We start from the raw sequence: 111225 nt of genomic DNA, 5'->3' as shown, positions 1-111225 counted from the left end.
CCAGCACGGTCTGCACGGCGCGGAGGACGCGTTCATCCTCGCCTTCCGTGTAGGCGACGCGGCGGGGGCTGGTCTTGGCCGCCTCGAACATCGGCCGCATGAGGTTGCCGGAGCGGAAGACGAAGCGCTCCAGCTCCCGCCGGTAGGCGGTGAAATCGGCGATGGGGCGGCGGGCGACGCCGCTGGCCATGGCGGCCCGGGCCACGGCGGGGGCGACCTCGAGGATCAGCCGGGGGTCGAAGGGCTTGGGGATGATGTAGTCGGCGCCGAAGACCGGGGCGGCGCCGCCATAGGCGGCGGCGACGACCTCACTGGCCTCGACCCGGGCCAGGGCGGCAATGGCATCCGCCGCAGCCACCTTCATCGCCTCGTTGATCGTCGTCGCGCCGACGTCCAGCGCGCCGCGGAAGATGAAGGGGAAGCAGAGGACGTTGTTGACCTGGTTGGGGTAGTCGGTGCGGCCGGTGGCGACGATGGCGTCGGGCCGGACGGCGCGGACCGCCTCCGGATGGATTTCCGGTTCCGGATTGGCCAGCGCCAGGATCAGCGGCCGGGGGCCAAGCTTGTTCAGCCATTCCGCCTTGAGGACGCGCGGCGCCGAGAGGCCAAGGAAGACATCGGCGCCGTCCAGCACCTCCTCGAGCAGGCGGGCATCGGTGTGGCGGGCGTAGCGGGCCTTGTAGGGGTCCATCGCCTCGGTGCGGCCCTCGTAGACCACGCCGGCGATGTCGCAGACGGTGATGTTCTCCTTCTTCAGGCCCATGGTCACCAGCAGGTCGAGGCAGGCCAGCGCCGCGGCGCCGCCGCCGGTATTGACCAGCTTGATGTCCTCGATCCGCTTGCCCTGCAGCACCAGGCCGTTGCGGACCGCGGCGGCGACGATGATGGCGGTGCCATGCTGGTCATCGTGGAAGACCGGAATCCGCATCCGCTCGCGCAGCCGGGCCTCGACCTCGAAGCATTCGGGGGCCTTGATGTCCTCGAGGTTGATGGCGCCGAAGGAGGGCTCGAGGGCGGCGATGACCTCGATGAGCCTCGAGGGGTCGCGTTCCTCGATCTCGATGTCGATGGAATCGATGCCGGCGAATTTCTTGAAGAGGACTGCCTTGCCCTCCATCACCGGCTTCGAGGCCAGGGCGCCGATGGCACCCAGGCCGAGCACGGCGGTGCCATTGGTGATGACCGCCACCATATTGCCGCGGGCGGTATAGTCCCAGGCGGCGTCGGGGTTGGCGGCGATCTCCTCGCAGGCGGCGGCGACGCCGGGGGAATAGGCGAGGCCGAGGTCACGCTGGGTGGCCATGCGCTTGGTCGGCTCGATGGCGAGCTTTCCGGGCCGCGGGTAGCGGTGGTAGTCGAGCGCGGCCTTGCGGAAATCCTCGTCCATGCTTCGGTCCCCTTCTGCTGCCACCTTAGCGGAAAGCGGCGGAGGGCCCAAAGCGGCGCGGCACGGGACGGCGCATCGTCAGGAGGATTTGGGAAGATGGTGCGGTCGAGAAGATTCGAACTTCCAAGGGGTTTCCCCCACCAGCACCTCAAGCTGGCGTGTCTACCATTCCACCACGACCGCAAACCGGGCAGAGGCGGGGCGTATAGCGGATGAATGCGCCGGGTTCAACGGGCCAAGTGGCGGTCGGGCAGCCGCAATGGGAAATCGCCGAGGGGCCGGTGCCCTATGAGGCGGCGCTGGCCCGGATGGAGGCGCGGGTCGCCGCGATCCGGGCCGGGGCGGAGCCGGAACTGGTCTGGCTGGTGGAGCATCCGCCGACCTATACCGCCGGGACCTCGGCCACGCCGGAGGGGCTGGTCGATGCCCGATTCCCGGTCTTCCGGGCCGGGCGGGGCGGGCAATGGACCTATCACGGGCCGGGCCAGGTGACCGGCTACGTGATGCTGGACCTGGCCGAGCGGGGGCGGGACATCCGCGCCTATGTCCACAACCTCGAGGACTGGGTGATCCGCACCCTCTGGCGCTTCAACGTGGTGGGTGAGCGGCGCGAGGGCCGGGTCGGCATCTGGGTGGCCGATAAGGCACGGGGCACGGAGGCCAAGATCGGCGCCATCGGCGTGCGGGTGACCCGTTGGGTGAGCTGGCATGGGGTGGCGCTGAACGTGGACCCGGACCTGTCGCATTTCGGCGGCATCGTGCCCTGCGGGATCAGCCAGCACGGCGTCACCAGCATGCACGACCAGGGCGTGCTGGCGACGATGGAGGAGGTGCAGGCCGCGATGCGGGCCTGCTGGACGGAGGTCTTCGGCTGACCTCCGCCATCCCGCCGGGGTCTATCCCTTCGGGATGATCCTGGCGGCCCGCAGCCGGGTAAACAGGTCGAAGAAGGCCTCGTCCGTCGCCTGGTAGTCGAGGAAGCCGAGGCGGCGGCTCTTGCTCATGTCGGTGACGACCTCGATCGGCCGGCCGAGGTCGGCATCGGTATGCCAGGCGGAGGCGAGGCGGCCGAGGTCGGGCTCGGCCAGGCCATGGCGGCGGGCGATATCGGCCCAGGCCGGCGCGGCATCGGCCAGCTGTTCCGCCAAGGGCGTGCCCTCCCCCGGGAAGGGCGCCGGCGTCAGCCCGAACCATTGGGCGATGCGGCCCCACATCCAGCTCCAGCGGAAGACATCGCCATTGACCACGTTGAAGGCCTGGTCCCGTGCCGCCGGCGTGGTCGCGGCCCAGGTCAGGTGCCGCGCCAGCAGCCGCGCATCGGTCATGTCGGTCAGCCCGTTCCATTGCATGGCCGAGCCGGGGAACAGGAAGGGGCGGCCGGTCTCCCGGCAGAGGGTCGCATAGGCGGCCAGGGTGACGCCCATGTTCATCGCATTGCCGATGGCATAGCCGATGATGGTATGCGGGCGATGGACGCTCCAGCCGAAGCCGTCGCGGGCGGCGGCGGCGAAGACCTCGTCCTCCTGGGCATAGTAGAAATTCTCGATATCGAGGCGCGGCTGCTCCTCCCGGAAGGGCGTCGCGGGCAGGCTGCCTTTGCCATAGGCCTCGAAGGGGCCGAGGTAGTGCTTGAGGCCGGTGACCAGGGCGACGTGCTGCAGACCTCCATCCGGGCGCAGCGCATCGAGCAGGTTGCGGACCATCGCGGCATTGACGCGGATATTCTCCGCCTCGGTCGGCTGGCGCATCCAGGTGGTGAGGAAGACATGGCTGGGGCGCAGCCCGGCCAGGGCGGTCCGCAGCGCGGAGGGGTCGAGCAGATCGGCGGCGACCGGCCGGATGCCGTCGCCCTCGGCCGGCGGGCGCCGCGCGAAACCGGCGACCTGCCAGCCCTGCCCGGCCAGATGCCGTGCGAGGGTATTTCCCACGATGCCGCTGACGCCCACCACCAAAGCCGATCCGACCATGCCTGCCTGTCCCTGAATGCGGCCGGCAGTTGGGGAGGCAGGACGCCTGGGGCCAGACGGGACCGGCCAACGCCGGATCACCAAGCCGTGGTCAGGCGGTGGCGACGGTTCCCATCCGGCGGATGAAGCCGCCGCCCAGCACCCGGTCGCCATCATAGAGCACGCAGGCCTGGCCCGGCGCGGCAATGGCCGGCACGGCCGGCGTCACCCGCAGCACCTCGGACGACGTGTCCCAGCAGGCCATGGCGGGCTGCGGCACTTCCCGCGCCCGCAGCTTCACCTGGCAAGCCAGCGGCTGCCGGGGGGGCGGGCTGAGCCAATTCAGCTCGGCGACCTCGATCTCGGCCTGCGGCAGCGCGGCGCGGGGACCGACGACCACACGGCGGCGGCCCGGCTCGACCGCGGCGACATAGAGCGGCTGGTCGCCATCGCGGGAGGCCTGACCGAGGCCGCGGCCCTGGCCGACGGTATAGCGGGCGATTCCGGCATGCTGGCCGAGGACGCGGCCATCGAGATGGACGATCTCGCCGGCCTCGGCGGCATCGGGGCGGAATTTCGCCACCACGTCGGAATAGCGGCCTTCGGGGACGAAGCAGATGTCCTGGCTATCCGGCTTCTCCGCCACGGCGAGGCCGAGGCGCAGCGCTTCGGCGCGGACGGCGGCTTTGTCGGGGAAGCCGCCGAGGGGGAAGCGGCAGAAGGCGAGCTGCTCGGCGGTGGTGGCGAAAAGGAAGTAGCTCTGGTCGCGGGCGGGGTCGGCGGCACGGTGGAGCTCGGCGCCGGCGGGCCCCTCGACGCGCCGGGCGTAATGGCCGGTGGCCAGGGCCTCCACGCCAAGGTCGCGGGCGAGGCCGACCAGATCCTGGAACTTCACCGACTGGTTGCAGCGGACGCAGGGGATGGGGGTTTCGCCGCGGGCATAGCTATCGGCGAAATCCTGCACCACGGCGTCGCGGAAGCGGGCCTCGCGGTCCAGCACGTAGTGGGGGATATCGAGGGTATCGGCCACGCGGCGGGCGTCGTGGATGTCCTGGCCGGCGCAGCAGGCGCCTTTTCGGCTGGTGGCCGCACCGTGGTCATAGAGCTGGAGCGTGGCGCCGATGACCTCGTGGCCCTCGGCCTTCAACAGGCCGGCGACCACGCTGCTGTCCACCCCGCCGGACATGGCGACGAGAATTCTCACCGTGCGGCGTCCAGGCCCTGCTGCCAGAACCGCTGTTCCAGCCGCGCAGCCTCGCTGAAGGTCGCGCTCAGCAGGGCGAAACGCGCCTCGCCGCCATGGCTGACGCCGAGCGCATCGATCCGCGCCGCGGCGGCGCGGGCCATGGCCTGATAGGCGGGGGCGGCATAGGCATCGATCCAGCTCTGGTAGGCATTGCCCTCGGCCTGGCGGCGCGGGTCGGCCATGATGCGCAGCGCCACCTCGCCATAGCCGACGGTGCAGGGTGCCAGGGCCACCTCCAGGTCGAGGATGTCGCCGGCCAGGCCGCGGTCGATGACGTAGCGGGTATAGCTGACCGTCTCGGCGGATTCCGGGGTGCCGCGGACCTCGGCCTCGGGGATGCCCCAGTCCTCGCAATACTTCAGGTGGAGCAGCGTCTCCGAGAGGATGGCACCGATCGAGGCGGTCTTGTCGCGCATCGCCTCGATGCTCTCGGCCTTGAAGACCGCCAGCGCCTTGGCCCGGGCGAAATGGATCAGGAAGAGGTAGTCCTGGATCAGGTAGCGGCGGAAGGCGGGCAGGGGTAGCGAGCCGTCGGACAGGCCCTGGCAGAAGGGATGCCAGGTATAGGCCGCCCAATCCTGCGCGCAGGCGTCCCGCAGCTTGCGGTAAAGCCCGCCCTCGCTGCCGAAATCGTCCCAGGCGTCAGCCACCGGCGTTCCGGGTGCCGGCCGGCAGCTTCACCACCAGCCCGTCCAGCTCATTGGTCATGATGATCTGGCAACCGAGGCGGCTGGTCTCCTGCAGGTCGAAGGCGAGGTCGAGCATGTCTTCCTCATCCTCGGTCGGTTCGGCCAGCTGCTTGAACCAGCTGCCATCGACGATGACGTGGCAGGTGGAGCAGGCGAGCGAGCCCTCGCAGGCGCCCTCGATATCGACGCCGTGCTTATGCGCGATCTCGAGCACGGAGAGGCCAAGGGGGGCGTCCACTTCCCGCTTGGTGCCGTCACGCTCGACGAAGGTCATCTTGGGCATGGTATCTTACTGCTCCGGACGGGCGGCGTGGCGCCAGCCGGCGGCAAGCGCTGCCGCGGCCCGGTCCACATCCTGCGGCGAGGTAAAGCGGCCGATCCCGATCCGCAAGGTGGCGCGTGCTTCCGCCTCCGGCATTCCGAGCGCCTGGAGCACATAGGAAGGCTCGACCGCGGCCGAGGAGCAGGCGGAGCCGGTGGAAACGCAGACCTCCGGGCTGGCGGCCATGATCGCCTGGGCATCGACCGGGCCGGGAAAGGTCAGGTTGAGGTTGCCGGCGACGCGCTGGTCCGGGCTGCCATTCACCCTGAGTTCGGGAATTTCAGCCTGCAAGGCTGCCAGGAAGCGGTCGCGCTGACCGGCGATGCGGCCGGTATCGAGCATCATCTCGATCGCCGCGACCCGGGCGGCCTCCCCCAGCCCGATAATGAGCGGGGCGGGGAGGGTGCCGGAGCGGAAGCCGCGTTCCTGGCCGCCGCCGGAGAACAGCGGTGCCAGCCGAACGCGGGGACGGCGGCGGACGTAGAGGGCGCCGATGCCCTTCGGGCCGTAGATCTTGTGGCCGGAGATCGAGAGGAGGTCGGCGCGGATCTCCTCGACATCGAGCGGGATGCGGCCGCAGGCCTGGGCGGCATCGGTATGGAAGAGCGCGCCGGCCGCCTTGGCGACCTCGCCGATGGCGGCCAGATCCTGGACCACGCCGATCTCGTTGTTCACCGCCATGACGGTGACCAGCAGGGTACGGTCATCGACCGCCGCACGCAGCAGGTCGAGGTCGGCGAGGCCATCGGGACGGACCGGCAGGATCACCGGCTCGAAGCCCTCGGCTGCCAGGTCGCGGACCGATTCGAGGACGCATTTGTGCTCGGTCGCCAGGGTGACGATGCGGCGGCGGTCGGTCCCCTGTTGCGCGGCGAAGCGGGCAGCGCCCTTGATGGCGAGGTTGTTCGCTTCGGTGGCGCCGGAGGTGAAGACGATCTCCCGCGCATCGGCACCGATCAGCCCGGCGACCTCGGCCCGGGCAGCCTCCACCGCCTCCTCCGCTTCGCGTCCCATGGCATGCTCGACGCTATGGGGATTGGCGAAATTCTCCTCCCACCAGGGGCGCATGGCGGCCAGCACCCGGGGATCGAGCGGCGTGGTCGCGTGGTTGTCGAGGTAGATCGGGCGGTTCGGGCGCATGGCTGGCAGTTTGCCCTTCAGGCCACGGATTTCGAGAGGCGCGCACGCATGGCTGCCCAGGCGAGGAGGAAGCGCTCGGCCGCATCCTCCGGCGCATTCCAGGGCAGGGAGACGCGGATGCCGCAGCCGGCCAGCGGGCCGAGCCCCATGGCGGCCAGCACCGGGCTGCGGGCGACCTTGCCGGAGGAGCAGGCGGCACCGGCGGAGATGCGGATGCCGGCGAGGTCCATGGCGATCACCTGGGTCTCGGCCGGGACGCCGGGCAGCAGCAGGCAGGTGGTATTGGCGAGGCGCGGGGCCCCGGCGCCGGCCACCAGGGCCTCGGCACCGGCCTCGATCCGGTCCCGCAGCGCGGCGAGGCGGGCGGGGTCCTTGGGCGCCGCGGCGGCGGCGGCGAGGCCGGCGATGGCGGGCAGCGGCTCCGTCCCGCCACGGCGGCCGCGTTCCTGGCCGCCACCGGCGATCAGCGCCGGCAGGGTCAGCCCGGGCCGCAGCAGCAGCGCCCCGGCCCCGGGCGGACCACCGAGCTTATGGCCGGAGATGGCGATCGAATCGGCGTCCTGCGGCAGCGGCATCCGGCCGGCCGCCTGGACCGCATCGACATGCAGCAGGGCCCCCTGGGCCTGGCAGAGGGAAGCGGCCTCCGCCAGCGGATGCAGCACGCCGGTTTCGTTGTTGGCCGCCATCAGGCAGACCAGCGCCGGCGGGCCGGGCAGCATCCTGGCCAGGGCATCGAGGTCCAGGGTGCCGTCGGGCCGGACCGGGATCACCTCGGCATCTGGGCCAGCCGCGGCGAGAACGGCAGGATGCTCGGTGGCACCGACCAGGATCCGCCGGCCCTGGCCGAGGCCATGAATGGCCAGGGCATTGGCTTCGGTGCCGCCGCTGGTGAAAACGACCTCGCCGGCACGAATGCCGAAGCTTTGGGCCACCGTTTCGCGAGCATCCTCCAGGCGTCGCCGCGCGGCCCGGCCATGGCCATGGACCGAGGAAGGGTTGCCGCCGGCATCGAGGGCCGCCAGCACCGCGGCGCGGGCTTCCGGCCGCAACGGCTCGGTCGCATTGGCATCGAGATAGAGCGGCGTCATTGGGCGGCGTCTGCCGCCTGCGGGCAATCGGCGCTGGGGATGGCGGCACGGCCGAGGACATTGCCGGCCACCACATCCGCCAGCGTCACATTGGCCAGGAACAGCCGGATCTGCTCGCCCAGCTCGGACCAGAGGTCGTGGGTGAGGCAGCGGTTGCCGGCGAGGCAGCCGGGGGAGCCCTCCTCGCAGCGGGTGGCGCGGAGGGGCTCGTCGACCGCATCGATGATGGCGGAGACGGGGATGGCCTCCGCCAGGCGGGCCAGGCGATAGCCGCCGCCGGGGCCGCGCGCCGACGCAACAAGCCCCGCCCGGCGCAAATGGCCGAACAACTGTTCGAGATAAGCGACCGAGAGTTGTTGGGCTTGCGCGATATCCGCCAGGGAAACCGGCCGGGAGACAGGCTTTCCTTGGCTTACGGCGGCGCAGACCGCTTCCTGACGGGCGGCCAATTCAACCATCGCCATGACGGCATAGCGACCACGGGTGGAAAGTCGCATGGCTCAGACCTCTACCATCGGGCGCGCCGGGAGCGGCTTTGGTGGCCCTGATCAAGGAACATGGGGGCCATGCCTTGAATCCGTTATGAAACTCGGGAGCGGATGCCTATATTCCCGTCACCCTCGGATCCGGGAGCCTGTCCGGGGGTGCCGACCATGAACCGGAGCCGAAGCCGCGCGATGAACCTTTCCTCAGCGGAGGACATCGCATCGATCAGGCTAATTTGTCCGACCTCCCTAGTCAACCATTGGGGCGGATGGGCAAGGCGGGACATGCGAGGGGGCTGGTGTGGTGCCAGCCAGGACTTCCCCACCAAGCGTCAGTGCGCGCTTGGCCTGTCGGCGGACCCAGCTTTCCCGTCGGTAGCCCAGACGCGCGCGGCACAACCGGAATTGGACCCACGGGACGATGCCTGAGGTCATGTTCGCCGGCCCTGACGGCCGGCTTGAAGGCCGCTACCACCATTCGAAGCAGCCGAACGCCCCGGTCGCGCTCGTGCTGCACCCGCACCCGCTGCATGGCGGGACCATGAACAACCGGGTGACCTACGCCCTCTACCAGCGCTTCCAGGCGATGGGTTTTTCCGTCCTGCGCTTCAATTTCCGCGGGGTTGGCCGCAGCCAGGGGCGCTACGACGGCGGTATCGGGGAGATTTCGGATGCGGCTTCCGCATTGGACTTCCTGCAGGCGGTGAACCCGAACTCGCATAGCCTCTGGGTCGCCGGCTATTCCTTCGGCTCCTATGTCGGGATGCAGCTGCTGATGCGGCGGCCCGAGATGGGCGGCTTCGTCTCCATCAGCGCGCCCGCCAGCCACTACGACTTCGGCTTCCTCGCCCCTTGCCCCTGCAACGGCCTCATCCTGCATGGCGCGGCGGATGAGCTGGTGCCGGAATCCTCGGTGAAGAAGCTGGTCGACAAGCTGAACACCCAGCGTGGCATCACCATCGACTATCGGGTGATGCAGGGTGCCGGCCATGTCTTCACCCCCGAGGAGACCGAGCGGGTGGTGGACATGGCGGAAGACCATGTGAACAGCCGGATGAACCGCAGCCGGATGGCCCTCGCCGCCGATTGAGTTCAGCCCGGATTTGCGGGATCAAAGGCCGGCGGGGCAACCCGCCGGCCTTTTCCATTTCCGGGGTACCCTCGCATGATCACCCGCCGCCTGTTGCTGGCCACCCCCGCGCTGCTGCTGCCGGCGACGGCGCGGGCCGAATTCCCCGACAAGCCGCTGACCATGGTGGTGGCCTTCGCCGCCGGCGGGGGCACCGACCTCGCCGCCCGGACCCTGGCCCGCTACATGGAGAAGGACCTCGGCCAGCCGGTGGTGGTGGTGAACCGGCCGGGCGCTGGCGGCGAGATCGGCTTCGCCGAGCTGGCCCGGGCAAGGCCGGACGGGCTGACCATCGGCTTCATCAACACCCCCCATATCGTCACCCTGCCGATCGAGCGGCGGACCCGCTTCCGGCTGGAGGATTTCTCCCCGATCGCCAATATCGTCGACGATCCCGGCGCCCTCTTCGTCCTCACCGACAGCCCCTACCGGAGCCTGGCCGATGTCATCGCCGCGGCAAAGGCGAAGCCGGAGACGATCAGCTACGGGACGACCGGCATCGGCTCGGACGACCATCTGGCGGTGATGGCCTTCGAGCGGCAGGCGGGGGTGACGCTGCTGCACGTGCCCTATGCCGGCAGCGCCCAGGTGAAGCAGGCGCTGCTCGGGCGGACCATCGCCCTCGGCTCGATGAACGTGGCGGAGGGCGTGCAGGAGAGCCGGCAGGGGCTGATGCGCATGCTGGGCCAGATGGGCGAGCGGCGGACCGAGGTCGCCGGCGATGTCCCGACCTTCCGCGAGGCGGGCTTCGACGTGGTCGAAGGCTCGATGCGCGGGATGGCGGCGCCCGCCGGGATGCCGCGGCCGGTGCTGGAGCGGCTGTCGCTGGCGGTGCGGCGGACGGTGGACAACCCGGAATTCCAGGCCAATGCGGCGCAGCAGATGCTGCCGCTGCGCTTCCTCGGCCCGGATGACTACCTGGCGGAGCTGATGGCGCTGCGGGTGAAGTACCAGGCCCTCTGGGCCGAGCATCCCTGGAGGGAATGAGCCCCATGGCGACCATCAATTGCGACATGGGCGAGGGCTTCGGCCTTTATCGCATCGGCGACGACACGGCGCTGATGCCGCTGATCGATGTCGCCAACGTCGCCTGCGGCTTCCATGCCGCCGACCCGGTGCAGATGCGGGCGACGGTGCGGCTCGCCAAGGCGCATGGGGTGGCGGTGGGGGCGCATCCCTCCCTGCCGGACCTGCAGGGCTTCGGCCGGCGCGAGATGGCGATGGGCCGGGAGGAGCTGGCGGCCTGCCTGATCTATCAGATCGGCGCGCTGTCGGGCTTCCTCGCGGCCGAGGGCATGCCGCTGAACCACATCAAGCCGCATGGCGCGCTCTATGGGATGGCGGCGCGGCAGGCGCATGTGGCGGAGGCGATCTGCGACGCGGCGGATGTCTTCCGGGTGCCGATCTTCGGCCTGCCCGGCACCCTGCATGAGACGATCTACCCGGCCCGCGGCCATCGCTACGTCGCGGAATACTATGCCGACCTGGATTATACCGATGCCGGCGGGGTGATCATCACCCGCGAACACGCCCCGGTGGACCCCACCGAGGCCGCCGCCCGCTGCCGGCGGGCCATCGCCGAGGGGCGCGGCACCTCGATCAACGGTGCCGATATCATCGTGGGCCGCGACAGCATCTGCATCCATTCGGATACGCCGAATGCCGTCGCGGTGGCGGAGGCGGTGCGCGCCGCTATTGCCACAGCCAGGACATGAGCATCCCGCCGTCGGTCCAGAGGCGGTTCAGCCCGCGGTCCATGCCCAGCACCTTGCCCGGGCCGCGGTCGAAGACCTCGCCGTAATTGCCGACCTGACGGACGACCTCGAAGGCCCAACCTGCCGGCAGGCCCCAGCCGGTGCCGACATTCTCGGTCAGGCCGAGGAAACGGCGGATCTTGGGGTCGGTGGTGGTGGCGCGGATCTCGGCGACATTGGCCTGGGTAAGGCCCATCTCCTCGGCCTGGATCAGGGCGAAGACCGCCCAGCGGGTCAGCGCCGCCCATTCCGCGTCGCCGTTCCGCACCAGCACGCCATGCGGTTCCTTGAAGACCAGCTCCGGCAGCAGCACCAGGTCGGCCGGGTTCGGCGCGGCGGCGCGGTTGCCGGAGAGGTTGATCATGTCGTTGCTGATGGCATCGCAGCGCCCGGCCTGGAAGGCGGCCTGGATGCTGGGCGGCGTATCGAAGGGGATGGTGGTGATGCGGATGTTCTTCTGCCGCGCCCAGTCGGCCAGGTTGCGCTCGATCTCGCTGGCCAGCGTCGCGCAGAAGGTGGCGCCATCGAGCTGGGCGGCGGTGGTGACGTTCAGCCGCTTGTGCACCAGCACGCCCTGGCCGGTGAAGAAATGCGGCACGGTGATGGTGAGCCCGAGCTGGCTGTCGCGGGCGATGGTCAGCGCGGTGGTGCGGGAGAGCAGGTCGACCTCGCCCGATTGCAGGGCGGTGAAGCGGGTCGCGGTGGTGGTCGGAACGAAGCGGGCCTTGGAAGCATCGCCGAACATGGCGACCGCGACGGCGCGGCAGATATCCACGTCGAAGCCGCGCCAGATGCCGTTGGCATCCGGCTGGGACATGCCGGCGAGGCCGGTTGAGACGCCGCAGCGGACCTCGCCGTTGCGCTTGACCGCGTCGAAGGTACTGCCGGCCTCCGCCGTGGCGGCAAGCCCCAGGGCCAATGCCATGGGGGTGAAGATTCTTGCCCAGCCTGCCAGGATGCGTCGCATCGTCTGCCCTCCGGTCATGCCGTGACCGCGACGAGCATGGCGCCGCGACAGCTTGGCCGCCAAGGGGGGAAGATGTCGCCGACCACCCGCATTCGCCCGGCCGAAGCGCCGGACCTGCCGATTCTGCTGGCACTCTATCGGCACCTGAACACGGATGAGCCACCCGAGCCCGAGGTCGCGGCGCGGAGTTGGCAAGCGCTGCGGGACAATCCGGCGATCACCGTCTTCCTGGCGGAGGCCGATGGCATCGCCGTCGCCACTTGCATGCTGATCGTCACCCCCTGCCTGACCCGTTCGGCGCGGCCCTTCGGCCTGATCGAGAATGTGGTGACCCATGCCGCGCATCGGCAGCGGGGCCATGGCCGGGCGGTGCTGGCCGGCGCGCTCGAGGCTGCCTGGGCGCAGGGCTGCTACAAGGTGATGCTGCTGACCGGCTCGACGCTCGAGTCCACCATGCGCTTCTACGAAGGCGCCGGCTTCCGCCGCGGCGAGAAGACCGGCTTCGTCGCCCGTCCCGGCTGAACCCCGCCGGTATTGCAACGGCGTGGCCGGCATGGTCCGATCCGCGCCAAGGAGGCCGCGCGCAACAGCGGCGACCGGGGAGGATCATCATGGAACGACGCACCCTGCTGGCCGGGCTGGCCGGCCTGCCTTTGGCCACCCCCGCGCTGGCGCAGAGCAGCTATCCCGACCGCCCGCTGACCATGGTCATTGCCTTCCCGGCCGGCGGCGGCACCGATGTCGCGGCGCGGCCGCTGGCGCGGATCATGGAGAAGTACCTCGGCCAGGCGGTGGTCATCACCAACCGGCCCGGCGCCAGCGGCGAGATCGGCTTCACCGAACTCGCCCGGGCCAAGCCTGATGGCTATACGATCGGCTTCATCAATACGCCGACCATCGTCACCATCCCCATCGAGCGGCCGGCGACGCGCTTCCGGCTGGATGATTTCTCGCCGGTGCTGAACATCGTGGACGATCCGGGCGCCATCTGGGTGCTGCCGGACAGCCCGATCCGCACCGTCGCCGACCTGGTGGCGGAGGCGAAGCGGCGGCCGGGGCAGGTCAGCTACGGCACCTCGGGCATCGGCTCGGACGACCATCTGGCGGTGCTGGCGCTGGAGCGGGTGACGGGGACCAAGTTCCTGCACATCCCCTTCGCCGGCGGCGCCCCGGTGCGGACCGCGACCCTCTCGAAGCAGATCGACCTGGCGGTGACCAACATCGGCGAGGCGATTGGCGATTTCCGCCAGGGGCTGTTCCGGCCGATCGGCCAGATGGGCACGGCACGCTGGCCGGTGATGGCGGATGTGCCGACCTTCCGCGAACAGGGCTTCGATGTCGTCGAGGGCTCCATGCGCGGCCTCGCGGCGCCGGCCGGGCTGCCGCGGCCGGTGCTGGACCGCATCGTGGATGCCGCGCGCCGCGCGGCTGAGGATCCGGAATGGCAGGCGGTGGCGACGCAGCTGGCGCTACCGCTCCGCATCCTCGGCCCGGATGAGTACCGGGCCGAGCTGGTGGCGATGAAGACGCATTACGAGACGCTCTGGGCGCAGCATCCCTGGCGGGAATAGACGGCGCTAGATGAGCTTCAGCGCCAGGAAGCCGACCACGATGCCGGCGGCGGCGACGGTGGTGACCAGCGTCAGCCGGCGCTCGATGAAGTCGCGGATCGGCGGGCCGAAGCGGCGCAGCAGGAAGGCCAGCAGGAAGAAACGCGCGCCGCGGGTGACGACGCTGGCCACCAGGAAGACCACGAAGCTGAAATGCGCCGCGCCGGAGGCGATGGTGACGATCTTGTAGGGGATCGGCGTCAGCCCCTTGATGAGAATGACCAGCGCCCCCCAGCGGTCGTACCAGCCCTGGAAGGTGACCATGGCATCGGCATGGCCATAGGCACGGAGCACCGGCATCGCCAGGGCATCGAAGAGGTAGTAGCCGATGATATAGCCGAGGATGCCGCCCAGCACCGAAGCAACGGTGCAGATCGCCGCATAGCGATAGGCCGATTCCGGCTTGGCGATGCACATGGGAATGAGCATGGCGTCGGGCGGGATGGGGAAGAAGCTGCTCTCGGCGAAGCTGACGCCGGCGAGATAGGCCGGTGCGCGGCGATGGGCCGCCAGCGCCAGTACGCGGTCGTAGAGTGCACGCAGCATCGATGGTCCCCCGGGGCAATGCAGGGGGCCTTCGCATGCCACCGCCCCGGGCGCAATTCACGGGACGATGGCCCTGCACCACAAGCATGTGGGCGACAAGGGGCCATGCGCGCAGCGCGGTTGTCCGCAGGGGCCCTGCAATGCTCTCATGTCAGGCGAATGTGAGGAGACCATGCATGTCCGGCCTGACCGCCCCCGGCGCCCGTAGGGCGGTCGGCCTGCTGCTTGTCTGTGGCGTGGTGACCGCGGCCCTGGCCATGGGCCTGCGCCAGAGCCTGGGGCTGTTCCTCGCGCCGATGACCCAGGCCCATGGCTGGAGCGCCAGCGGCTTCGCCTTCGCCATCGCCCTGCAGGTGCTGGTGAACGGGCTGACCCAGCCGTTATGGGGCCAGATGGCGGACCGGATCGGTGGGCGCACCGTCATCATGATCGGCGCGTCGCTGCAGGTGGTGGCGCTGATCGGCATGGCGCTGTCGGACAGCCTGGTCTGGTTCACCTTCTTCGCCGGTGTGGTCATGGGCTGCGCGGTCTCCGCCGCGGGGATGCCGGTGGTGATGGCCAGCCTGACCCGGCTGCTGCCGGACAGCCTGCGCGGCCGGGCGACCGGGCTGGGCACGGCAGGCTCCTCCTTCGGGCAGTTCCTGGTGGTGCCCTTGGTCGCCTTCGGCATCTCGGGCGCGGGCTGGCAGGTGGCGATGCTGATCATCGCCGGCGTCTCCCTGTTCATGATCCCGCTGGCGCTGCCGCTGAACGACCAGGCGGCAAAGCCGGTCGCCGGGGCGCCGGCCGAGGAAAAGGCGGGCGTGGCGCTGCGCCGGGCGTTGGGCGACCCGACCTTCTGGTTCCTGTCCTTCGGTTTCTTCGTCTGTGGCGTCCACGTCAGCTTCATGGCGGTTCACCTGCCGGGCTTCGTCGCCAGCTGCCACCTGCCGCTCGGGGTCGGGGCGGCGGCCATCAGCCTGATCGGGCTGTTCAACGTGGCGGGCTCGCTGACCGCGGGCGAGCTTTCGAGCAAGTGGAAGCGGCGGGAGTTGCTGGTCCTCATCTATGCCGCGCGCGGCGTGCTGATGGGGGGCTTCATGATGGTGGAGAAGACGACCACCAGCGTGCTGGTCTTCTCCGCGATCATGGGGCTGCTGTGGCTCAGCACGGTGCCGCCGACGGTCGCGCTCTGTGCCCGGAATTTCGGGACGCGCTGGCTGGCGACGATCTTCGGGCTGGTCTTCCTGGGGCATCAGGTCGGCGGCTTCACCGGCGCCTGGCTGGGCGGCGTCATCTTCGACCAGACCGGCAGCTATGACCGGATGTGGCTGATCGCGGTGATCGCCGCCTTCGCCGGGGCGATCTTCTCCGCCTTCTGCCGGGATGGCGCGCCGACGGCCAAGGCGCCGCCGGTGCCGGTGGGGCGGACCGCCGAGGCCTAAAGGCTGGCGGCGAGGGTGAAGCGGAGGGCCAGCGGCTCCGCCGGGTGGAAGTGGCGGTCCTCCACACCGGCGGCCGGCTCGCCGGGCAGGCGGGAGGCGTAGAAGTAGTCGATCTGGCTGGCCTTGGTGTCGAACAGGTTGAAGGCTTCGAGCTGCATCCTGAGGCCGTTGCCGAAGCGGTAGCCGAGGCGGGCATTGACCAGGGCGGTGGCGCGGGAGCGCTGGCTATTGTCCTCGGTCAGCGGGCGGGCACCGAAATAGCGGAGGCGGGCGGCGCCGAACCAGCCGAGGCCCTCGTCCACCGTGATGCCGGTGGCGAGGACGAGGTTGGGCGCGCCGGGGATGTAGCGCCCGGCGGGGTCCGCCTCGGTGAAGCGCGCCCGGGTCGCCGCGATATCGAGGTCGAGCGCGAGCCAGGGAAGGGCCTGGTAGCGGTTGGTCCATTCGATGCCGAGGCGGCGGCTGGCGCGGCTGGGCTCGGTGGTGCCGGCATCGCCGAGGAAGAGGATCTCGGAGCCGAGGGTAAGGACAAAGGCGGCGAGGCGCGAGTCGAGACCGGGCAGGATGCGGGTGGCGAGGCCGAGTTCGGCACCCTTGGCGCGGACAAGCAGCGGGACCCGGGTGAGGGGGGCCAGCCGATCCGTGGGATCGACCCGGATGGTGGCGCCGCGCAGGTCGTTGCTGTGGAAGCCGCTGCCGGCATTGAGGAAGAGCTCGGTCGCGGCCCAGGGGCCGAGCACGATCCCCGCCTTGGGGCTGGCGATCCATTCCCCGGCCGCGCCGGAATTCTCCGCCGTATCGCTACGCACCCGGCCGCCGACCCAATCGGCCTGTAGGCCGCCGCTCAGCCGCAGCCAGTCGCCCAGCCGCCAGGTGCTGTTGGTGAAGACCCCGAGGCTGTCCTGGCGCACCCGATCCTCCCGGATGGTCGAGAGCGGCGTGCGGGCGACTGTGCGGGTGAGGGAGAGGCGGATGTCGTCGTGCCGCGCCTGCACGCCGATGCGGGTCACCACCTCCCGCCCGGCCAGGGTCCAGGGCAGGCTTTGGGAAACCTCGCCGCCCAGGACCCAGCGCCGGTCAGCCTGGGTGAATTGGTCGCCATTCAGCGGATCATCGAGGAAATAGGTGAAGTTGTTGACGAGGTTGAGCGTCGAGCGAATGGCATAGGCGCTGACCCGGGTGGTGCCCCAGTCGCCCGTGCCGGTCCAGCGGCCCGAGAGGCTGTGGCGTTCCGCCCGGCCGCCATCGGTGGGGTCCAGGGTGCCGAAGCGATCGACCAGTCCCGCCGAAACGGCCCGGGCGGGCACCTGGTCCGTCGCGTGCCAGCGGTTGGCGTAGCTCATCGCGGTTAGGGAGAAGCCGTCGCCGGCGGTGCCCTGGGTGTAGCGGAGCAGGCCGGTGAGGCGCTGCAACTGGTCGCCGCGGCGCCAGGGCCCGTCATAGGTAGCGGCCTCACCGGCGGCCAGCAGCACGCCATTGCCAAGGCGCTGGGAGCCGGCGGCGAGGCCGCGCCAATAGCCGTAGCTGCCGGTGGTGACCTGGAAGAATGGACGCTCCAGGCTATCGATCAGGTCCAGCCGCATGCTGCCGGCGGTGGCGAAGTCGCCGTCCTCGGCCGCATAGGGGCCTTTGCGGATGGTCAGGCCGCCGAGCAATTCGGGGATCAGGAAATTCAGGTCTGCATAGCCCTGGCCATGTGCATGGGTGCGCATGTTGACCGGCATGCCGTCGACGCTGATGGCGAGGTCGGTGCCGTGGTCCAGGTTGAAGCCGCGGAGGAAATACTGGTTCGCCTTTCCCTCCCCGCTGTGCTGGGTGACGATCAGGCCGGTTGCCGCTTCCAGTGCCTCGCCGATCCGTGCGATGGGGCGGGCCGCGATCTGGCCGGCATCGAGGCGCATGTCGCTGGCGGCGGAGGCCGTGGCGCGCGGGGCGGTGACGACGAGATCCGGGAGGGTGACGTCCTGGGCCGCGCCCTGCGGGATCGTGGCGGCCATCGCCAGCCATGCAGCCCCACACCGGGCCAGCCGTTTCGCCAAGACCTGATCCTCATACTTATCTTGGGAAAGCTCACACGCTTGTTGCCGCGGCCGCAACCCCGGGCGCATGCTGGTCGGGGTCGCAAGGGCAGGATTCATGGAACGGGTGACCATCACCATCGACGAGGCCTTGCTGGCCAGCATCGACCGGCTCGCCGAGCGGAAGGGCTATGCCAGCCGGTCCGAGGCCGTGCGGGACCTAGTGCGGGATGCGGTGGACCGGGAAGCGCCGGAGGATGCCGCGGCGCCCTGCGTCGCCACGCTCAGCTATGTCTATGACCATGCGGTGCGCGACCTGGCGCGGCGGCTGACCCAGTCCCACCACGACCACCATGATCTGGCCGTCGCCAGCATGCATGTGCATCTGGATCATGCCGCCTGCCTGGAGGTGGCCGTGCTGCGCGGGCCCTCCGGCGCGGTGCGGCGCTTCGCCGATGCGGTCACCAGCCAGCGGGGTGTCCGCCACCACAGCCTGCACCTTGTCCCGGCGACGGAGGAGGAGGCGCGGCATGACCATGGCGCCGGGGCGCATAGCCACCCGCATACGCATGCCTGACCGAGGGCACCGCGGCGCTGACCCTGCCGCGGCCCGGGGGGGCTGGACGCGGCGCCGGCCGGGCCCGACCATTGGAACCTGTCCCGGCGCGGGGTACCGCGGCCGTCCCTGACCCATCGGAGCACCCGTTATGCCGCAGCCGCCGCCCGCCACCCCCGGCATGCCGGAAGATGAAATCGATACGCCGGCGCTGGTGCTCGACCTCGATGCCTTCGAGGCCAATCTGGACCACATGGCCGGCTTCCTGGCGAAGACACCGGTGAAGCTCCGGGCGCATGCGAAGACCCACAAGTCGCCGGTCATCGCCCGGCTGCAGATGGCTCGCGGCGCCGTCGGCCAATGCGTGCAGAAGGTGGCGGAAGCCGAGGTGCTGGCCTGGGGTGGCATCCCGGACATCCTGGTCAGCAACCAGGTGGTGGGCGCCGGGAAGCTGGCGCGGCTGGCGGCGCTGCAGGGGATCAGCAAGGTCTCGGTCTGCGTCGACGATGCCCTGCAGGTCGCGGCGCTGGAGCAGGCGGCGGCGGCGGCCAATACCCGACTGACGGTGCTGATCGAGATCGATTGCGGCGCCTCCCGCTGCGGGGTCGAGGCGGGACCGCCGACGGTGGCGCTTGCCAAGCACATCGCCGCCAGCCCGCACCTGATCTTCGGCGGGCTGCAATCCTATCAGGGCAGCGCCCAGCACAAGCGCAGTCCGGAGGAACGTGCCGCGGCGATCGGCCATGCGGTGGAGCTGACCCGGCGCAGCGTGGAACAACTCGCGCAGCAGGGGCTCGGCTGCGCCATCGTCGGCGGCGGCGGCACCGGCACCTTCGAGAATGAAGTCGCCAGCGGGGTCTATACGGAGATCCAGGCCGGTTCCTATGCCTTCATGGATGCCGACTATGCCCGCAACGACAGCCCGCCGCCCTTCCGCCAGAGCCTTTTCGTGCTGGCCACCGTGATGAGTCGGGCGATCCCCGGCGTCGCGGTGGTCGATGCCGGCCATAAGGCGGTGACGATCGACAGCGGGTTGCCGCTGGTGCATGGCCGTGCCGGGCTGCGCTATGTCGGGGCCTCGGATGAGCACGGCAAGCTGCTGATCGAGGATGGCGAGGCGCCCGCCCTGGGCGAGAAGCTGCGGCTGGTGCCGGGCCATTGCGACCCGACGGTGGATCGCTACGACTGGTATGTCGGGGTCCGCAAGGGACGGGTGGAATGCCTCTGGCCGGTCGCGGCGCGCGGCGCCATGGGGTGACGCGAGGCTAGGCGGGCAGGCGGGCCATGGCTGGCCCGCCCTGCCGCCGGGGCTGCGTCAGCGGCGCTGGGGCTTGGCAGCCTTGCCGCTGGGGCGGGTTGCGGGCTGGTGGACCGGGCGGACCGTGGGGCGGCTCAGGCCGCGGCTGGTATCACCCTGCTCGATCCGTGCAGCGGCCGCCGGAGGACGGGGATTGCGGGCGGTCACGGTCCGCAGCAGTGGTGGCCGTGCCGCCGTGACCTGCGGCGCCGGCCGGCCGGCACGCGGCGTGGCCCTGGCCGGGGCCGTGACGAGCTGCGGACGGCCCTGGCTTCGGGCGCTGCGCATCGGGGCTGCCTGGGCTGCCGCCATCAGGGGCGGCAGGCTCCGGTGCACGGTCGGGGTGACGCCCATCTGGATGAAGCCCTGATCCAGCAGGGCCATCATGTGGCGGTCGCGTTCACGCCCGGTGCGGCCACCGAAGACGGCGGCGACCAGGCGCACGCCCTCCCGCTGGGTGCTGGCGACCAGGTTGAAGCCGCTGTCGTTCACGTAGCCGGTCTTGATGCCGTCGGTGCCCTCGTATTCCTGCAGCAGACGGTTGTGGTTCCAGTGCGTGCGGCCGCGGAAGACGAAATGCGGAGTGGAGAAGAAGCTGTAGCGGTTGGGATGGTCCTGCATCAGCCGCCGGCCGAGCAGGGCCATGTCCCGCGCGGTGGTGACCTGATCCAGGTCCGGCAGGCCGGAGGCATTGCGGAAGGTGGTCCGGGTCATCCCGAGCGCCCGGGCCTTCATGGTCATCATCTGGGCGAAGCGCTCCTCGGAGCCGCCGCCGAGGTATTCGCCGAGCGCCGCCGCCGCGTCATTGGCGGATTTGGTCACCAGGGCGAGGATCGCCTCCTCGACCGTCAGGGTCATGCCCGAGGTCAGGCCGAGGCGGGACGGCGGCATGGATGCGGCATTGCCCGAGACGCGCAGGACGCTGTCGAGGGTGGTGCGGCCGTCGCGCAGGGCCTCGAAGGCCAGGTAGACCGTCATCATCTTGGTGAGCGAGGCCGGATAGCGCTGCTCATCCGGGCTGGCGGCGATGAGCGTATTGCCGGTCCGGGCATCGGTCACGATGGCGGAGTAACGTTCGCTGCCGATCTGAGCCCGGGCGCCGGTTGCGAGCAGGATGGATAGTGCCAGGCCGAAGCCCAGGCGCGACATGGCACGGATCCGCAAGATCGAAGCCCCCCGATGCGAAGCCTGCCCCCGCAAGCTGTCGAATCGCCTTCACAATACCGGCGCTGCGGTGGGGCTGTCCACGGGAATGGAAGAGGAACACTTGCAATGCAAAGGCTTAGCCGGGCGAGCCTGCGTGGCATCGCAACTTCCCTTGGCTCTGCTCAAGAAGTCTTCGAAACTTTAAATTGGCGGTGAAATGCTGCGCTGCAAAAATTGCTTGCAATGCTCGGGTGGGCTGCCTTACATAGCGCCATGTTGCACTGCAGCAAATCGGTCGGGCCCGAAGCCGCAAGGTGAGACGGGCAACGCCCGAAACAGGGTCGTTGGACCCCCTTCGAGGAGCTACGCATGTCGGTGATTTCTGAGCCCAAGGCGGCGGATGTGAAGAAGCTGGTGAATGATGCGGCTGCCGCTGGCGCTGCCAAGACCCAGAAGCTGATTGGTACCGGCGCCGCGCAGGCGCAAGTCACGATGGAGAAGAACATGGACCAGGCAACGAAGGCGACCGACGGCATGATGAAGGCGGCCGAGCAGGCGGCGGAATTCGGCCGCGGCAATGCCGAAGCCTTCACCAAGGCGACCCAGGTCTATTTCGCCGGCGTGCAGGACCTCGGCAAGCAGACCATGGCGCTGATGCAGGGCCTGAGCGAGCATGCCATCGCCAGCGCCAAGGCGCTGTCCTCGGTGAAGAGCCTGAAGGAGGCCACCGAGATCCAGACCTCCTACACCCGCAGCGCGATCGAGAAGACGCTGGCCGAGACGACGAAGCTGCAGGAAGCCTCCCTGAAGCTGGTCGAGGCCTCCTTCGCGCCGATCTCCGCGCGCATGACCCTCGCGGTCGAGACCATGTCCAAGCCGATCACGGCCTGAGGCGCAGGGATCGCGCCACCGGCCCTGCGGGGCTGGTGGCAGGTTCGGGGCCCGGCCCCGGCACCTTCGCATTGCGGAGGATGCCGGGCCGGGCCCTTTTCATGTCCGGCCCGGGCGGCCGCGGCCGGCACCCCGGGCCGCGTTTCCGGCCTGGCGAGCTTCCGGTAACCCTTTCCCTGCTAGGGTGGGGTGCCCATATCGCACTCAGAACCCCGCTGGGCACTTCACCTTGCGCCATTCGGGGCGATATCCTGTCTGGCAGGCCGGCTCGACCGGCATGCCAGGATACCCGCAGGCGGGTGCAGGCCTGCCCACCAGGAACCCCATGAGCGATCAGGACAAGCGGATTATCGGACCGGCAGGCAGGGGATCGGCACCCATGGGCGCGAATCCCCCCGGTGGGACCCCGCCGGGGGACACGACGCCCAATACCGGCGTGGTGGTGAAGACCCGGCCGCGCACCAAAAAGCCGGCCATGTACAAGGTCTTGATGCTGAACGACGACTACACGCCGATGGAATTCGTCGTGCATGTCCTCGAGCGCTTCTTCCAGAAGAACCGGGAGGAGGCGACGCGGATCATGCTGCATGTGCATCGCCGCGGCGTCGGGGTCTGCGGCGTCTATACCTATGAGGTGGCCGAGACCAAGGTCACGCAGGTGATGGACCTGGCTCGCCAGAACCAGCATCCTTTGCAGTGCACGATCGAAAAGGAATGATCGCATCGGGCCAGCGGCCTGGTGCATCATCGCCATCCGGCGAATGCGGCCCCAGCCGGTGCCGCCCAGGGTTGTATCCCAACAAGAACGGCACCCCGCCGAACGGGGGGCTCGTCCCGGGTTACCGGAACGCCCAGCTTCTGATCGATAGTTTGACCATACGACGGTTTTTTCAGGGGAAACCCACCCTCGTGTCCGGATGTTCCTGGCATGTTGGGTTCCAACGGGGAGCGTCTTGAGCATGTTGTCCCGCAATCTCGAGCAGACGCTCCATCGCGCCCTCGGCCTCGCCAATGAGCGCCGGCATGAATACGCGACTCTGGAGCACCTGCTTCTCGCCCTGACCGACGACACCGATGCCGCAACCGTCCTGCGCGCCTGCGGCGTCGACAACGACAAGCTGAAGCGCGACCTGACCGAATTCCTGGACAAGGATCTGGCCGGGTTGGTGACGGAGCGCGCTGGCGACCCCAAGCCCACCGCCGGCTTCCAGCGGGTGGTCCAGCGGGCCGCGATCCATGTCCAGTCCTCCGGCCGGGACGAGGTGTCGGGCGCCAATGTGCTGGTCGCCCTCTTCTCCGAGCGGGAGAGCCATGCCGTCTATTTCCTGCAGCTGCAGGACATGACCCGGCTGGATGCGGTGAATTTCATCAGCCATGGCATCGCCAAGGCGCCGGGCCGCACCTCCAACCGTCCGGTCCAGGGTACGCCGACCGCCTCCTCCAACCCATCCGGGCCTTCCGAGGAGCCGGAGAAGGAGGAGAAGCCGCGTGGTGGTCGCAGCCAGGATGCGCTGTCCAATTACTGCGTGAACCTGAACAAGAAGGCCGCGGCCGGGAAGATCGACCCGCTGATCGGCCGCGATCAGGAAATCGAGCGGACCATCCAGATCCTCTGCCGCCGGACCAAGAACAACCCGCTCTATGTGGGTGATCCGGGCGTGGGCAAGACCGCCATCGCCGAAGGCCTGGCCAAGCGCATCATCGAGGGCGACGTGCCCGAGGTGCTGGCGAAGTCGACCATCTATGCGCTGGACATGGGCAGCCTGCTCGCCGGTACCCGCTACCGCGGCGATTTCGAGGAGCGGCTGAAGGCCGTGGTGAACGAGCTGGAGCAGCAGCCCGGCTCCGTCCTCTTCATCGACGAGATCCATACGGTGATCGGCGCCGGTGCGACCAGCGGTGGGGCGATGGATGCCTCCAACCTGCTGAAGCCGGCGCTGGCCCAAGGGACGCTGCGTTGCGTCGGGTCCACGACCTACAAGGAATACCGCAACTACTTCGAGAAGGACCGCGCCCTGGTGCGGCGCTTCCAGAAGATCGACGTAAACGAGCCCTCGGTCGAGGACGCGGTCAAGATCCTGACCGGCCTCAAGACCAACTACGAGAAGCACCACAAGGTACGCTACACGCCGGAAGCCATCCGGGCGGCGGTGGAGCTTTCCGCGAAGTACATCCATGACCGCAAGCTGCCGGACAAGGCGATCGACGTGATCGACGAAGTCGGCGCCTCCCGCATGCTCCAGCCGGAAGGCAAGCGGCGGAAGACGGTCACCCTGAAGGACGTCGAGGAGATCGTGGCGAAGATCGCCCGGATCCCACCCAAGACCGTCTCCAACGACGACAAGGAGACGCTCCGCACCCTGGAGCGCGACCTGAAGTCCATGGTCTTCGGCCAGGAGAAGGCGATCGAGTCGCTGTCCTCGGCCATCAAGCTGTCCCGGGCGGGGCTGCGTGATGCCGAGAAGCCGATCGGCAACTACCTGTTCAGCGGCCCGACCGGCGTCGGCAAGACCGAGGTCGCGAAGCAACTCGCCAAGACGCTCGGCATCGAGCTGATCCGCTTCGACATGTCCGAATACATGGAGCGGCACAGCATCAGCCGGCTGATCGGCGCGCCGCCGGGCTATGTCGGCTTCGACCAGGGTGGGCTGCTGACCGACAGCATCGACCAACATCCGCATGCGGTGCTGCTGCTCGATGAGATCGAGAAGGCGCATCAGGATCTCTACAACATCCTGTTGCAGGTGATGGACCATGGGAAGCTGACCGACCACAACGGCAAGACGGTCGATTTCCGTAACGTGATCCTCATCATGACCACCAATGCGGGGGCTTCCGACATGGCCAAGCCGGCGATCGGCTTCGGGCGTGAGGCGCGCAGCGGCGAGGATACCGATGCGATCCAGCGGATGTTCACCCCCGAATTCCGCAACCGGCTGGATGCGGTGGTGCCCTTCGCCGGGCTGACGCCGGAGATCGTCGGCCAGGTGGTCGAGAAGTTCGTGATGCAGCTGGAAGCCCAGCTCGCGGACCGGAACGTGACCATCGAGCTGTCCTCGGCCGCCAAGGAATGGCTGGCGGAGAAGGGCTACGACCCGCTGAATGGCGCCCGGCCGCTGGCCCGCGTCATCCAGGAATACATCAAGAAGCCGCTCGCCGAGGAATTGCTCTTCGGCAAGCTGGTGAAGGGTGGTTCCGTGAAGGTCAATCTGCGCGATGGCGCCCTGGCCTTCGACTACCAGGAAGCCGCCGCCCCCGCCCTGCCGAAGCCCGAGGAAGGGCCCGGCGATGGCGAGGCGGAGAAGGAGCCGGAGGCGGTGGAGTAGCCCTTCGCCTCAAGCCGGGTGAGACTGCATGGGCGCGGGGGTCATCCCCGCGCCCATCGTAATTCAGGGGAGCAGCCGATGACCGGGATCAAGGACTGGGACGCCTACAACGCCGCCACGCGGGTCCGCGGCAAGGAGTTGAGCGGTCTGCACCCCGAACTGGTGAAGGGCTTCGGCGCCCTGGCCCGTGGTGCGGCCACCACCCAGCATCTGGATGCCAAGACGCGGGAGCTGATCGCCCTGGCGGTTGCCGTGACCACGCGCTGCGACGGCTGCATCGATGCCCATGTGCGGAAGGCCAAGGTGGCCGGCGCCAGCAAGGCGGAGATGGCGGAGGCGCTGGGCGTGGCGATCGCCCTGAATGCCGGGGCCGCCTTCACCTATTCACTGCATGTGCTGGATGCCGCGGGGGATGAGCCCGCCTCAGCCGGATAGCAGCAGCGACGGCCCGTGATGGATGAAGGCCAGCTGTTCCGGCGTCTCGATGGTGTCGGGGCGGGTGGATCGGACGAGGGTGATGGCGGCCTCTGGTGCCATGCCGAGGCTGCGCAGCAAGGCCGCGGCGAAGGTCCCGGTGCGGCCAAGCCCGGCGGCACAATGCACCAGCACGCGGCCGCCGCTACGCCATTCCGCCAGCAGGGTAGGGGCTGCCTCGTCCCAGGCGGCGAGGAAGGCCGTGCCGGGTGGCTGCATGTCCGGGATCGGCGCGCGCCACCAGCGCAAGCCCGATTCGGCAACCGCGCCGGCAAGGCCCGCACGGGTGATTTCGGTGTCCTGCAACAGGGTCAGCAGGCCTGAGGCGCCCCAGGCCCGGGCGATGGCAAGGTCGCGTGCCGGCTCGCCATGGCCGCGGCCGGGGCAGTGGCTCATGCCCAGCAAGCCGCCCCCGGGAAGCGGCAGGGTATCGATGATCAAGCCTCAGGCGCCGCGAGTTGCAGCATGAGGGTCACCAGGCCGCCGTCATCCACCGCCATGGCGGCCTCGGACAGGGTGAACCACCGCCGCTCCCGCTGCGATTTTTCCGGCCAATCCTCCAGCAGGTGCTCCACCGCCAGGGCGAAGACCTCGACGTCGCAGGTGACCGTGGCGCCGTCATCCAGCCGCTTGGGATAGGCATAGGCTCCGATGGCATCCGGGGCGATCTGGCCGATGATGCCGGCTTCCTCGAAGGCTTCGCGCTGGGCCTGTTCGGCGCCGCGGCCGTGTTTTTCCGTCCAGCCCTTGGGCAGCACCCAGCGCTTCGTCTCCCGGCTGGTGACGAGCAACACATACGTCTCGCCATTCCTTTCCTGGAAGGGGAAGGCGGCGCATTGGATGCCCCGCTTGGCGGGGCCACGTTTGGACGGCTTCTTCTTGCTGGCCATGAATAGGGTGGGCTTCGCCTCTTATCCGGCCTCACCGGGACATGAGGGAACAACGCATCGCAGAACCATCCGGATTGGTCCAGATGTCTGGTGCGGACGCATTTATTTGGTGCCGAACATCCGGTCCCCGGCATCGCCCAGGCCGGGGACGATATAGCCATGGCTGTCGAGATGGCTGTCGATGGCAGCCGTCCAGATCGGCACCTCGGGATGGCTGCCATGGAAACGCTCAATGCCTTCCGGCGCGGCCAGAAGGCAGACCAATCGCAGGTCGTGGCAGCCGCGCTCCTTCAGGCGGTCGATGGCGGCGACGGCGCTATTGGCGGTGGCCAGCATCGGGTCGAGCACGATGACCAGCCGTTCCGCCACATCGGGCGGAGCCTTGAAGTAGTACTCGACCGCCTGGAGGGTCTTCGGGTCCCGGTAGAGGCCGATATGGGCGATGCGGGCGGAGGGGACCAGCTCCAGCATCCCATCCACGAAGCCCATCCCGGCGCGCAGGATCGGGGCGAAGACCAGCTTCTTGCCGGCCAGGATGGGCGTCTTCATCGTCGCCAGGGGCGTGGTGATCTCCACATCCTCCAGCGGCAGGTCGCGCGTCACCTCATAGGCCAGCAGCATCCCGATCTCGTTCAGCAGCCGGCGGAAGCCCTGGGTGGAGCGTTCGGCGCTGCGCATGAGGGACAGCTTGTGCTGTACCAGCGGATGGCGGACGACATGGACTTGCCGCATGGGGCTTGGCCTTTCAGACCTTGGTCATTCAGAACAGGGTGCCATCGCTGGCGATGCGAAGCGGCGGGCCGCCATCGGCGCGGCGTTCCGCAGCCAGGCGCCGGCCGGCCCACCAGGTACCGCCCTCCAGCACCCGGGCAAGTGGGAAGGTCGCGGCGGTGACGCCAAGGCGGTCCCGCACCAAGGGCGCGATGGCATCCAGCAGGGTGACGGTGAGTGCCCGCCAGCCGACGACCAGGGGCGAGCCCGGCGCATGCTCGCGCGCCGCATCCTCGGGATCGGCGAGGCGGATGACGCCGAGGTCGAGGAAGAGGCCGCCGTTACGGTATTCCGGCAGGCCGGTCAGGGCGTCGATGTCGGTGACGCGGATGCCGGCATCCTCCAGCGGCTCGATCAGGGAATAGGACAGCCATTGGGAGAGCTTGTGGAAGGGCACCAGTCCGTCGGGCGCGGCAATCCCGGGATGGCGCCAGCAATCGCCGAGGTTCACCCCGCCCAGGCTTTCGCGCCCCGGCCAGATGCCGCCGAGGTGACGGAGGATGGCGACGAGGATGGCGCGGGCCGGCAGGCTGCCGCCCTCGGCCTGGGCTGCCAGATGATCGAAGAGCCCGCCGGGGCGGCCGCCGAAGACGTCGGGGGCAGCGGCCACCACCTGGCCCAGGCGCTGGAGCAGGGCGGCACGACCTTCCAACCCGACCAGCGGATTTGCCGGGCTGACCTGGAAGCCGGTGGCGAGGTCCGCGGCGGTCAGCGTCGCAAGGCGGCTGGCATCGGCGCATCGGCTCACGCCATCCGCGGCGAAGGCGCTATCGGCGAACAGGGCGAAGCTGGCCACGGCAAGGCCTTCGGAGCGCGCGAATTCCTGGTCTGTGGCGGCGTCCCGGTAGCGCCAGGCCATGCCTGCCCCGGCATCCAGCAGCACGGAGGTGATGGCCAGGTCGAAGGCCATGCGCGGGTCCCGCGCCGGCAGGGCCGCCCAGCGATCCGTGCCGCCCACGGCGAAATGGCGCCAGCGGGCGTGGAAGGGCACGGCGAGGCTGGGATAATTCTGCCGCACCACCTCGGCGACGAGGTCGGCCGCAGGGGGCAGGCGGCCGAGGTCGAGCCTCCAGCCCGGCAGCCTGCCATCCAGCGCGAGCGCATGGAGTTCGCCGCAGCGGGCGCGCACCGCCTCCGGCGTGAGCAGCGCCTCGGCGGCGGCGCGGTCAGCGGGCAGGCTCACATGCTCTCCATGGGCCGGCCGATGGTGCGGGCCAGTTCCGCCTCGGTCGGCGCATCCGGGGCGAAGTAGCCGGCGGCCTTCTTGGCCTCCATCTCCACCGAGGCATCGGGCGGGATGCGGTCGGCCGGGATCGGCACGCGCTCGCCGACATCGATGCCCTGCTCGACCATCGCCTCGTACTTCATGTTGGACATGGAGATGAGCCGATGGATCTTGGTGATGCCGAGCCAGTGCAGCACATCGGGCATGAGCTGCTGGAAGCGGGCGTCCTGCACGCCGGCGACGCATTCGGTGCGCTCGAAATAGGTGGCGGCCTGATCGCCGCCCTCCTGCCGCTTGCGGGCATTGTAGACGAGGAATTTGGTGACCTCGCCCAAGGCGCGGCCTTCCTTGCGATTGTAGACCACGAGGCCGACCCCGCCGTCCTGCGCCGAGCGGATGCTCTCCTCGATCCCCTGGATGAGATAGGGGCGGCAGGTGCAGATGTCGGAGCCGAAGACGTCGGAGCCGTTGCATTCGTCGTGCACGCGGCAGGTCAGCGGCACGCGGCGGTTCGCGAGGTCGCGCGGCTCGCCGAAGATATAGACGGTGATGCCGCCGACCGGCGGCAGGAAGACCGAGAGGTCGGGCCGGGTGACCAGCTCCGGGTACATGCCTGCGGTCTGCTCGAACAAGGTGCGGCGCAGCTCATGTTCCGGCGTGCCGAAGCGCTCGGCGATGCCGGGCAGCCACCAGACCGGGTCGATCGCGGCCTTGGTGACGGAGACGTCGCCGCCGGCATGCAGCACCTGGCCATCCGGCTTCAGGCTGCCGGCCTCGATCAGGGCGTTCAGCTCGGCCATGTTCAGCCGGGCCTTGGTGATGGCGATGGTGGGGCGGATGTCGATGCCCTCGCCGATGGCATCGCCGAAGGCTTCCCCCACCACATGGCCCCAGGGGTCGAGCGAGACGATCTTGCCCGGCTCCGACCATTGCGGATGGGGGCCGATGGCGGTGACCGGATGGGTGTTCGCCAGGTCGGGCCGCTGCAGCGGGGAGAGGGTGCCGGCGGAGACGGCAAGCGCGCGATAGAGCGAATAGGACCCGCCATGGGTGCCGATGACGTTGCGGTCGGACGGGCGGGTGACGGAGCCGATTACCGGCCCGCGTTCGGCCGCGCTGGGGGCTGCCCAGCGCAGGGGCCAGCGATGCGCCTGTGGCTCCGGATGCGAGGTCAGGCGGATGTGGCGCGGGGCGTTGCTGCTCATCGGTCCCATCGGTTTCGGGTGCGTCGCTAAGCTTGGCCGGATGCTGCGGCGCATCAAGGGAAAACCGCCGGTTGCCGGCCCCAGGCGCAGCGTCTTTACTCGCCGCAACAGGGGGAATGTCGCATGGCGGGCGCATTGGACGGGCTGGTGGTGCTGGATCTGACCAGTTTCCTCTCTGGCCCCTATTGCACGATGCTGCTGGGGGATATGGGCGCCGATGTCATCAAGGTCGAAAGGCCGGATGGCGGCGACGATGCGCGGCGCATGCCACCCTTCGTCGAGGGACGCAGCGCACCCTTCGGCATATGGAACCGCAACAAGCGCAGCATCGCGCTGGACCTGAAGGCGCCGGCCGATCTCGAGGTGGTACGGCGGATCGCCCTGCGCGCCGATGTGCTGGTCGAGAATTTCCGCCCCGGCGTGCTGGAGCGGCTGGGCCTGGGCTGGGAGGCGATGGCGGCGATCAACCCGCAGCTGGTCTATGCGAGCATCTCGGGCTTCGGCCAGACCGGGCCCTGGGCCGGGCATGGCGGGCTCGACATGATGGCGCAGGGCATGTCCGGGCTGATGGCCGGCAACGGTCCGCCCGATGGCGAGCCCTATCGCCTGCCGATCGCCATCACCGACGTCACCTCCGGCATGTATGCGGCGATCGCGGTGCTGGGCGCCCTGCAGGCGCGGCAGCGGACCGGGCTGGGGCAGCGGATCGACCAGTCGCTGTTCGAATCCGGCCTGGCGCTCGGGGTCTATGAGGCGGCGCATGTCTTCTCCCGGGGGACGCGGCCGCCGCGGATGGGGCAGTTGCACCGCGGCTCCGCGCCCTATCGGGTCTTCCGGACGCGGGATGGCTGGATCACCCTGGGGGCGTCCAAGGAGAAGTTCTGGCGGGCGCTGTGCGGCATCATCGGCCGACCGGAACTGGCGGAGGATCCGCGCTTCGCGGTCAATGCGAAGCGCGTCGCCAACAATGCCGAACTGATCCCCTTGATCCAGACGCGCTTGGAGGTGGAAGACAGCGCGCATTGGCTGGCGGCGCTGGGCGCGGCCGGCATTCCCTGCGAGCCGGTGCTGTCCTACGACGAGGCGCTGGCGCATCCGCAGGCCCAGGCGCGGGGCGTGGTGCTGGAGTTGGACGGCAAGCCGGCGATGGCGCCGCCGGTGCGGCTCGGCGGAACGCCGGCGAGCGTGAGGCGGGCGGCGCCCGACCTCGGTGAGCATGGCGCGGAAATCCGGGCCTGGCTCGACGCTGGCTGATCCGCAACGGTCTGGTCAGCCGCCGGGGCGCATGCGTAGATTCCCCAGCCAGCCCCTGCAAAGTTGGGCGGCCTAGGGAAGGATCGTCATGAACCGTCGCCGCATCATCGCCAGCGGGGCCGCCGGCATCGCGGGTGCTTCCGCGCTTGCCGCCCCCAACCTCGCCTCCGCCCAGCCGCGCATCCGCTGGCGCTGCCCGAACAGCTTCCCGAAGACGATCGACACGCTCTACGGCGCTGCCGAGATCATCGCCCGGCGGGTGCGGGAGATGTCGGACGGCGCCTTCGAAATCACCGTCTCCGGCCCGGGCGAGATCGTGCCGGGGCTGCAGATTTTGGATGCGGTGGGGCAGGGCTCGGTCGAGTGCGGCTTCACCTCCAGCCTCTTCTACTTCGGCAAGGACCCGAGCCTCGCTATCAGCACCACGCTGCCCTGGGGCATGGCGAGCCGGGCGATGTTCGCTTGGCTGAACTACGCCGGCGGCCGCGACCAGCTGCGCGACGTGTTCCGCGACCAGGGCGTCGTCGCCATCCCCGCCGGCTGCACCGGCGCGCAGATGGGCGGCTGGCTGAAGAAGGAGATCAAGACGCCGGAGGATCTGCGGGGGCTGAAATTCCGCATCGCCGGGCTCGGCGGCAGCGTGATGGCGAAGCTCGGCGTCATCCCGCAGCAGATCGCACCCTCGGACATCTACCCGGCGCTGGAGCGGGGCGTGATCGACGGTGCGGAATACATCGGCCCCTACGACGACGAGAAGCTCGGCTTCGGCCAGGTGGCGAAATACTACTATTACCCGGGCTTCCAGGAGATCGCGCCGAGCTCCGACCTGCTGATCAACCAGCGTGCCTGGGACGGGCTACCGAAATCCTATCAGTCGATGCTGGAGGTCGCCTCCGCCGAGGCCTGGGCCGCCACCGCGGCGAAATACGACGTGCTGAACCCACCGGCGCTGCGCCGGCTGGTGGCGGGCGGCACCCAGCTTCGTCCCTATCCGCGGGAGGTGATGACAGCACTCTACCGCGCCTCGCAGGAGCTCTATGCCGAGCTCGGGGCGCAGAATGCGCGGTTCAAGCGCATCCACGAGCATTGGGACAAGTTCCGGCTGGAACAGGTCCAGTGGTTCCGCGTGGCGGAGGACAGCGCCGCGAATTTCGTCGCGGTGACGACGTCGCAGCGGTAGCCGCCACCCGTCAGGCGGCTGCCGCCGCCTGACGCCCGAGGATGAAGTCCGCCGCCTTCTCCGCGATCATCAACGTGGTCGCGTAGGTATTGGCCGAGGGCATGCTCGGCATGATCGAGGCATCGACCACGCGCAGCCCCTGCATGCCATGCACCAGCAGGCGGTCGTTCACCACGGCGGTCTGGTCCGTCTCCGGCCCCATGCGGGCGGTGCCGATCAGGTGGTAGGTGGTGCTGCCGTTCTTCTTGGCGAAGTCCAGCAGCTCGTCGTCCGCTTCGACCGACGGGCCGGGCAGGGTCTCGGCCTCGAGGAAGCGGCTCAGCTCCGGCGTGTTCAGCATCCGCCGCAGCAGCCGCATGCCACCGAGATGGACCCGGACATCCATCGGGTCCGAGAGGTAGTTCGGGTTGATCTCCGGATCCTCGAAAACGTTGGTGCTGCGGGCCTTCACCCAGCCATGGCTTTCCGGCCGGTGCTGCCAGGCGCCGGCGGTGACGCCGGGATAGTCGTCCAGCACGTAGACCTTGCCCTCGGCATAGCTGCCGGGGGTGAAGACGCATTGCAGGTCGGGCGCGTCGAGCCCTTCGAAGCTTTTCCAGAAGACATGGACGTGGGAGGGCGCGGTGGCGAGGATGCTGGGCTTCTTCAGGGCCCAGCGCGCCACCTGCATCCCGAGGTTCACGCCGCGCGCCAGGCCGTTCAGCGTCTCGGTCCCCGGCTTCGCCCGCATGACGAAGCGGGAGGCATAGTGGTCGCGGAAATTGGCGCCGACGCCACGCAGGGCATGCACCACCGGAACGCCGAGGCTGCCGAGCAGCTCCGCCGGGCCGACGCCCGAGACCTGCAGCAGGCGGGCGGTATTGACGGTGCCGGAGGAGAGGATGACCTCGCGCCGGGCCATCACCTGCTTCGCCGGCCCGCCGGGGGCCGCGATGTAGCGGATGCCGCTGGCGCGCTTGCCGTCGAACAGGATCGCACTGGCCCGCGCATTGGTGCGGACCTCGAGGTTGGGGCGGGAGCGGGCGGGCTTGAGGAAGGCGGTGGCGGCGGAGACGCGCCGGCCGTTCTGGATGGCGCGCTGGAAATAGCCGACGCCAGCCTGGTCGCCGCTGTTGTAGTCGGGGTTGCGGGGGATCCCCATGCCGACGCAGCCGGCGATGAAGGCCTCGGAGACCGGGTTGATCCAGTCCATGTCGGTGACGGGGATGCCGCCCTCGGCGTGGCCGCGGTTCTCCTCGCCGAAGCCGATGCGGTTCTCGCTGCGGCGGTAGTAGGGCAGGCAATCGGCATAGCCCCAGCCGCGGTTGCCGCGCTGCGCCCAATGGTCGAGGTCGGCGGGCTGGCCGCGGTTATAGATCATCCCATTCACCGAGGAGCCGCCGCCGAGGGTGCGGCCCTGGGTGGTGGCGATCCGCCGGCCGCCGGTCATCGCCAGGGGCTCGGTCTTGAACTGCCAGGTGACGCCGGGATCGGCCAGGGTCTTGATGAAGCCGGCCGGGATGTGGATCCAGGGATTGCGGTCCGGCGGCCCGGCCTCCAGCACGCAGACCGTGGTGGTGCCATCCGCGGTCAGCCGGTTGGCGAGGACCGAGCCCGCGGCGCCGGCGCCGACGATGACGTAATCGAAGCTGTCGGCAGCGGTGGCCATGCGGGCGTCCCCCTTCAGGAAAGCCTCACGCTATAAACCGAACCGCGATGCTGCCAAGCACCCCGAAGTCGATCGCCACCGCATCGCCGGGCAGGACCTCGAGCGGGACCATGCAGGTGCCGGTGGTGACATACTGGCCCTTGGCCAGGGTGATGCCATGGGTGGAAAGCTCGTTCGCCAGCCAGGTGAGGGCGAGGCGCGGGTCGCCCAGGACGTTCGAGCCAAGGCCCTCTCGCGCATAGCGATCGCCGACCCGCGCCTGGACGCGATGGACGGCAAGGTCCAGCGGCCGCCACGCCGCCGAGGTGGCCGGGCCGAAGATCATCTGATGGGCGCAGGCATTGTCGGCGATCAGCTGGGCCGCGCCGGCGGAGGCGACATCCTCGTACCGGCTATCGGGAATTTCGATGCCGAGATGGAGGCTGTCGACCGCCGCCATGACCTCGGCCTGGCTATAGGCCGCGCCGCGGGGCGGAAGGTCGGCCGCCAGGCGGAAGACGAATTCCGGTTCGGCCACCCGCATGGCATTGGCGCCGAGCGTCACCGCCGCGCCGGGCGGCAGGACCTGCCCGGCCAGCACCCGGCCGGCGATGGGGCCATCCAGCCCGATATGCGCCTGGCCGGCGGCGCTGGTGGCGGCAATCTTCCAGCCGGATTGCGGCCTGCCGTCCCGGGCCTCGAGGCGGGCCTGGATCGCATAGCCTTCGGCGCGCGTTTCGGGCCGCAGCACCGGTGGCAGGGCGGGCAGCCGGCGACCTTCGCGCCAGTGCTGCCACAACAGCGCTGCCGCGGCGTCCATCCGTCCATCGTCGAGCATGGTCATTCCCCCAATGGTCGGTTGCGCGGGCTGCGCTTGGTCGCGCATTGACCCGCCAGTCTAGCCAAATCGGCTCGTCAGTTTGGGGTGGATTCGAAGCCTTCAAGAACGATCTTGCCGACGACCCGGCCAGCCTCGATCGCAGCATGCGCCCGGCGGAGGTTCGCCGCGGTGATCCGGCCGTAATGCGCAGCCGGTCCGGGCTTGAGGATGCCACTGTCCAGCAGCGAGGCGGCTTCCGACAGGATCGCGTGCTGGCGCTGCATATCGGCGGTGCGGAACATCGGCCGGGTGAACATCGCCTCCCAATGAATGGAGACGCTCTTGAACTTCACTAGGCGGAGGTCGAGCGGCTCCGGGTCGTCGATCAGCCCGAAACGGCCCTGCGGGGCGATGAGCTTGGCGATCTCGGCCCAGACAGCCGCATCGGTATGGGTGGAGAAGACATAGCGGATCGGCCCGAGCGCCTTGGCCTGGGCCGCCAGGGGCCGGGTATGGTCCAGCACGTGATGGGCGCCGCGGGCCCGCACCCAGTCGGCGCTTTCGGGGCGGGAGGCGGTGGCGATGACCGTCAGCCCGGTGAGCGCGCGGGCGACCTGGATGGCGATGGAGGGGACACCGCCGGCGCCGCCGATGACCAGCAGCGCCTCCCCGGACGTATCGTCCCGGGGGATGGCCAGCCGGTCGAACAGCATCTCCCAGGCGGTCAAGGTCGTCAGCGGCAGGGCCGCGGCCTCGGCATGGCCGAGCGACTTGGGCTTGTGGCCGACGATCCGTTCATCGACCAGTTGCAACTCGGCATTGGAGCCGGGGCGGTCCAGCACGCCGGCGTAGAAGACCGCATCGCCCGGCTTGAACAGCCGGCAGTCGGGGCCGACCGCCTCGACGATGCCCGAGGCATCGTAGCCGAGGACCATGGGCTTCTCGGGCGAGGCTTCGAAGACGGCTCGGCTTTTCGCGTCGCGCGGATTGACGGAGACGGCCTGCACCCGGACCAGCAGGTCATGGCTGAGCGGCGGGCCGGGATCGGGCAGCAGGAGATCCTGCAGCGATTGCGGATCCGCGATGGGCAGCCCGCGTGCGGTATAGCCAATGGCTTTCATGGCGAGCCTCCCCGCAGGGAGCGGAAGAAGGCGGCGATCTCGCCGGCGAGGGCTTCGGGCTGTTCCATGGCGGCGAAGTGGCCACCCTTCGCCATCGGCGTCCAGCGGCGGATATCGGTATAGGTCCGCTCGGCGAGGCTGCGCGGCGGCCGGCGGATTTCCCGGGGGAAGGCCGCATACCCCATGGGCACGTCCACCGTGCGGCCCTCCGGGATCGGCCAGGACCCATGCGCCCGGGCGTAATAGGGCCAGAAGGAGGCGCCGATGCAGCCGGTGAACCAGTAGAAGGCGATATTCGCCAGCAGCCGGTCACGTGGATGAGCGGCTTCGACATCGCCGCCGCAGTCCGACCAGGCCCTGAACTTCTCCACGATCCAGGCGGCCAGTCCGGCGGGGCTGTCGTTGAGGCCGAAGGCCAGGGTCTGCGGGCGGGTGCCTTGGATCCACTGGTAGCCGGTTTCCTCCTTCAGCCAGACCGCGACTTCCTCGGCGTAGCGGGCTTCCTCCGGGGTGGGATGGGCCGGCGGGGGCTGGTCCGGCCGCAGCGACAGCAGGTTGATGTGGATGCCGAGCAGCTTCTCCGGATGCGCCACGCCGAGGCGGGAGGCGGTGAAGCCGCCCCAATCGCCGCCCTGGGCGCCGAAGCGTGGGTAGCCGAGGACGTCAGTCATCAGCGCCGCGAGGCAATCGGCGATCGCCTCGACGCTGAAGCGTGGCTGGCCGGGCCGGAAGGAAAGTCCGTAACCGGGCAGGGAGGGTGCGACCACGGTGAAGGCATCCGCCGGATCGCCGCCGAAGCGGGCGGGGTCGGTCAGCCGGGGAATGATATCCAGGAATTCGAAGACCGAGCCAGGCCAGCCATGCATGAGCAGCAGGGGCGTCGGGTTCGGGCCGACGCCAGGAACATGCAGGTAGTGCAGGTCGATCCCATGCAGCGGCACGGTGAACTGCGGGAAGGCATTGAGGCGCGCTTCCTCGGCACGCCAATCGAAGCCGTCCTGCCAATAGGCGAGCAGGCCCTTGAGGTAGGCGACATCGGTGCCGTAGGCCCAGGGCTCGCCGGGTGTCTGGTCCGGCAGGCGCGTCAGGGCGAGCCGGGCCTTGAGATCGGCGATCGCCACCTCCGGGATGGCCAGGGTGAAGGGCTGCGGCTTCGGGGCCATTGTGAGTTCCTCCGGCCGTCAGGCGAGCCCGACCCGGCCGCGGCGTCAAGTCTCTGTGCCGGCCGAGGGTCCCGCCATGGCCCGTGCCGCCGTGTCATGGGTTGACGGCGCAACCGCGCATCCTGCCAATGCGCGGCAACCAAGGAAGGGAAAAGCGATGCATCGCCGCCAATTGCTCGGGGCCGCTGGCCTGATCGTGGGTGCCCGCGGCGCTGCGGCGCAGGAGGACTGGCCCAGCCGTCCCGTCACCATCGTGGTGCCCTTCGCGCCCGGCAGCTCCTCCGACATCATCGCCAGGGCCTTGGCGCAAGGCATGCAGCAGGCACTCGGCAAGCCGGTGGTCGCGGAGAACCGGCCCGGCGCCACCGGAGAGGTCGGTGCCCGCACCGTGATCCGCAGCGCACCGGATGGCCATACCCTGATGCATGCGCCGATCAGCACCTGGGCGATCAACGTCGCATTGCGGCCGAACCTGGCCTACGATCCGGTGGCGCAGCTGACCCGCATCACCCAGACGGTGCGCACCCCGAATGTGCTGGTGGTGCACCCTGGGCAGGTTCCGGCCAAGACCCTGCCGGAGCTGCTGGACTGGCTGAAGGCCAATGGCAGCAAGGCCTCCTACTCCACCAGCGGCATCGGCTCCTCCGATCACCTGACGATGGAAATGTTCAAGCAGGCGACGGGGAGCGAAGCGGCGCATGTGCCCTATGCCGGCGGCGCACCCGCGACGACGGACCTGATCGCCGGGACTGTCCAGCTTTCCTTCCAGAACCTCGGCTCGATCGCGCCGCAGATCCGGGACGGACGGGTCCGCCCGATCATCATCACCAGCGATGCACGCAGCCCTTTGCTGCCGGAGGTGCCGACCGCGCAGGAGAGCGGACTGCGCGATTTCGTCGTCTTTTCCTGGCAGGGCTTCGGGGGACCGGCGGGAATGCCTGCGCCGCTGGTATCGCGCATCCATGGCGCGGCGGTCGCGGCGTTGCGGATGCCGCAAACGGAGGCGCGGCTGCGCGACATCGGCTTCGAGGTGGTCGGCAGCTCACCGGAGGAATTCGCCCGGTTCCAGCAGGCCGAGATCGACCGCTGGAGGCGTGTCGTGACGCTGGGCGGGATCACCGCCGACTAGTCGGCGATCGGTGGCCGGCCCAGCAGTTTCAGCGTCAGGCGCCGGCCTGCCACCATGGCGGGGTAGAGGAATTTCCCCAGCTTGGGCCGGCTGAAGACCAACCGGTTCAGCTTGTTGAAGGTGCCGTCCTCGCTGCCCAGCATGGCCAGGACGTGCAGGGCATCGGCGCCATGGTAGAAGCGGCCGTTCCACTTCACCGCCATGCCGTTCTCAAGGTTCAGGCCGCGGGCCTTGGCCTCCGCCACCACCGGGTGGTCCGAGCGCGCGTCGATCATGTGCACCTTCTCGGCCAGCTGGCGGATCCGGTAGAGCATGACGTAGCGCGTGCAGAAGGGGCACATGCCGTCATAGACGACGAAGACCTCCCGCTCCGACTGCCCGGCGGGCGCGGGGCGCAGGGCCCCGGGCTGCGGATCAGCGGACATCGAAGCGGTACTCATCGCGCTTCTTCACGTCCCGGACGAGCTGGCCATCGCGGAGCGTGAGGCAGACCGATTCGACGACGTATTTGTAGCCCACGATATCCTCGATATTCAGCCGGTTGAACTCCCGGAAGACCCAGGGATTCGGCTGCATGTGGTGGGGGTAGAAGTAATAGAGGTTGTCATTCTTGATATAGGGATGGCGGACCATGAAGCTATGGGTATCCCGCACCAGGTTTTCCATGTCCTTCAGAGTCGCGCCCGTCGTCTGCGTCTCGGCGACGCGGGGACCGCAGGACGTGGCATCGTGCCAGTCGTTCAGGTTCAGGTTGTTGCCACCGATACGGAAGTTGAAATGACCTTCCGGCACATAGGTGGCGGCCTGCGCGATGGTGTAGGAGTAGATGCCGTAATAGACCTGCGGCACCCAGACTTCCCGCCCATCCTTCGTCATGGCGTAGAACTGCGGGCTGGCGAGCTTCGCGCCATCCAGCCAGCCGAGCCAGTTGGTGTAGAAGATGGTATGGCCGAACAGCACGGTCAGCACGCAGACCAGCTTCATCATCGACGTGATCTCATTGTCCTTCAGCCGCCAGGCCGAGGTGTAGATGATGAGATTGACCGCGATCCAGAAGTGGAAAAGCGCACCCAGCGTCATGTAGACGCCGATGTGGAAGATGTCGAAGAGCAAGGTGAAGAACAGCAGCCAGCGGACCCGCAGGATCGCCAGCGGCGCCAGAAGCTGGGCAAAGAGAACGAAGAAGTTGAAGGCCAGGCCGAAGGTCGAGATCGTGTCCCAGCTGAACTGCAGCAGCGACGGGAACATCGCCAGCGGATTGTCGCCACGCTCCGTGCCGATGACGATCGCCGTCTGCGTCGGGTTCTGCAGCAGCCAGGTCCAGGGCGCGGGACCGCCAGCCATGAGCTTGGCCACGCCCGAGCAGAAGTAATTGCCGAGATGGGCGCCGACGATCACCGCCCAGACGAGGTTGGTCGCCTTCAGCCGCAGTACATCCGCCGGCACGTCCGACATCAGGGCCCGCAGCGAAGGAAGGCGCTTCAGGGTCCATTCGCTCGTTGCCACGACCGCGATGACGCCACCGAGCGCGGCGAAGACGCCGGCATCGAGCATCGAGAGGAAATCCGTATCGGTCACCCAGATACCGGCGGCGGGACCGATCAGCAGTCGGAAGGCGACGTAGTAGATGAACAGCGGCATCAGGAAGATCGGCCGCCAGAGCGACGCGAAGCCGGCGATGACCGCGATCAAGGCGCCCCAGCGGAAGAACAGCGTGTGTTCATTCGCGGCACCGAAGATGATGTTCGGCGCCGGCGGCACGGGGCCGAAAGCGTCGAACAGCACCTGAACCAGCACGACGACACCGATGCCACGCAGGATCGCCCGCAGCATGCGCGGCACATCGGCATAGCGAATCCCGATAAAGGGAAGTGCCGCGACGCAGCAGAAGACGACAAGCGCGAATCCGTGCGTCTCGGACTGCCCTGCTGCATAGAAGGTCAGCTTCTTCGTTGCCCGATAGGCGAGCAACGACAGAAGCAGCAGCAGGAAAGGCAGCGAAATCGCAGCGGAAGGGATGCGGAGCGCCTGGGAGCGGAGCCTCGACGAATACACCGATCTCTCCATGATTGGATGGCAGAAGGATTTGGGCTGAAGAAGGCCGGTCAGCCGGCTGAGGGCGAGGCCCGCGCTACCGGACGTCCGGCCATGACGCCGGCGAGCCACCGATCCCGGTAGCGGATGCGGAGCCGTCTTGGAGAGGGTGGCAGCAGGGCGACACCCCTTGCGGCAACACGATAGGCCAGCAGGCGCAGCAGAAGTCCTGCGGACAGGGAGGCGGCGTAGTTCCGGCCCTCACCGACGCCATAGCGAAAGGCGCGCTCGAGGATCCAGCCTTCCTCCATCTGTTCAGGCCGAATGATGTGACGGACGCGCGCCGTTGCCTCGAACCAGCCACGGTGTCCCGAGGCTTCCAGCCGGCGAAGCAATTCGGTTTCGCTACCCATGGCATAGAGAGGATTGGTACCGTCCGGGCCGACGTGTTCCGCGAAGCGCGTACCCGCCGTGAAGATGGCGGTACGGATGGCCATATTCGGGCCGAAGATATCGGCGAAGCCGCAAGGACCACTGTCCCGCCGCTGCTGCGCATAAAGGACGCTGAATTCGACAGCCTTCTCCGAAAGCCAGTCAGGCGGCGGGCTGGGCCAATCCGGCAGAACCGTGCCGCCGAACAGATCGGCTTCCGGATGCGAATCAGCGGCATCGCGCAGGCGCAGTAGCCAATCCGGATCGGGCAATACGTCGTCATCCGTGAAGATCGCCAGATCACCATGCAACTCGGGCAATGCGAGATTGAGTGCGCGATTCTTGCCGGGCTTGGGGCAGGACAGCGCGACCAGGGGAAGGCGATCCGCAAAATCGGCCAGAACCGAAAGTGTCGCATCGGTACTGCCGTTGTCGACGACCACGAGCTTCCAGCCGCCGGTCGGCGCTGCCAGACCCGTGAAGGCGGTCAGGACACGTTCCAGCGGCTTTGCCCGGTTGCGGGTGGCAAAGACGACGGTCAGGTTGGGCGTGTTCATGAACGGGGCTCCGATGCGTTGCTCGCCCGGGCACCGATATCGAGTGTTGGAATAACCGGCTGGCCATCCGATCGCAGCAGCGCCCGCCAAAGGCGCCTGGGCAACGTGCGCTTGCGATGCTCTCCCATCAGCGCCATGCGGGTGAAGCCGCGGGCATACGCCAGGCGCCAACGGAGGCTCAGCAATGCCGTGCTTTGCTTCGGCAGCAGCGATGCAGGCAGGGTCAGCAACTCCACGACCAGGCGACGCGGCAGTTCACGCCAAACCGAATCCGGCGCCCCGAGGATGCGGCGCGTCGCAACGGCCGAGGCTCCCTGCCAGTACAGCCTTTCAAGCAGCCATTCGGGACACATCCGGACCGCTTGAATTTGGTGCCTGACCATAATTCGACTGTCGTACCAGGCGGAGTAGCCACGGTCCTGCAGGCGCCACCCGACCTGGACATCCTCATCGGACAGCAGGAGGCCACCGAAGCGGCCCAGCCTTTCGGCGAAGCCACCGATCTCCAGCAACGGTTTTCGTTGCACGATCATGTTGACGCCATAGGGTTCGAGGCCCGAAGGAACCGCGGCAGTCCTGAATTCGCCTCGCCCTTCCCATTCGATGATCGAGAGCACACCGCGGAGCGTCGCTGGCCACCAGAGCGGTAGCGGTGCCTCCCATACCGGAAGGACACGTCCGCCAATGACCCCAGGCCAGGAGGAACGTTCCAGCAGCACATGCTGGATCTGCTCGATCCAATCGGGCATCGCCAGGCCATCGTCATCGATATAAGCAATGAAATCCGCTTGGCTGGTCGCGGCGCCAAGGTTGCGCGCCGCGCTGGCCCCCGGCCGATCGATACGGAGGAGCCGCGCATTGGGCATGCCGGCCACGAGCCGCGCAAGCTCGAGGCTGACATCCGCCCGGCTACAACTATCGACGACAATGATGTCGAAGCCCCCGAGGCCAACCGTCTGCTGACGAAGGCTCTCCAAGCAACTCCGGACGTAGTGCGGCCGATTGTGAGTCACGATGCATGCGGTGACGCTGGGGACTGGCCGCACGAATACAGCCGCCGTCTCGTGGTCCGGCGTCGGCATCATGGTGTCCTGGGTGCCTGCCGCGTCGTGCATTCGCATCCTGCCCTAGGGATTGCGTCACAACATAACGGGGGCTGCTGCGAAAGCGGAAGGTACTCAAGGAAGCTAGATGGCGTCGAAGCAGTCACGTTGCGTTGCGTTTAAGGATCGGCAAGGGTGCTTCCCGCAAGCATCATCACCATGCAGTGATATTCAACCCATTGGTGCTGTTTTGGCCGGCTGCTGACCTTTTCGTCAGTCGCAACGTCTCTCACGCCAATGGTACTATCGCAGGGAGGATTGGAATGGGATTTTGCGCCGCGGCACGAGGAACGAACGCGGTATGCAGGCCTTCAGCGCAAACATGAATTGTGCCCAAGCAGATAGGCCTCTGCCGCTCGCGGTTGATTTGGACGGAACATTGCTGGCAACCGATACCTTGCATGAAGGTGTGGTTGCTGCATTGTTGCATGCACCAACGAGTTTTCCGTCATTGTTGCGCTCTCTTCCGCAGGGACGCGCCGCGTTCAAGCGCTCTGTCAGTCGCCAGGTGCCGGCCGATGCCGCTGGATTGCCATTGAATCGACCCTTCCTGGAGTGGTTACAACAGCAACGCGACCTAGGCCGAGAACTGCATCTTGTAACTGCGGCAGACCAAACGATTGCTGATGCGGTTGCGAACCACTTGGGCCTGTTCAAGAGCGCAACGGGTAGTGATGGCACGCGGAATCTGCGCAGCGAAGAAAAGGCAACGTTTCTTCGGCGTGCCTTTCCTGATGGTTTTGCCTATGCTGGCGACAGCAGGCATGATCTGCCCGTCTTTGCTGCCGCCAAGGAAATCGTGCTGGTGAATGCCAGCGCAACCACCTCAGCGGCGGCGAGGACTATCAACTCGAGCGTCATTGCGGAATTCCCGCAAAGCGGATCGCGCTTGCGGACCTGGATCAGTGCGCTTCGGATCCATCAGTGGTCCAAGAACGTCCTCGTGCTGGTGCCGCTGGTCCTGGGTCACAAGCTGGGTGATGCGACCGCTATCGTCCATTGCGTGTTGGGCATGCTGCTCCTTGGTCTCGCCGCATCGGGGACCTATCTTCTCAATGACCTTTCCGATCTCGCATCGGACCGGATGCATCGCACGAAGCGATCCCGGGCCATCGCCTCGGGCAAAATCGCACCGCTCCATGCACTGGCGCTGGCTATCGTACTGATACTGATTGCGCTCCTGCTGCCACTGCTATTTCGGCCGATGCTGTCGGTGGCGATCCTCGGCTATTGTGGCTTGTCCATGCTCTATTCTGCTTTTCTTAAGCGGATAGCGCTGTTGGATACACTGACAATCGCGGCGCTATTCACCATTCGCCTGTCGCTTGGCGTCGAGCTCGCGGATGTTCCCTATTCCCCCTGGCTGATCGCCTTTGCCGGCTTCTTCTTTTTCTCTCTGGCCTTGGCCAAACGGCATTGCGAACTCATGGAGGCACGCGTGGCAGATAGCCCGGCACTGGCGCGGCGTGGCTGGGAAGTCGATGACTGGCCGCTGACGCTCGGCTTCGGCGCGGCGGCTGCGATCGGCGCCTTGCAGATCATGATTCTCTACGTCGCCGACGATGCATTGCCTTCGAGGATGTATGGGCACGCAGCGTGGCTTTATGTCGCACCCGGCGCCGTTGCGGTCTGGCTGATGCGCGTCTGGCTGCTGGCGCATCGCCGGGAGCTGAAGGACGACCCGGTGATATTTGCGCTTCGGGATCCATGGTCTTGGGGCATCGGCGCGGTCGTTGCCGCAGCTATCGTCATGGCCCTGTGAAAGTGAGTCCGATGCTGGATAGCCCGTTGGTGCAGGCACAGGCGGGTGTGCGGACGGCCGGCTGGAAGGAACTGCGTCTGGAAGGCTGGGGCCGGAACAGCCAGTCGGACTGCTTGGCGGCCCGTCCTGAGCGAATGCAGGATATGGTTTCGGCCCTTGCCACACCGGAAGGGCGGTCGCTGATCGCCCATGGTGCCGGACGCAGCTATGGCGACGCCGCGCTCAATACTGGCGGTGCTGCGGTGCTGACCACGAGGCTGGACCGCGTCCTTTCCTTCGATGCATCCACGGGCCTGCTAGTGGCAGAGCCTGGCGTCACCTTTGCCGACCTTATGGCGACCTTTCTGCCCAAGGGATTTTTGGTGCCGGTATCACCCGGGACCGGCTACGTAACCTTGGGCGGTGCCGTAGCGAACGACGTTCATGGCAAGAATCACCATAAAGTCGGCAGCATCGGTAATCATATTGCTTGGCTCGATCTGCTGGTGCCCGATGGACGGTCGCTGCGCGTATCGGAGGCGAGCGACGCCGATCTGTTCCGTGCGACGCTTGGCGGCATTGGCCTGACCGGAATCGTGACCGCCATCTGCCTGCGCATGATGGCGGTAGGTTCCAATGCCTTGACCGTGCGGCGCCGCCGGATAGGAAACCTCGAAGAATTCCTGGAGGCATTCCAGGCTGCGTCCAAGACCAGTTATTCGGTCGGCTGGATCGATGCCATGGCGAGGGGCAAAGCTTTGGGTCGCGGCATTATCGAGACCGCAGAGCCCAGCGAGAGCAGCCTTGCGCCGACGCACGAGAGGCGGAAGCGATTTCCAATCGATGCGCCCGGCTGGTTGCTGAACGGTCTCAGCGTGAGCGCATTCAATGCGGTTTATTGGCGACGCGCGCCGGTCACGGCGGATGAGCAGGCGGTCACCTACCGGACATTCTTCTATCCTCTCGATGCAATCGAGAGCTGGAACAGGATGTATGGAAAGCGCGGCTTCCAGCAGTTCCAATGTGTGGTGCCGTTCGGCACCGGCGAAAAGGCATTACGGCTTCTGTTGGATACGATTGCCGCCGCCGGCGCGGCATCCTTCCTGGCCGTGCTGAAGACGATGGGCCCTAAGGGTCGGGGCATGCTTTCGTTCGGTATGCCCGGCTATTCCTTGGCATTGGACATTCCGACCAAGCCGGGCAGCAAGGAATTGTTCGTGGCGCTTGAACGAATCACCCGCGATGCCGGTGGGTGCATCTATCTTGCGAAAGACAGTGCGATGTCGCCAGCGGGCTTCGCTGCCATGTACCCGGAACTCGCGGCGTTCCGCGCCGTGCGCGCTCGAATCGACCCCCAGGGACGGCTTTCTTCCGATATGGCCAGGAGGCTGGGAATTTGATCAACGAGACCTGGCTGATCCTTGGCGCTTCCTCGGCCGTGGCACGAGCCTTCGCGCGCGAGGCCGCGGCTCATGGGGCGAGCGTGCTACTGGCGGGACGGGACCTCGATGATCTTGACCGGCAGGCCAGTGACCTGCGGATCCGCTTCGATGGGGCCGTCACCGTCATGCGGTTCGATGCGCTGGATACCGGCACCCACCAAGGCTTCGCCGCGGATTGCGCGGCGCGCGCCGCGGGCAGCGTTTTGCAGGTCTTCCTGGCTTTCGGCGTGATGCCCGACCAGGCAGAGGCAGATGCCGATCCTGCGGTTGCCCGCCATATGATCGAGGCCAATTTCACAGGCGCCGCATCGGTGCTTGCAGCCTTTCGGCCCGTGCTGGAGGCTCAGGCCGGTGGGTCGGTTGTCGTCCTGGGCTCAGTCGCAGGGGACCGCGGTCGGAAGCGCAACTTCCTCTACGGTGCAACGAAAGCTGCGCTGCTGACCTATCTGCAGGGATATGCTGCACGCTTGGCCAAGGCAGGCGTCCGGGTCCTGTGCATCAAGGCCGGGCCCATCGATACCGGAATGACATGGCCGCTCCCGAAGCTGCCCTTCATGATGTCGCCGCGGGATTTCGCTGCGGCTGCTTGGCGGCAGGCGCGTAAGGGATCCGGCAGCATCTACCTTCCAGGCATCTGGTGGCCGGTGATGAGCATCATCCGGCTGTTGCCGACACCGATTTTCAATCGTCTGGACATCTGAATGCGACGGTTGCGTCGATGCTGGAGAGGATGATGAGCCCGTCGTCGCAACCCAGCGCTGAATCCATGATCGGGCTTGGGAGAGTTACGGCCTCCTCTGGTGTCGCACGCCCGCTGCCGGTCCCAAGTGCTGCCATGGTATCGTTTGCATGGCTCGTGCCTGGCATTGGACCGGCGTGATGCGACGTATTCTTCCTGGCGCCAACTCTGCCGCATGGGTTGCCGCGGAGACGATCGGTGCGGCGATCTTCGCCTTGGTCGGCCTGCTGTTCATTGCCCGCCTGATCGGGCCCCAGGCAGCCGGCACCGGTGCGATCGCCGCCAGCGCTTTCCTGACGATCGACTTTCCGATCGCCGCCCTGTTCGGCGATGCCCTGCTGCAACGGTCGAACCTCGAGGAACGGCACCGCTCCTCGGCCTTCTGGACGACGGTGGGTGTGGCAATCCTCGGCGCCGGCCTGCTCGCGGTGGCAGCGTCCTGGGTGGCCGGGGCCATCGGCGTGCCGGCATTGACGGACATGATCCAGAGTCTGGCGCTGCTGCTGCCCTTCTCGGCGGTCGCAGGATTGCTGGCGGCGCTGGCGCTGCGGGGGCGGCGGTACCGATTGCTCTCGCTACGCGTCCTGCTTTGCCAACCGCTGTCGGTCGGTGCCGGTGTACTGGCCGCGCTGGCAGGCTGGGGCGCCTGGGCCATGGTCGTCCAGCAGACGACCGCAACGCTTTCGGTCTTCGTCTTGCTGGTGGTGCTGTCGGACTGGCGGCCGCGATGGCTGTTGGATCGCAAGGCGCTCGGCGAACTCTGGCCGGTCGCCGGGCCGCAGATCCTCGCACTGCTCGTCTTCAATGGCCGCTATCGCATCTTCATCCTGGCACTCGGGACGCTGGTGGTGGAAACCATCGTGGCGGTGACGCATATCGCCTTCCGCCTATTGGACGTGGCCATGGCGGTGGTGAATGGGGCGGCCTCTCGCCTCGCCATGCCGCGCCTTTCCGCCTTGCAGCATGATCGGATCGCGCTGGCCGAAGCCTATGGCGATCTGACGCAGTTGCAGGCATTGGTCGGCCTGCCCATTGCGGCGGGCTTGGCTATCACGGCACCTCAGCTTGTGACACTGCTGATGGGCGGGCCTTGGATCGCCGCAGCGGCGCCCGCGCAACTGGTGGCTCTCGCCGCCATTCCGACCTTCTTGGTCGGTCCGGCCTCGGCGCTTTGGCTGGCGGTGGGGCGGACGCGAATCAACCTCGTCGTACAGCTCGTCGCTTTTTCCGTCCCCCTCACGGCCTTGCTCGTGGTGAGACCGGTCGATGCCGCAGGTGCTGCACTCTGCTGGGCAGGCGGGAGCCTGGCTGTTCCTCCGATTCAGCTTGCGCTGGGCCTCCGGGCACTCGGCCGGCCGGTGCGATGGCTGGCAGCGCGGCTGATGGTGCCGGTCATCGGCACGGCAGGCATGGCCGCGGCGGCAATCCTGATGGCGCGCCACGTGGAGCAGACAGAGCCCTTGACCGCGCTGTTGCTGATCGCTTGCGTCGGAGGCATCGTCTACCTGACCATCCTCGCATTGCTGCTCGGTGGCCGCATGCCGCGTGCCCTGCGAGAGGCCTAAGGAATGGCCTCAAAGCTTCGGCGGCGCGCCTGACGTCTCTGCCGCATGGTTCGCGGCGCTCGTCAGGTGACGGCCGACGATATAGAGCGGGCGGCCCTTGGTCTCATTGAAGACCCGGCCGAGATATTCGCCGATGACGCCAAGTGTCATCAGCTGCACGCCGCCAAGGAACAGGACGACGGCCATGATGCTGGGATAGCCCGGCACCGGATTGCCGTAGATCATCGCCTTCGCCACGACCTCCCCGCCATAGCCGATGGCGAAGACCGCGGTGACGACGCCAAGCCAAGTGGCGACCCGCAACGGCAGGGTGGTGAAGCTGGTGATGCCCTCGACCGATAGGTTGAAAAGCCGCCCGTAATTCCACTTTGTGGTTCCCGCCGCCCGCGGCGCCCTGTCATAGGGTACGGCACGAGACGGGAAGCCGACCCAGGCGAACAGGCCCTTCATGAAGCGATGCCGCTCACGCAGCTGCAGCAGGGCATCGACGGATCGGCGGCTCATCAAGCGGAAATCGCCGACATCAGGCGGCAGCCGCACCGGTCCGCCGAGGCGTGCCATCAGCCGATAGAAGGCGCTGGCGGTCGCCTTCTTCAACCAGGTCTCGCCAGCCCGGCTACGGCGTTGGGCGAAGACCACATCGATGCCTTCCTGCCAGACCGAAACGAGCTCCGGAATGACCTCGGGCGGATCCTGCAGATCGACGTCGATCACCACGATGCCGCCCGAGGCGCGTGCGTGATCGAGCCCCGCGGTCATGGCCGCTTCCTTGCCGAAGTTGCGGCTGAGGCTGACGACGCCGATCTCCGGGTGCCGTAACCGCAAGGCCTCCAACACGCCGAGGCTGCCGTCCTGTGAGCCGTCATCGACGTAGATGGCTTCCCATGGCAGGCCGATCCCCGCCATAACCGGTGCCAGCCGGGCGTGAAAGAATGGGATGACCGTCTCTTCGTTGAAGACCGGAATGATGATCGAGAGCACGGGCTGCGGGCGGCTATGCCGCGTCGCTTGCGGCGCAAAGGCATCAGTCAGGTGGCGTCCGTCGTCCACGTCGGAAATCCGTCTGAAATACCAGTTATTCTAACGGATGCCGGAATGCCTGAAGAAGTCGCATGGGCGAGAGCAGCCCGACCTCTCGTTGCTGTGCGTCACGCGTCAGGCGTGCATAGCCTGCCGGGCAAAACACCGCGTGAGAAGCCACGGGGTGCATTGCGGCAATGCTCTCGGCGACGATACTGGAAGCGATCCGAGCGGCATGGGGCCGCAACCGGGTGCGTCGTATCGGCCGTGGGTGTCCGCGCATGAATCATGAAATCGGATTACGCCGCATGCCGCTGCGCCTGCCATCCCTCACCATGTTCCACGAGGATTCGAGGGAGAAGAACGCTGATCTCTGGATCGTCCTCCCGAGCCTCCTCATCAGCCTCGTCTTCGTGCTGCGGATGGCGCGCCACCTGCCGCTCCTGCCGATTCCGACCGGCGATTCGGCAGCCTATCTGGAAATGGCCGGCTACCGGCCGCCGCTCTATGGCTGGCTGACAAACAGCTGGATGTACATGACCGGCGGGCTGGAGCGCCTGCCCTTGGTGCAGCTTATCTTCCTGGGCTGCGCGATCGCAGTTTTCATCATCGAACTGGGGCGGCTGCTGCGCAGCCCGGTCGTGCCGATCCTGGCCGCGCCACTCATCCTGATGCAGCCCGCCGTCTATGACAGCAGCAGGTGGCTGTTGACGGAATCATCCTTCGTTGCCTTGACGTTGCTGGGCCTGGCGATGCAGTGCCGCTACGCGCGGCGCGGCGACCTGGCGCCGCTGCTGGTGGCGGCGGCGTGCTTCGGCCTTTCCACGCTCTTGCGCAGCACCGGCATGGCCTTTCTGCCGCTCCCCCTGTTGGTGGCGGCCTTCGACCGTCGCTTCGCCTTCGGTGCCGGGCTGCGGCGTGCCGCGGTGGCCGGCGTGGTCGCTGTCGGCGTCCTGCTTTCGGGCATGGGCTGGACCTATGTCCGGCACGGCCATTTCGAGATCGGCTCATGGGCCGGCATATCCTTGCTCGGCAAGGCGCTTGTCCTGCTGCGGCCGGAGGATGCGGTGGGCAAGCCCAGCGCGGTTCAGGCAGCGCTGCCGGCCGCGGCAGCCGCACGGAGGCTCATCGCGGCGCAACCCGATATCGCCGCGACCCTGCGGGCGCAGATCCAGTCCTCCGGCGATGTCCGCTTCCCCGCCTTCTGGCCGACCGCCGAACGTGAATGGCCGGAGTGGATGGCCGCCGATGGGCGCGGCAAGGATCAACTGGCGCGTGCGATCGCCCGTGATCTCATTGCTGCCCATCCCGGCGAGTACCTGCGGCTCTGGGCGCATGACTGGCTGGGCCTGATCATCCAGCCTTCCTATTGGCCGGCCTGGGCAACGACGGTCGCGCGCGACTGGACCGAATTCGCCTTCTGCCGGGAGTTCGATAACTGCTGGGGGCTCGAACGCTACGACCTCCCCATCCATGGGCTGGTGATCCTGATCGGTGCCGCAGTCAGCGGTGCGGTGCTCTCGCTTATCCTGATCCCTGGCCTGGCGCTGCGGGTGCTACGGCGCCGCGCCGAACCCGTGACGGTTCTCATCTGGGGGATCGCGCTCGTGCTGCACGGCACGCTGATCGTCACCTCGGCGGTCGAGGCGGGGCACATCCGCTACACGGTCGCGCTGCATGTCCTGGATATCACCTTGTTGCTCTGGCTGCTGGTGAAGCTGCTGCCGAAGGTCATGCGCCCTGGCGCTGCCCATACCCTGGAGGTTCTGCCGTGACTTTGCGTCTTGGCCTGTTGCTGACAGCACTGGTCGTTGCCACCGCCGCCCTGGCGCCATTGCTGGGTGTGCCGGTCTATGGGCGCAATTTCGGGCATGATGCGAATTTCGCCCTCACCGCCCTGTCCTACATGGATGCCGGCATCACCGAAGGCCGCTGGTGGCCGCGTTGGGTGATGGAGACGAATTTCGGCCTCGGCGGCAACACTTTCTACACCTATCCGCCGATGGGCTATTGGGTGGCGGCGCTGGTGCAGCGCATCAGCGGCTTGGCGGTGGCCGATGCGCTGGCGCTGACCATGGCGCTGTGGCGGCTGGTCTTCCTCGCGGGCTGCTTCCTGTGGCTGCGACGGCATGTCCCGCCGGCGGCGGCACTGACGGCAGCGGCTCTGGCGACCCTGCTGCCCTATCCGGCAGTGGTGAATCCCTGGATCCGCTTCTCCTATGCCGAGGTGGCGGGTGCGGCGATGCTGCCATTCCTGCTGCTGGCGATCGAGCGCGCGGCCGAGAGCCGCGACTCCCGCGGCATCCCCGGCCTTGCCCTGGTCTTCGGCGCGCTGGCGATGACGCATCTGCCGAGCTGTGCCCTGGTCGCCCATCTCGCGCCGCTCTACGGCTGGGCCTATGGCGGGCCGCGTGGGGCGATGCGGACGATGTGGGGCGGCATCGGCGGCGCCGGCCTGGCGGCCTGCTTCATCCTCCCCGCGGCGGCCTTGCTGAAGGACGCCAATTTCGAGGGCATGGACGGCGGCATCTGGCAGACCAGCCTGATGTTCTACGGCGGGCTCCAGGGCACCGCGGTCTGGGTGCAGTTCCTCCTCACGGTCTGGGCGGCGGGCTGGGTCGCGGTGCTTGCGGCGCTGACCTTCCGCTGGATGGCGCGCGCCATGCCGGCCTCGCCGCTCCGCCGGGCCGCCATGGTGCTGCTCTTCTCCTCCTTCGCACTGATGACGGTGGTGACGCTGCCGCTGTGGATCCTGCTGCCGCAGCTCCGCTCCATCGAGTTCCCCTGGCGGGCGACCGGTCTGCTGACCATGCCGGTCGCGGCGCTGGCCGCGCTGGCGCTGGCGGGCGGGACGCGGATGGCACGGCCGGCGGTGCTCGTCCTCGGCCTGGTCAGCGCCGCGATGCCGCCGCTGTTCCTCTGGGTGATGACGGCCTTCGGCAATCCGGACTGGCCACGCTTCATACCGTCGCAGCCACGCCTGGAACGGGCCCTGTCCTCGCCGCGCGGTACCTCGCCGGAGCATCTCCCGGTCTGGGCGAAGGACGCCGGCTGGCTCAGCCTGTGGCAGGGCACCGAGACGGAGCAGGGGCCGGAGCCGTGGCCGCGGCCGCCGCTGCCGGCGGGCACCAGCCGCATTCCCGGTGGGTATGTGGTGCCGGAGGCGACGGCCAGCTTCAGCCTGCCGCAGTTCTATTTCCCCGCTTGGCAGGCGACCGATGGGGCCGGCCAGCCGGTCGAGGTGCGGCCGGGGCCGGATGGCCTGGTGCAGGTGATCGTCGACCGTCCGATGCGGGACCTGCGCGTGGCGGTCGGCCTCACCCGCTGGGAATGGGGCGGCTGGGCGGTGACGGGGCTGACCGCCGCCGGCCTGCTCGGCCTGGCGCTTTGGCGCCGGCGGCCAGTCCCGGTGCCGACCGTCAGCCCGGTTGCCCGCCGGGTCGGGTCTAGATGACCTGGTAGCGGGCGCGCGCCGCGCGCTCGATGGCACCGGCGATCAGCCGGTCGAGGTCCATGGCGATGCGGAAGTCCTGCAGGAACTGCAGTTCTTCCTGCGTCAGGTCGCCATCGGCCGCGGCCACTTCGCAGGCCAGCACATAGGCCGTCTCCCGCAGGCGGGACGGCAGGGCCTCACGGATCAGGGTGCAGGCGCGATCCAGGCCATCGGTCTTGTCCAGCAGCATCAGGCAGGTTTCGGTGACGCTGGAGATGCCGTTCGGGTGGAAGTCGCTGAAGGCGGGCAGGGTCTGCACCAGTCGGGACATCATGTTCAGCTCGGCATCCGACATGGTGCGATCGGATGCCGCCATCAGGACCATGGCGCAGACCAGGGCTTCCTGCGGATTGAATCGGGTATTGGGCATGGGGGCCTCGCTTTCCCGGGGGTGGTCGCGCGCCGGGCGGCCGGCGTCAACCGCCCGCCCTGTCACCCTTCTGCCAGGAAGGCGCGGGTTTCCGCCACCACTTCGGCAAGCCCGGTCCGCCGTACCGAGACACCTTCCGGCAGGCCCGCCAGCAAGCGGCTGGGGCAGGACCGGTCGAGCAGGACGAAGACACCCTTGTCGTCGACCCGGCGGATAAGGCGGCCGAAAGCCTGGCGGAGCCGGTGCCGGGCCAGGGCATCGTCATAGCCCTTGGGATCGCCGGCCGAGAGGTGGATGCGGCGTTCCCGGTGCAGGATGGAGGGGCGCGGCCAGGGCACCCGGTCGAAGACCAGCAGGCGCAGCGAGCGGCCCGGGACATCCACGCCATCCCGCATGGCATCCGTCCCGAGCAGGCAGGAATTCTCCTCCGCGCGGAACACGTCCACCAGCGTCGCATTGTCCATCGCATCCATGTGCTGCGCATAGAGCGGGATGCCGGCCGCCTCGAGGTTCGGGGCCATGTGGCGGAAGCTGTCGCGCAGCCGCCGGATGGCGGTGAAAAGCCCGAGGCCGCCGCCACCCGAGGCCTTGAACAAAGCCTGCATGGCGGCCGCGACTTGGCCGGATCGGGCCTTGTCCACATCCGTCACCACGAAGGCGCGGGTATTGGCGGCATAGTCGAAGGGCGAGGCCACGGCGGCACGGATCGCCGGCAGGGCCAGATGGCTGGCGCCGGTACGGGCTTCCGCCGCCGTCCAGGCGGCATCCTGGTCGTCGGCCAGCCCGGCATCGCGCAGCGTTGCGGAGGTAATCAGCAGCCCATGCGCCGGGGCGGCGACGTTGAGCGCGAAGGGCGTCGTCGGATCCAGCCAATGGCGATGCAGCCCGGCATCGACCTCGCGCCCCTCGCGCCGGGTGAGGGCCAGCCAATCGACGAAGGCCCGGCGTTCGCCCGGCACCGGCGGCGGGTCCCGCAAGGCCTGCAGCATTCCCTGCCAGGCGCCGAGCGGGATCAGGGCCCGGCGCTCGATTCCCTTGGCCGCCGTTTCCAGCCGGATACGATCGGTCGTCTCCAATTCCTCGACCTCATCCTCGAGCCGGGCCTTCAGCTTGTCGCACAGGCTCTGCAGGGGCTCGGCGATGCGCTTCATCGCGCGTCCGAGCGCTTCGGCAGCTTCCGGCAGGTCCTCGCCCAGGGGGAAGAGATCGCATTGGACGTCGTAGATGCTGTCTTCCTCCGGCGCCCGCGCCAGGACCTGGCGCCGGACGGCGCGGAGGAAGACTTCGGTCGGATTGGCCAGCCGCTCCGCCGCGGCCTCGCTGGTCGGCTCGCGGGGTTCCTCGGACAGCCGGCTGACCCAGCCGAGGCCGGGCAGGGCACGGGCGGCGGTCAGCGCCGCCTCCATCGGCGGGAGCACTTCGGGGATATCGCTGGCGAGTTCCTCGATCCGGCGGCGCAGCCCCCGCGCCCGGCTGCGGCCCCCTTCGGCACCCAGCAGCCAGCGGCGCAGCTCGGCCGTCTCGGCGCCGCAGAGCGCGGCGGAGAAGGCGGCATCCGCGGCATCGAAGATATGGTGGCCTTCGTCGAAGACGTAGCGCAGCGGCCGGGCGTCCTCGGCCCCGCCCATGGCGGCCTGGACCATGACCAGCGCATGGTTGGCGACGACCAGCGTGGCGGTGCGGGCACGGCGGATCGAGTGCTCGACGAAGCATTGCTTGTAGCGCGGGCAGGCGGAGCGGATGCATTCGCCGCGGCGATCCGCCAGCGGCCAGATCGCCGCCGGGCCATACAGTTCGGTGACCCAGCCAGGGAAGTCGCCGGCCATCAGGTCGCCGTCGCGCGTCGCCAGCGACCAGCGGGCGACGAGCCCGAGGGGGACGGCCATGTCGGGATGGCTGGCCTGGCCGATCATCTCCTCGAGGTTCAGCAGGCAGAGGTAATTCTCGCGGCCCTTGCGGACCACCACGCGGCGGCGCCGCTCCTCCGGCTCGGGGTAGAGCCGGCCGAGTTCCTGGTCGATCTGCCGCTGCAGGTTGCGGGTGAAGGTGCTGATCCACACGGGCGCGCCATTGCGTTCCGCCCAGAGGCTGGCCGGGGCGATATAGCCGAGGGTCTTGCCCGTGCCGGTCCCGGCCTCGGCCAGGATGACATGCGGCGAGCCCTTGTCCTCCCGCGGGGCGAAGGCACCGCTGGCGGCGGAGGCGTAGTCGGCCTGCTGCGGCCGCTGCTCGGCGCCATCGCCGAGGATATGGGCGAGGCGGGTGCGGGCATCGGCGGAGGAGACATCGAAGCTGCCGGGCGGCGGGGCCGGGCCCGGGTCCTCCCAATCCGGCAGGCGGCGCCAGACCTTGTAGGGATCCAACGAAGGCTTGGATTCGGCACTGCCCCCGAGGGCGGCGATGACCGAAGGGGCCCAGGACCAGCCCGCCGCCTTCTCCATCTGCGCCGCCAGCATCGCCGCATCGCGGTTCAGGGGCAGTCCGCGCCCGGCCGCCAGATGGCGCAGCATGATGGTCGCCATCTGCGGCAGCAACGCGGCCGCCGCGGCGTCATCGGCGGGCGGCGGCAGGTCCAGCGCCATGGCCAGGCCGCGCGGCGTCGGCGCGGCAGGCCGGGCGGGCATGCAGAAGGCATAAAGCTCCAGCAGGTCGAAGGCCGCCTCGAAGGGGGGCAGATCGAGCCTGCGGGCAGTCGCCGGCCCATGCACCAGCAGCGGCGGCGCGCCCGCCAGGGTGCGGCCCAGCTCCGCTGCCGGGATGGCCAGCAACTCGCCGTCGGTGGTCAGCAGGGTGGCGCGGCCCAGCCCGGCGATCAGCGCAGGGGCATCGGGAAGCAGCAGGCGCGGCGGCGCGGGTCGGGATTGCGACATCCGCGGCACCATAGGTGCGGCCGCCGCTATGGGGAACAGACGTTCTCGGGTCCGTCAGCCTCGTGTGGCGGCGAAGACTAGAGGCGGATCACGTCGAGCAGGCTCAGGGTCAGGACCACGGCCCCCGTCCACAGCAGGAAGGCACCGCTCAGCGCAGCTCGCGGGTTGCTGCCGAGATGACGCTCAAGCAGCGGCTGCAGCCAATCCGCGCGCTGTCGCCGGCGGTGTTGAACCGGCTTCGTCGCTGACTGGGCCTGCGCACGCCACTGGCGCTTGGCCTCCGACCAGGTGGAGGAACGTGGCGTCGCTGCCACCGGCTTCACCGTCTGGTCGAGGCGTTCCTTGATCTCTGTCTCCACTGTCGCACCCACGCAGTTCGCGTGCGAACCATGTAGCGAGCAGCATCGGCTTGCACCTCAACCGCGCGTGCATCGCGCATCGGTGCGATGGCGGCATCGCCAGACCGCAACAAATCCTTGTCTTTCGCGTTGTGCGAACTCAGGAGTGCTTCAGCATGCCGGATGACGCCCGCCTCGCCCGTATTCGTGAACGTGCCTATCTGCTGTGGCTCGATGACGCCTGTCCGGAAGGCATGGATGAGGAATACTGGCAACGCGCCCGCGTAGCGGTGACCCTGGAGCGGATGGCGAGTACCGAGGCGCGGATGCCGGCCAAGGCAATGGACCTTGGCGACTGCAAGGCGCCGGTGATGCGTCCCGCCTGACCCCGGCCGGCTTGCCGCATAGGCGGCGTCCCGCCGGCATGGTTTGATCCTTCCGGAATCGGAGGGATCCATTATGTCCGGACTGGCCGGCGATCAGTCGCCGAGCATCGAAGCCCGGGCTTCCTGGGTCATCGCCATCACCGCCGTCACCATGCTCTCGGTGTCCTTCGGGGCACCTCTGCTCGTCGTGGTGGCGCTGCGGCCGATCGCCGCGGACCTCGGCGGGACCCGGTCGATTCCTGCGTTGGCATCCTCCCTCGCGTATTTCGGTGCCGGGGCAGGAGGCATGCTGATGGGGTGGCTCGCCGGCCAAACCTCGACCCGGCTGACCACCCTGATCGGGGGCGCCATGCTGGGCTGCGGCCTGCTCCTGGCCTCGGGCGGCGCGGCCTGGCAGTTGGTCGTGGGCTTCGGCCTGCTGGTCGGGCTCCTCGGCAATGGCGCCCTCTACCCGCCGATGATGACCTATGTCTCGCTGTGGTTCGACCGGCGGCGCGGCACCGCGCTGGCGCTCGTCTCATCCGGCCAATATGTCGCCGGCGCGGTCTGGCCGACCGTCTTCGAACGGGCGATCGAGGCCTATGGCTGGCAGCGTGTCATGCTGGGCTACGGCATCTTCGCCGCCTGCATCATCCTGCCGCTGGCCGCGCTGGTGCTGCGGCCACCACCGCGGCCGCTGCCGGGTGCCGCAGCCGCGGTCGGGCCGGTGGCCGGCACGCGGGTCCTCGGCCTGCCGCCCAACCTGGCCCTGCTGCTGCTCGCCTTCGCCTCCTTCCTCTGCTGCATCCCCATGGCGATGCCGGCGGCGCATCTGGTCGCCTTCTGCGGCGATCTCGGGATTGCCGGGTCGCGCGGCGCGGCCATGCTGTCCGTCCTGCTCACCGCGGCCTTCATCGCCCGGCAGCTCTGGGGCTGGGTCTCGGATCGCTTCGGCGGGCTGAATACCGTGATCGCCGGCAATGTCTGCCAGGCCATCGGCATGGCGGCCTTTCTAACCACCCAGGACGAGGCCGGGCTGTTCTTCATCGCGGCCGCCTTCGGGCTCGGCTTCAGCGGAATCGTGCCCGCCTATGTGCTGGCGGTGCGGGAGCTGTTTCCAGCGGCGGAAGCGGCCTGGCGCGTGCCGGCGCTGCTCTTCCTCAGCCTGTCCGGCATGGCGGCCGGCGCCTGGCTGGCGGGCTTCCTCTACGACCGCTTCGGCTATTACGCGATCGCCTGGGAGGTCGGCATCGGCTGCAACCTGGCGGCGCTGGCCCTGCTCGGGACCCTGGCGCTGCGGCGCCGGCTGGCGTGAGCGGCGATTGGCTGCCCCTTACTGGCTACCCCAGACGATGCGATGCATCCAGGTGATCTCGGCGAGGTCGAAGGCATAGTCCGGATGGGCGGGATTGAGGCTGCGCAGGTCGATCCGCCGGGCGGACTGGCGCTTCAATTCCTTCGCCATGACCTCGCCATTCTGGGTCCGCACCACCACCCGGTCGCCGCGGCGAATGGGCGCGCCGGGTGAGATGATGACGATGTCGCCGTCGCGGAAGACCGGCTCCATGCTCTCGCCGGAAATCTCCAGCGCATAGGCATTGGGGTCGCCGACCTCCGGCACCGAGATCTCGTCCCAACTGCCGCCGACGGGATAGCCGCCATCGTCGAAGTAGCCCTCGCCGCCGGCCTGGGCGAGACCGATCAGGGGAATGCGGCGGGCGGCGGGGCCGCGGCTGCCGCGGGGCAGGGCGGCGGCCATGCCGGTCACCAGAGCGGCGAATTCCGCCATGCCGGTGCTGGTCGCGGTCAGGACCTTGGCAAGGCTTTCGGTCGAGGGCCAGCGGGCCCGGCCATCGGCACCGATGCGCTTGGAGGGATTGAAGGCCGTCGCGTCCAGCCCGGCCTTGCGGGCCAGGCCGGAGGCTGAAAGCCCGTTCTCGGCGGCGAGCGCATCGAGCGCCCGCCAGATCTCGTCATGTGTCACGGCCCGCTCCTGCCGGAAGCCCCGGCACCACCGCCATACGGCGTGCCGCACCAGATATGGGGTCGCTCCATGGGCATAACATCCTAGGTGTGGGATCAAAGATCAATAGGCGAATTTTCCTTTCTTTGCGCTTGCCGATCCATCGGGCCGAGGTTTACGTTCCCGAAATGTTCTCATTGCTCGAAAGGACATTTCCCCGATGACCGCAACCCATGCCAGCCGCACGCCCGGGCGGACCGGCCAGTCCCGCGAAACCCCCTTCCACAGCGTCGAGGAAGCCTGGTTCTGGACCATGGCCGCCCTGACGGCGCGGCGCGACGGCGCCCGTATCGTCTCCGGCGCCGGCCTGCTGACCCGGCCCTGCGAGCCGGACGACGTCGTGAAATGCCTGGACCGGCTCTACCGCCATCGGCGGATCGACCTCCAGCATGCCCGCATCCTGCGGCTCTGGGGCGAGCGCGGCACTGCCCCCGATGCACGCCAGCCAGGCGAGGCCGGCGACTGGCGCCTGTGGCATGAGGCGATGACGCGGCTGGACTGGCCGCTGCGCGTCAAGGGCATCATCACCGGCCCGCTTCCTGTCGCAGGACCGGCCCAGGTCCTGGCGTTTTCGGTGGCCGGGCGGTGACCGGCGCGGCTCCGGGATCGGCGCGGCCGGCCCATCACCGCGCCGCGCGGATCGCGGGGCAGGAGGCCTTCATCGTCTTCGGCGGCCAGGCCGACCAGCCCTGGCTGCGCCTGCTGCGGCCGGGCTTCCGGCATTGCTTCGCCGCCCTGGTGGATGCCGGCGGCTGGACGGTGCTGGATCCCCTGACCGGACGGCTCGTCGTCGCCCGGTTGGAACTGCCGGCCGACTTCGACCTGCCCGGTTTCTACCGCCGGGCGGGGCTGGCGGTGCTCGGTCCCTTCGCCCCGTCCGAAGCCCGGGCGCGGCACCTGCCACCACTCTCGCCCTTCTCCTGCGTGGCGCTATGCCGGGCCGTGCTCGGGGCTGCGGCTCCCTTTGCCTTGACGCCCTATGGCTTGTTTTGTTCTTTAAACAAAATTGATAAATCTAGGAATAATATCTTGACTGTCGGCGCGAATGCGCGCTAAGTCACTCCTGCCAACGGGCGATCTGCGCCTGTCGGTCCTCCTCCGATCCCCCGACTACCGCGGGCCTGTCCCATCCCAGGGACGGGCCCGCGGGATTTTCGGCCCCGATCGGACCCCTTCATGTCCACAATCCGAGGTGACGCGCATGGGTGGCCTGTTCCGTGCCCCGAAGCCGGTGATCGTCCCGCCGCCCCCGCCGCCCGCGCCCGTGGTCGCGGCCCCAGCGCCGGAGGCGGCGAACCAGCAGTCCCAAGCGGAGTCCCGGACCCGCGCGGCGCGCGGCATTGCGGGCACCATCGTCACCTCCGATCGCGGCGTCCTGGCGCCGCTGCCGCTGGTGGCCCGCAAATCGCTGCTGGGGGAATAGCCGCATGAATGTCGAGACCATCCTGGGCCGGCATGCCGCGGCGATGGAGCGGCGCCGGCCGCTCGAGCCGATCTGGCAGGCCTGCTACGACCATGTGTTGCCGGCCATCGGCAATGGCCCGGCGCTCTTCGATGCGACCGCCGCCGATGCCGCCGAGCAGCTCGCCGCCTCGCTGCTGGCGGAGCTGACCCCGCCCTGGTCCCGCTGGTTCGGCATCGCCCCACCCCGGCCCCTGCAGGATGATCCCGAGGCCCGGGCCATGGCGGAAGCGCTGGAGGATGCCGCCGTCGTCCTGCAGGGCCATTTCGACCGCTCCAACTTCGCGGTCGAGATGCACCAGGCCTTCCTCGAGCTGGTGGTCGCCGGCACCGGCGTGCTGCTGGTCGAGGAAGCGCCGCTGGGCGAGGCTTCGGCCTTCCGCTTCACCGCCGTGCCCCTGCGGAGCGCGGTGCTGGAGGAAGGCGCTGATGGCCGGCTCGACACCGTTTATCGCCAGGCCCGGCTCAGCGCCGCCCAGCTTCGCCGGCGCTTTCCCGGTGCGGATTTGCCGGCGGAGCTGGACCGTGCCGCAGCCAGTGACGACCCGTCCCCGCATCCGCTGCTGGAGGCGATCTGGGCCGAGCGCGGCGGCACCCGCTATGCCGCCATCCTCACCACCGATCCCGGCCGCCCGCTGCTGCTGGCCGAAGGCCGCTTCGCCGAAAGCCCCATCATCGCCTTCCGCTGGCTGAAGGTCCCCGGGGAGCTTTATGGCCGCGGCCCGGTGATGAAGGCGCTGCCGGATATCCGCACCGCCAACAAGGTGGTGGAGCTGGTGCTGAAGAACGCCTCCATCGCCGCCACCGGCATCTGGCAGGCCGAGGATGACGGCGTGCTGAACCCGACGACGGTGAAGCTGGTGCCCGGCGCCATCATCCCCAAGGCACCCGGCAGTGCGGGCCTGACGCCGCTCGCCGCGCCGGGCAACTTCGATGTCTCCCAGCTCGTGCTGCAGGATCTGCGCAGCCGCATCCGCGGCGCCCTGCTGGCGGACCGGCTCGGTGCCCTGCAGGACAGCCGGATGACCGCGACCGAGGTGCTGGAACGCAGCGCCCAGACCGCCCGCCTGCTCGGCGCCACCTATGGCCGGCTGCAGACGGAGCTGCTGACGCCCTTGGTCACCCGCTGCCTCGGCATCCTGCGCCGCCGCGGTGAGATCCCGGCCCTGCTGCTGGACGGGCGGGAGGCGGTGCTGCGCTACGAAAGCCCGCTGGCCCGCATGCAGGGCCGCGCCGATGCGGCGAATACCCTGCTGTTCCTGCAAGCCGTCGGCCAGCTCGGTGGCAACGCGGCGGCGCAGGTCGATGCCGCCGCGGCGACGCGCTGGCTCGCGCGGACCCTCGGCGCGCCGGCGGAGGTGCTGGTGCCCACCCAGCCACGGGCTCTCGAACAGATTGCCGAGGCCTGACCCCGCCTTCCCCTCCTTTCCCCAACCGGGAGTGACCTGACCGATGCCCGAGGATCTGTTGCAGCCCGCCGATGCCATCACGTCCCGCCCTGCCGAGGTACCGGAGAAGTTCTGGAATGCCGAAGCCGGCACGCTCCGTACCGAGGCGCTGCTGAAATCCTACCGCGAGCTGGAGCGCCGGCTATCCCAGCGCGCCGCCCCGCCGGCCGCCGACGCGGCGCCGGAGGATCTGCTGTGCTTCCGCCAGGCCATGGGCATCCCCGAGACGCCGGACGGCTATGCCATCACTGCGCCGCACGACCTCTGCTGCTCGGACCCCGCAGTGAACGGCCAGCTCCATGCCGCACATTTCAGCAATGACCAGGCGCAGCTCGTCTACGACATGGCGGCGCAGCGCCTGCTGCCGCTGATCGCCGAGGCGGCGGCCGAGTTCGAAGCCAATCGCCAGCGCGACAAGCTGACGGCGCATTTCGGCGGTCCCGACCGCTTCAAGGCCATGGCTGCGCAGCTCGCCGCCTGGGGCCGCGCGAAGCTGCCGGGGCCGGTCTATGCCGCGCTCTCCTCCACCGCCGAGGGCGTGCTGGCGCTGGAGCAGATGATGCAGTCGCAGGAGCCGGGCCTGGCGCGGGATGGCGTGACGCCGCCGCAGGAAAGCGAGGCCGAGCTGCGGGCGATGATGCGCGACCCGCGCTACTGGCGGACCCGCGAGCCTGCCTTCGTCCGTCGCGTGACCGATGGCTTCCGCCGTCTGGTCGGCGGCTGATCCTCCTCCACCCATAGCCGCTTCCGGCGGGGCCCGAGTGCGCGCATCCCCCTGCGCGCCCGGCCCGCCGAGGGGGCCGGCGGCCCGGTGCCGCCTAGCCCCGGCGGGGGTGGGCCGGCGTGCCGCCGATGGCCGCGCCACCCGCCCCCGCGTCATTCCCGCCACGAACAACCCCATCCGGCCAACGGACGGAGCCGTGGTGCTGCGTGCCGCCGCGGTCCCGCCAGGGACAAACCGCGGCGGCACGGCCTCCGCAACCGCAAGCAAAGGGCGACCCATGTCCAGCTCGATCGACCAGGCCTTCATCAAGCAGTACCAGGCGGAAGTGCAGGAAGCCTATCAGCGCCAGGGCAGCAAGCTGCGCCCCACCGTGCGCAGCAAGTCCGATGTCCGTGGTGCCTCCACCATCTTCCAGAAGGTCGGCAAGGGTACCGCCGCCGCCAAGGCGCGCAACGGCGTCGTCCCGGTGATGAACATCGACCACACCAACGTCGAATGCTTCCTGCAGGACTACTACGCCGGCGACTGGGTCGACCGGATGGATGAGCTGAAGACCAACATCGACGAGCGCTCGGTGGTGGCGAATGCCGGCGCCTATGCGCTCGGCCGCAAGACCGACGAGCTGATCATCGCGGCGCTCGACGGCGGCACGCGGGAAGCGCTCGGCACGCTCTCCGGCCAGACGGATACCGATGGCCTGACCCGCGCCAAGGTGCTGCTCGCCTTCGAGATGCTGGGCAATGCGGATGTCCCGGACGACGGCAATCGCTTCGCGGTGGTCGGCTGGAAGCAGTGGAGCGAGCTGCTGACCATCCAGGAATTCGCCAATACCCAGTACATGGGCCCGGACGAGCTGCCCTGGAAGGGCACCCAGGCCAAGCGCTGGCTCGGCGCCACCTGGATGCCGCACAGCGGCCTGACGAAGAACGGCGTGCTCCGCTACTGCTACTTCTTCCACAAGACCGCGGTCGGCCACGCCGCGGCCGCCGAGATCTCGACCGACGTGACCTGGCACGGCGATCGCGCCGCGCATTTCGTCAATACGATGATGAGCCAGGGCGCGGTGCTGGCCGACGACACCGGCGTCGTCCGGATGCGCTGCAAGGAATAGCAGCGCTGCCTGCCCCACCCCCGCACCGGGGGTGGGGCCTTTTCCCTCGCACCTGCCGGAGTTCACCCGATGGCCCTCTCCGCCCTCGCGCTGTGTACGCGCGCGCTGCTGAAGATCGGCGCCCAGCCGATCGCCTCGCTCGACGAAGGCACCGCCGAGGCCGAGGTGGCGGCCAATCTCTACGCCGGCACGCGGGATGCGCTGATCTCCTCGCATCCCTGGAGCTTCGCCACCGGCCAGGCCTGCCTGCCACGCCTCGCGGCCAGGCCGACGGCCGATTTCGCCCATGCCTACCAGCTTCCGGCGGACTTCCTGCGCGCCATCTCGGCCGGCGTGCCGAACAGCGGCCGCGGCCTGGTCTATCGGCTGTTCGAGGACCGACTGCACTGCGACGCCGAACAGGTCATCCTCAGCTACATCTTCCGCCCCGACGAAAGCCAATTCCCGGCCTTCTTCGCCGCCGCCCTGGCCACCCGGCTCGCCGCCGAATTCTGCATCCCGCTGACCGAGAATACCGGCCGCGCGCAACTGCTGCTGGCCCAGGCGGAGACGGAGCTGCGCAACGCCCGCCGCACCGATAGCCAGCAGGCGACGCCACGGGCTTTCGACGATTTCCCCCTCATCACCGTGCGGGGCTGACCATGGCGCAATCCCGTACCCTGAAGACGAGCTTCACCGCCGGCGAAGTGGCGCCCGAGCTGCTCGGCCGGCCGGATCTGCGGGCCTGGGCGAATGGCGCGCGGGTGCTGCGCAACGTCTTCATCCAGCCGACCGGCGGCGTCACCCGCCGCCCCGGACTGCGCCACGTGGCCATGCTGCCCGGCGCCGCGAAGCTCATCGCCTTCGAGTTCAATACCGAGCAGACCTACCTGCTGGTGCTGACCGCTGGCCTGCTGTCGGTCTATATCGAGGATGGCCGGGTGGCCCAGGTCGCCGGCCCCTGGACCGCGGCCATGCTGCCGCAGCTCGCCTTCACGCAGAGCGCGGATACCTTGCTGCTCTGCCATCCCGATATGCCGCCGCAGCGCATCACCCGCAGCAGCCACACCGACTGGACCGTGGGGCAATGGTCCTTCAACGGCGAGCCCTTCCATCGCTTCGCCGCACTGTCGGTCTCGCTGACACCATCCGCGACCAGCGGCTCGGTGAGCCTCACCGCCTCCGCCGCGGTCTTCGTCGCGGCGCATGTCGGCGTGCGCTTCCGGGTCGCCGGCAAGCGGGTGGTCATCACCGGCGTCGCCTCCGCCACCACGGCCGTGGCGACGGTGGAAGAGACGCTCGCCACCACTGCCGCGACGACGGATTGGGACGAGGCCGCCTTCTCCGCCGCGCATGGCTGGCCGGTCTGCCTCTGCTTCCACCAGGACCGGCTGGTCCTCGGCGGCTCGCGCGACCTGCCGAACCGGCTCTGGCTGTCCCGTACCGGGGATCTGTTCAACTTCGACCTCGGCACCGGGCTCGACGACCAGGGCATCGAATTCGGCCTGGTCTCGGATCAGGTGAATGCGATCCGCGCGGTCTTCTCCGGCCAGCACCTGCAGGTCTTCACCTCCGGCACGGAATGGATGGTCACCGGTGCGCCGCTGACGCCGGGCAGCATCCAGCTCACCCGGCAGACCCGGGTCGGCTCGATCGTGGCGCGCATGGTCCAGCCGGTGGACGTGGATGGCGCGACCATCTTCGCCGCCCGCAGCGGTCGTGGCATCTTCGAGTTCACCTACACGGATCTGCAGCAGCTCTACCAGGCGAACGACCTCGCGCTGGTGGCGCAGCACCTGGTCCGCGACCCGGTCGGCATGTGCTACGACCAGCGCCGCCGCCTGCTGCATGTGGCGATGGCGGATGGCGGGCTGGCGACGCTCACCCTCTATCGCGCCGAGCAGGTCACCGCCTGGACCCGGCAGGAGACGGACGGCGCCTTCCGGGCGCTGGCCGAGATCGAGGGTACGGTCTGGGCCGTGGTCGAGCGGGCCGGCATGATGCGCCTGGAACGCTTCGACGATGCCCTGGCGCTGGATGCGGCGCTCACCGGCACCGCCGCCGTAGCCGAGGACCACTGGTCCGGCCTGGCGCATCTGGAAGGCCGCAAGGTCGGCGTGGTGGCCGAGGGTGCCCCGCGCGAGGCTGCGGTCGTCGCCGCCGGTGCGGTCACCATCGACCCCGCCTCCACCAACGTGCAGATCGGGCTGCCCTTCCGCCACGTGATCGAGCCGTTGCCGCCCGACCTCACCGGCGCTGCCGGTGTCCGCGCCGCACCGCTGCGGCTGGTCGCGGTGACCTTCCGCCTGCTGGAGACCGTGGCGCTCGCCGTCGACCTCGGCCGCGGCCCGGTGCCGGTGCCTTTCCGCCGGTTGAACACCGCCCTGCTGGATGCCGCCCCGGCGCCCTTCACCGGCGATGTCAGGCTGCGCGCGCTCGGCTGGCAGCAGGATGCGCTGAAGCCGCTCTGGCGCATCGAGGACGATACGCCGCTGCCGATGACGCTGCTTTCCGTCACCACCGATACGAGGATCACCGACTGATGGGCGCACTCGCATCGCTCGCCACCGTGCTCGGGGCCGGCGCCACGATCTACGGCAATGTCCGCGCGTCCCAGGCGCAGCTTGCCAACAACAAGGCCCAGGCGCAGGTCACCGCCACGCAGGAGGCTTCGCGGCAGGAAGCCCTGCAGGCCCAGGAACAGCAGCAGGCCCTGCAGCGCCAGCAGGCCCTGGCGCGAACGGTTGCCGCGGCCCGCGCCCGGGCCGGGGCCAGCGGCCTCTCACCCGATGCCGGTTCGGCGGCGGCATTGACCGCCGGCCTGGCGCAGGAAGCGGCCGCGGCGCAGGGCGCGGACAACGCCACGTTGCAGGCCCGCATGGCCCAGGGCCGCAGCAGCCTGCTGAACCCCGACGGCACCTTGACCACCCTGCTGCAATCCGGCCGCACCTTCGGCGTGGCCGCGCGCAACCTGTTGGACTGAACCGCGGCGCGACCCGCATATTCCTTGGAGCGAAGCATGGACGAGCACATCAAGATCGGCGACGTCGCGCCGCGCGTGCAGTACGTGGCCGACGGCGTCCAGACCAGCTTCACCTACCCCTTCCCGGTCTTCGCCGCCGGCGATATCGAAGTGCGGCTGAACGGGGCGCCCTTGGCCGGCGGTTATGTCGTCACCAATGCCGGCGCTTCGGAAGGCGGCAGCGTGGTCTTCGATGCCGCACCGGCCGGCGGCAGCGGCGTCACCCTGCGCCGCAACCTGCCCGTCGCCCGCACCACGGATTTCCAGGCCAATGGCATCCTCCGCGCCCGCACCCTGAACGACGAGCTGGACTACCAAGTGGCCATCCTGCAGGAGGTCAAGGACGGCATCGGCAATGCCCTGCACCTCGACCCCTCCGAGGCCGGCGCCACCACGCTGCCGCTCCGCAGCGGCCGTGCCAATCGCCTGCTCGGCTTCGACAGCCTGGGCAACGTCACCACCTTCGGCCGCGACGAGGGGCTGCTGACGCTCGACTTCCCCGGTGCCGTACCGCAGACCGTCGAGGACAAGCTGGCCGAGCATCTCTCCGCCCGCGACTTCGGCGCGACCGGCGACGGCGTGACGGACGACGGCGCCGCGCTGTAGGCGGCGATGACCGCCGCCGCCGCCAGCGGCAAGCTCCTCGAGATCGGTGAGGGTACCTTCCGCAGCACGATCCCGCTGCACCTGCCGGGCGCTGCCGCGGGCCTGCTGATGCGTGGCACCATCCTCTACGCCGGCCCGATCGGGACCATCGCGCTTACCCTCGGCGATGCCGGCAGCGCCAACAACCAGAACAAGCGCTACCTCGGCCTCGGCGTGGTCCGGGCGACGCAGAGCGACTGGTCGAGCGACCTCGACATCGGCATCCAGCTCCGCAACCTCGACAATTGCCGGGTCGAGGTTGCCCGGGCGGAGCGCTTCAGCATCGGCGTGCAGGTCATCGGCGATGCGCGCGGCAGCGAGGACAGCGACCTCACCTACGGCCGCATCATCGACAACCGCATCGGCCTCGACCTGCGCACGCTCACCGCTAGCGCCTGGATGAACTCGCTGCGGCACCATGGCGGGCATTTCGCCTGCTCCAGCGGCACCAATACCGGTCTCGCCCGCTTCGGCATCCGGCTCTCTGCCGCGGCCGGGGCCTATGTCCTGCACAATGCGCATCTCTTTATCGGCCCGGCCTTCGAGCTGCAGCGCCAGGGCACGCCGGGCACGGTCGATGCCATTCCCTTCCTGCTGGAGGTGGATGGCCGTGCGCTGACGGCCACCGGCATCCGCATGGAGGCCTGCTCGCCCTTCGTCGCCCGGCATACCGCGGGCTTCAGCGATGCGCGCTACGAAGTCGCCTATGTCGGCACCTATGGCTTCCTCGGCTGCGCGGTGGACTACCAGGGCGCGACGCGCGCCGGTGGCACCGTGGTGCCCATGCATCAGGCCGCCGCATCCATCGGCAGTCCGCGCCTGGTGGCGGCGGCGGAGAGTCTGCGCGCCATCGCCTTCCGCCAGTCCATCTCGGTCGGCGACGGCATCGGCTTCGACCAGCTCGCGGTGCTCTCCGGCAATCCCTCCGGGCCGCCCTCCACGCTCAACGGCTTCTGCTTCCCCGGCCTCAACCTCTTCACCCTGAATGCCGACGACGTCACCATCCCGACCTCCCGCGCCTTGGCCTTCGTCGTCGATTGCAGCCAATGCAAGGAGTTCTTCATCGCGGCCGAGGGCAATGGCCTGCGCCCCATGGCGATGCAGTTCGACGGGTCGGAGACCGTGCTCGGCAGCGGCAGCCCGCTGCTCTTCTCCAACATGAACAGCGTCATGCAGGGCGCGCCCTCCTACTGGTGGGAGGGCAATGCCGATCTGGACGCGCTGATCGGCGGCCTGGCGTTGAACCGCCTGCAGCGGGTGACCCTGCATGCGGATGCGCAATACGCCGCCATCGGCGTCCGCGGCAGTTCCGCCGCCGCGGTGCTGCGCGCGCTGCGCCTCTATACCTCGGCCCTGCATGCCCCGCGGCTGCTGTTCGGCGGCAGCCGCGCCTGGGGCAAGCGGGAATATACCGTCACGGATGTCGCCTGGACGCTTCCCGCCCTGGCCGCCGGCGCGACCACCACGCTCGACGTCACCCTGCCCGGCGTTCGCCAGGGGGATTTCGTCCGGGCCGGCTTCGCCCAGGCCAGCGGCTTCCAGAACGGCGGCGTCGTCTTCCATGCCGCGGTCGGCGGCACCGCCGGCACCAACCAGGTCCGTGTCACCGCGCAGAACATCAGCGGCGGCTCGATCACCCTGGGGGCAGGAACATTGTTCCTGCGCGCCGTGAAGCCGAGGCTCTGACGGCGATGGCACCCAGGCGGAGGCCACGCGGGGACCAGGACCTGCCGACGGCCGCGAAGCTGATCCTGCGCGACTATCAGGATTTCATCGCCGGCGGCGCGGATGATGGCGAAGCCAAGCTCTTCGCCGCCCGCCACGCCGCGGCCCGGGCGGCGCTCGCGCATCTCGAACAGGTGCTGAAGCTGGCGAACGACGCCGGCACGGCGGAGGAGGTGAGGGAGGTCGCCGCTTCCATCACCGAATGGCGCGCCCGCATGCCGCCCCAGGCCCAGGAGGAGCCCGATGCCGATGATGCAGGCCCCGGATGCTGATTTCCTCGAGTTCGTCTGGATCTGGAATGCCACGCAGAAGCAGGGAATGCCGGCGCCGCACCGGCGCATCGCCCGCTGGCTGCAGCTGCGCTGGGATGCGCGGGACCTGCGCTTGCTGCTGATGGCCTTCCGTGGCTGCGGCAAGTCCACCCTGGTCGGGCTGTTCTGCGCCTGGCGGCTGCTGCGGGCACCCGAGACCCGCATCCTCGTCCTCGCCGCGGACCAGCCGCTGGCGGTGAAGATGGTGGCGCAGGTCCGGCGCATCCTGGAACGCCACCCGCTCTGCCAGACGCTGTTGCCCAGCCATGCGGAGGCCTGGGCGATGGACCGCTTCACCGTGGCGCGCGATGCGGTGCTGCGGGACCCCTCGATGCTGGCCCAGGGCCTCGGGGGCAATATCACCGGCGCCCGGGCCGACCTCATCATCTGCGACGATGTCGAGGTCGCCGGCAATTGCGACAGCATCGCCAAGCGGGAGGAATTGCGCACCCGGCTGGCGGAGACGGAGTTCGTGCTGGTGCCGGATGGCTGCATCCTGTTTGTCGGCACGCCGCATTGCGCGGATACGCTCTACCTGCCATCGGCCGACCCGGCCGCCTTCCTGCGCGGCTACCGCCGGCTGGTGCTGCCGCTGCTGGATGCGGCCGGCAACAGCGCCTGGCCCGAACGCTTCACCACGGAGGCGGTCGAGGCCCTGCGCCGCCGCACCGGGGAAGCCCAGTTCACCCGGCAGATGATGCTGCAGCCGGTCGCGGAGGCTGCGCTGCGGCTCGATCCGGCCCTGATCATCCGCTATGCGGCCGAGCCGGAGTACCGGGAGGCCGGGGGCCGCGCCCAGCTTTCCCTGCTCGGCCATCGCCTGCTTTCGGGCGGCGGCTTCTGGGACCCGGCCTATGGCCGCCCCGGCAGCGGCGATGCCTCGGTCCTCGCCGCCACCTATGCCGATGGCGAGGGCCGCCACTACCTGCACCGGCTGTCCTACCTGACGCATGACCCGGACAGCGCCACCGATCCGGCCACCCAGCAATGCCGCGCCGTCGCCAGCCTGGCGCGGGAGCTGCTGCTGCCGGCGATCCGGGTGGAGACCAACGGGCTCGGCCGCTTCCTGCCGGCACTGCTGCGGCGGGAACTGGCCCAGGCCGGCGCCCCCTGCAGCGTGATCGAGCATGCCAGCCGCCGCGCCAAGGCGGACCGCATCCTCGCCGCGCTGGAGCCGGCACTCGCCGCCCGCCGCCTGCATGCGCATGAGGCGGTGTTCCGCACCCCCTTCGCCGGGGAGATGGCGGCCTGGCGCCCCGATGCGGTGAATGCCCGGGACGATGCGCTGGACGCCCTGGCCGGCTGCCTGCTGGCCGAGCCGGTCCGCCTGCCGGCCGCGGTCCCGGCGCCCCGCAGCCTGCCCTGGAGAGGCTAGTCCGCCTCCAGCGGGGAGAGGCTAGCCCGCCTTCTTCCGGTGCAGGATCTCGCTGGCATGGCGGTCCAAGCCCGCCGTCGTCAGCTCGTAGCGTTCGTCCGACCTCAGCCGCGCCAGGCCCATGCCCTGCAATCGGGCCAGGCACGGCCCGTCCTTGAGCCCATCGGGCCTTCCGCCGGCCCCCACCAGCGACAGCCGGTGCAGCGCCGCGCGGCAGCAGGTCTCGAGATAGGGCTCGTTCCAATTCGTCACGTGTTCATCGCGTCCCGGTGCCGCCTCCGAGGGTGGTCGTCCCGGCACGCCGCTTCAAGGAGGCATGGAGAGCCGCGATGCAGATCGAACCCACCTGGTGGATCAGCGCAGTGGAAGCGCCGATCGTCGCCGCCCTGTTCTGGATGGTCCACGGCCTCCGCCGCGACCTGCACGACCGTATCGACCGCACCACGGAACGGGAGAGCGACGCCGTCGCCCGCACCCGGGACGACTTGGCCGAATTCAAGCTGGAGGTGGCCCGCAGCTACGTCCCGCTCTCGCTCATCCGGGACGTGGACCGCCGGCTGTCGCAGCACCTGCTGCGCATCGAGGAGAAGCTGGAGGAGGTGAAGCACGTCGGCGCCTTCCGCAGCCGCGACCGTGGAGGAGAGGACGCATGACCGCCACCGAGATCTTCGCCCTGACCCTCCGCGCCGAGGCCGGGGACCGCCCGGTGCGGGCGCTGGAGGCGCTCGCCGCCCTGGTCGTCAACCGCGCCCGCCTCGCGGCCGAGGGCGCCGCCTCCCGCGCCCGTTTCGCCCCCGGCGGCGCCCCGGGCGGGACGGCCGCCGGCTGGGCGGCGCTGCTGCCGCCGGTCTGCCGGGCGCCCTTCCTCTTCGGCTGCTGGAATCCGCGCCATCCGCACCGCAAGGCGCTGCTGGCGGTGCTGCGCGACCGATCGGTGCCCAGCGGCGGCGCCCTGCCGGAAGCCCGGCCCGACCTGCTGTTCGAGGTCTGCCGTCGCATCGCCGGCCGCGCCGCCGCCGGCGCCCTGCCGGACCCGACCCTCGGCGCCACCCATTGGCACGATGCGGCGGAGATGCCCGGCTGGGCCATCGGCCTTATTCCCACCGCGGAAGTCGGCGGCCTGGTCTTCTACCGGCTCTCGGCCTGACTCCGGTCGGCCAGCGGGAGAGCGGCGAAACCGGCGCATGTCCCGGGCCGTGAGGTGTCTCCATCCGGGGCGACATGCTTTAAGCTGCGTCGCCATGGACGACATCATCTACACCATGGTCCGCGCCGCCGACTGGCGCGCGGCCGAAGCCGCCGGCGCCTACCATGGCAGCGCCGACGACCGCCGCGACGGCTTCCTCCACTTCTCAGACGCCGCGCAGATCCGCGCCAGCGCCGCCAAGCACCGCGCCGGCGAGGCCGACCTGCTGCTGGTCGCGGTCGGAACCGCAGCGCTGGGCGAGGCGCTGCGCTGGGAGCCGGCCGGCAGCCGCCCCGGCCTCTTCCCGCACCTCTATGGCGCCTTGCCGCTTTCCGCCGTGCGCAGCGTGGTGGCCTTGCCGCTGGGTGCCGACGGCGCCCATGCCTTCCCTGCCGGGATCGCCTGAGCCAGCGCCCGCCGCCGCGCCCGCTCGCTCATCAGGCAGGCACCCACCACCACGGCGCCGCCGAGCAGGGTCGCCGCATCCGGCCAGCGTTCCCAGATCGCCAGGTCGAAGGCCACCGAGACCGGCAGCGCGGCGAAGCCCCAGGGGCCGAGCCGCGCCGCGTCCGAGGCCCGGTAGGCCGCCGCCGTGCAGATCACCGCGCCCCCGGCCAGCACGCCATTCGCCAGCATCCGCAGGATGTCGCCCGGCGGCGCCGGCACCCAGTCCGCCGCCGCCATTGGCCCGAACAGCGCCAGCCCGACCAGGCTGGGCCACAGGATCACCCCGACCAGCCCCGGCTCCGTCCGCAACCTGCGGTTGAGCGTCTGGTTCACCGCGAAGGCCACCGTCCCGGCCAGCACCGCCACGTAGCCGATGATCGGTCCGCCCTCGCCGCCCAGCTTCGGCGCCACCGAGACCAGCACCCCGCCGAAGCCGACCAGGCACCAGACCCAGGCGATGCGGGGCACCGGCTCCCGCAGGAAGACCGCGGCCAGGACCAGCGTCAGCAGCGGCGCGGTGAAGAAGACCAAGTAGCCCTCGGCCAGCGGCAGGTGCCGGAAGCCGAGGAAGAATCCCGCGGCCGAGACCATCATGGAACAGGCCCGGAATGCCTGCAGCCGGGGATGCCGCGTCGCCAGCGGCCCGCCGAAGCCGGGCCGGCCGAGCCCCGCCAGCAGCGCCCGCGTCGCCAGAAAGGCCGGGAGCAGCATGAGGTAGCGGAGGAAGATCACCTGCCCGATGCCGTAATGGCCGGAAAGCAGCTTGCTGTTGGCGTCGTTCACGCTGAACAGCACGATGCCGGCGAGCAGCAGCGCCGGACCCTTCACGCGCTTACCTCCATGGTATTTTTCTCCCCCGGTTGTCGCGGCCCTGGTGCGCAGCGTCAACCGCGCCTTCCCAACATGCGTCCGGTCGGGCACACACCCGGGCCATGACCCCAAGCCTCGCATCCCTCGTCACGCCCCTGCTGCGCCGCCTGGATGCCGAGACCGCGCATGGCCTGGCCCTCAAGGGCCTGGCCGCCGGCCTCGCCGGCCGCGACGGGGACCAGCCCGACCCGATCCTGGCGACCGAGGCCCTCGGCCTCCGCTTCGCCAACCCGATCGGCCTGGCCGCCGGCTTCGACAAGGATGCGGTGGCGGTGCTGCCGTTGATGCGGCTCGGCTTCGGCTTCGTCGAGGCCGGCACCGTCACCCCCCGGCCGCAGCCCGGCAACCCGCGCCCCCGGCTGTTCCGGCTGGAGGAGGATGCCGCCGTCATCAACCGCATGGGCTTCAACAATGGCGGGCTGGATGCCTATCTCGGCCATCTCGCCGCCCTGCCGCGGCCGCTGCCGGCCCCCTTCGGCGCCAATATCGGCGTCAACAAGGAAGGCGCCGACCCCGAGCGCGACTACCCCGCGCTCTATGCCGCACTCGCCCCCCAGGCCGACTACGTCGTGGTCAATGTCTCCTCGCCCAATACCCCGGGCCTGCGCGACCTGCAGGGCGAGGAGCGCCTGGCCCAGATCCTCGCCGGCATCGGCGCGGTCTACCAGGCGGGCAACCCGCCGGTGCTGGTCAAGATCGCCCCCGACCTCGCCGATGCCGCGCTCGGCCCGCTGGTCGAGACCTGCGTCTCCTACGGCGTCTCCGGCCTCATCATCTCGAACACCACCATCGCCCGGCCGAATACGCTGCGCGGCGCCAACCGCAGCCAGGCCGGCGGCCTCTCCGGCGCGCCGCTGCGGGACCGCGCCACCGCCGTGCTGCGGCAATGCTTCCGCCTGGCCCAGGGCCGGCTGCTGCTGGTCGGCGTCGGCGGCATCGCCTCGGGGGCCGATGCGCTGGAGAGGATCAAGGCCGGTGCCAGCCTGGTGCAGCTCTATACCGCCTTCGCCTATGCCGGCCCCGCCCTGGTGCCGGCGTTGAAGCGCGACCTCGCCGCGCTGCTGCGGCGGGATGGCTTTGCGAGTGTCGCCGACGCAGTCGGCGTGGACGCCTGAGGAACGCGACATGGATCTTCTCGACGGCATCGCCCCCCTGGCGGATCGCTACGACGGCTACGTGCTCGACCTCTGGGGCGTGGTCCACAACGGCAAGCAGATCTACCCCGGCGTCGCCGAGGCGCTGGGCGCGCTGAAATCCCGCGGCAAGCGCGTGGTCTTCCTGACCAATGCGCCGCGCCGCGCCTGGTTCGTCGGCAGCATGCTGGACCGCATGGGCCTCGACCGTGGGCTGTACGACGGGATCATGTCCTCCGGCGAGATCGCCTGGATGATGCTGCGCGACCGCAGCCATCCCTTCTTCGCCCCGCTCGGCAAGCGCGCCGTGCATATCGGCCCCGAGCGCGACCTCTCGGTCATCGAGGAGGATGTCGCCACGCTGGTCGCCGACCCGGCCGAGGCCGACTTCCTGCTGAACACCGGCCCCGATCCGGACCGCGGCTCGGACGACCCGTCGCCCTATCGCCCGGCTCTGGAAGCCGCCGCCGCGCACCACCTGCCCATGGTCTGCGTCAACCCCGACCGCTACGTGATGGTCGGCGCCGACCGCCTGATCTGCGCTGGCGCCCTGGCCGACATCTATCTCGAGCTGGGCGGCCGCGTCTTCGAGGTCGGCAAGCCCGACCCCGCCGTCTACGACCCGGTCATGGCCATGCTGGGCCTCTCGGACCGCAGCCGGGTCGTGGCGATCGGCGATACCCCGCATACCGACCTCGCCGGCGCCCAGGCCGCCAGGATCGATGCGCTCTGGGCCATGACCGGCCTCGCCGCCCATGCCCATGGCGACAACCCGGACCCCGAGGCGCTGCGCCAAGTTGCCCTGGCCGAGGGCGTGGACCCGATCGCCGCGATCCGCGCCCTGCGCTGGTAGCGCCGCCGCCGTTCCGGCCTATGCTGCCGCCCAGTCGGCAACGGGGGCATCAGGCATGATCAAGCGGCGCGCACTTCTCCAGGCTTCGGCCCTCACCCTCGCCGCGCCGCGGCTGGCCGGCGCGCAGGCCGGGCAGAAGCTGCTGCGCTTCGCCCCGCAGGCCGATCTCGCCATCCTCGACCCCATCGTCACCACCGGCTTCGTCACCCGCAACCACGCCTTCCTGGTCTTCGACACCCTGTATGGCTGGGACGAGCAGTACCGCGCCCAGCCGCAGATGGTCGCCGGCCACACCGTCGCGGACGACGGGCTGACCTGGACCATGACCCTGCGGGAGGGCCTCCGCTTCCACGACGGCGAGCCGGTGCGGGCGCGGGATGCGGTCGCCAGCGTCAAGCGCTGGGGGCAGCGGGACAGCTTCGGCCTCGCCGTCATGGCGGCGACGGAGGAGATCACCGCCCCCTCCGACCGGGAGATCCGCTGGCGGCTGAAGCGGCCCTTCCCGCTGCTACCGGATGCGCTCGGCAAGGTCGGCGCCAATGTCGCCTTCATCATGCCGGAGCGGCTGGCCAGCCAGGACGCCGCCCTGCCGATCTCCGAGATGGTCGGCAGCGGCCCCTTCCGCTTCCTGGCCGCGGAGCGCATCCCCGGCTCCCGCGCCGTCTATGCGAAATTCGACGGCTACGTGCCGCGCCCCGACGGCACGCCGAGCCTGCTCGCCGGCCCGAAGCACGCCTATCTCGACCGGGTGGAATGGCTGACCCTGCCGGATGCGACCACCGCCGCCGGCGCGCTCCGCCAGGGCGAGATCGACTGGTGGGAGCAGCCGACCACCGACCTGCTGCCGACCCTGCGGCGCGGCCGCGGCATCAAGGTCGAGGTGCTGGACCCGACCGGGGCCATCGGCATGCTCCGCTTCAACCACCTCCATCCGCCCTTCGACAACCCGGCCATCCGCCGCGCCGTGCTGGGCGCGATCAGCCAGGAGGATGTGATGACCGCCGTCGCCGGCAACGACCGCGCGCTCTGGCGGGACGGCATCGGCTTCTTCGCCCCCGGCTCGGTCATGGCGAGCGACGAGGGCATGGCGGCGCTGACCGGGCCGCGCGACATCGCCGCCTCCCGCCGCGCGATCGAGGCCGCCGGCTACAAGGGCGAGAAGGTGCTGCTGATGGCGCCGACCGACTTCCCCGCCATCAACGCGATGAGCGAGGTGGTCGGCGACGTCTTCCGCAAGCTCGGCCTCAACCTCGACTACGTGGCGATGGACTGGGGCAGCGCGCTGCGCCGCCAAGCCAACCGGGAGCTGCCGGACAAGGGCGGCTACAACGCCTTCTGCACCTTCACCGCAGGGGTGAACCAGTTCAACCCGGCGGCGCACAACTTCATCCGCGGCAGCGGGCTGACCGCGACCTTCGGCTGGTCGTCCAGCCCGGCCCTGGAGGAGATGCGGAACCGCTGGCTGCAATCGACCGACGACGCGGCGCGGCGCGACCTCGGACGCGAGATGCAGCGCCAGGCCTTCCTCGACGTGCCCTATGTGCCGCTCGGCCAGTTCTACCAGCCAACCGCCTACCGGGGGGATGTCTCCGGCCTGCTGAAGGGCCTGCCGCTGTTCTGGAACGTCCGGCGCGGCTGACGGCCGGCTATTCGGCCGGCACTCCCTGGACATCGCCCTCGGGCACCGGCGCGGCCTTCCGGTGCCGGTGGAACAGCCCCGCCAGCCGGCCCATGTACAGGTAGACGACCGGCGTGGTGTAGAGCGTGAGCACCTGGCTCACCAGCAGCCCGCCGACCATGGCATAGCCCAGCGGCCGGCGGATCTCGGAACCCGTCCCGCTGCCCAGCATCAGCGGCAACCCGCCGAGCAGCGCCGCCATCGTCGTCATGAGAATGGGCCGGAAGCGCAGCAGGCAGGCCTCGCGGATCGCCTCGAAGGGCGTGCGCCCTTCCTCGCGTTCGGCATGCGCGGCGAAATCCACCAGCAGGATGCCGTTCTTCTTCACGATGCCGATCAGCAGGATCAGCCCGATCAGCGCGACGATGCTGAAGTCGAGCCCGGCCAGCCGCAGCATCAGCAGCGCCCCCAGCCCGGCGGAGGGCAGGGTCGAGAGGATGGTGATCGGATGCACGAAGCTTTCGTAGAGCATGCCGAGGATGATGTAGATCACGACGATCGCCGCCGCGATCAGGTAGGGCTCGCTGGCGAGCGAGGCCTGGAAGGCCTGGGCGCTGCCCTGGAAGGCGCCCGTCAGGGTGGCCGGCGCCCCCATCTCCCGCTGCGCCGCCTCCACCGCGGCCGTCGCCTGGCCCAGCGCCACGTCCGGCGGCAGGTTGAAGCTGATGGTCACCGCCGGGAACTGCCCCTGGTGGCTGACCGAGAGAGGCGAGACCGGCGCCGTCGACCAATGCGCGAAGGCCGATAGCGCCACCGGCTGTCCCGTGAGCGGTGAGCGGATGCGGATCTGGTCCAGCGCCGAGGGGCTCGCCTGCCGCTCCGGCAGGATCTCCATCACCACGTGATAGGCATTCACCTGGGTGAAGTACTGCGCCACCTGCCGCTGGCCGAAGGCATCGTACAGCGTATCGTCGATGAGCTGCGGCTGGATGCCGTAGCGCCCGGCCTCGTCGCGGTCGATCACCAGGGTCACGGTGGTGCCGCCATCCTGCCGGTCGGTCGCCACGTCGCGCAGCTGCGGCAGGCCCCGCATGCGGTCATAGACCTTGGGCGCCCAGGCGTTCAGCTCCGCCAGGTCGGCGTCCTGCAGGGTGTACTGATACTGGGTGGAGGTCGGCCGGCCGCCGATGTTGATGTCCTGCGCCGCCTGCAGCAGCGTCACCGTGCCCTGCAGCCTAGCCAGCTGCGGCCGCAGCCGGGCGATGATCTCCGGCGCCCCGGCCTTCCGGTCCTCGCGCGGCTTCAGGGTGACGAACATCCGCGCCTGGTTCTGCGTCAGCCCGCCCACCGCCCCCACCGAGACGCCGATGGATTCGATGTCCGGGTCGCGCAGCAGCACCGCCGAGGCATCCTGGGTCCGCCGCGCCATCTCCTCGTAGGAAATATCCGCCCCGGTCTGCACCGTGCCGATCAGCAACCCGGTATCCTGCTGCGGGAAGAAGCCCTTGGGGATGGTGACGAAGAGCCAGACCGTCGCCGCCAGCGTGCCGAGGAAGACCAGGAAGGTCACCCCCTGGAAGCGCAGCGCCACGTCCAGCGTGCGGCGGTAGCCGCCCACCAAGGCCTCGAAGCCGGCCTCGACCGCGCGGTAGAGCCGGCCGTGCTGCGCATGCTGGTCCGCGCTGATCAGCCGCGCCGCCATCATCGGCGTCAAGGTCAGGGATACGAAGGCCGAGACCACGATGGTCAGGCTGATGGTGACGGCGAATTCGCGGAACAGCCGGCCGACGATGCCGGACATCAGGAACAGCGGGATGAAGACCGCGATCAGCGAGATGCTGATCGAGACGATGGTGAAGCCAATCTCGGCCGAGCCGTCGAGCGCGGCGCGCAGCGGCGGCTTGCCCATCTCCTGGTGGCGGATGATGTTCTCCAGCATGACGATGGCGTCGTCGACGACAAAGCCGACCGCGATGGACAGCGCCATCAGCGACAGGTTGTCGAGGCTGTAGCCCAGCACGTACATCGCGCCCAGCGTCGCCAGCAGCGACAGCGGCACCGTCACCGCCGGGATCACCGTCGCCCAGATGTTGCGCAGGAACAAGAAGATCACCGCGACCACTAGGCAGACCGTCAGCAGCAGGGTGTACTGCACGTCGGTGACCGAGGCGCGGATCGTCCGGGTGCGGTCCTGCAGCACCGCGACCTCGATCCCGCGCGGCAGCGCCGCCCGCAGGTTGGGCAACTCCCGGCTGATCGAATCGACCGTCTCGATGACATTGGCCCCAGGCTGCTTGAAGACCACCAGCAGGATGGCCGGCTTGCCGTTGGCCCAGGCATGCAGCCGGACATTCTCCGGCCCGTCCACCGCCCGGCCGATGTCGCGCACCCGCACCGGCGCCCCGGCGTGATAGGCGACGATGGCGTCGTTCCAGGGCCCCGCCTCGGTGATCTGGTCGTTGTCGTACAGGGTGAAGGACCGCCGCGCGCCATCGACCACGCCCTTCGGGCTCTGGGTCGAGAGGTTGACGATCGCGCTCCGCAGATCCTCGAGCGACAGCCCCAGCGAGGCCACCTTCTCCGGGTCGAGCTGGATGCGCACCGCCGGCTTCTGCTGGCCGTTGATCGCCACCTGCGCCACGCCGCGCAGCTGGCTGATATGCTGCGCCAGGATATTCTCCGCCTGGTCGTCCACCTCGGTCAGCGGCAGCGTCTCGGACCGCACGGCGACGACCATGATGGGCGAATCCGCCGGGTTGACCTTGCGATAGGTCGGCGGCGCCGGCAGCGTCTTCGGCAATTGCCCGCCGGCGGCATTGATCGCGGTCTGGATATCCTGCGCCGCCGCGTCGATGTTGCGCGACAGGTCGAATTGCACCGTCACCGCGCTGACGCCGAGCGTGCTCACAGAGCTCAGCAGGGAAACGCCCGGGATCTGCGCGAATTGCCGCTCCAGCGGCGCCGTCACCGTCGCCGCGATGGTCTCCGGGCTGGCGCCGGGCTGCTGGGTGGTGACCTGGATGGTCGGGAAATCCACCTGCGGCAGCGGCGCCACCGGCAGCAGCGGATAGGTCACGATCCCGGCGAAGAGCAGCGCCGCCATCAGCAGCGTGGTGGCGACCGGCCGGCGGATGAAGGGGGCGGAGATGCCCATGGCCATCGCCTCAGCTCCCCGCCGCGATGCGCGCGCCGGGCGCCAGCCGCGACTGGCCGCTGGTCACCACCCGCGCATCGCCGCCCAGCGCTTCCGGCAGCGGCGCCGCCAGCACCGCCCGGCCATTGGCATAGCGCTGCACCGCCACCTTCTGCACCGCGACCGTCTGGTCCGGCTGCACCAGGTAGACGAAGCTGCCGTCCGGCCCGCGCTGGATGGCGGAAGAGGGCAGGGTGGGCGCCCCATGCTCCACCGCCAGCATCAGCCGGGCGGTGACGAATTGCCCCGGCCACAGCGCGCCATCGGCATTGGGGAAGATCGCCTTCAGCCGGACCGAGCCCGTCGCCTGGTCGATCTGGTTGTCCACCAGCGCCAGCTTGCCCTCGGCCAGCGGCTCCGGCCGGTCCCGGTTCAGCGCCAGCACGGTCAGCGCCCCGTCGCGCATGGCGCCGCGGATCTCCGGCAGCCGGGCCGCGGGGAGGGTGAAGATCACCGCGATGGGCTGGATCTGGGTCAGCACGACGATGCCGCCCGCATCCGCCGCATGCACGATATTGCCCTGGTCCACCAGGCGGATGCCGGTGACGCCGTCGATCGGCGCGGTGATGGTGGTATAGCCGAGCTGGGTCTGCGCGCTCTCGATCTGCGCCTGGTCGCCCTGCACCTGGGCCTGGAACTGCGCCACCTGCGCCTTCGTGGTATCGACCTGCTGGCGCGAGGCGAAGCTGCTCTGCGCCAGCTCGGTATAGCGCCGCAGGTTGAGCTGGGCATCGGCGAGCTGCGCCTGGTCCGTCGCCTTCCTCGCCACCGCCTGGTCCAGCGTCGCCTGGTAGGGCCGGGGGTCGATCCGTGCCAGCACGTCGCCGACGTGGACCGTCTGCCCCTCGGTGAACAGCACCTGGTCGAGCTGCCCATCGACCCGTGCCCGCAGGGTGACGGTGTTGTAGGCCTGGACATTGCCCAGCCCGTCCAGGGTCACCGGCACATCCGCCATGGTCACCCCGGCAAGCTCGACCGGCACGCCGGGGGGCGCCGCCGCGGCCTGCGGCTGCGCCTGGGCCGGTTCCCGCCAAGCATCGAAGGCAAGTACGGCCCCGCCGCCCAGGGCGAGGACCGCCACGGCGGCGGCGGCCAGCAAGGCACGACTGCGATGGGGCGCAGCATCCGACATTGTCATGGTCTCCCGGGAGGCCCGCCGCCGGGGCCGGCGCGCGCGCTATCGCACGGCGCGGCCAGCGGCCGATCCGGGAAGAACAACAGCACCGCAGGCCGGCGGTGTCCTATCGCCGGGATGAAATCGCGGCCAGACGATCCGCCCCCGGCGCGACGCGCCGGCGCCTCAGGCCGCCGGCAGCACCACGAAGGGCTGCGCCGCCAGGAAGCCCGCCGCCGCCCGCAGCACCAGCGCATCCGCCAGCCGTGGCCCGGCGATCTGCAACCCGACCGGCAAGCCCGCCGCCGTCGCCCCGCAGGGCACCGAGACGGCCGGGCCATGGCTCAGGTTGAAGGGATAGGAGAATTCCGCCCAGACCAGCCAATCCCAAGCATGCGGCGGCCAGTGCGGCGGCCGCTGCAGGCCGACCGGGAAGGCCGCGACGGAAGCGCTCGGCGTCACCAGCAGGTCGAAGCCCTCGGCCTCGAACCAGCCGTTCACCGCCGCCGCATAGGCGAAGCGCCGGCCCTGCGCCGCATGCGCCTGATCGAAGTTGAAATCCTTGTAGGCCTCGGTGCAGGCGACCAGCCCCGGATCCATCTGCGCCGCCATGGCGGCATCCTTCGCCAGGAAGGGCCGCATCGCCCCGCCCCAGAGGTCGCGCTCCAGCGCCGGACCTTCCGGCCCCCAGCCCGGCGTCACCTGCTCCACCGTCGCGCCCGCGGCCTCCAGCGCGGCCACCCCGGCGGCGACCAGCGCCGCCACCTCCGGGTCCACCCGGGCATGGCCGAGGTCCGGGCTATAGGCGATCCGCAACCCGCGCAGCCCGCCCGGCGCCACCTCCGGCCCGAAGCGGTCGGGCAGGGTGGTGTGGTCGGCATGATGCGGCCCGGCCATCACGCTGAACATCAGCGCCGCATCCTCGGCGCTGCGGGTGATCGGCCCGGCATGGGACAGCGCGCCGTTGTTCGGCACCGGCGCATAGGGCACCCGCCCATAGGTCGGCTTGAAGCCGACGGCACCGCAAAAATGCGCCGGCAGCCGGATCGACCCCGCGCCATCCGTCCCGAGGTGCAGCGGCCCGCAGCCGGCGCCCGCCAGTGCGGCCGCGCCGGAGGAGGAGCCGCCCGCGGTGAAGCCATGCTTCCAGGGGTTGTGCGTCGCCCCGGTCAGCGGATTGTGACTCACCGCCGTCCAGCCCTGCTCGGTGCTGGTGGTCTTGCCGAGGATGATGGCACCCGCTGCCCGCAGCCGTGCCACCAGCGGCGCATCCGCCTGGGCCGGCGTCGGGTCCGAAAGCTTCGAGCCCCGCATCGTCGGCAGCCCGGCCACCGCCTGGATGTCCTTGATGGTCGCCGGCACGCCATGCAGCGGCCCGAGCGCATCGCCCCGCATCACCGCCGCCTCGGCCTCCCGCGCCGCCAGCATCGCCCGCTCGGCATCGAGCACGACGAAGGCGTTGAGCTGCGGCTCCTTGGCGGCGATGCGCGCCAGCACCGCCGTGGTGATCTCGACCGGCGAGGCGCGCTTCCCGCGCACCATCGCCGCCATCTCCACCGCCGAGGCGGTCGCCAGTTCAGTCGGTTCCATAGGTGGTTTTGTAGCTCTCGGTCATGATCTCGTCCAACCTGCGGCCGGGCGTGAAGCCTGCCAGACCCGGCGGATAGGGAACACCCGCCGGCATCCGCGGGCAGGGCTCCGAGGCGCCGATGGTCTGCACCACCGGGAAGCGCGTCGCATAGATCGGCAGTGCGTAGTCCTCCTCCTCGTCGCCGATGCCCTTGCTGCGGATCTTGCCGCTGGCTTCCTCGATCTGCATGCCGATCACCATGGTCGCCTTCAGCTCCTGCGTGGTGCTCGGGCGCAGCTCGGCATTCCGGCCGGGGTAGAAGCGGTCGATCATGATATCGAGCGCCTTGGCCTTCTCCTCCAAGTCCTCGATGATATGCGCCGTGCCGAAGCACATGGCGGAACGGTAGTCGACCGAATGGTTGAAGCCGCAGCGCGCCAGCACCAGGCTGTCGAGATGCGTCACCGTCAGGCAGACCGGGATGCCCGGCTTCTGCACCCGCAGCATGCGGCTGGCCGAGGACCCGTGCCAGTACAGGTGCTCCCCCTCCCGCCAGAAGGCGGTCGGCGTGCAGTAGGGCTGGCCGTCGATGACATAGGCGATGTGGCAGAGCATCGCCGCATCGAGGATGGCATGCACGCTGTCATGGTCGTAGCGCCCCCGCTCGTGCAGCCGCTTCACCCGGTTGCGAACGGTGACAGGATAAGTCTCGGACATGGGGCTTCTCACGGATGGGTTGATGCCGCATAAGGCTCCCTGGATTGGTCCGGCGCGAGGGCCAATCCTGCCCTCATAGGCTGGTCCAATCCATGGAACCCGAAGCCCTCCTCGTCAGCTTGGACCGCGCCAGCCCGGTGCCGCTGCTGCGCCAGGTCTATCTGGAATTGCGCCGCGCCATCCTCGCCGGCGCCATTCCGCCGGGCGGCCGGCTGCCGCCGACCCGGGCGCTTGCCACCCATCTGGGCATCGCCCGCAATTCGGTGGTCGCCGCCTATGAGCAACTGCTGGCCGAGGGCTTCATCGAGGGTCGGGTCGGCGCCGGCAGCTATGTCTCCCGCGACATGCCGGAGCCGCTGGAACTGCCGCCCAGCCCGCCGCCGCCCGCCGCCTCCATCCCCCATGCCGGGCTCTATGGCACCGCGCCCTTCAATACCGGCCGCTGCGCGCTGGATGACCGCACCCTGCAGGTCTGGCGCAGCCTCACCATGCGGCACCTGCAGACGCCCGATCCCGCCCTGCTCGGCTATGCCGACCCGCGCGGGTCGTTGGCCCTGCGCCAGGCGATCAGCCGCTATCTCCGCGCCGGCCGGGCGGTGCGCTGCGAGCCGGAGCAGGTCGTGGTCACCGCCGGCGCGCAGCAGGCGATCGACCTGATGCTGCGGGTGCTGGTCCGGCCCGGCGCCCCGGTCTGGCTGGAGGATCCCTGCTACCCCGCAGTCCGCGCCGCCCTCGCCGCCGCCCAGGCGCGCATCGTGCCGGTCCCGGTCGATGCCCAGGGCATGACGGTCGCCGCCGGCCTCGCCGCCGCGCCCGAGGCCCGCCTCGCCTATGTGACGCCCTCCTCGCAATACCCGCTCGGCGTGGTGCTCTCCATGGCCCGCCGGCTCGAACTGCTGGCCTGGGCCCGCCGCGCCGGCGCCTGGGTGCTGGAGGACGACTACGACAGCGAGTTCCGCTACGCCGGCCGGCCGCTCGCCTCGCTGCAGGGCATCGATGACGGCGGCCGGGTCATCTACATCGGCACCTTCAGCAAGGTGCTCTTTCCCGGACTCCGCCTCGGCTATGCGGTGGTGCCGCCGGAGCTGCTGGACGCCGTGCTCTCGGCCCGGCTGCTGAGCGACTGGCACCCCGCCGCCCTGCAGGAAGGCGTGGTGACGGACTTCCTGGAGGAAGGCCATTTCGCCCAGCACCTGCGCCGGATGCGCCAGCACTACCGCGATGCGCGGGACGCGCTGGTGGAGGCGCTGCGCACCAACCTCCCCGGCACGCTGGAGGTCGAGGTACCCGACCAGGGCATGAAGCTGATCGCGCGGTTGCGGCCCGGCCTCTCCGACCTCGCGGTCTCCGCCGCGGCGGCGAAGCGCGGCCTGGTCGCCCGCCCGGTCAGCCCGATGTTCCTGGCGGCCCCGCCGGTCCAGGGGTTGATGCTCGGCTTCTCCGGCCATGAGCCCGGCGCCCTGCGCTGGGCCGCCCGCGAATTGGCCGCCGCCATCGGCTGAGGCTGCGGCACGGAATCGGGCAATCCGGGGTGGCAAGACCCAGCCCTGCCCAAGCCCTGTGCAGCCATGCCGTCACTGCACATCACGCCAGCGTGCAAGTCCGGCCAAACCCGCTGTGCAACCGCCGGTCATCCCCCTAGAAAGCCCCGGTGAGCCCACGCGACACCCCCGAGGGCGACCTCCCCATCACCGCACCACCGGCCGTCCGGCCCAAGCCGCATATCGGGCTGCTGATCGCGGCGACCGGCCTCGGCCCCTTCACCATGCAGATCATCATTCCCTGCATGCCGGCGCTGATGGTCGCGCTCTCGGCCAGCTACGGCACGGTGCAGCTCACCCTGACCCTTTATTTGGTGGGCGTCGCCGTCGCCCAGCTCGTCTACGGCCCGCTGTCGGACCGCTACGGCCGCCGGCCGCTGCTGCTGGCCGGGCTCGGCATCTACCTCGTGGGCAGCCTCGCCGCCGCGCTCGCCCCCTCGATCGGCTGGCTCATCGCCGCCCGCGTCCTGCAGGCGATCGGCGGCTGCGCCGGCCTGGTGCTCGGCCGCGCCATGATCCGCGACGCCTATCCGCGCGAGCAGGCTGCCAGCATGATGGGCTATGTCAGCACTGCCATGGCGGTGGCGCCGATGATCGCGCCCCTGCTCGGCAGCCTGCTGGAGGACCATTTCGGCTGGCGCGCCACCATGCTGGCCTGCCTGGTCTTCGCCGTGCCGCTGCTGGTCGCGGTCAGGCTCCGCCTGCCGGAAACCCTGCGGGAGCCGGCGCCGCTGCCCGGGATCGCCGGCCTGCTCGGCGCCTATGTGCAGCTGCTGCGGCTGCCCGCCTTCCGCGCCTATTGCGGGCTGACCGCCTTCGCCACCGGGGTCTTCTTCGCCTTCGCCGTCGGCGGCCCGCTCGTGGTCATCAACGGCCTCGGCTATTCCGCGACGGCCTATGCCAGCGCGATGATGTGCATCCCCTTCGCCTGGAGCGCCGGGACCTTCACCGCCGCAAGGCTCGCCCAGCGGCTCGGCATCGCCCGGATGCTGGCGGCCGGCACCATCGTCACGACGGCCGGCGGCGTGCTGGCGCTGCTGGTCCAGCTGTTCCTGCCGCCGCATATCCTGCTGTTCTTCGGCCCCATGGCCATCGCTGCGCTCGGCAACGGGATGACCCAGCCGAATGCCATCGCCGCCGCCATCAGCGTCCGGCCCAATCTCGCCGGCACCGCCTCCGGCCTGATCGGCGCGGCGCAGATGGGCTGCGGCGCGCTGCTGACGGTCCTCTGCGGCGTGACCGAGAGCGGCCGCGGCATCGCCACCGCGCTCTGGATGCTGGCCGCGGCGCTGGCCACCCAGGTGGCGCTCGCCGCCGCCCGCCGGCTACCCCAGCACTAGATCAGGCTTGCCACTCGATCAGGCGTGCCCGGCGGCGTCCGAGAGCAGCGCCGGGTCCACCTTCAGCTTGGCCATGGCCTGCTGCCACTTCTGGTCATCCGCCTCGCCGAAGATCAGCCCCTCGTCCGGGGTGACGGAGAGCCAGGAATTGGCCTGGATCTCGTCCTCGAGCTGCCCCGGCCCCCAGCCGGCATAACCCAGTGCCAGCACGCCGCTGCGCGGCCCGCCGCCGCCGGCGATCGCCTTCAGGATATCCACGCTGGCGGTCAGCGCGAGATCCGCGGCCACCTGCAGCGACCCGTCGCTGGTCCAATCATTCGTATGCAGCACGAAGCCGCGGCCGCCCTCGACCGGGCCGCCCTGGAACAGCCGGATGCGCCGCTGCGGCGGCACCGGCGCCAGCTCCAGCTGCTTCAGCAGGTCGTCGAAGGACATGTTGTCGAGCGGCTTGTTGACGATGATGCCCATCGCCCCCTCCGGCGAATGGGCGCAGAGGCAGATCACCGTCCGGGCGAAGCGGGGATCCTGCATGTTCGGCATGGCCACGAGGATCTGGCCGCCGAGGTAGCCTTCTTCCTGGCTATTGGGCGCAATCGAGGTCTGGGTCATCGGGTGGGTACGGTCGCGTTTGGCCATGCGGGTAAGATGGCGGCGGCTCCCCAGGGGCGCAAGCAGCCTGGCCGCCGGCACGCGCAGCGGTGACGAAACAGCCGCGGGAGCATCGGTTCCCCCATCGGCCCCTTGCCGAATGCCGCGGCTATGGCCAGCCTTGGCCCCCTCCGGCGCGGTGACAGCCGGCAGCGAAGCGACTACATCGGCACCTCCGGAGGAGAGAACCCATGACCATCAAGGTTGGCGACAGCATTCCCTCGACGCAGCTCACGCTCGGCACCGCCGAGGGCCCCAAGGCCACCACGACCGAGGAATTCTTCGGCGGCAAGACCGTCGTCCTCTTCGGCGTTCCCGGCGCCTTCACCCCGACCTGCTCCGCCAAGCACCTGCCGGGCTTCGTCCAGCAGCATGATGCGCTGGTCGCCAAGGGCGCTGATGTCGTCGCCTGCATGGCGGTGAACGATGCCTTCGTCATGGGCGCCTGGGGCAAGGACCAGGGCGTCGGCGACAACGTCGTCATGATCGCCGATGGCAGCGCCGATTTCACCAAGGCCCTGGGCCTGGAGCTGGACCTGACGGCGCGCGGCCTCGGCGTCCGTTGCCAGCGCTTCGCCCTGGTCGCCAAGGACGGCAAGGTGACGCATGTCGCCGTCGAGGCCGCCGGCGCCTTCGAGGTCAGCAAGGCGGAATCGGTTCTCGCCGCACTGTAATACTGGATGGTGGTGGATCGGCTATGATCCACCACCATCCAGAAGGAAGCCCGTGGCCATGAATCCCTTCACCGCCGCGGCCTTTGCCTGGCAATCCGGCATGGTCTTCACCCTGCGCAGCGCCCAGCTCTGGGCCCGGCCGATGGAAGCCCATACCGTCCTGACCGGCTATGCGCTCGAAAAGCAGCGGGCTTTCACCGCGGGGGCCCTGGCCGCCGGGCAGGCCGCGCTGTCCGGCGCCGCGGCCCCGGCCGTCCTCGCCGCGGCGGTCGCCCCGGCCCATCGCCGGGTGAAGGCCAATATGCGGAAGCTGACCGGGGGCTGAAAACCGGGGAGCTGAAAAGCGGCCGCTACCCCTCGCGCGGCAGCAATTCCCGCAGCTGCGCCAGATCCTTCTCGGCCCGCAGCGCCAGGTACAGCGAACCCTCGCTGAGGGAGACCGCGGTCAGCCCGATATCGCCATAGATCCGCAGCAGCCCCGGCCCGACGCGCCAGAAGGCCGGGTCCACGCCCGCCCGCTCGCAGAGGTCGCGGAAGCGCCAGATCGCCGAGATCGCGTCCCGCCGGTCCCCCACCGGATCGCCCAGCGCCAGCCAGACCCCATCCCGCTTGAGGAAGGCGAAGCCCGCCTTCTCCGCCTCGCCGAAGACCGCGCCATCGGCCTCGGCCGGGGCCAGCGCGCCGAGCGCAGACAGCCGGGCCCGCGTTTCCGCCGACCACGCCGTCGCCGTCATCCGGGCCGGGCGCAGCAGCCGCACCATGGCGACCAGCAGCAGCACGCCGGTCACCCCCACGGTGAAGCGCAGGCTGTCCGGCGCCAGCGGGGAGAGCACCACCGTCCACCAGCTCTCGTCTGCGACCTTGCCGCCATAGGCGACCAGCGCCAGGGTCAGCCCGCTGGCCCCCACCGCCAGCAGCGGCACCGCCGCCTCGGTCGAGAGCGGCTCCCGCCGCAGCCGGCTGTCCCGGTAGAAGGCGCTGCGCAGCGCCGCCACCAGCACCGCCAGCAGCAGGAAGGCGCACCAGAGCCACCAGGCCTCGCCCCGCAGCCAGGCGATGGCCGCGCCATTGACCAGCAGGAAGAGGGTGAAGCCCCAGGCGATGGTCAGCCGCCGCATCAGCCCGAAAGCCATGACCAGCAGCAGCGACCCCACCACGGAGGCGGCGAAATGCGAGGCCAGCGCCGCGATATGCCCGGCCCATTCCTCGATGATGGTATCCCGCGTCGGCAGCGCGCCGAGGAAGATCAGCAGCGCCCCGGCAAGCGCCACGAGGGAGGCGATGGCCGGCACCTCCAGCGCATCCGTCCCGCTGCCGAAGGCAGTGATCCGCGACAGCACCGCCCGCCGCTGGCCCAGCTCGAAGGAGACGAAAAGCCCACCGGCGATGAACAGCGGGATGATGTAGTAGTACAGCCGGAAGACCAGCAGCGCGCCGATCACCTCCGGCGCCGGCATATAGGGCTGCAGTCCCAGCAGGATGGCCCCGTCGAAGACCCCAAGCCCGCCCGGCACGCTGGCGGCGATGCCGACCGCATAGGAGGCGAGGTAGATGCCGACGAAGCGCAGGAAGGTCAGCCCCTCCGCCGGCGGCAGCAGCACGTAGAAGATGGCCGCCGTCATCGCCACGTCGACCGTCGCCAGCATGGTCTGCATCAGCGCCATGCGCGGGCTCGGCAGGTCGATCTCGTACTTGAAGATCTTCACGTGCCGGACGAAGCGGCTCATCACGACATAGGCGATGACCACGCCCCACAAGGGGATGGCCATGGCCTGCAGCGCCCAATGCGGCAGATGGCTGCCGAACCAGGGCAGCACCTCCGGCTCGAACATCAGCACCAGCCCGCCGAGCGCCATGCCGCCCAGGCCGAAGGTCAGGCTGGTGAAGCCGACGACCTTGGCGATCTCGAGCGGCGTCAGCCCCCAGGCCGAGTACAGCCGGTAGCGGACCGCAGCCCCCGAGACCGCGGCGAAGCCCAGGTTATGCGCCAGGGAATAGCCGCAGAAGGAGGCCAGCAGCGACTTCGGCCAGGACACCGGCTTGCCGGCATAGGCCGAGCCCAGCTTGTCGTACATCGCCAGGACCAGGTAGGCGAGTATGGTCAGCCCGCCGCCGATCCAGAGCGATCGGGGCGACAGCTCGCTCATCGCCTTGCGGATATCGGCGACCGAAAGCCCGCGAAATTCCCGCTGCACGACATAGAGCGCGCCGACCAGCAGCGCGACGCCGAAGACCGTCGGCCCGTGCCGGCGAAGCCAGCCCAGCCAGCCCGCGCCCTTGGTGGCGCCCTTATCCGCCTTGGGGCCCGTCACGCCGCCGGCGCCTCGCGCGCCAGGGCCGTCTCAATCAGGCCGATCGTGCCGGGGATGCCGTAGAGCGCGACGAAGCCGCCGAAGCGCGGCCCCTCCTGCTGTCCCAGCAGCACCTGATAGAGGCAGCCGAACCAGTCCCGCAGATTGGCGAATTCGTGCCGCTTGCCGACGTCGTAGAGCAGGGTCTGGATCGCCTCGGCATCGCTGTCGGCCGGCAGCGCCCGCAGCGCCTGCAGCAGATCCTCCAGCGCCGCCCGCTCCAGGTCGCTCGGCATGCGGTAGCGCTTCTGCGGCGCGACGAAGTCCCGGTAGTAGGAGACGGCATGTTCCGCCAGCCGGGCCAGCATCGGGTGGCTCTCCGCCGTCACGCCCGGCGCATAGCGGCCGATGAAGCCCCAGAGGATCTCCGGCCCATCCGCATTCACCACGCTGGCCAGGTTCAGCAGCATGGCGAAGGAGATCGGCGACCCCGGATCGTTGCTGCTGCCGTTGTGGATGTGCCAAGCCGGGTTTGCCGCCTCCGGCGCCGCCTTCAGCTTCTCCAGGTTGGCGAGGTAGTCGTCCACCGCGCGCGGGATGACGTCGAAGAACAGCCGCTTCGCCCGCTGCGGCTGGCCGTACATGAACTGGCTCAGGCTTTCCGGTGGCGCATAGCGCAGCCACTCCTCGATGGTGAGGCCATTGCCCTTCGACTTGCTGATCTTCTGCCCCTGCTCGTCCAGGAACAGCTCATAGGTGAAACCAACCGGCGGAGTTCCCCCGAGGATCCGGCAAATGGCCGAGGAGAGCTTCACGCTGTCGATAAGGTCCTTGCCGGACATCTCGTAGTCGACGCCGAGCGCATACCAGCGCATCGCCCAATCGGCCTTCCACTGCGCCTTGGCATGGCCGCCGGTGATCCGCGTGCCATGGCGGCGGCCGGTGGCCGGGTCGGTCCAGACCAGCAGGTCCTCGGCCGGGCGGACCTCCTCCATCGGCACCTGCATCACCACCCCGGTCTCGGGGTGGATCGGCAGGAAGGGCGAATAGGTCGCCCGCCGGTCCGGGCCGAGGGTCGGCAGGATCACGCCCCGCAGCTGCTCGTGCCGTTCGGCCATCCGCAGCAGCGCCGCATCGAAGCGGCCGCCGCGGTAGTAGTCGGTCGAGGAGGCGAACTCGTACTCGAACCCGAAGGTATCGAGGAAGGCCTGCAACCGCGCGTTGTTGTGCGCCCCGAAGCTCGGATGCGTCCCGAAGGGGTCGGGGATGGCGGTCAGCGGCTGACCGAGGTAGCCCGCCAGCATCTCCTTGTTCGGGACGTTGTCCGGGACCTTCCGCAGCCCGTCCATGTCGTCGGAGAAGGCCAGCAGGCGGGAGGGCAGGCCGGTCAGCCGCTCGAAGGCGCGCCGCACCCAGGTGGTCCGCGCCACCTCCCCGAAGGTGCCGATATGCGGCAGGCCGGAGGGCCCATAGCCTGTCTGGAACAGCGCGCCCTCGCTTTTAGGGGCCGCGGCCAGCCGGGCTTCGACCTTGAGGGCTTCCTCGACAGGCCAGGACTTGACGGCACGGAGAGATGGATCGGCGCTCATGCAGGGCAGATGGCAGGGGGCGGCGGCGGGGTCAACGCAGGAGACTGCTTCGGATGCATGGCACCCCGGCGCGGCTCCCCCGAAGCCCCTGTGGAATTGGGCGCCGGACTGGGCTAATGCCGCGGTGTCTGCACAGGAGATGAAGGTGTCATGCGGGTTGGCGTGATCGGAGCCACGGGCGCGGTCGGCAAGGAATTGGTGGAGGTGCTGCACAAGCGGCGCTTCCCGGTCACCGAATTGCGCCTTTTCGCCTCCACCCGCAGCGCCGGCACCAAGCAGAAAACGCCCTTCGGCGAGGTCACCATCGAGGAATACAGCCTCGAGGCGGCCCGGACCCTGGACCTGGCCCTGCTCGCCGTCTCCGGTGATTTCGCCAAGGCGCATGCCCGGGCGCTGGCCGCGGCCGGCGTGGCGGTGGTCGACAACTCCTCCGCCCTGCGGCTCGAGGATGACGTCCCCCTGGTGGTGCCGGAGGTGAACGCCGGGGCGATCGGCGGCGGCCGGCTCATCGCCAACCCGAATTGCACCACCGCCATCCTGGTGGTGGCGCTGGAGCCGCTGCGCCAGGCCTTCGGCCTCAAGCGCGTCATCGTCTCCACCTACCAGGCCGCCAGCGGCGCCGGCGCCGAGGGCATGGCCGAGCTGGAGCGGGAGACCCGCCGGGTGCTGCTGGAAGGCGGCCCCGCGGGCCACGAGGTCTTCGCCCATCCGCTCGCCTTCAACGTCATCCCGCAGATCGATAGCTTCCAGCCGAACGGCTACACCCGGGAGGAGATGAAGGTCGCCTGGGAGAGCCGGAAGATCATGGGGATGCCCGATCTGCTGATCTCCTGCACCGCGGTGCGGGTGCCGACCATCCGTGCCCATGCCGAGGCCGTCACCATCGAGACCGAGCGGCCGGTGACGGCCGAGGCGGCCCGCGCGGTGCTGGCCAAGGCCCCCGGCGTGGTGCTGGTGGATGATCCGGCGGGGCAGCGCTACCCGATGCCGCTTACCGCCTCCGGCCAGGACGACGTCGAGGCCGGGCGCATCCGGGCGAACCCGGTCTTCGGCGACTGCGGCTTGGATTTCTTCCTCTGCGGCGACCAGTTGCTGAAGGGCGCGGCGCTGAACGCCGTGCAGATCGCGGAACGGCTGCGAACGTAGAACCAGCCCCGCCGTTTCTTTTCTTTAAGGAACAAAAACAGATGAGGGGCCGGGAGAATACCTTCTCCCGGCCTTTCTTCTTTTACGCCGGGATATTCAGCAGCTTCGCCGCGGTCCCGCCCAGCACCGCGATCTTCTCCGCATCGCTCAGCGACTCGCAGGCGAAGATGTGGTCCACCGGCTTCAGTGCCCAGGGATAAGGATAGTCGCTGCCCAGCACGATCTGCGAGGCGCCGACCTGCGCCTGCAGGTGCCGGATCGCCTCCGGCGTGAAGACCAGCGAGTCGAACCACATCTGCTTCAGGTATTCGGTCGGCTTCTTCTTCAGGGTGATGTTCGGATTGCACCCGGCCGGGCTGACCGTGCAGGAATGGTCGGACCGGTCGGCATAGGAGGGCAGGAAGCCGCCGCCGTGCGCGGCGAGCACCTTCAGCCCGGGGTAGCGATCCAGCGTGCCCTCGAAGATCAGCTTCGACAGGGCGATGGTCGTATCCAGCGGATTGCCGATGGTATTGCCCAGCCAGCCATTGCCGGCGAAGCGCTGGTTGAGCTGCGATACCCCGCCCGGATGGATGAAGAGCACCGCGCCCAGTTCCTCGGCCTTGGCCCAGACGGGGTGGAATTTGGCATCCGAGAAATCCACGCCGGCGACGTTGCCGCCGATCGCCGCGCCCTTCAGCCCCTGGCTCTTCATCGCCTTCTCCAGCTCGGCCACCGCCAGGTCGGGCGCCTGAAGGGTGAGGGAGGCGAAGCCGGCGAAGCGGTCTGGATGGGCGGCGCAGAGCTCGGCCATCTTCTCGTTGTTGATCTTGACGATCTGCGCCCCGAGGTCGCGGTCGCGCCCGTACCAGAAGGGATTGACCGAGAGCACCTCCATGTCCACCCGTTGCGCGTCCATGGCGGCGAAGCGCTGGGCAACGTCGATCGGGGTCTCGTCCGCCCCGCGCACGCTGTTGAACAGCACGGACCGGTCGTTGTTCAGCAGCGGCAGGACGTCGAGGAAGACGCAATGCGCGTGGGTATCGATGGTCTTCACCGTCTTGCCGCCCACCGCCACGGCGGTCCGCCGGGCCCCTTGGGCATGGGCCGCCCGCAGCATGCCGCAGCCACAGAAGGCGACGCCGACGGCGGCGCCCAGGAAGTTCCTGCGTGATGTCATGGATCGATCCCCCGATAGTCGCATGCGCCGCTTGGTGGATGCAGCGTCTTGTGGATATCCGGCGGTTGAGGCTGGCGTGATTTCCCGGGCCACGCCAGCCGGATTCGATGCTGCACTGCGCCACGTCCGGGTCCCCGGCTAACCGCCCCCCCCGGCTAACTGCCTCGACGCATCCGCGCTACACTGGCGGCACCCTCGTCGGAGCCTCGCATGACCGGCCTTCAGATCGTCCTGCTTGCCCTGATCCTGCTCGCCCTCGTCACCGCCGCGCGGGGCATCCGCACCGTGCCGCAGGGCCAGGTCTGGACGGTGGAGCGCTTCGGCGCCTTCATCCGCCTGCTGCAGCCGGGGCTGAACTTCCTCATCCCCTTCGTCGATGCCATCGGCCACAAGCTGAACGTGCAGGAAGTGGTGCTCGATATCCCCGAGCAATCCGTCATCACCAAGGACAATGCGACCGTCGTGGTGGATGGCATCGTCTATTACCGCATCATGGACCCGGCCAAGGCGGCCTATCAGGTGCAGAACCTGCAGCAGGCGCTGAATGCCCTGGCGATGACCAACATCCGCGCCGTCATCGGCGAGATGGACCTCGATTCGACCCTCTCCTCCCGTGAGCGGATCAACTCCTCGCTCATGGCCATCCTGGATGGCGCGACCGATCCCTGGGGCGTCAAGGTCAGCCGGGTCGAGCTGCGCAAGGTCGAGCCGCCGGAGAACCTGATCCGCGCCATGAACCTGCAGATGACCGCCGAGCGCGAGCGCCGCGCCACGGTGATGAAGGCCGATGGCGACCGCGCCGCCGCCATCCAGCGCGCCGAGGGCGAGAAGCAGGCCCTGGTCCTGCAGGCCGAGGGCCGCCAGCAGGCCGCCATGCGCGACGCCGAGGCCCGCGAGCGCCTGGCCGAGGCCGAGGCCAAGGCCACCCACATGGTGGCCGAAGCGGCCGCCGGCGCCGGCGCCGGCGCCGATGCGCTGCGCTACTTCATCGCCGACAAATACGTGAAGGCCTTCGAGGCCCTGGCCGGCAATCCCAGCAGCAAGCTGGTGGTGGTGCCGATGGAAGCCGCGGCGCTCGCCGGCGGCATCACCCAGGCGATGGAGCTGCTGCGGCACAACCCCGCGGCACTGCCGCCCACGCGACCGCCCGCCCCGCCCGCCGCCCCAGCCACGACGACACCCCCGGTGGGCGGCCCATGGAACCGGGGCTGATCTGGATCCTCGCCGGCCTGCTGCTGCTGGTCGCCGAGCTGGCGCTGCCGGGGATCTACCTGCTCTGGGTCGGCATCGCCGCCATCGGCACCGGCCTGCTGCAACTGGTCGCCGTGCCGGGGCTCGAGCTGGCGACGGCCCTGTTCCTGACCCTGCTCGGCGGCGGCATCTGGGTCTCGCTGCGCCTCCGCCGTGGCCGGCGGCCCTACCCGCAGGTGAATACGCCGGGCTCCGGCCTGGTCGGCCGCATGGGCCTGTTGCTGCCGATCGGCGAGGCCAATGCCGGCCCCGGCCTCCGCGTCCGCATCGGCGATTCCGAATGGCAGGCCCGGCTGCCGCGCGACCACAAGGTGCCGGAGATCGCCACCAGGGTCCGGGTCGAGGCGGTGGACGGCACCACCCTCATCGTTCGTCCCGAAGGGGGGACTTGAACGCCGTCCCCGCTGGGGCAACATCCCGCTCATGGACAGTTTTCGGCGCCCCGGCCCGCCTGGCCGGGACCCGTCTCCCCCCGTTCTCGACATGACGGCGGACGGACAATTCCGGGATCCCGTGCCGCCGCGGCGGAGCTGGCTGGACCGTGCCCTCAGCCGGGTCGGCGGGCTGGCCCTGCTCGTCACCCTCGCCGGGGCCGGGCTCGTGGTCGTCGCCCTGGCGGTTCTCTTCGTCGGCCTGCTGCTGCCGGTCGTCATCGGCGCCGGGCTGATCGCCTTCGTCACGCTCTGGTGGCGTATGCGGCGCATCCGCCGCGCCGGGGGGAGCGACCCCTTCCGCTTCGTCGTCGTCCGGCGCTGATCCCTCCCGGCCGATGCCGGAAGACCGCCCAGGCTTCACCATCGACCCGAGCCGCCTCTACGACGTGGCGGCCGATGGCACCCCCAGCACCGATACCGCCGGCGCGCCCGAATGGCTCGGGCCACGCCACCAGCAATTGCTGGCCTGGGCCGCGCTCGGTGCCGGGGCGACCGGCAGCCTCGCCGGGCTGACCGTCTTCTGCTTCGCGCTCGGCGCCCGGGCCTGGGCCGCCGGCTTCGCCCTGGCCACGCTGGCGGCGGCGCCGCTGCTCGGGATCGGTCCCCTGCTCGACTGGTGGCGGCACCAGCGCCCCTATCGCCGGCGCCATCGCCAGCGCAGCCCGGATTTTCCCAACCGCTGAGCGTTCCGATAGGGCTCCGTTCCGCTATCTGATACAGTGCCGCCATGCGTGTTCCTGCGAGCCTCTGGCGCCCGGCCCTGGCCGGCGGATCGGCCTTCGGCCTCACCTTCCTGGTCCATATGCTCGTCACCATGGCCTGGGGCCCACCCGCCGGGCTACTGGGACTCGCCCTGCTCCCGGCCTGCTGGCAGGAGGTCGCCAAGCTGCTGTTCCTCCGCCTGGCCGGCGGCCCGGCGCATTGGCCCCAACTCGGCGTCGCCTTCGGCCTCTGCCATGCCCTGCTGCAGCTTGTCCGGCCGGACGCCCCGCTGGCGGTCACCGCGGCGGCGGCGGCTGCCGCGATACTGCTGCCCCTGGCCCTGGGCAGGGTCGCCGCCGGCGTCGCGCGGCGTAGCGGCCGCCGCCTGTTCGGCTTCGCCGCGGCCTTGCTGCTGCATGCGCTGGTTGCCCTGGCGACCAGCACCGCCGCCCTTGCCCTGGCCCGGCAGCATGGCCTGCCGCTCGGCAGCGCCGCCGCCTATGCCGGCCTGACCCTGGCCTTGGTCCTGGCGCTGGTGACCGGGACTTTCTACTCCGCCGCCAGCCGGGCGGCCTCGCCGCTCGCCGGCAGCCCGAAGGCCTCCGCCAGCAGCCGGTAGCTGCGCTGCCGGGCCGCCGGGTCGTGGCAGGGGCTGAGGATCGCCACCTCCTGCGCCCCATGCGCCGCGGCCAGCGTCTCCAGCCGGGCCTTCACCTGCTCCGGCGCGCCGACGATCGCCTTGGCGCGGATGCTGTCCAGATGCTGCCGCTCCGCCGCCGAATAGGGATAGGCCTCCGCCTCCGCGACGCTCGGCAGCGGCGGGAAGCGCCCGGTGTCGCGGAACAGCCGCCAGAGCTCGCGCGACTTGTACAGCCGCCAGGCCTCCGCCTCGGTATCCGCCGTCAGGGCGAAGACGCCGAGGGCGCAATGCGGCGCCGCCAAGCGCCCCGGCACGCCGGGCTGCGGCCGGAAGCCTTCCCGGTAGAGCGCCGTCACCTGCTCCGAGCCGCGGTCCGAGATGAAATAGGCGAAGCAGTAGGGCAGGCCGAAATAGGCCGCGACCTGGGCGCCGAAATCGCTGGAGCCGAGGATCCAGACCTCCGGCCGGGTCGGCACCGCCGGCATGGCGTTGACCGCCTTGAAGGGATGGTTGTCCGGCAGCCCGTCGCCCAGCCAGCCCAGCACCTCCTGCACCTGCTGCGGGAAGCGGTCGGCGGCCTCATTCGCATTGGGGTTCAGCGCGAAGGCGGTGCGCCCGTCGCTGCCCGGCGCCCGGCCCAGCCCGAGGTCGATCCGCCCCGGCGCGATCGCCTCCGCCACCTTGAACTGCTCGGCCACCTTCAGCGATGCGTAATGCGGCAGCATCACCCCCGCCGTGCCCACCCGGATGCGCTGCGTCGTCGCGGCAATGGCCGCGACCAGCATCTCCGGCGCCGAGCCGGCATGCGACTGGCTGTTGTGATGCTCCGCCAGCCAGTAGCGGCCATAGCCCCATTGGTCCGCCAGCTTGGCCAGCGCCAGGGTTTCGCGGATCGCCACATCGGCCCCGCGGCCGGAGGCGATGGTCGATTGGTCGAGGATGCCGAGGCTGATGGTCATTCGACCAATCTAGCCCCGATGGGCCGCGGCGAAAGACCTAAACCGCCTGGACCGGCAGGCCGAGCGGCGCCGCCATCAGGCTGAAATCCCGGTCCCGGTGCAGCAGCGGCACCGCATGCGCGATGCACCAGGCGGCGATGAGCAGATCCGCCGTGCTGCGCGGCGTGATGCCGAGCCTGCGCAGCCGCCGGTAATGCCCCGCCGCCCGCACCGCCAGCGCCTCGTCCAGCATCGGCACGATGCCGAAGGCCCGCAGCCAGCCCTCCACGGATTGCGCCCGGCCTTCGGAGGAGGTGCCCTGCAGCACTTCCAGCAGCACGATGTCGCCGATGACGAGCGGCTCGCTGCCCGCCAGCCGCATGAATTCCCGCACCGCGGGGTTGTCCACCCGCCGCAGCACATCGATCAGCACGCTGGTATCGACCGCGATCAGCGGAGCGGCGCCTGCTCCTCATGGAGCGCATGGCCCGATGGGGCATCCAGGCCCCAATCCGGGTCGCCGCCCCACAAGGCCTGCGCTGCCTCCCGCTGCCGGGCGAGGCGCACGACGAGGCGCAGGCCTTCCTCGACGGCGGCCTTCTTGGTGGGATGCCCACCCCGCCGCATCGCCTCCGCGATCAGCCCGTCATCGATTTCGATATTCGTCCTCATGGCCGATGTGTACCGCACCGGCCATCCACACACAAGAACTCAGAACGCTACCCGACCGAACATCGCCGTCAGCAGCGCATAGAGCACCCCGCCGACCAGGAAGCCGACCAGCGTCCCGTTCATCCGCACGTATTGCAGGTCCCGCCCGACCCGCAGCTCGATCTTCTCTGTCACCTGCGTGGTATCCCAGCTGGCAACCACCTGGGCGATGAAGGCGGAAAGCTGCGCCCGTGCCGCCGGGACCATCGGCACCAGCAGCCCCTCGACCGCCCGGTTCAGCCGGTCCCGCGCCGCCGGGTCCTGTTCCAGCAGGGACCCGGCATTGGCGAAGGCGCCTTCCAGCAGCGCCACGGTCCGGCCCTGCGGATTGCCCGCATCGGCGACCAGCGCCGCCTTCAGCCGGCCCCAGATATCCTCGATCCAGGCCGCCACGGTCGGATGCGCCACCGCCTGGCGCAGCGCCCGGCCGACCGAGGCCGCCCGTTCCGGGTCATTCTCCAGCCGGTCGATCTCCTCCCGCACCCAGACCTCGAAGGCCGCCCGCAGGTCGCTGTCGGTGGGCTCCATCTTCGCCAGCTCGGCGTTCACGGTGGAGAGGATGCGGCGCGCCACCGCCGCCCCGGCCAGCCAGCCGACCAGCGCGCCGCCCTCGGCCCGGACCCGGCCCTCGATCGCCGTCCGCAATTGGTCTTCCTTGCTGCCGAGGATGGTGCGGAGCTGGGCGATGGCCAGGTCGAAGACCTCATGGTGCTTGCCGCCGGCGACCAGCGCCCGCAGTGCTCGGGCCAGGATGCGGGCGCCGCCCGGGCCGCCGGCCATCCGTGGCAGCAGCTTGCCGAGCAGCCGCTTCGCCCGGCCGTCCTCGATGCTTTCCAGCAGCCGCGGCAGGGTCGCCGCCATGGCTTCCGCCGCCGGCCGGGCCGCTGCGGGGTCCGCCATGAAGCGGCGGAAGATGCCGGCGAGGTCGAGCCGCCCCAGCACCCGGCGCACCTCGGCCTCGGTGAAGACATGGTTGGCGACGAAGCGGCCGAGCCCCTGGCCCAGCCTTTCCTTCTGTCGCGGGATGATCGCGGTATGCGGGATGGGCAGGCCCAGCGGATGCCGGAACAGCGCCGTCACCGCGAACCAGTCGGCGATCCCGCCGACCACCCCGGCCTTGGCTGCGGCCTGCAGCAGGTTCAGCCAATACTCCGGCAGGGTGCCGGGCGGGATCGCGTAGGATCCGAACAGCAGGGCCGCCATCGCCACCAGCAGTCCGGTGGCGATGGCACGGTGGCGGGCGAGGGCGCGGCGGAGCGGCGTCTCGGGATCAGGCAGCGGAGCGGGAGAGATCATGCGCCCCCGAAGCTAGCGCGTCCGGCCCCGAACCGGGAGGGGGTGGCCTATTTCGCCGCCGCCTTGGCCCGCTCGACGGCTTCCTGGATGAGCGCCTTCGCTTCCGCCGCATCGCCCCAGCCGGCGATCTTCACCCACTTGCCGGGCTCGAGATCCTTGTAGTGCTCGAAGAAGTGCTTGATCTGGTCGAGGGTGATCTGCGGCAGGTCGGAGTAGTTGACGACCTTCTCGTAGCGCCGGGTCAGCTTGGTCGAGGGCACGGCGATGATCTTCTCGTCGACGCCGCCGTCGTCCTCCATCTTCAGCACGCCGACCGGGCGGACGTTGATGACCGCGCCGGGGATGATCGGCCGGGTATTGGCGATCAGCACGTCGATCGGGTCGCCGTCGTCGCTCAGCGTATGCGGGACGAAGCCGTAATTCCCGGGGTAGCGCATCGGCGTATAAAGGAAGCGGTCCACCACCAGGGTCCCGGCGTCCTTGTCCATCTCGTACTTGATGGGCTCGCCGCCGATCGCGACCTCGACCACCACGTTGATATCCTCGGGCGGGTTCTTGCCGATGGCGATGGCGTCGAGACGCATGCACTCAATCTCCGATGGAGCGTGACTGCCCTAGGTTCACCAACCATAGGCGCAAATCACGCGGTAAAGCCAGAAAGGGGACTGGCATCCTGGGCCAGCCCCCTTTCCTTAGCATTGACGAACCGCGGCAGGAAATGTCGCTGCCGCGATGGCCCTCAGGCGGCCCGGGCCAGCTCGATGGCCTTCCACACGGTCTCCGGCGTCGCCGGCATGTCCATATGGGTCACGCCTACGCCCGAGAGCGCATCGACCAGCGCATTCATCAGCGCCGGCGGCGAACCGACCGCCCCCGCCTCGCCGGCGCCCTTGACGCCGAGCGGATTGGTCTCGCAGGGCACCGAGAGGAACTCGACCTCGATGTCCGGCAGGTCCTCGGCCCGCGGCAGGGCATAGTCCATGAAGGAGGCGCTGAGCAGCTGGCCGCTTTCCTTGTCGTAGGCGGTCCGCTCATGCACCGCCTGGCCGATGCCCTGGGCCACGCCGCCATGCACCTGGCCGCGGACGATCATCGGGTTGATCGCATGGCCGACGTCGTCCACCACCACGTAGCGCGGCACCTCGATCAGCCCGGTATCCGGGTCCACCTCGACCTCGGCGATGTGGCAGCCGTTCGGGAAGGTATGCGACTTGATGTCGGCCACCTCGGCCGCATCCAGCAGGGTAGCCGCCTCGCCCTTCGCCGCCCGCTCGCGCTGGATCTGCGCCAGGGAGAGGATATCGACGCCACGGTCGGTGCCGACCACGGTGAACTTGCCGCCGACCGTCGCGAATTCGATGTCGGAGACGGAGGCTTCCAGATGCTCGGAGGCCGCCTGCTTGCCCTTCTCGATCACCGAGGCGGCGGTCAGCAGGATCGCCTGGCCTTCCGAGTAGAGCGACCGGGCGCCGCCGGTGCCGCCGCCGGTCGGGATCTCGTCCGAATCGCCCTGGACGATGCGGATCTTCTCCATCGGGATGCCAAGCTCATGGCTGGTCAGCATGGCATAGGCGGTCTCGTGGCCCTGACCGGTCGATTGCGTGCCGACCAGCACGTCGACGAAGCCGTCCTTGGCGAACCGCACCTCGGCCCGCTCGGTCGGCCCGCCGCCGGTCGCTTCCAGGTAGTAGGCGACGCCGATGCCGCGCTGCTTGCCCTGCGCCTTGGAGGCCGCCTGCCGCGCCGGGAAGCCGGCCCAGTCGGCGTTCTTCAGCGCCGCATCCAGCACCGCGACGAAATCGCCGCTGTCGTAGCGCTGGCCGACCGCCGTGGTGTAGGGCATGGCGCTGGAGGGCACCATGTTGCGCTTGCGCAGCTCGATCCGGTCGATGCCGAGCTCGCGCGCCGCGGCATCGATCAGCCGCTCGACCACGTAGTTGCTCTCGGGCCGGCCGGCGCCGCGATAGGCGTCCACCGGGACGGTATTGGTCAGCACGCCGATGACATGGGCGTGGATCGCCTGGAAATTATAGACGCTGGCCAGCACCTTGGTGCCCGCCCCGGTCGGGATCATCGGCGCGAAGGTGGAGAGGTAGGCGCCCATCCCGGCGTAGTTGGTCGTCCGCAGCGCCAGGAACTTGCCGTCGGCATCGAGCGAGAGCTCGGCCTCGGTGATGTTGTCGCGGCCCTGCGTGTCGGACTGGAAGGCCTCGGTCCGCTCGCTGGTCCACTTCACCGGCCGGCCGAGGCGGCGGGCCGCCATGCAGACCAGGGCGTATTCGCCATACAGGTAGAGCTTCATGCCGAAGCCGCCGCCCACGTCCGGCGTCACCACCCGGAACTTCTCCGGCTCGGTCTTGAAGACGCTGCCGGCCAGCAGGTTCTTGACCAGCCAGGACCCCTGGGTGCCGCAGTAGAGGGTGAACTTCTGCAGCGCCGGGTCGTATTCCGCGGTCGCGGCACGGACTTCCATGCTGTTCACGATGACCCGGTTGTTCACCACGGTCAGCTTGGTCACATGCGCCGCCTTGGCGGCCAGCTCGGCCGCCTTGGCCTTGTCGCCGGTCTCCCAGTCGAAGACGGTATTGTTGGGGATGCCCTCCCAGACCTGCGGCGCGCCCGGCTCCCGGGCGGTGGCGAGGTCGGTGGCGGAGGGCAGCAGCTCGTAGTCGACGAAGACCGCCTCGGCGCCATCCTTGGCGGCTTCGGCGGTCTCGGCGACGATGAAGGCGACCGCATCGCCCACATGCCGCACCCGGTCGGTCGCCAGGGCGCCGCGCGGGGTATCGGCACGGCTGCTGCCGTCGATGTTCTTCAGCGGGATGACGCAGGGGATCTCGCCCAGACCCTCGTCGGCCCAGTCCTTGGCGGTCAGCACCGCCAGCACGCCGGGCACTTCCAGCGCCGCGGCGGTGTCGATCGACAGGATCCTGGCCGCGGCATGCGGGCTGCGCAGCACCACGCCATGCGCCGCCCCGGCCATGACGATGTCATCGGTGTAGCGGCCGCCGCCGATCAGCAGCCGCGGATCCTCGATCCGTCGCATCGGCTGGCTCAGCCCGAACTTGGCCATGGGGACCTCCCGTCAAATGTCTGCCGCATCATTTGCGGAGGATGGGCCCCCAGGGAAGGGGGGACGAAGGGGGAACGGCAGGAAATCCGTCCCCCGGACGCCAGGAGACCTGGCCTGGTGGGTTCAGTGCCGGGTGCTGTCGGTCCTGTCCGGGGCGGGATGCGGGCCCTCGCCCGGGCCGATCGCGGCCGGCTCCACCGGCCGGGTCCCCATCCAGCCCTTCACCCTCTCCCGCGTGCCCTGGAACACGACATAGAGCATCGGGATCATGAAGATCCCGATCAGCGAGGCCGCCAGCATCCCGCCGAAGACCGGGGTGCCGACCGCCCGGCGGGACAGCATCGCCGCCCCGCTGGCCGTCACCAGCGGCACCAGGCCGAGGACGAAGGCGATCGAGGTCATCATCACCGCGCGGAACCGCAGCCGCGAGCCCTCGATCGCCGCATCGCGGATGGACATGCCCCGCTCGCGCGATTCCTTGGCGAATTCGATGATCAGGATGCCGTTCTTCGCGGCCAGCGCAATCAGCACCACCAGCCCGATCTGGGCATAGACGTCGAGGCTCATCCCCGCGATCTTGATGGCGAGGAAGGACCCGAGCCCGCCCACCGCGACCGACATCAGCACCGGCACCGGAATGGTCCAGCTCTCGTACAGCGCCACCAGGAAGAGGTAGGCGAAGAGGATGGCCAGGGCGACGACATAGATCGTCTGCCCCGCCGCCAGCCGTTCCTGATAGGCGGTGCCGGTCCACTCGTAGCTGTAGCCGGCCGGCAGCACCCGGCCCGAAAGCTCCTGCATGGCGTTCAGCGCATCGCCCGAGGAGATGCCCGGCTTCGGCGCGCCGTTGATCAGCACCGCCCGGTAGTTGTTGTAGCGGCTGATGGTCTGCGGCCCGACCACGATCCGCACGTCGGCGAAGGCGCGCAGCGGCACCATCTCGCCGCGGGTGTTGCGGACGCGGATGCGCCAGATGTCCTCGATATCGTCGCGGTCCTTCGCCTCGGCCTGGATGTTCACCTGCCAGGTCCGGCCGAAGAGGTTGAAGTCGTTGACGTAGAAGCCGCCCAGCGTCGCCTGCAGCGCGGAGAAGATGTTGCTGATCGGCACGCCGAGCGCCTGCGCCTTGTCCCGGTCCACGTCGAGGAAAAGGGAGGGCGTGGCGGCCGAGAAGGTCGAGAAGACCTGCTGCAGCCGCGGGTCCTGGTTCGCCGCGACCACCAGCCCCAGCATGGCGCTGCCGAGCTCGGCCGGGTCGCGCCCCTGCAGGTCCTGCAGCTGGTACTCGAAGCCGCCGCCGGTGCCGAGGCCGATGATCGGCGGCAGGTTGAAGGCGACGACCGTCGCCGTCCGCACATTGGCCCCGGCGCCGAAGACCCGGCCGATGGAGGCGAAGACGCTGTCCGCCGCGCTGGTCCGGTCCTCGAAGGGCTTCAGCCGGGCGACCAGGAAGGCGCTGTTGGACTGCGCGCCCTGGTCGATCAGGCTGAAGCCGACGATGGCCAGCACGTTCTCGACCGCCGGGATGCCCTTCAGGATGCCCTCGACCTGCTCGACCACGGCGCGGGTCCGGGACAGCGAGGCGGCCTGGGGGAGGGAGACCTGGATGAAGAAGGTCCCCTGGTCCTCCTGCGGCAGGAAGCCCTGCGGCGTCTTCGAGCCCAGGGTGAAGATGCCGAAGCCGATCGCCGCCGTCAGCACCAGCGAAATGACGGAGAAGCGCACCAGCCGGCGGACGATGGCGGCATAGCCGTCCCGCACCTTGTCGATGGCGCGGAGGACATACTTGATCGGTCCCCGCTTCGGCCCGGTATGCCGCAGGAACAGCACGCAAAGCGCCGGCGACAGGGTCAGCGCGTTGATCGCCGAGATCACCATCGCCGCCGAGATCGTCACCGCGAACTGCCGGAACAGCACGCCCGAGAGGCCGGGGATGAAGGCGATGGGGACGAAGACCGAGAGCAGCACCAGGGTGATGGCGATGATCGGCGCGGTGATCTCGGCCATGGCCTGCTTCACGGCCCGGTTCGGCGTCCAGTCCGGATGCTCCTCCATCACCCGCTCGACGTTCTCGACCACCACGATGGCATCATCCACCACGATGCCGATGGCCAGCACCATGGCCAGCAGGGAGACGGTATTGGCACTGTAGCCGATGGCCAGCAGGATGGCGAAGGCGCCGATCAGGCTGACCGGCACCGCGACGGTCGGGATGATGGTCGCCCGCAGCGAGCCGAGGAAGAGATAGACCACCACCACCACCAGCACGAAGGCCTCGAGCAGGGTCTTGATGACCTCCTGGATGGTATCCACCACGAAGGTCGAGCTGTCATAGAGGACCTGCACCCGCATCCCCTCGGGGAAGCGGGTCGCCATGTCGTCCAGCGTGCGCTTCATGGCGCCCGAGACGGTGACGGCATTGGCGCCCGGCGAGAGATAGACGCCGGTCGTCACCGCGCCCTGGCCGTTCAGCCGGCTGACGGTATCCATGGACTGCGCGCCGAGCTCGACCCGCGCCACGTCCCGCAGCCGCAGCACCGAGCCGTCCGAATTCGCCCGGATGACGATGTCGCTGAACTGTTCCGGCGTGATCAACCGGCCCAGGGTCTGGATGTTCATCTGGAACTGCTGGGTATCCGGGATCGGCTGGGCGCCGATCCGGCCCACCGCGGCCTGGATGTTCTGCGACTGGATGGCGGTGATGATGTCCTGCGGCGTCAGGTTCAGGCTGGTCAGCCGGTCCACCTCGAACCAGACCCGCATCGAGTAATTCTGCGCGCCGAAGAGGTTCACCTGACCGACGCCGGGCACCCGCGACATCCGGTCGATCATGTTGATCGTCAGGTAGTTCGACAGGAAGAGCGGCGTGTGTTCCGGGTTGGTCGAGGTCAGCGCAATGAACTGCAGGACGGAGGAGGACTGCTTGCGGACCACCAGCCCCGACCGCTGCACCTCCTGCGGCAGGCGGGCGATATTGGCCTGGATGCGGTTGTTGACGTTGACCGTGTTGATGTCGGGGTTGGATCCCAGGGCGAAGCTGACGCTCAGCGAATAGGTGCCGTCGTTGGCGGAATTCGAGCGCATGTAGATCATGTTCTCGACGCCGTTGACGGCGCTTTCGATGATCTGCGCGACCGTCGCCTCGATCACCGCGGCCGAGGCGCCGGGATAGTTGGCATTGACCGAGACCTGCGGCGGCACGATGTCCGGGAACTGCGCCACCGGGATCCGCAGCAGCGCGAGGAGCCCGGCCAGGGTGATGACGATGGCGATGACGATCGCCAGCCGGGGCCGGTCGACGAAGACGCTCGAAATCATGGCGGGTCAGCCCGCCCGGCCGGCCGCGGGCGGTGCGCCCGATGGAGCCCCCGATGGGGCCCCGGGTGGCCGGGCGCCCGGCGGCGGCGCGCCGGCCGGGGCCGGGTTCACCTCCTGCCCCGGGCGCACCCGCTGCAGGCCCTCGCTGATGACCTGCTCGCCGCCGGCCAGCCCGTCCTCGACCACCACCTGGTCGCCGATGGTCCGGCCGAGCCGCAGCGGCTTGCGCTGGGCCTTCTTCTCCCCGTCCACCACCAGCACGTAATTGCCGCCCTGGTCCTGCAGCACCGCGGCGCGCGGCAGCACGATGGCCTGCACCGGCTCGGTGCCCTCCACCGCGACGGTGACGAACTGGCCGTCGATCAGCTCCCGGTCGCCGGCGCTGCCGGCCTGCACGCCTTCCCGGCGCGGGTTCGGGATCAGCGCCCGGATCAGCAGGCTGTCGGTGTTGCGGTCCACCTGGGTATCGATGAACTCGATCCGCCCGGCCGGGCCGTAGCGCCGGCCGTCGCTCAGCCGGATGCGGACCTGCACCGCATTGACCCCGCCGCGGCCCTCGTAGCGGTTGCGCAGCTCGTTCGCCGCGCGGGAGGAGACGGTGAAGGCGACGCGCATCGGGTCCTGGCTGACGATGGTCGCCAGCGGCTCGGTCAGGGTGGGGGAGACGACGTTGCCGGGGGTCAGCGAGGCGCGGCCGATCTTGCCGTCGATGGGGGAGACGATATCGGTATAGCCGAGGTTGATGTCGGCCACCCTGACCGCCGCCTGGGCGCCGAGCAGGGTGGCATTGGCGGTGCGTTCCTGCGCCTGGGCATTGTCCAGCGCGACACGGGTGCCGGCGCCGGTCGCCTGCAGCTCCCGCGCCCGGGCCAGGGCGACGCGGGCATTCTCGAGCGTCGCCTGGGCCGAGGCGACATTGGCCCGCGCCTGCTCGAGCTGCGCCTCGAAGGGCGGCCGCTCGATCCGGAACAGCACGTCGCCGGCCTTGACCTCCTGGCCCTCCTGGAACTGGCGTTCCTGGAGGAAGCCGGTGACGCGGGCGCGGATATCGACCCGGTTCACCGCCTCGATCCGGCCGGTGAAATCCGTGCTCTCGGTCACCGGCTGCCGGCTCGCGCTGACCACCCCCACGGCCGGCGGGCCCTGCGGCCCGGGTTGGGCCAGCGCCGGGGACGCGGCCAGCAGCGTGACGAGCAGGGAGGCGGTGAGACGACGCATCGGGGGCATCCGGATCAAGTCCTGCGGCGATACCAGGGGTGGAGGCCCTAGGCCAACTGCTCTTTGCAAATGGCGCTCATCCACAGGCGCCCTCAGCGCTGGATGAACACCGGGCAGGGCGCATCCCGCAGCACCCGCCGGGTGGCGGAGCCCAGCAGCAGCGCCCGCAGCCCGGTGGTGCCGAAGGCGCCCATCACCAGCAGCCGGGCGCCGAGGGTCCTGGCCTCCGCCAGCAGCAGCTCGGCCGGATGGCCGCCGGTCAGCGCCCATTCCTCCACCGCGAGGCCGTGCCGGCGCAGGAAGCCCGCCCCCTCCGCCGCCAGCCGCGCCGCCTCCGGCCCGACCGAGAGCAGCTTGACGGGGGAGCTCTCGGCCAGGCCGAGCAGGGCGAAAAGCTGCAGGGCGCGCATCGCCGGCAGGGAGCCGTCGTAGCCGACCAGCACCGGACCCGCCTCGGCGGGTGCTGCATCCGGCACCACCAGCAGCGGCCGGGCGCCGTCCCGCAGCAGGGCCGGGATCACCGGGGCGAGGCCATCCTCGGCCTGCTCCCGCCCCAGGGTGCTGTCGCGGCCGAGCACCAGCAGGTCATGCCCGGCCCCGGCGCGCAGCAGCGCCGGCTCCGGCGCCTCCTCCAGCGTCAGGGCCTCGATCGGCAGGTCGCCGGCGGCGGCGCGGGCGGCCTCGAGGGCCGCCGCCGCCTCCGCCTCCAGCCGGGCGGCCAGGGTGGCGTTGCGATGCGCGGCGAAGGCGGCGCCGCCGATCGGCACGGCTTCCTGCGCGCCCAGGGTATGCGGGCGGTCAAGGATGGCGCAGGCGGTCAGCCCCGCGCCCAGCCGCCCGGCCAGGGCGATGGCGGCAGCCCGGGCGGCGAGGGCGCCGGGGGTATCGTCGAGGGCGAGCAGGATGCTGCGGAGCATGCGGGGGATCCTTGGTCGCCGCAGCCTAGCGGGCGATGGCCCGCGGTGGAATCCGCCTCAGGCGCCGACGCCGCGCCGCCGCATCAGCAGGAAGCCCAGGGTGCAGACCACCAGCGCCACCGCGAAGCTGGCCAGCGCCGCGCCGATGCCATCCCGCGGCCCGGCCCAGGCCGCGACCAGGCCCGAGACCCCCTGCATGATCGCCGCCCCGCCGAAGAAGGAGATGTTCTGCGCCGAGAGCGCCCGCCCGGTCAGCTCCGGCGGGACCAGCCCGCGGATGACGCCGAAGGTGACCATCTGGAAGGAGATGATGGCGCCGATCAGGAAGAAGACCGCCGCATCGAAGCCATAGGGCATCCCCCGTCCCAGCAGCAGCGCCAGGATCAGCCCGGCGACGATCAGGTGGCTGCCGGCCAGCAGCAGCACCGGGCGCCTGAGCCAGCGGTCCACCCAGCCGCAGGCGACCGGCGCCAGGGTCAGCGCCAGGGCGCAGCCGGACAGGATCTGGCCGGCCTCGATGCGGGAATAGCCCTTCACCTCCATCAGCCAGGGCCCGCCCCAGAGCCCGCGCAGGCCGAGCACCACGGCGAAGCTGGCGAAGGCGAAGACCATCAGCGGCCGCAGCGGGGCGGAGACGCAGATCGCCAGCACCTCCCGCGCATCCTGCCAGAGCGAGCGCGGCACCCGGCGTTCCGGCGGCGGCTGGCGGACGGTGAGCGCCACCGCGACGAAGGCCAGCCCGGCCAGGGCCGACATGGCCCAGAATGCGGCCCGCCAGCCCTGCCATTCCACCAGCCAGGCCAGCGGGCTGGCCGAGAGCAGCATGCCGGTATTGCCGAAGGTCAGGATGATGCCGGACCACAGGCCGAAGCGGGCCGGCGCCACCGCGCGGGCGGCATAGGTCATCGGCCCCATCAGCATCCCGGCCGAGCCGATGCCGAGCACCACCTGGGCCAGCAGCATCACCGTCGCATTGGGCGCGGCGGCGGCCAGGGCGGCGCCGGCCATGCCGGTCGCCAGCAGGCACAGCGCGGTGCGGCGGACCCCGAAGCGGTCGAGGCCGACGCCGACCGGGACCATGGCGAGCGCGAAGGCGAAGGGCAGCACCGCGGTCAGCGCGGCGAGGCCCTGCGCGCCGAGCCCGAGGTCGCGCGCCAGCACGTCGGCGGCCAGCGCCGGCAGGGTGCGCACGGCATTGGAGAAGACATGGCCCAGTGTCAGCGCCAGGATCGGCACTGCGTAACCGCTGCTGCGCGGCACGTTTCTCTCCCTATGAAATAAGACCGGGGAGGTTGTCCCCGGGGCCCGGCGGCGGTTAGTTGCGGAACAGCTTGCCGGGGTTGAGGATGCCCTTGGGGTCGAAGGTCGCCTTGATGCTGCGCATCACGGCCAGGGCCTCGATGCCGTGCTCCTCCTCCAGGAACTCGCGCTTGCCGAGGCCCACGCCATGCTCGCCGGAGCAGGTGCCGCCGAGCGCCAGGCCGCGCGCCACGATCTTCTTGTCGATCTCCCAGGCCTTCTCGTGGCCCTGCGGGTCGTTGGGATCGAACAGGATCACCTGGTGGAAATTGCCGTCGCCGACATGGCCGACGATGCAGGTGGTCATGCCGGAGGCGACGGCATCCTCCTTGGCGCCGACGATCGCCTCGGCCAGGCGGGAGATCGGGACGCAGACATCGGTGGTGATGCCGCGGTAGCCGGGGATCAGCGCGACAGCGGCCCAATAGGCATCGTGCCGGGCCTTCCAGAGCCGGCCGCGGGCCTCGGCATCGGTCGCCCAGGCGAAGCCCTCGCCGCCGTAGTCGGCGGCGATCTCCTCCACCGCCTCGGCCTGCTCCTTCACGCCGGCCGGGCTGCCGTGGAATTCGAGGAAGAGGGTGGGCGTCGCCCGGTAGCCCTCCAGCTTCGAGTACTTGATGCAGGCTTCCATCTGGTCGGCATCCAGCAGCTCGATCCGCGCCACCGGGATGCCGGCCTGCATGGTGGCGATGGTGGTCTCGACCGCCGACTTCAGGTCGGGGAATTGGCAGACGGCGGCCGACATCGCCTCCGGGATGCCGTGCAGGCGGAGGCGGATCTTGGTGATGACGCCGAGGGTGCCTTCGGAGCCGATCATCAGCCGGGTCAGGTCGTAGCCGTTGGAGGCCTTGCGGGCGCGGCCGCCGGTCTTGATGACCCGGCCATCGGCCAGCACCACCTCGAGGCCCAGCACGTTCTCCTTGATGGTGCCGTAGCGGACCGCCGCGGTGCCGGAGGCGCGGGTCGCGCACATGCCGCCGATGGTGCAGACGCTACCGGGGTCGACGGGGAAGAACATGCCCTGGTCGCGCAGGTAGTCATTCAACTGCTGGCGGGTGACGCCGGGCTCGATCAGGCAGTCCATGTCCTCGGGATTGACCTCGAGCACGTTGGTCATGCGGCTGAGGTCAAGGGAGATGCCTCGCCGGACCGGGTTCACATGGCCCTCGAGGCTGGTGCCGGCGCCGAAGGCGACCAGCGGCACGCCATGCTGGTTGCACAGCGCCAGGATGCGGCTGACCTCCTCGGTCGTTTCCGCATAGGCGACGGCGTCCGGCAGGGTCGGCGGGGTCTGGTCCTCGCCGCGGCTGTGCTGCTCGCGGATGGCCTGGGCGGTCGAGAGGCGGTCGCCGATGAGGTCGCGCACGGCGGCAATGACGGCATCCACGGGGCGGGCAGCGATGGTGTTCATGGGGTTTCCTCTTCCCGCTGCAGCGGGCAGGTCAGGCAATGCGGGCCGCCGCCGCCGGCGGTGAACAGGGACAGGGCGGGGTCGAGGACGGCGAGTCCCTCGGCGCGCAGGGCGGCGTTCAGGGTGGCGCTTTCGCGGGCGGATATCACGCGCCCGCCGCCGAGGGAAAGGATGTTGCAGCCGAGCTGCATGGCGTCCCGGTAGGGCACGGGGAGGCAGCGGATCCCGTGCCCGTCCAGCCAGGCGATGAAATCCTCGGGCAGCACGTCGAGGCAGGCGACGGCGAGGCCGGGGGCGGCCAGGCAGAACAGGACGTCGAGGTGGAGGAAATGCTCCTCGAAGGGCTGGACCCGGACCTCCCAGCCCTCGGCGCGGAGCCAGCCGGCGAGCTGTTCGGCGCCGGCCTCGTCGGTGCGGCCGCCGCTGGCACCGATCAGCGCCAGGCCGGGGCGGAGGATGTGGATGTCGCCGCCCTCCAGCGTGCCGGCCGACGACTTTCGCCAGAAATTGCCGCCGTGCCAGTCGATCAGCGCGGCATATTCGCCGCGGCGCTGCGGCCGTTCGAGCTGGCAGAGCACCGGGCCGCGGTGGGTGACCACGACGCTGTCCCTGGTATAGGCCATGTAGGGCAGGTGCGGCTCGGGCGGGACGTGGTGGACGCGGGCGCCGCCTTGCTCCAGCGCCTGGACCAGCTCGCGGTGCTGGGATTGCAGGCCCTGCAGGTCGGGCTGGCCGCCGCCGGCCAGCGTGCGGCGGGCGATGGTATTGGTCGGCAGCCAGCGGTAGTGGTCGGGGGCGCAGACCAGCACATCGGTCAGGCGGCCGGTTTCCGAGGCGACGGTCCAACGGGGCATATCTGCGGGCATCCGGCCAAGGTGGCGCCGCGGGCGGGCGGCGTCCAGAGCGCGGCCGAAGACTAGGCGGGGGCGACGATCTCCTCGGCCTCCTCCCAGGTGCCGCCGTAGCGGGCGAGGGCATCCTCGAAGGCGCTTTCGCCGGCGGGGAAGGGGCCGATCATCGGGCAGGCGGCCTCGCCCGCGGCATTGAGGAGCTGCCAGGCCCAGGCGCCATAGGTGACTTCCCAGCAGACCCGGATGCGGGCGTAGCGGCGGATGAGCAGGCCGGGCTCGGCGGGGTCGTCCCGGGTGAGGACGAGGGTGCGGATATGCATGGGGGGCGCGTCCCAGGGTGGCGGGGCCAGGGTAGGGG

106 protein-coding genes and 1 tRNA gene (1 of these 107 only partly in view) are annotated in these 111225 nt (G+C 69.6%); 53 read left to right on the top strand and 54 right to left on the bottom strand.

Translation table 11 applies throughout. From position 1 onward, the window contains the following. Positions 1–1387, bottom strand: partial view of an NADP-dependent malic enzyme gene (locus tag AC0IW9_RS07135; protein ID WP_471647524.1) — the 5' portion only. The gene continues 914 nt to the left of window position 1, outside the view; 1387 of the gene's 2301 nt are visible here — the first part of the coding sequence; its start codon is at positions 1385–1387; its stop codon lies off the left edge, out of view. A gap of 97 nt (positions 1388–1484) precedes the next feature. After that, positions 1485–1570: transfer RNA gene (locus tag AC0IW9_RS07130), tRNA-Leu, on the bottom strand. 56 nt (positions 1571–1626) lie between these two features. On the opposite strand from AC0IW9_RS07130, the gene lipB reads away from it, so the two are divergent. Continuing rightward, entirely contained in the window at positions 1627–2262 is a 636-nt protein-coding gene (gene lipB / locus AC0IW9_RS07125) for a lipoyl(octanoyl) transferase LipB (protein WP_471647523.1), read from the top strand. Between the two features lie 21 nt (positions 2263–2283). Here lipB and AC0IW9_RS07120 read toward each other — a convergent pair whose 3' ends face one another. The 7 genes from AC0IW9_RS07120 to AC0IW9_RS07090 all read right to left on the bottom strand — a co-directional run bounded on the left by AC0IW9_RS07120 (position 2284) and on the right by AC0IW9_RS07090 (position 8315). Further along, positions 2284–3354, bottom strand: coding sequence for an SDR family oxidoreductase (locus AC0IW9_RS07120; RefSeq protein ID WP_471647522.1), 1071 nt, complete (start codon positions 3352–3354; stop codon positions 2284–2286). 91 nt (positions 3355–3445) lie between these two features. Then, a complete protein-coding gene (gene mnmA, locus AC0IW9_RS07115; RefSeq protein ID WP_471647521.1) occupies positions 3446–4537 on the bottom strand; it encodes a tRNA 2-thiouridine(34) synthase MnmA in 1092 nt (363 codons plus the stop codon). Next, positions 4534–5229 carry a TenA family protein gene (locus AC0IW9_RS07110; protein ID WP_471647520.1) on the bottom strand — a complete coding sequence of 232 codons (696 nt, stop codon included), beginning with the start codon at positions 5227–5229 and terminating at the stop codon, positions 4534–4536. Before AC0IW9_RS07110 ends, mnmA begins: the two co-directional genes overlap by 4 nt. Further along, entirely contained in the window at positions 5222–5551 is a 330-nt protein-coding gene (locus AC0IW9_RS07105) for a ferredoxin family 2Fe-2S iron-sulfur cluster binding protein (protein ID WP_471647519.1), read from the bottom strand. Before AC0IW9_RS07105 ends, AC0IW9_RS07110 begins: the two co-directional genes overlap by 8 nt. A 6-nt stretch (positions 5552–5557) precedes the next feature. After that, entirely contained in the window at positions 5558–6730 is a 1173-nt protein-coding gene (locus AC0IW9_RS07100) for a cysteine desulfurase family protein (RefSeq protein ID WP_471647518.1), read from the bottom strand. Positions 6731–6747: 17 nt separating this feature from the next. Then, positions 6748–7818 (bottom strand): cysteine desulfurase family protein, encoded by a 1071-nt coding sequence (locus tag AC0IW9_RS07095; protein WP_471647517.1) that lies wholly within the window; start codon positions 7816–7818, stop codon positions 6748–6750. Then, complete coding sequence (locus AC0IW9_RS07090; RefSeq protein ID WP_471647516.1) at positions 7815–8315, bottom strand: Rrf2 family transcriptional regulator; 501 nt, start codon at positions 8313–8315, stop codon at positions 7815–7817. The genes AC0IW9_RS07095 and AC0IW9_RS07090 overlap by 4 nt, the downstream gene beginning before the upstream one ends. A 409-nt stretch (positions 8316–8724) precedes the next feature. On the opposite strand from AC0IW9_RS07090, the gene AC0IW9_RS07085 reads away from it, so the two are divergent. The 3 genes from AC0IW9_RS07085 to pxpA all read left to right on the top strand — a co-directional run bounded on the left by AC0IW9_RS07085 (position 8725) and on the right by pxpA (position 11147). Further along, entirely contained in the window at positions 8725–9393 is a 669-nt protein-coding gene (locus tag AC0IW9_RS07085; RefSeq protein WP_471647515.1) for an alpha/beta hydrolase, read from the top strand. 75 nt (positions 9394–9468) lie between these two features. Next, positions 9469–10419 (top strand): tripartite tricarboxylate transporter substrate binding protein, encoded by a 951-nt coding sequence (locus tag AC0IW9_RS07080; protein ID WP_471647514.1) that lies wholly within the window; start codon positions 9469–9471, stop codon positions 10417–10419. A 5-nt stretch (positions 10420–10424) separates the two neighbouring features. Then, a complete protein-coding gene (gene pxpA, locus AC0IW9_RS07075) occupies positions 10425–11147 on the top strand; it encodes a 5-oxoprolinase subunit PxpA (protein WP_471647513.1) in 723 nt (240 codons plus the stop codon). Here the strand turns inward: pxpA and AC0IW9_RS07070 are convergent. Then, complete coding sequence (locus AC0IW9_RS07070; RefSeq protein WP_471647512.1) at positions 11125–12153, bottom strand: amino acid ABC transporter substrate-binding protein; 1029 nt, start codon at positions 12151–12153, stop codon at positions 11125–11127. The genes pxpA and AC0IW9_RS07070 overlap by 23 nt on opposite strands. Before the next feature lie 72 nt (positions 12154–12225). On the opposite strand from AC0IW9_RS07070, the gene AC0IW9_RS07065 reads away from it, so the two are divergent. Beyond that, positions 12226–12675, top strand: a complete 450-nt coding sequence (locus AC0IW9_RS07065) for a GNAT family N-acetyltransferase (RefSeq protein WP_471647511.1) — start codon at positions 12226–12228, stop codon at positions 12673–12675. A gap of 89 nt (positions 12676–12764) precedes the next feature. Beyond that, the gene (locus AC0IW9_RS07060) at positions 12765–13724 is read left to right on the top strand and encodes a tripartite tricarboxylate transporter substrate binding protein (RefSeq protein WP_471647510.1); all 960 of its coding nucleotides are present in this window, start codon (positions 12765–12767) and stop codon (positions 13722–13724) included. Positions 13725–13730: 6 nt separating this feature from the next. On the opposite strand, the gene AC0IW9_RS07055 is transcribed toward AC0IW9_RS07060, so the two are convergent. Beyond that, complete coding sequence (locus AC0IW9_RS07055) at positions 13731–14309, bottom strand: YqaA family protein (protein WP_471647509.1); 579 nt, start codon at positions 14307–14309, stop codon at positions 13731–13733. Positions 14310–14485: 176 nt separating this feature from the next. Between AC0IW9_RS07055 and AC0IW9_RS07050 the strand changes: the two genes are divergently transcribed. After that, positions 14486–15733, top strand: a complete 1248-nt coding sequence (locus tag AC0IW9_RS07050; protein WP_471647508.1) for an MFS transporter — start codon at positions 14486–14488, stop codon at positions 15731–15733. On the opposite strand, the gene AC0IW9_RS07045 is transcribed toward AC0IW9_RS07050, so the two are convergent. Beyond that, positions 15730–17730 carry a TonB-dependent receptor gene (locus tag AC0IW9_RS07045; RefSeq protein ID WP_471647507.1) on the bottom strand — a complete coding sequence of 667 codons (2001 nt, stop codon included), beginning with the start codon at positions 17728–17730 and terminating at the stop codon, positions 15730–15732. The two genes, AC0IW9_RS07050 and AC0IW9_RS07045, sit on opposite strands and share 4 nt — an antisense overlap. A gap of 139 nt (positions 17731–17869) precedes the next feature. Between AC0IW9_RS07045 and nikR the strand changes: the two genes are divergently transcribed. Both nikR and AC0IW9_RS07035 read left to right on the top strand, forming a co-directional pair. After that, positions 17870–18328, top strand: coding sequence for a nickel-responsive transcriptional regulator NikR (nikR, locus tag AC0IW9_RS07040; RefSeq protein ID WP_471647506.1), 459 nt, complete (start codon positions 17870–17872; stop codon positions 18326–18328). 130 nt (positions 18329–18458) lie between these two features. Next, complete coding sequence (locus AC0IW9_RS07035; protein WP_471647505.1) at positions 18459–19565, top strand: DSD1 family PLP-dependent enzyme; 1107 nt, start codon at positions 18459–18461, stop codon at positions 19563–19565. 57 nt (positions 19566–19622) lie between these two features. Here the strand turns inward: AC0IW9_RS07035 and AC0IW9_RS07030 are convergent, their stop codons facing one another. Then, positions 19623–20753 carry a D-alanyl-D-alanine carboxypeptidase family protein gene (locus AC0IW9_RS07030; protein WP_471647504.1) on the bottom strand — a complete coding sequence of 377 codons (1131 nt, stop codon included), beginning with the start codon at positions 20751–20753 and terminating at the stop codon, positions 19623–19625. A gap of 366 nt (positions 20754–21119) precedes the next feature. On the opposite strand from AC0IW9_RS07030, the gene AC0IW9_RS07025 reads away from it, so the two are divergent. The 4 genes from AC0IW9_RS07025 to AC0IW9_RS07010 all read left to right on the top strand — a co-directional run bounded on the left by AC0IW9_RS07025 (position 21120) and on the right by AC0IW9_RS07010 (position 25402). After that, positions 21120–21641, top strand: coding sequence for a phasin family protein (locus tag AC0IW9_RS07025; protein ID WP_471647503.1), 522 nt, complete (start codon positions 21120–21122; stop codon positions 21639–21641). 379 nt (positions 21642–22020) lie between these two features. After that, complete coding sequence (gene clpS / locus AC0IW9_RS07020) at positions 22021–22359, top strand: ATP-dependent Clp protease adapter ClpS (protein WP_471647502.1); 339 nt, start codon at positions 22021–22023, stop codon at positions 22357–22359. Between the two features lie 241 nt (positions 22360–22600). Continuing rightward, positions 22601–24967: an ATP-dependent Clp protease ATP-binding subunit ClpA gene (clpA, locus tag AC0IW9_RS07015; RefSeq protein ID WP_471647501.1), complete on the top strand. Its 2367-nt coding sequence runs from the start codon at positions 22601–22603 to the stop codon at positions 24965–24967. 87 nt (positions 24968–25054) lie between these two features. After that, a complete protein-coding gene (locus AC0IW9_RS07010; protein WP_471647642.1) occupies positions 25055–25402 on the top strand; it encodes a carboxymuconolactone decarboxylase family protein in 348 nt (115 codons plus the stop codon). Here the strand turns inward: AC0IW9_RS07010 and AC0IW9_RS07005 are convergent. The 5 genes from AC0IW9_RS07005 to AC0IW9_RS06985 all read right to left on the bottom strand — a co-directional run bounded on the left by AC0IW9_RS07005 (position 25391) and on the right by AC0IW9_RS06985 (position 29532). Beyond that, positions 25391–25882 carry a phosphatase domain-containing protein gene (locus tag AC0IW9_RS07005; protein ID WP_471647500.1) on the bottom strand — a complete coding sequence of 164 codons (492 nt, stop codon included), beginning with the start codon at positions 25880–25882 and terminating at the stop codon, positions 25391–25393. The genes AC0IW9_RS07010 and AC0IW9_RS07005 overlap by 12 nt on opposite strands. Then, positions 25879–26331 (bottom strand): NUDIX hydrolase, encoded by a 453-nt coding sequence (locus AC0IW9_RS07000; RefSeq protein ID WP_471647499.1) that lies wholly within the window; start codon positions 26329–26331, stop codon positions 25879–25881. The genes AC0IW9_RS07005 and AC0IW9_RS07000 overlap by 4 nt, the downstream gene beginning before the upstream one ends. A 102-nt stretch (positions 26332–26433) precedes the next feature. After that, on the bottom strand, positions 26434–27063 hold the full coding sequence (gene upp / locus AC0IW9_RS06995; protein ID WP_471647498.1) for a uracil phosphoribosyltransferase: 630 nt from the start codon (positions 27061–27063) through the stop codon (positions 26434–26436). A gap of 28 nt (positions 27064–27091) precedes the next feature. Then, the gene (locus AC0IW9_RS06990) at positions 27092–28285 is read right to left on the bottom strand and encodes a URC4/urg3 family protein (RefSeq protein ID WP_471647497.1); all 1194 of its coding nucleotides are present in this window, start codon (positions 28283–28285) and stop codon (positions 27092–27094) included. After that, entirely contained in the window at positions 28282–29532 is a 1251-nt protein-coding gene (locus tag AC0IW9_RS06985) for a GTP cyclohydrolase II (protein ID WP_471647496.1), read from the bottom strand. Before AC0IW9_RS06985 ends, AC0IW9_RS06990 begins: the two co-directional genes overlap by 4 nt. Before the next feature lie 123 nt (positions 29533–29655). Between AC0IW9_RS06985 and AC0IW9_RS06980 the strand changes: the two genes are divergently transcribed. Both AC0IW9_RS06980 and AC0IW9_RS06975 read left to right on the top strand, forming a co-directional pair. Next, a complete protein-coding gene (locus AC0IW9_RS06980) occupies positions 29656–30786 on the top strand; it encodes a CaiB/BaiF CoA transferase family protein (protein WP_471647495.1) in 1131 nt (376 codons plus the stop codon). An 88-nt stretch (positions 30787–30874) separates the two neighbouring features. Next, positions 30875–31966, top strand: a complete 1092-nt coding sequence (locus AC0IW9_RS06975; RefSeq protein WP_471647494.1) for a TRAP transporter substrate-binding protein — start codon at positions 30875–30877, stop codon at positions 31964–31966. 10 nt (positions 31967–31976) lie between these two features. Here AC0IW9_RS06975 and AC0IW9_RS06970 read toward each other — a convergent pair whose 3' ends face one another. From AC0IW9_RS06970 to AC0IW9_RS06955, 4 genes are all read right to left on the bottom strand, one after another. Further along, complete coding sequence (locus tag AC0IW9_RS06970; RefSeq protein ID WP_471647493.1) at positions 31977–33614, bottom strand: GMC family oxidoreductase; 1638 nt, start codon at positions 33612–33614, stop codon at positions 31977–31979. Positions 33615–33639: 25 nt separating this feature from the next. Further along, positions 33640–34431 carry a 2-keto-4-pentenoate hydratase gene (locus AC0IW9_RS06965; protein ID WP_471647492.1) on the bottom strand — a complete coding sequence of 264 codons (792 nt, stop codon included), beginning with the start codon at positions 34429–34431 and terminating at the stop codon, positions 33640–33642. 77 nt (positions 34432–34508) lie between these two features. After that, the gene (locus tag AC0IW9_RS06960) at positions 34509–35534 is read right to left on the bottom strand and encodes a zinc-binding alcohol dehydrogenase family protein (protein ID WP_471647491.1); all 1026 of its coding nucleotides are present in this window, start codon (positions 35532–35534) and stop codon (positions 34509–34511) included. Continuing rightward, positions 35531–36697, bottom strand: coding sequence for an alpha/beta fold hydrolase (locus AC0IW9_RS06955; protein WP_471647490.1), 1167 nt, complete (start codon positions 36695–36697; stop codon positions 35531–35533). The genes AC0IW9_RS06960 and AC0IW9_RS06955 overlap by 4 nt, the downstream gene beginning before the upstream one ends. Positions 36698–36854: 157 nt before the next feature. Between AC0IW9_RS06955 and AC0IW9_RS06950 the strand changes: the two genes are divergently transcribed. Beyond that, on the top strand, positions 36855–37826 hold the full coding sequence (locus tag AC0IW9_RS06950) for a Bug family tripartite tricarboxylate transporter substrate binding protein (RefSeq protein ID WP_471647489.1): 972 nt from the start codon (positions 36855–36857) through the stop codon (positions 37824–37826). Here AC0IW9_RS06950 and AC0IW9_RS06945 read toward each other — a convergent pair. From AC0IW9_RS06945 to AC0IW9_RS06930, 4 genes are read right to left on the bottom strand one after another with little or no spacing between them, the layout of a single operon-like run. After that, positions 37823–38251 (bottom strand): DCC1-like thiol-disulfide oxidoreductase family protein, encoded by a 429-nt coding sequence (locus tag AC0IW9_RS06945; protein WP_471647488.1) that lies wholly within the window; start codon positions 38249–38251, stop codon positions 37823–37825. The two genes, AC0IW9_RS06950 and AC0IW9_RS06945, sit on opposite strands and share 4 nt — an antisense overlap. Beyond that, a complete protein-coding gene (locus tag AC0IW9_RS06940; RefSeq protein ID WP_471647487.1) occupies positions 38241–39881 on the bottom strand; it encodes a hypothetical protein in 1641 nt (546 codons plus the stop codon). Before AC0IW9_RS06940 ends, AC0IW9_RS06945 begins: the two co-directional genes overlap by 11 nt. A gap of 50 nt (positions 39882–39931) precedes the next feature. After that, a complete protein-coding gene (locus AC0IW9_RS06935) occupies positions 39932–40849 on the bottom strand; it encodes a glycosyltransferase family A protein (RefSeq protein WP_471647486.1) in 918 nt (305 codons plus the stop codon). Continuing rightward, positions 40846–41964 carry a glycosyltransferase family 2 protein gene (locus AC0IW9_RS06930; protein ID WP_471647485.1) on the bottom strand — a complete coding sequence of 373 codons (1119 nt, stop codon included), beginning with the start codon at positions 41962–41964 and terminating at the stop codon, positions 40846–40848. Before AC0IW9_RS06930 ends, AC0IW9_RS06935 begins: the two co-directional genes overlap by 4 nt. 289 nt (positions 41965–42253) lie before the next feature. Here AC0IW9_RS06930 and AC0IW9_RS06925 point away from each other — a divergent pair, with 289 nt between their 5' ends. The 4 genes from AC0IW9_RS06925 to AC0IW9_RS06910 all read left to right on the top strand — a co-directional run bounded on the left by AC0IW9_RS06925 (position 42254) and on the right by AC0IW9_RS06910 (position 47439). Beyond that, the gene (locus AC0IW9_RS06925) at positions 42254–43714 is read left to right on the top strand and encodes a UbiA family prenyltransferase (protein ID WP_471647484.1); all 1461 of its coding nucleotides are present in this window, start codon (positions 42254–42256) and stop codon (positions 43712–43714) included. Positions 43715–43725: 11 nt separating this feature from the next. Then, positions 43726–45093 carry an FAD-binding oxidoreductase gene (locus AC0IW9_RS06920; RefSeq protein WP_471647483.1) on the top strand — a complete coding sequence of 456 codons (1368 nt, stop codon included), beginning with the start codon at positions 43726–43728 and terminating at the stop codon, positions 45091–45093. Next, a complete protein-coding gene (locus AC0IW9_RS06915; RefSeq protein ID WP_471647482.1) occupies positions 45090–45836 on the top strand; it encodes an SDR family NAD(P)-dependent oxidoreductase in 747 nt (248 codons plus the stop codon). Before AC0IW9_RS06920 ends, AC0IW9_RS06915 begins: the two co-directional genes overlap by 4 nt. Positions 45837–46014: 178 nt before the next feature. Further along, entirely contained in the window at positions 46015–47439 is a 1425-nt protein-coding gene (locus AC0IW9_RS06910; RefSeq protein ID WP_471647481.1) for an oligosaccharide flippase family protein, read from the top strand. Between the two features lie 9 nt (positions 47440–47448). Here AC0IW9_RS06910 and AC0IW9_RS06905 read toward each other — a convergent pair whose 3' ends face one another. Further along, entirely contained in the window at positions 47449–48411 is a 963-nt protein-coding gene (locus AC0IW9_RS06905; protein ID WP_471647641.1) for a glycosyltransferase family 2 protein, read from the bottom strand. 356 nt (positions 48412–48767) lie between these two features. Between AC0IW9_RS06905 and AC0IW9_RS06900 the strand changes: the two genes are divergently transcribed. Further along, positions 48768–50234, top strand: coding sequence for a hypothetical protein (locus AC0IW9_RS06900; protein ID WP_471647480.1), 1467 nt, complete (start codon positions 48768–48770; stop codon positions 50232–50234). Beyond that, complete coding sequence (locus tag AC0IW9_RS06895; protein ID WP_471647479.1) at positions 50231–51913, top strand: hypothetical protein; 1683 nt, start codon at positions 50231–50233, stop codon at positions 51911–51913. Before AC0IW9_RS06900 ends, AC0IW9_RS06895 begins: the two co-directional genes overlap by 4 nt. Here the strand turns inward: AC0IW9_RS06895 and AC0IW9_RS06890 are convergent. The 3 genes from AC0IW9_RS06890 to AC0IW9_RS06880 all read right to left on the bottom strand — a co-directional run bounded on the left by AC0IW9_RS06890 (position 51906) and on the right by AC0IW9_RS06880 (position 55551). Further along, the gene (locus AC0IW9_RS06890) at positions 51906–52322 is read right to left on the bottom strand and encodes a tellurite resistance TerB family protein (protein ID WP_471647478.1); all 417 of its coding nucleotides are present in this window, start codon (positions 52320–52322) and stop codon (positions 51906–51908) included. The genes AC0IW9_RS06895 and AC0IW9_RS06890 overlap by 8 nt on opposite strands. 62 nt (positions 52323–52384) lie before the next feature. After that, on the bottom strand, positions 52385–55192 hold the full coding sequence (locus AC0IW9_RS06885; protein WP_471647477.1) for an ATP-dependent DNA helicase: 2808 nt from the start codon (positions 55190–55192) through the stop codon (positions 52385–52387). A gap of 77 nt (positions 55193–55269) precedes the next feature. Next, on the bottom strand, positions 55270–55551 hold the full coding sequence (locus tag AC0IW9_RS06880; protein ID WP_471647476.1) for a hypothetical protein: 282 nt from the start codon (positions 55549–55551) through the stop codon (positions 55270–55272). A gap of 155 nt (positions 55552–55706) precedes the next feature. Here AC0IW9_RS06880 and AC0IW9_RS06875 point away from each other — a divergent pair, with 155 nt between their 5' ends. Both AC0IW9_RS06875 and AC0IW9_RS06870 read left to right on the top strand, forming a co-directional pair. Beyond that, complete coding sequence (locus AC0IW9_RS06875) at positions 55707–55916, top strand: DUF2934 domain-containing protein (protein WP_471647475.1); 210 nt, start codon at positions 55707–55709, stop codon at positions 55914–55916. Positions 55917–55989: 73 nt separating this feature from the next. After that, entirely contained in the window at positions 55990–57210 is a 1221-nt protein-coding gene (locus tag AC0IW9_RS06870) for an MFS transporter (protein ID WP_471647474.1), read from the top strand. 18 nt (positions 57211–57228) lie between these two features. Here AC0IW9_RS06870 and AC0IW9_RS06865 read toward each other — a convergent pair whose 3' ends face one another. Then, complete coding sequence (locus AC0IW9_RS06865; RefSeq protein ID WP_471647473.1) at positions 57229–57879, bottom strand: S24 family peptidase; 651 nt, start codon at positions 57877–57879, stop codon at positions 57229–57231. A gap of 199 nt (positions 57880–58078) precedes the next feature. On the opposite strand from AC0IW9_RS06865, the gene AC0IW9_RS06860 reads away from it, so the two are divergent. The 13 genes from AC0IW9_RS06860 (at position 58079) to terL (ending at position 69719) form a co-directional block, all read left to right on the top strand. After that, entirely contained in the window at positions 58079–58507 is a 429-nt protein-coding gene (locus AC0IW9_RS06860) for a hypothetical protein (protein ID WP_471647472.1), read from the top strand. After that, positions 58504–58974 carry a hypothetical protein gene (locus AC0IW9_RS06855; RefSeq protein ID WP_471647471.1) on the top strand — a complete coding sequence of 157 codons (471 nt, stop codon included), beginning with the start codon at positions 58504–58506 and terminating at the stop codon, positions 58972–58974. Before AC0IW9_RS06860 ends, AC0IW9_RS06855 begins: the two co-directional genes overlap by 4 nt. Positions 58975–59119: 145 nt before the next feature. Next, on the top strand, positions 59120–59341 hold the full coding sequence (locus tag AC0IW9_RS06850; protein WP_471647470.1) for a hypothetical protein: 222 nt from the start codon (positions 59120–59122) through the stop codon (positions 59339–59341). Between the two features lie 4 nt (positions 59342–59345). Continuing rightward, a complete protein-coding gene (locus AC0IW9_RS06845; protein WP_471647469.1) occupies positions 59346–60788 on the top strand; it encodes a portal protein in 1443 nt (480 codons plus the stop codon). A 43-nt stretch (positions 60789–60831) separates the two neighbouring features. Continuing rightward, a complete protein-coding gene (locus AC0IW9_RS06840; RefSeq protein WP_471647468.1) occupies positions 60832–61551 on the top strand; it encodes a capsid assembly protein in 720 nt (239 codons plus the stop codon). A gap of 277 nt (positions 61552–61828) precedes the next feature. Next, complete coding sequence (locus tag AC0IW9_RS06835; RefSeq protein ID WP_471647467.1) at positions 61829–62662, top strand: phage capsid protein; 834 nt, start codon at positions 61829–61831, stop codon at positions 62660–62662. 69 nt (positions 62663–62731) lie between these two features. Continuing rightward, positions 62732–63301, top strand: a complete 570-nt coding sequence (locus tag AC0IW9_RS06830) for a phage connector family protein (protein ID WP_471647466.1) — start codon at positions 62732–62734, stop codon at positions 63299–63301. A 2-nt stretch (positions 63302–63303) separates the two neighbouring features. Continuing rightward, entirely contained in the window at positions 63304–65184 is a 1881-nt protein-coding gene (locus AC0IW9_RS06825; RefSeq protein WP_471647465.1) for a phage tail protein, read from the top strand. Beyond that, entirely contained in the window at positions 65184–65624 is a 441-nt protein-coding gene (locus AC0IW9_RS06820; protein ID WP_471647464.1) for a hypothetical protein, read from the top strand. The genes AC0IW9_RS06825 and AC0IW9_RS06820 overlap by 1 nt, the downstream gene beginning before the upstream one ends. Before the next feature lie 36 nt (positions 65625–65660). Then, complete coding sequence (locus AC0IW9_RS06815; protein ID WP_471647463.1) at positions 65661–66269, top strand: phage tail fiber domain-containing protein; 609 nt, start codon at positions 65661–65663, stop codon at positions 66267–66269. Between the two features lie 6 nt (positions 66270–66275). Then, positions 66276–67994, top strand: coding sequence for a phage tail fiber protein (locus tag AC0IW9_RS06810; RefSeq protein WP_471647462.1), 1719 nt, complete (start codon positions 66276–66278; stop codon positions 67992–67994). 5 nt (positions 67995–67999) lie between these two features. Next, positions 68000–68305 (top strand): hypothetical protein, encoded by a 306-nt coding sequence (locus AC0IW9_RS06805; protein ID WP_471647461.1) that lies wholly within the window; start codon positions 68000–68002, stop codon positions 68303–68305. After that, entirely contained in the window at positions 68277–69719 is a 1443-nt protein-coding gene (terL, locus tag AC0IW9_RS06800; RefSeq protein WP_471647460.1) for a phage terminase large subunit, read from the top strand. Before AC0IW9_RS06805 ends, terL begins: the two co-directional genes overlap by 29 nt. 21 nt (positions 69720–69740) lie before the next feature. Here terL and AC0IW9_RS06795 read toward each other — a convergent pair whose 3' ends face one another. After that, positions 69741–69971 (bottom strand): hypothetical protein, encoded by a 231-nt coding sequence (locus AC0IW9_RS06795; protein WP_471647459.1) that lies wholly within the window; start codon positions 69969–69971, stop codon positions 69741–69743. 77 nt (positions 69972–70048) lie between these two features. Between AC0IW9_RS06795 and AC0IW9_RS06790 the strand changes: the two genes are divergently transcribed. From AC0IW9_RS06790 to AC0IW9_RS06780, 3 genes are all read left to right on the top strand, one after another. After that, the gene (locus AC0IW9_RS06790) at positions 70049–70372 is read left to right on the top strand and encodes a hypothetical protein (protein WP_471647458.1); all 324 of its coding nucleotides are present in this window, start codon (positions 70049–70051) and stop codon (positions 70370–70372) included. Then, on the top strand, positions 70369–70866 hold the full coding sequence (locus AC0IW9_RS06785) for a cell wall hydrolase (RefSeq protein WP_471647457.1): 498 nt from the start codon (positions 70369–70371) through the stop codon (positions 70864–70866). Before AC0IW9_RS06790 ends, AC0IW9_RS06785 begins: the two co-directional genes overlap by 4 nt. Before the next feature lie 94 nt (positions 70867–70960). Next, positions 70961–71311 (top strand): DUF952 domain-containing protein, encoded by a 351-nt coding sequence (locus AC0IW9_RS06780; RefSeq protein ID WP_471647456.1) that lies wholly within the window; start codon positions 70961–70963, stop codon positions 71309–71311. Here the strand turns inward: AC0IW9_RS06780 and AC0IW9_RS06775 are convergent. Further along, complete coding sequence (locus tag AC0IW9_RS06775; protein ID WP_471647455.1) at positions 71218–72180, bottom strand: DMT family transporter; 963 nt, start codon at positions 72178–72180, stop codon at positions 71218–71220. The two genes, AC0IW9_RS06780 and AC0IW9_RS06775, sit on opposite strands and share 94 nt — an antisense overlap. A 104-nt stretch (positions 72181–72284) precedes the next feature. Here AC0IW9_RS06775 and AC0IW9_RS06770 point away from each other — a divergent pair, with 104 nt between their 5' ends. From AC0IW9_RS06770 to AC0IW9_RS06760, 3 genes are read left to right on the top strand one after another with little or no spacing between them, the layout of a single operon-like run. Beyond that, complete coding sequence (locus tag AC0IW9_RS06770; protein ID WP_471647454.1) at positions 72285–73337, top strand: quinone-dependent dihydroorotate dehydrogenase; 1053 nt, start codon at positions 72285–72287, stop codon at positions 73335–73337. 10 nt (positions 73338–73347) lie between these two features. After that, positions 73348–74208 (top strand): TIGR01459 family HAD-type hydrolase, encoded by an 861-nt coding sequence (locus AC0IW9_RS06765; RefSeq protein ID WP_471647453.1) that lies wholly within the window; start codon positions 73348–73350, stop codon positions 74206–74208. 55 nt (positions 74209–74263) lie between these two features. Next, entirely contained in the window at positions 74264–75847 is a 1584-nt protein-coding gene (locus AC0IW9_RS06760; protein WP_471647452.1) for an ABC transporter substrate-binding protein, read from the top strand. Positions 75848–75854: 7 nt separating this feature from the next. Here the strand turns inward: AC0IW9_RS06760 and AC0IW9_RS06755 are convergent, their stop codons facing one another. From AC0IW9_RS06755 to AC0IW9_RS06740, 4 genes are all read right to left on the bottom strand, one after another. Continuing rightward, positions 75855–78980 (bottom strand): efflux RND transporter permease subunit, encoded by a 3126-nt coding sequence (locus tag AC0IW9_RS06755; protein ID WP_471647451.1) that lies wholly within the window; start codon positions 78978–78980, stop codon positions 75855–75857. 10 nt (positions 78981–78990) lie between these two features. Continuing rightward, entirely contained in the window at positions 78991–80151 is a 1161-nt protein-coding gene (locus tag AC0IW9_RS06750) for an efflux RND transporter periplasmic adaptor subunit (protein ID WP_471647450.1), read from the bottom strand. A gap of 168 nt (positions 80152–80319) precedes the next feature. Further along, positions 80320–81723: an amidase family protein gene (locus AC0IW9_RS06745; protein ID WP_471647449.1), complete on the bottom strand. Its 1404-nt coding sequence runs from the start codon at positions 81721–81723 to the stop codon at positions 80320–80322. Then, entirely contained in the window at positions 81710–82420 is a 711-nt protein-coding gene (locus tag AC0IW9_RS06740; RefSeq protein ID WP_471647448.1) for a pyridoxamine 5'-phosphate oxidase family protein, read from the bottom strand. The genes AC0IW9_RS06745 and AC0IW9_RS06740 overlap by 14 nt, the downstream gene beginning before the upstream one ends. A 92-nt stretch (positions 82421–82512) precedes the next feature. On the opposite strand from AC0IW9_RS06740, the gene pdxR reads away from it, so the two are divergent. Further along, a complete protein-coding gene (gene pdxR / locus AC0IW9_RS06735; RefSeq protein ID WP_471647447.1) occupies positions 82513–83922 on the top strand; it encodes a MocR-like pyridoxine biosynthesis transcription factor PdxR in 1410 nt (469 codons plus the stop codon). Positions 83923–84071: 149 nt separating this feature from the next. After that, the gene (locus AC0IW9_RS06730) at positions 84072–85301 is read left to right on the top strand and encodes a multidrug effflux MFS transporter (RefSeq protein WP_471647446.1); all 1230 of its coding nucleotides are present in this window, start codon (positions 84072–84074) and stop codon (positions 85299–85301) included. Positions 85302–85319: 18 nt separating this feature from the next. On the opposite strand, the gene AC0IW9_RS06725 is transcribed toward AC0IW9_RS06730, so the two are convergent. Then, positions 85320–85937 (bottom strand): YqgE/AlgH family protein, encoded by a 618-nt coding sequence (locus AC0IW9_RS06725; RefSeq protein ID WP_471647445.1) that lies wholly within the window; start codon positions 85935–85937, stop codon positions 85320–85322. 203 nt (positions 85938–86140) lie between these two features. Between AC0IW9_RS06725 and AC0IW9_RS06720 the strand changes: the two genes are divergently transcribed. Both AC0IW9_RS06720 and AC0IW9_RS06715 read left to right on the top strand, forming a co-directional pair. Next, on the top strand, positions 86141–86623 hold the full coding sequence (locus tag AC0IW9_RS06720; RefSeq protein ID WP_471647444.1) for a redoxin family protein: 483 nt from the start codon (positions 86141–86143) through the stop codon (positions 86621–86623). A 58-nt stretch (positions 86624–86681) separates the two neighbouring features. Beyond that, complete coding sequence (locus AC0IW9_RS06715) at positions 86682–86948, top strand: hypothetical protein (RefSeq protein WP_471647443.1); 267 nt, start codon at positions 86682–86684, stop codon at positions 86946–86948. A gap of 25 nt (positions 86949–86973) precedes the next feature. Here AC0IW9_RS06715 and AC0IW9_RS06710 read toward each other — a convergent pair whose 3' ends face one another. After that, the gene (locus AC0IW9_RS06710) at positions 86974–88935 is read right to left on the bottom strand and encodes a lysylphosphatidylglycerol synthase domain-containing protein (protein WP_471647442.1); all 1962 of its coding nucleotides are present in this window, start codon (positions 88933–88935) and stop codon (positions 86974–86976) included. Then, positions 88932–90503, bottom strand: coding sequence for a lysine--tRNA ligase (locus AC0IW9_RS06705; RefSeq protein WP_471647441.1), 1572 nt, complete (start codon positions 90501–90503; stop codon positions 88932–88934). Before AC0IW9_RS06705 ends, AC0IW9_RS06710 begins: the two co-directional genes overlap by 4 nt. Positions 90504–90653: 150 nt before the next feature. Here AC0IW9_RS06705 and AC0IW9_RS06700 point away from each other — a divergent pair, with 150 nt between their 5' ends. Further along, complete coding sequence (locus tag AC0IW9_RS06700; protein WP_471647440.1) at positions 90654–91649, top strand: aspartate-semialdehyde dehydrogenase; 996 nt, start codon at positions 90654–90656, stop codon at positions 91647–91649. An 82-nt stretch (positions 91650–91731) separates the two neighbouring features. Here the strand turns inward: AC0IW9_RS06700 and AC0IW9_RS06695 are convergent, their stop codons facing one another. Continuing rightward, the gene (locus tag AC0IW9_RS06695; RefSeq protein WP_471647439.1) at positions 91732–92808 is read right to left on the bottom strand and encodes an amidohydrolase family protein; all 1077 of its coding nucleotides are present in this window, start codon (positions 92806–92808) and stop codon (positions 91732–91734) included. 210 nt (positions 92809–93018) lie between these two features. Between AC0IW9_RS06695 and AC0IW9_RS06690 the strand changes: the two genes are divergently transcribed. From AC0IW9_RS06690 to AC0IW9_RS06670, 5 genes are all read left to right on the top strand, one after another. Continuing rightward, entirely contained in the window at positions 93019–94020 is a 1002-nt protein-coding gene (locus tag AC0IW9_RS06690) for an SPFH domain-containing protein (RefSeq protein WP_471647438.1), read from the top strand. Then, entirely contained in the window at positions 94005–94451 is a 447-nt protein-coding gene (locus tag AC0IW9_RS06685) for an NfeD family protein (RefSeq protein WP_471647437.1), read from the top strand. The genes AC0IW9_RS06690 and AC0IW9_RS06685 overlap by 16 nt, the downstream gene beginning before the upstream one ends. A gap of 121 nt (positions 94452–94572) precedes the next feature. After that, the gene (locus tag AC0IW9_RS06680; protein WP_471647436.1) at positions 94573–94815 is read left to right on the top strand and encodes a hypothetical protein; all 243 of its coding nucleotides are present in this window, start codon (positions 94573–94575) and stop codon (positions 94813–94815) included. Positions 94816–94828: 13 nt separating this feature from the next. Further along, positions 94829–95176, top strand: coding sequence for a hypothetical protein (locus AC0IW9_RS06675; protein WP_471647435.1), 348 nt, complete (start codon positions 94829–94831; stop codon positions 95174–95176). A 44-nt stretch (positions 95177–95220) separates the two neighbouring features. Next, positions 95221–95814 (top strand): hypothetical protein, encoded by a 594-nt coding sequence (locus AC0IW9_RS06670; RefSeq protein WP_471647434.1) that lies wholly within the window; start codon positions 95221–95223, stop codon positions 95812–95814. Here AC0IW9_RS06670 and AC0IW9_RS06665 read toward each other — a convergent pair. The 13 genes from AC0IW9_RS06665 to AC0IW9_RS06605 all read right to left on the bottom strand — a co-directional run. Continuing rightward, positions 95745–96794 (bottom strand): LLM class flavin-dependent oxidoreductase, encoded by a 1050-nt coding sequence (locus AC0IW9_RS06665; RefSeq protein ID WP_471647433.1) that lies wholly within the window; start codon positions 96792–96794, stop codon positions 95745–95747. The two genes, AC0IW9_RS06670 and AC0IW9_RS06665, sit on opposite strands and share 70 nt — an antisense overlap. A gap of 37 nt (positions 96795–96831) precedes the next feature. Continuing rightward, positions 96832–97224 (bottom strand): type II toxin-antitoxin system VapC family toxin, encoded by a 393-nt coding sequence (gene vapC / locus AC0IW9_RS06660; protein WP_471647640.1) that lies wholly within the window; start codon positions 97222–97224, stop codon positions 96832–96834. Then, on the bottom strand, positions 97224–97445 hold the full coding sequence (locus AC0IW9_RS06655; protein WP_471647432.1) for a type II toxin-antitoxin system VapB family antitoxin: 222 nt from the start codon (positions 97443–97445) through the stop codon (positions 97224–97226). The genes vapC and AC0IW9_RS06655 overlap by 1 nt, the downstream gene beginning before the upstream one ends. Positions 97446–97484: 39 nt before the next feature. After that, the gene (locus AC0IW9_RS06650; RefSeq protein ID WP_471647431.1) at positions 97485–98780 is read right to left on the bottom strand and encodes a DUF445 domain-containing protein; all 1296 of its coding nucleotides are present in this window, start codon (positions 98778–98780) and stop codon (positions 97485–97487) included. A gap of 47 nt (positions 98781–98827) precedes the next feature. Next, entirely contained in the window at positions 98828–99364 is a 537-nt protein-coding gene (ppa, locus tag AC0IW9_RS06645) for an inorganic diphosphatase (protein WP_471647430.1), read from the bottom strand. 155 nt (positions 99365–99519) lie between these two features. After that, positions 99520–101853, bottom strand: a complete 2334-nt coding sequence (locus tag AC0IW9_RS06640; RefSeq protein ID WP_471647429.1) for a xanthine dehydrogenase family protein molybdopterin-binding subunit — start codon at positions 101851–101853, stop codon at positions 99520–99522. A 123-nt stretch (positions 101854–101976) separates the two neighbouring features. Further along, entirely contained in the window at positions 101977–105171 is a 3195-nt protein-coding gene (locus tag AC0IW9_RS06635; protein WP_471647428.1) for an efflux RND transporter permease subunit, read from the bottom strand. Between the two features lie 6 nt (positions 105172–105177). After that, entirely contained in the window at positions 105178–106389 is a 1212-nt protein-coding gene (locus tag AC0IW9_RS06630; protein ID WP_471647427.1) for an efflux RND transporter periplasmic adaptor subunit, read from the bottom strand. Positions 106390–106481: 92 nt separating this feature from the next. Continuing rightward, on the bottom strand, positions 106482–107306 hold the full coding sequence (locus AC0IW9_RS06625; protein ID WP_471647426.1) for a universal stress protein: 825 nt from the start codon (positions 107304–107306) through the stop codon (positions 106482–106484). Positions 107307–107363: 57 nt separating this feature from the next. Beyond that, positions 107364–108566 (bottom strand): MFS transporter, encoded by a 1203-nt coding sequence (locus AC0IW9_RS06620; protein WP_471647425.1) that lies wholly within the window; start codon positions 108564–108566, stop codon positions 107364–107366. Positions 108567–108621: 55 nt separating this feature from the next. Continuing rightward, positions 108622–110016, bottom strand: a complete 1395-nt coding sequence (locus tag AC0IW9_RS06615) for an FAD-binding oxidoreductase (RefSeq protein ID WP_471647424.1) — start codon at positions 110014–110016, stop codon at positions 108622–108624. Then, positions 110013–110870 (bottom strand): dimethylarginine dimethylaminohydrolase family protein, encoded by an 858-nt coding sequence (locus tag AC0IW9_RS06610; RefSeq protein WP_471647423.1) that lies wholly within the window; start codon positions 110868–110870, stop codon positions 110013–110015. The genes AC0IW9_RS06615 and AC0IW9_RS06610 overlap by 4 nt, the downstream gene beginning before the upstream one ends. A 62-nt stretch (positions 110871–110932) precedes the next feature. Further along, positions 110933–111225, bottom strand: a 293-nt coding sequence (locus tag AC0IW9_RS06605; RefSeq protein WP_471647422.1) for a hypothetical protein, incomplete at its 5' end; no start/stop codon positions are given.

Source organism: Belnapia sp. AC561 (assembly GCF_979252845.1).
The sequence above is the reverse complement of the archived record's forward strand: the minus strand, read 5'-3'. Positions and strand labels throughout refer to the sequence as shown.

What these genes read in the sequence shown, in the direction of transcription:
- AC0IW9_RS06885 (WP_471647477.1), bottom strand. Translation starts at nt 55,192, where the DNA reads ATGTCGCAATCCCGACCCGCGCCGCCGCGCCTGCTGCTTCCCGATGCC.
- nikR (WP_471647506.1), top strand. Translation starts at nt 17,870, where the DNA reads ATGGAACGGGTGACCATCACCATCGACGAGGCCTTGCTGGCCAGCATC.
- AC0IW9_RS06720 (WP_471647444.1), top strand. Translation starts at nt 86,141, where the DNA reads ATGACCATCAAGGTTGGCGACAGCATTCCCTCGACGCAGCTCACGCTC.
- AC0IW9_RS06700 (WP_471647440.1), top strand. Translation starts at nt 90,654, where the DNA reads ATGCGGGTTGGCGTGATCGGAGCCACGGGCGCGGTCGGCAAGGAATTG.
- AC0IW9_RS06900 (WP_471647480.1), top strand. Translation starts at nt 48,768, where the DNA reads ATGCCGCTGCGCCTGCCATCCCTCACCATGTTCCACGAGGATTCGAGG.
- AC0IW9_RS06640 (WP_471647429.1), bottom strand. Translation starts at nt 101,853, where the DNA reads ATGGCCAAGTTCGGGCTGAGCCAGCCGATGCGACGGATCGAGGATCCG.
- AC0IW9_RS07000 (WP_471647499.1), bottom strand. Translation starts at nt 26,331, where the DNA reads ATGGCCAGCAAGAAGAAGCCGTCCAAACGTGGCCCCGCCAAGCGGGGC.
- AC0IW9_RS06740 (WP_471647448.1), bottom strand. Translation starts at nt 82,420, where the DNA reads ATGTCCGAGACTTATCCTGTCACCGTTCGCAACCGGGTGAAGCGGCTG.
- AC0IW9_RS07030 (WP_471647504.1), bottom strand. Translation starts at nt 20,753, where the DNA reads ATGTCGCGCCTGGGCTTCGGCCTGGCACTATCCATCCTGCTCGCAACC.
- AC0IW9_RS06675 (WP_471647435.1), top strand. Translation starts at nt 94,829, where the DNA reads ATGCCGGAAGACCGCCCAGGCTTCACCATCGACCCGAGCCGCCTCTAC.
- AC0IW9_RS07035 (WP_471647505.1), top strand. Translation starts at nt 18,459, where the DNA reads ATGCCGCAGCCGCCGCCCGCCACCCCCGGCATGCCGGAAGATGAAATC.
- AC0IW9_RS07045 (WP_471647507.1), bottom strand. Translation starts at nt 17,730, where the DNA reads ATGGCCGCCACGATCCCGCAGGGCGCGGCCCAGGACGTCACCCTCCCG.
- AC0IW9_RS06785 (WP_471647457.1), top strand. Translation starts at nt 70,369, where the DNA reads ATGACCGCCACCGAGATCTTCGCCCTGACCCTCCGCGCCGAGGCCGGG.
- AC0IW9_RS06630 (WP_471647427.1), bottom strand. Translation starts at nt 106,389, where the DNA reads ATGCGTCGTCTCACCGCCTCCCTGCTCGTCACGCTGCTGGCCGCGTCC.
- AC0IW9_RS06790 (WP_471647458.1), top strand. Translation starts at nt 70,049, where the DNA reads ATGCAGATCGAACCCACCTGGTGGATCAGCGCAGTGGAAGCGCCGATC.
- AC0IW9_RS06920 (WP_471647483.1), top strand. Translation starts at nt 43,726, where the DNA reads ATGCTGGATAGCCCGTTGGTGCAGGCACAGGCGGGTGTGCGGACGGCC.
- AC0IW9_RS06650 (WP_471647431.1), bottom strand. Translation starts at nt 98,780, where the DNA reads ATGATCTCTCCCGCTCCGCTGCCTGATCCCGAGACGCCGCTCCGCCGC.
- AC0IW9_RS06965 (WP_471647492.1), bottom strand. Translation starts at nt 34,431, where the DNA reads ATGCTCGACGATGGACGGATGGACGCCGCGGCAGCGCTGTTGTGGCAG.
- AC0IW9_RS06910 (WP_471647481.1), top strand. Translation starts at nt 46,015, where the DNA reads ATGCGACGTATTCTTCCTGGCGCCAACTCTGCCGCATGGGTTGCCGCG.
- AC0IW9_RS06950 (WP_471647489.1), top strand. Translation starts at nt 36,855, where the DNA reads ATGCATCGCCGCCAATTGCTCGGGGCCGCTGGCCTGATCGTGGGTGCC.
- AC0IW9_RS06975 (WP_471647494.1), top strand. Translation starts at nt 30,875, where the DNA reads ATGAACCGTCGCCGCATCATCGCCAGCGGGGCCGCCGGCATCGCGGGT.
- AC0IW9_RS06845 (WP_471647469.1), top strand. Translation starts at nt 59,346, where the DNA reads ATGAATGTCGAGACCATCCTGGGCCGGCATGCCGCGGCGATGGAGCGG.
- AC0IW9_RS06805 (WP_471647461.1), top strand. Translation starts at nt 68,000, where the DNA reads ATGGCACCCAGGCGGAGGCCACGCGGGGACCAGGACCTGCCGACGGCC.
- AC0IW9_RS06755 (WP_471647451.1), bottom strand. Translation starts at nt 78,980, where the DNA reads ATGGGCATCTCCGCCCCCTTCATCCGCCGGCCGGTCGCCACCACGCTG.
- AC0IW9_RS07050 (WP_471647508.1), top strand. Translation starts at nt 14,486, where the DNA reads ATGTCCGGCCTGACCGCCCCCGGCGCCCGTAGGGCGGTCGGCCTGCTG.
- AC0IW9_RS06925 (WP_471647484.1), top strand. Translation starts at nt 42,254, where the DNA reads ATGCAGGCCTTCAGCGCAAACATGAATTGTGCCCAAGCAGATAGGCCT.
- AC0IW9_RS07090 (WP_471647516.1), bottom strand. Translation starts at nt 8,315, where the DNA reads ATGCGACTTTCCACCCGTGGTCGCTATGCCGTCATGGCGATGGTTGAA.
- AC0IW9_RS07100 (WP_471647518.1), bottom strand. Translation starts at nt 6,730, where the DNA reads ATGCGCCCGAACCGCCCGATCTACCTCGACAACCACGCGACCACGCCG.
- AC0IW9_RS06780 (WP_471647456.1), top strand. Translation starts at nt 70,961, where the DNA reads ATGGACGACATCATCTACACCATGGTCCGCGCCGCCGACTGGCGCGCG.
- pdxR (WP_471647447.1), top strand. Translation starts at nt 82,513, where the DNA reads ATGGAACCCGAAGCCCTCCTCGTCAGCTTGGACCGCGCCAGCCCGGTG.
- AC0IW9_RS06715 (WP_471647443.1), top strand. Translation starts at nt 86,682, where the DNA reads ATGAATCCCTTCACCGCCGCGGCCTTTGCCTGGCAATCCGGCATGGTC.
- AC0IW9_RS06665 (WP_471647433.1), bottom strand. Translation starts at nt 96,794, where the DNA reads ATGACCATCAGCCTCGGCATCCTCGACCAATCGACCATCGCCTCCGGC.
- AC0IW9_RS06875 (WP_471647475.1), top strand. Translation starts at nt 55,707, where the DNA reads ATGCCGGATGACGCCCGCCTCGCCCGTATTCGTGAACGTGCCTATCTG.
- AC0IW9_RS07085 (WP_471647515.1), top strand. Translation starts at nt 8,725, where the DNA reads ATGCCTGAGGTCATGTTCGCCGGCCCTGACGGCCGGCTTGAAGGCCGC.
- AC0IW9_RS06985 (WP_471647496.1), bottom strand. Translation starts at nt 29,532, where the DNA reads ATGAGCAGCAACGCCCCGCGCCACATCCGCCTGACCTCGCATCCGGAG.
- AC0IW9_RS06655 (WP_471647432.1), bottom strand. Translation starts at nt 97,445, where the DNA reads ATGAGGACGAATATCGAAATCGATGACGGGCTGATCGCGGAGGCGATG.
- AC0IW9_RS06970 (WP_471647493.1), bottom strand. Translation starts at nt 33,614, where the DNA reads ATGGCCACCGCTGCCGACAGCTTCGATTACGTCATCGTCGGCGCCGGC.
- AC0IW9_RS06890 (WP_471647478.1), bottom strand. Translation starts at nt 52,322, where the DNA reads ATGCCCAATACCCGATTCAATCCGCAGGAAGCCCTGGTCTGCGCCATG.
- AC0IW9_RS07080 (WP_471647514.1), top strand. Translation starts at nt 9,469, where the DNA reads ATGATCACCCGCCGCCTGTTGCTGGCCACCCCCGCGCTGCTGCTGCCG.
- AC0IW9_RS06955 (WP_471647490.1), bottom strand. Translation starts at nt 36,697, where the DNA reads ATGGCCCCGAAGCCGCAGCCCTTCACCCTGGCCATCCCGGAGGTGGCG.
- AC0IW9_RS06690 (WP_471647438.1), top strand. Translation starts at nt 93,019, where the DNA reads ATGACCGGCCTTCAGATCGTCCTGCTTGCCCTGATCCTGCTCGCCCTC.
- AC0IW9_RS06840 (WP_471647468.1), top strand. Translation starts at nt 60,832, where the DNA reads ATGCCCGAGGATCTGTTGCAGCCCGCCGATGCCATCACGTCCCGCCCT.
- AC0IW9_RS06830 (WP_471647466.1), top strand. Translation starts at nt 62,732, where the DNA reads ATGGCCCTCTCCGCCCTCGCGCTGTGTACGCGCGCGCTGCTGAAGATC.
- AC0IW9_RS06820 (WP_471647464.1), top strand. Translation starts at nt 65,184, where the DNA reads ATGGGCGCACTCGCATCGCTCGCCACCGTGCTCGGGGCCGGCGCCACG.
- AC0IW9_RS06960 (WP_471647491.1), bottom strand. Translation starts at nt 35,534, where the DNA reads ATGAAAGCCATTGGCTATACCGCACGCGGGCTGCCCATCGCGGATCCG.
- AC0IW9_RS06945 (WP_471647488.1), bottom strand. Translation starts at nt 38,251, where the DNA reads ATGTCCGCTGATCCGCAGCCCGGGGCCCTGCGCCCCGCGCCCGCCGGG.
- pxpA (WP_471647513.1), top strand. Translation starts at nt 10,425, where the DNA reads ATGGCGACCATCAATTGCGACATGGGCGAGGGCTTCGGCCTTTATCGC.
- AC0IW9_RS06870 (WP_471647474.1), top strand. Translation starts at nt 55,990, where the DNA reads ATGTCCGGACTGGCCGGCGATCAGTCGCCGAGCATCGAAGCCCGGGCT.
- AC0IW9_RS07055 (WP_471647509.1), bottom strand. Translation starts at nt 14,309, where the DNA reads ATGCTGCGTGCACTCTACGACCGCGTACTGGCGCTGGCGGCCCATCGC.
- AC0IW9_RS07065 (WP_471647511.1), top strand. Translation starts at nt 12,226, where the DNA reads ATGTCGCCGACCACCCGCATTCGCCCGGCCGAAGCGCCGGACCTGCCG.
- AC0IW9_RS06935 (WP_471647486.1), bottom strand. Translation starts at nt 40,849, where the DNA reads ATGAACACGCCCAACCTGACCGTCGTCTTTGCCACCCGCAACCGGGCA.
- AC0IW9_RS06745 (WP_471647449.1), bottom strand. Translation starts at nt 81,723, where the DNA reads ATGGAACCGACTGAACTGGCGACCGCCTCGGCGGTGGAGATGGCGGCG.
- ppa (WP_471647430.1), bottom strand. Translation starts at nt 99,364, where the DNA reads ATGCGTCTCGACGCCATCGCCATCGGCAAGAACCCGCCCGAGGATATC.
- AC0IW9_RS06760 (WP_471647452.1), top strand. Translation starts at nt 74,264, where the DNA reads ATGATCAAGCGGCGCGCACTTCTCCAGGCTTCGGCCCTCACCCTCGCC.
- AC0IW9_RS06670 (WP_471647434.1), top strand. Translation starts at nt 95,221, where the DNA reads ATGCGTGTTCCTGCGAGCCTCTGGCGCCCGGCCCTGGCCGGCGGATCG.
- AC0IW9_RS06705 (WP_471647441.1), bottom strand. Translation starts at nt 90,503, where the DNA reads ATGAGCGCCGATCCATCTCTCCGTGCCGTCAAGTCCTGGCCTGTCGAG.
- clpS (WP_471647502.1), top strand. Translation starts at nt 22,021, where the DNA reads ATGGGCGCGAATCCCCCCGGTGGGACCCCGCCGGGGGACACGACGCCC.
- terL (WP_471647460.1), top strand. Translation starts at nt 68,277, where the DNA reads ATGCCGATGATGCAGGCCCCGGATGCTGATTTCCTCGAGTTCGTCTGG.
- AC0IW9_RS06835 (WP_471647467.1), top strand. Translation starts at nt 61,829, where the DNA reads ATGTCCAGCTCGATCGACCAGGCCTTCATCAAGCAGTACCAGGCGGAA.
- upp (WP_471647498.1), bottom strand. Translation starts at nt 27,063, where the DNA reads ATGCGGCAAGTCCATGTCGTCCGCCATCCGCTGGTACAGCACAAGCTG.
- AC0IW9_RS06695 (WP_471647439.1), bottom strand. Translation starts at nt 92,808, where the DNA reads ATGACATCACGCAGGAACTTCCTGGGCGCCGCCGTCGGCGTCGCCTTC.
- AC0IW9_RS06610 (WP_471647423.1), bottom strand. Translation starts at nt 110,870, where the DNA reads ATGCCCCGTTGGACCGTCGCCTCGGAAACCGGCCGCCTGACCGATGTG.
- AC0IW9_RS06810 (WP_471647462.1), top strand. Translation starts at nt 66,276, where the DNA reads ATGACCGCCGCCGCCGCCAGCGGCAAGCTCCTCGAGATCGGTGAGGGT.
- AC0IW9_RS06615 (WP_471647424.1), bottom strand. Translation starts at nt 110,016, where the DNA reads ATGAACACCATCGCTGCCCGCCCCGTGGATGCCGTCATTGCCGCCGTG.
- AC0IW9_RS06770 (WP_471647454.1), top strand. Translation starts at nt 72,285, where the DNA reads ATGACCCCAAGCCTCGCATCCCTCGTCACGCCCCTGCTGCGCCGCCTG.
- clpA (WP_471647501.1), top strand. Translation starts at nt 22,601, where the DNA reads ATGTTGTCCCGCAATCTCGAGCAGACGCTCCATCGCGCCCTCGGCCTC.
- AC0IW9_RS06635 (WP_471647428.1), bottom strand. Translation starts at nt 105,171, where the DNA reads ATGATTTCGAGCGTCTTCGTCGACCGGCCCCGGCTGGCGATCGTCATC.
- AC0IW9_RS06725 (WP_471647445.1), bottom strand. Translation starts at nt 85,937, where the DNA reads ATGGCCAAACGCGACCGTACCCACCCGATGACCCAGACCTCGATTGCG.
- AC0IW9_RS07120 (WP_471647522.1), bottom strand. Translation starts at nt 3,354, where the DNA reads ATGGTCGGATCGGCTTTGGTGGTGGGCGTCAGCGGCATCGTGGGAAAT.
- AC0IW9_RS06860 (WP_471647472.1), top strand. Translation starts at nt 58,079, where the DNA reads ATGACCGCAACCCATGCCAGCCGCACGCCCGGGCGGACCGGCCAGTCC.
- AC0IW9_RS06825 (WP_471647465.1), top strand. Translation starts at nt 63,304, where the DNA reads ATGGCGCAATCCCGTACCCTGAAGACGAGCTTCACCGCCGGCGAAGTG.
- AC0IW9_RS07025 (WP_471647503.1), top strand. Translation starts at nt 21,120, where the DNA reads ATGTCGGTGATTTCTGAGCCCAAGGCGGCGGATGTGAAGAAGCTGGTG.
- AC0IW9_RS07060 (WP_471647510.1), top strand. Translation starts at nt 12,765, where the DNA reads ATGGAACGACGCACCCTGCTGGCCGGGCTGGCCGGCCTGCCTTTGGCC.
- AC0IW9_RS06625 (WP_471647426.1), bottom strand. Translation starts at nt 107,306, where the DNA reads ATGCTCCGCAGCATCCTGCTCGCCCTCGACGATACCCCCGGCGCCCTC.
- AC0IW9_RS06850 (WP_471647470.1), top strand. Translation starts at nt 59,120, where the DNA reads ATGGGTGGCCTGTTCCGTGCCCCGAAGCCGGTGATCGTCCCGCCGCCC.
- AC0IW9_RS06750 (WP_471647450.1), bottom strand. Translation starts at nt 80,151, where the DNA reads ATGTCGGATGCTGCGCCCCATCGCAGTCGTGCCTTGCTGGCCGCCGCC.
- AC0IW9_RS07070 (WP_471647512.1), bottom strand. Translation starts at nt 12,153, where the DNA reads ATGCGACGCATCCTGGCAGGCTGGGCAAGAATCTTCACCCCCATGGCA.
- AC0IW9_RS07105 (WP_471647519.1), bottom strand. Translation starts at nt 5,551, where the DNA reads ATGCCCAAGATGACCTTCGTCGAGCGTGACGGCACCAAGCGGGAAGTG.
- AC0IW9_RS06685 (WP_471647437.1), top strand. Translation starts at nt 94,005, where the DNA reads ATGGAACCGGGGCTGATCTGGATCCTCGCCGGCCTGCTGCTGCTGGTC.
- AC0IW9_RS06815 (WP_471647463.1), top strand. Translation starts at nt 65,661, where the DNA reads ATGGACGAGCACATCAAGATCGGCGACGTCGCGCCGCGCGTGCAGTAC.
- AC0IW9_RS06980 (WP_471647495.1), top strand. Translation starts at nt 29,656, where the DNA reads ATGGCGGGCGCATTGGACGGGCTGGTGGTGCTGGATCTGACCAGTTTC.
- AC0IW9_RS06765 (WP_471647453.1), top strand. Translation starts at nt 73,348, where the DNA reads ATGGATCTTCTCGACGGCATCGCCCCCCTGGCGGATCGCTACGACGGC.
- AC0IW9_RS06930 (WP_471647485.1), bottom strand. Translation starts at nt 41,964, where the DNA reads ATGCACGACGCGGCAGGCACCCAGGACACCATGATGCCGACGCCGGAC.
- AC0IW9_RS07095 (WP_471647517.1), bottom strand. Translation starts at nt 7,818, where the DNA reads ATGACGCCGCTCTATCTCGATGCCAATGCGACCGAGCCGTTGCGGCCG.